The sequence below is a fragment of the Phenylobacterium sp. genome (assembly GCF_041916435.1).
Classification (GTDB): Bacteria; Pseudomonadota; Alphaproteobacteria; order Caulobacterales; family Caulobacteraceae; genus Phenylobacterium.
Map to the genome: position 1 here is coordinate 276,350 of NZ_JAYRZM010000006.1, position 109,526 is coordinate 385,875.

At 70.6% G+C, this 109,526-nt stretch carries 108 protein-coding genes and 1 other RNA gene (2 of these 109 running past the window's edge); 60 read left to right on the top strand and 49 right to left on the bottom strand.

The genetic code is table 11. The annotated features are described in order from the left end of the window. From ACE3TA_RS18210 to ACE3TA_RS18235, 6 genes are all read left to right on the top strand, one after another. Positions 1-1,291, top strand: partial view of an ABC transporter permease gene (locus ACE3TA_RS18210; RefSeq protein WP_374575742.1) — the 3' portion only. The gene continues 290 nt to the left of window position 1, outside the view; only the last 1,291 of its 1,581 coding nucleotides appear in the window; the start codon falls outside the window, past its left edge; its stop codon occupies positions 1,289-1,291. Next, positions 1,284-1,736 carry a hypothetical protein gene (locus tag ACE3TA_RS18215; RefSeq protein ID WP_374575743.1) on the top strand — a complete coding sequence of 151 codons (453 nt, stop codon included), beginning with the start codon at positions 1,284-1,286 and terminating at the stop codon, positions 1,734-1,736. The genes ACE3TA_RS18210 and ACE3TA_RS18215 overlap by 8 nt, the downstream gene beginning before the upstream one ends. Next, positions 1,726-3,165, top strand: coding sequence for an ABC transporter permease (locus ACE3TA_RS18220; RefSeq protein ID WP_374575744.1), 1,440 nt, complete (start codon positions 1,726-1,728; stop codon positions 3,163-3,165). Before ACE3TA_RS18215 ends, ACE3TA_RS18220 begins: the two co-directional genes overlap by 11 nt. 29 nt (positions 3,166-3,194) lie before the next feature. Further along, the gene (locus ACE3TA_RS18225) at positions 3,195-4,532 is read left to right on the top strand and encodes an ABC transporter permease (RefSeq protein ID WP_374575745.1); all 1,338 of its coding nucleotides are present in this window, start codon (positions 3,195-3,197) and stop codon (positions 4,530-4,532) included. A 17-nt stretch (positions 4,533-4,549) separates the two neighbouring features. Further along, a complete protein-coding gene (locus ACE3TA_RS18230) occupies positions 4,550-5,878 on the top strand; it encodes a hypothetical protein (protein ID WP_374575746.1) in 1,329 nt (442 codons plus the stop codon). Between the two features lie 79 nt (positions 5,879-5,957). Continuing rightward, a complete protein-coding gene (locus ACE3TA_RS18235) occupies positions 5,958-7,028 on the top strand; it encodes a transporter (protein WP_374575747.1) in 1,071 nt (356 codons plus the stop codon). Positions 7,029-7,039: 11 nt separating this feature from the next. On the opposite strand, the gene ACE3TA_RS18240 is transcribed toward ACE3TA_RS18235, so the two are convergent. The 5 genes from ACE3TA_RS18240 to ACE3TA_RS18260 are packed head-to-tail and all read right to left on the bottom strand — an operon-like array spanning position 7,040 to position 13,103. Beyond that, positions 7,040-9,997, bottom strand: a complete 2,958-nt coding sequence (locus tag ACE3TA_RS18240) for an endoglucanase (protein WP_374575749.1) — start codon at positions 9,995-9,997, stop codon at positions 7,040-7,042. Between the two features lie 3 nt (positions 9,998-10,000). Beyond that, positions 10,001-10,873, bottom strand: coding sequence for a MotE family protein (locus tag ACE3TA_RS18245; RefSeq protein WP_374575750.1), 873 nt, complete (start codon positions 10,871-10,873; stop codon positions 10,001-10,003). Continuing rightward, positions 10,870-11,382: a DUF6468 domain-containing protein gene (locus ACE3TA_RS18250; RefSeq protein WP_374575751.1), complete on the bottom strand. Its 513-nt coding sequence runs from the start codon at positions 11,380-11,382 to the stop codon at positions 10,870-10,872. The genes ACE3TA_RS18245 and ACE3TA_RS18250 overlap by 4 nt, the downstream gene beginning before the upstream one ends. Further along, entirely contained in the window at positions 11,379-12,464 is a 1,086-nt protein-coding gene (fliM, locus tag ACE3TA_RS18255) for a flagellar motor switch protein FliM (RefSeq protein WP_374575752.1), read from the bottom strand. Before fliM ends, ACE3TA_RS18250 begins: the two co-directional genes overlap by 4 nt. A gap of 30 nt (positions 12,465-12,494) precedes the next feature. Then, the gene (locus ACE3TA_RS18260) at positions 12,495-13,103 is read right to left on the bottom strand and encodes a flagellar basal body-associated FliL family protein (RefSeq protein WP_374575753.1); all 609 of its coding nucleotides are present in this window, start codon (positions 13,101-13,103) and stop codon (positions 12,495-12,497) included. A 225-nt stretch (positions 13,104-13,328) separates the two neighbouring features. On the opposite strand from ACE3TA_RS18260, the gene flgF reads away from it, so the two are divergent. The 5 genes from flgF (at position 13,329) to ACE3TA_RS18285 (ending at position 16,972) form a co-directional block, all read left to right on the top strand. Further along, positions 13,329-14,066, top strand: coding sequence for a flagellar basal-body rod protein FlgF (flgF, locus tag ACE3TA_RS18265; protein ID WP_374575754.1), 738 nt, complete (start codon positions 13,329-13,331; stop codon positions 14,064-14,066). 13 nt (positions 14,067-14,079) lie between these two features. Further along, positions 14,080-14,868, top strand: a complete 789-nt coding sequence (gene flgG / locus ACE3TA_RS18270; protein ID WP_374575755.1) for a flagellar basal-body rod protein FlgG — start codon at positions 14,080-14,082, stop codon at positions 14,866-14,868. Between the two features lies 1 nt (position 14,869). Then, a complete protein-coding gene (gene flgA, locus ACE3TA_RS18275; protein ID WP_374575756.1) occupies positions 14,870-15,628 on the top strand; it encodes a flagellar basal body P-ring formation chaperone FlgA in 759 nt (252 codons plus the stop codon). Between the two features lie 16 nt (positions 15,629-15,644). Next, the gene (gene flgH, locus ACE3TA_RS18280) at positions 15,645-16,382 is read left to right on the top strand and encodes a flagellar basal body L-ring protein FlgH (protein WP_374575757.1); all 738 of its coding nucleotides are present in this window, start codon (positions 15,645-15,647) and stop codon (positions 16,380-16,382) included. 80 nt (positions 16,383-16,462) lie between these two features. Then, positions 16,463-16,972: a hypothetical protein gene (locus tag ACE3TA_RS18285; RefSeq protein WP_374575758.1), complete on the top strand. Its 510-nt coding sequence runs from the start codon at positions 16,463-16,465 to the stop codon at positions 16,970-16,972. Here the strand turns inward: ACE3TA_RS18285 and dxs are convergent. The 5 genes from dxs to ACE3TA_RS18310 form a co-directional block, all read right to left on the bottom strand. Next, positions 16,969-18,885: a 1-deoxy-D-xylulose-5-phosphate synthase gene (gene dxs, locus ACE3TA_RS18290; protein ID WP_374575759.1), complete on the bottom strand. Its 1,917-nt coding sequence runs from the start codon at positions 18,883-18,885 to the stop codon at positions 16,969-16,971. The two genes, ACE3TA_RS18285 and dxs, sit on opposite strands and share 4 nt — an antisense overlap. A 25-nt stretch (positions 18,886-18,910) precedes the next feature. Next, complete coding sequence (locus ACE3TA_RS18295; protein WP_374575760.1) at positions 18,911-19,792, bottom strand: polyprenyl synthetase family protein; 882 nt, start codon at positions 19,790-19,792, stop codon at positions 18,911-18,913. Next, a complete protein-coding gene (locus ACE3TA_RS18300; protein WP_374575761.1) occupies positions 19,792-20,034 on the bottom strand; it encodes an exodeoxyribonuclease VII small subunit in 243 nt (80 codons plus the stop codon). The genes ACE3TA_RS18295 and ACE3TA_RS18300 overlap by 1 nt, the downstream gene beginning before the upstream one ends. Before the next feature lie 74 nt (positions 20,035-20,108). Further along, positions 20,109-20,726, bottom strand: coding sequence for a histidine phosphatase family protein (locus tag ACE3TA_RS18305; protein ID WP_374575762.1), 618 nt, complete (start codon positions 20,724-20,726; stop codon positions 20,109-20,111). Between the two features lie 48 nt (positions 20,727-20,774). Then, complete coding sequence (locus tag ACE3TA_RS18310) at positions 20,775-21,704, bottom strand: histone deacetylase family protein (RefSeq protein WP_374575763.1); 930 nt, start codon at positions 21,702-21,704, stop codon at positions 20,775-20,777. A gap of 47 nt (positions 21,705-21,751) precedes the next feature. On the opposite strand from ACE3TA_RS18310, the gene ACE3TA_RS18315 reads away from it, so the two are divergent. Both ACE3TA_RS18315 and ACE3TA_RS18320 read left to right on the top strand, forming a co-directional pair. Continuing rightward, on the top strand, positions 21,752-22,273 hold the full coding sequence (locus tag ACE3TA_RS18315; protein WP_374575764.1) for an N-acetyltransferase family protein: 522 nt from the start codon (positions 21,752-21,754) through the stop codon (positions 22,271-22,273). A gap of 230 nt (positions 22,274-22,503) precedes the next feature. Beyond that, positions 22,504-22,944, top strand: a complete 441-nt coding sequence (locus ACE3TA_RS18320) for a recombinase family protein (protein WP_374575765.1) — start codon at positions 22,504-22,506, stop codon at positions 22,942-22,944. 32 nt (positions 22,945-22,976) lie between these two features. On the opposite strand, the gene ACE3TA_RS18325 is transcribed toward ACE3TA_RS18320, so the two are convergent. Continuing rightward, positions 22,977-23,864, bottom strand: coding sequence for a LysR family transcriptional regulator (locus tag ACE3TA_RS18325; protein ID WP_374575766.1), 888 nt, complete (start codon positions 23,862-23,864; stop codon positions 22,977-22,979). Between the two features lie 106 nt (positions 23,865-23,970). Between ACE3TA_RS18325 and ACE3TA_RS18330 the strand changes: the two genes are divergently transcribed. From ACE3TA_RS18330 to ACE3TA_RS18340, 3 genes are all read left to right on the top strand, one after another. Next, positions 23,971-24,969, top strand: a complete 999-nt coding sequence (locus ACE3TA_RS18330) for an aldo/keto reductase (RefSeq protein WP_374575767.1) — start codon at positions 23,971-23,973, stop codon at positions 24,967-24,969. A 91-nt stretch (positions 24,970-25,060) separates the two neighbouring features. Continuing rightward, complete coding sequence (locus ACE3TA_RS18335) at positions 25,061-26,236, top strand: VWA domain-containing protein (protein WP_374575768.1); 1,176 nt, start codon at positions 25,061-25,063, stop codon at positions 26,234-26,236. Between the two features lie 84 nt (positions 26,237-26,320). Next, complete coding sequence (locus ACE3TA_RS18340) at positions 26,321-26,977, top strand: TetR/AcrR family transcriptional regulator (protein ID WP_374575769.1); 657 nt, start codon at positions 26,321-26,323, stop codon at positions 26,975-26,977. 225 nt (positions 26,978-27,202) lie between these two features. Here the strand turns inward: ACE3TA_RS18340 and ACE3TA_RS18345 are convergent, their stop codons facing one another. Together ACE3TA_RS18345 and ACE3TA_RS18350 are read right to left on the bottom strand one after the other, a co-directional pair. After that, the gene (locus ACE3TA_RS18345) at positions 27,203-28,036 is read right to left on the bottom strand and encodes a TIGR00266 family protein (RefSeq protein WP_374575770.1); all 834 of its coding nucleotides are present in this window, start codon (positions 28,034-28,036) and stop codon (positions 27,203-27,205) included. A 32-nt stretch (positions 28,037-28,068) separates the two neighbouring features. After that, positions 28,069-29,415, bottom strand: coding sequence for a UdgX family uracil-DNA binding protein (locus ACE3TA_RS18350; protein ID WP_374575771.1), 1,347 nt, complete (start codon positions 29,413-29,415; stop codon positions 28,069-28,071). 173 nt (positions 29,416-29,588) lie between these two features. Here ACE3TA_RS18350 and ACE3TA_RS18355 point away from each other — a divergent pair, with 173 nt between their 5' ends. From ACE3TA_RS18355 to ACE3TA_RS18365, 3 genes are all read left to right on the top strand, one after another. Continuing rightward, a complete protein-coding gene (locus ACE3TA_RS18355) occupies positions 29,589-30,464 on the top strand; it encodes a transglutaminase N-terminal domain-containing protein (protein ID WP_374575772.1) in 876 nt (291 codons plus the stop codon). A gap of 24 nt (positions 30,465-30,488) precedes the next feature. Continuing rightward, positions 30,489-30,647: a hypothetical protein gene (locus ACE3TA_RS18360; RefSeq protein WP_374575773.1), complete on the top strand. Its 159-nt coding sequence runs from the start codon at positions 30,489-30,491 to the stop codon at positions 30,645-30,647. A gap of 134 nt (positions 30,648-30,781) precedes the next feature. Next, the gene (locus tag ACE3TA_RS18365) at positions 30,782-32,119 is read left to right on the top strand and encodes an MFS transporter (RefSeq protein ID WP_374575774.1); all 1,338 of its coding nucleotides are present in this window, start codon (positions 30,782-30,784) and stop codon (positions 32,117-32,119) included. Positions 32,120-32,129: 10 nt separating this feature from the next. Here the strand turns inward: ACE3TA_RS18365 and ACE3TA_RS18370 are convergent, their stop codons facing one another. Next, on the bottom strand, positions 32,130-33,161 hold the full coding sequence (locus ACE3TA_RS18370; protein ID WP_374575775.1) for an alpha/beta fold hydrolase: 1,032 nt from the start codon (positions 33,159-33,161) through the stop codon (positions 32,130-32,132). Continuing rightward, on the bottom strand, positions 33,158-33,766 hold the full coding sequence (locus ACE3TA_RS18375) for a uracil-DNA glycosylase family protein (protein ID WP_374575776.1): 609 nt from the start codon (positions 33,764-33,766) through the stop codon (positions 33,158-33,160). Before ACE3TA_RS18375 ends, ACE3TA_RS18370 begins: the two co-directional genes overlap by 4 nt. A 198-nt stretch (positions 33,767-33,964) precedes the next feature. On the opposite strand from ACE3TA_RS18375, the gene ACE3TA_RS18380 reads away from it, so the two are divergent. Continuing rightward, the gene (locus ACE3TA_RS18380) at positions 33,965-34,975 is read left to right on the top strand and encodes a hypothetical protein (protein ID WP_374575777.1); all 1,011 of its coding nucleotides are present in this window, start codon (positions 33,965-33,967) and stop codon (positions 34,973-34,975) included. 54 nt (positions 34,976-35,029) lie between these two features. Here the strand turns inward: ACE3TA_RS18380 and ACE3TA_RS18385 are convergent, their stop codons facing one another. From ACE3TA_RS18385 to ACE3TA_RS18400, 4 genes are all read right to left on the bottom strand, one after another. After that, a complete protein-coding gene (locus ACE3TA_RS18385) occupies positions 35,030-35,731 on the bottom strand; it encodes a nitroreductase (protein WP_374575778.1) in 702 nt (233 codons plus the stop codon). Between the two features lie 154 nt (positions 35,732-35,885). Then, positions 35,886-38,093: a catalase/peroxidase HPI gene (gene katG / locus ACE3TA_RS18390; protein WP_374575779.1), complete on the bottom strand. Its 2,208-nt coding sequence runs from the start codon at positions 38,091-38,093 to the stop codon at positions 35,886-35,888. Between the two features lie 123 nt (positions 38,094-38,216). After that, positions 38,217-38,462: a DUF3253 domain-containing protein gene (locus tag ACE3TA_RS18395; protein WP_374575780.1), complete on the bottom strand. Its 246-nt coding sequence runs from the start codon at positions 38,460-38,462 to the stop codon at positions 38,217-38,219. After that, on the bottom strand, positions 38,462-39,610 hold the full coding sequence (locus tag ACE3TA_RS18400; protein WP_374575781.1) for an acyl-CoA dehydrogenase family protein: 1,149 nt from the start codon (positions 39,608-39,610) through the stop codon (positions 38,462-38,464). Before ACE3TA_RS18400 ends, ACE3TA_RS18395 begins: the two co-directional genes overlap by 1 nt. Positions 39,611-39,800: 190 nt before the next feature. On the opposite strand from ACE3TA_RS18400, the gene ACE3TA_RS18405 reads away from it, so the two are divergent. Further along, entirely contained in the window at positions 39,801-40,262 is a 462-nt protein-coding gene (locus ACE3TA_RS18405; protein WP_374575782.1) for a PaaI family thioesterase, read from the top strand. Between the two features lie 179 nt (positions 40,263-40,441). Here the strand turns inward: ACE3TA_RS18405 and ACE3TA_RS18410 are convergent, their stop codons facing one another. From ACE3TA_RS18410 to ACE3TA_RS18430, 5 genes are all read right to left on the bottom strand, one after another. Then, positions 40,442-40,948 (bottom strand): hypothetical protein, encoded by a 507-nt coding sequence (locus ACE3TA_RS18410; protein WP_374575783.1) that lies wholly within the window; start codon positions 40,946-40,948, stop codon positions 40,442-40,444. Next, a complete protein-coding gene (locus ACE3TA_RS18415; protein WP_374575784.1) occupies positions 40,945-41,565 on the bottom strand; it encodes a glutathione S-transferase family protein in 621 nt (206 codons plus the stop codon). The genes ACE3TA_RS18410 and ACE3TA_RS18415 overlap by 4 nt, the downstream gene beginning before the upstream one ends. Before the next feature lie 79 nt (positions 41,566-41,644). Beyond that, positions 41,645-42,922 (bottom strand): NupC/NupG family nucleoside CNT transporter, encoded by a 1,278-nt coding sequence (locus tag ACE3TA_RS18420; RefSeq protein WP_374575785.1) that lies wholly within the window; start codon positions 42,920-42,922, stop codon positions 41,645-41,647. 120 nt (positions 42,923-43,042) lie between these two features. Next, positions 43,043-43,453, bottom strand: coding sequence for a rhodanese-like domain-containing protein (locus ACE3TA_RS18425; RefSeq protein WP_374575786.1), 411 nt, complete (start codon positions 43,451-43,453; stop codon positions 43,043-43,045). A 58-nt stretch (positions 43,454-43,511) separates the two neighbouring features. Next, complete coding sequence (locus ACE3TA_RS18430) at positions 43,512-44,594, bottom strand: PepSY-associated TM helix domain-containing protein (protein ID WP_374575787.1); 1,083 nt, start codon at positions 44,592-44,594, stop codon at positions 43,512-43,514. A 288-nt stretch (positions 44,595-44,882) separates the two neighbouring features. On the opposite strand from ACE3TA_RS18430, the gene ACE3TA_RS18435 reads away from it, so the two are divergent. The 5 genes from ACE3TA_RS18435 to ACE3TA_RS18455 all read left to right on the top strand — a co-directional run bounded on the left by ACE3TA_RS18435 (position 44,883) and on the right by ACE3TA_RS18455 (position 48,366). After that, a complete protein-coding gene (locus tag ACE3TA_RS18435) occupies positions 44,883-45,305 on the top strand; it encodes an organic hydroperoxide resistance protein (RefSeq protein ID WP_374575788.1) in 423 nt (140 codons plus the stop codon). Continuing rightward, complete coding sequence (locus ACE3TA_RS18440) at positions 45,305-45,793, top strand: MarR family winged helix-turn-helix transcriptional regulator (protein ID WP_374575789.1); 489 nt, start codon at positions 45,305-45,307, stop codon at positions 45,791-45,793. The genes ACE3TA_RS18435 and ACE3TA_RS18440 overlap by 1 nt, the downstream gene beginning before the upstream one ends. A 69-nt stretch (positions 45,794-45,862) precedes the next feature. After that, positions 45,863-46,393 (top strand): GNAT family N-acetyltransferase, encoded by a 531-nt coding sequence (locus ACE3TA_RS18445; RefSeq protein ID WP_374575790.1) that lies wholly within the window; start codon positions 45,863-45,865, stop codon positions 46,391-46,393. Positions 46,394-46,667: 274 nt separating this feature from the next. After that, a complete protein-coding gene (locus ACE3TA_RS18450) occupies positions 46,668-47,693 on the top strand; it encodes an alcohol dehydrogenase catalytic domain-containing protein (RefSeq protein WP_374575791.1) in 1,026 nt (341 codons plus the stop codon). A gap of 220 nt (positions 47,694-47,913) precedes the next feature. After that, entirely contained in the window at positions 47,914-48,366 is a 453-nt protein-coding gene (locus tag ACE3TA_RS18455; RefSeq protein WP_374575792.1) for a RidA family protein, read from the top strand. 100 nt (positions 48,367-48,466) lie between these two features. Here ACE3TA_RS18455 and ACE3TA_RS18460 read toward each other — a convergent pair whose 3' ends face one another. Then, positions 48,467-49,966, bottom strand: coding sequence for a flavin-containing monooxygenase (locus ACE3TA_RS18460; RefSeq protein ID WP_374575793.1), 1,500 nt, complete (start codon positions 49,964-49,966; stop codon positions 48,467-48,469). A gap of 391 nt (positions 49,967-50,357) precedes the next feature. Here ACE3TA_RS18460 and ACE3TA_RS18465 point away from each other — a divergent pair, with 391 nt between their 5' ends. Further along, entirely contained in the window at positions 50,358-51,950 is a 1,593-nt protein-coding gene (locus tag ACE3TA_RS18465; protein WP_374575794.1) for an amidohydrolase, read from the top strand. 10 nt (positions 51,951-51,960) lie between these two features. Here the strand turns inward: ACE3TA_RS18465 and ACE3TA_RS18470 are convergent, their stop codons facing one another. Next, the gene (locus tag ACE3TA_RS18470) at positions 51,961-53,154 is read right to left on the bottom strand and encodes an MFS transporter (RefSeq protein WP_374575795.1); all 1,194 of its coding nucleotides are present in this window, start codon (positions 53,152-53,154) and stop codon (positions 51,961-51,963) included. Between the two features lie 97 nt (positions 53,155-53,251). Here ACE3TA_RS18470 and ACE3TA_RS18475 point away from each other — a divergent pair, with 97 nt between their 5' ends. Next, positions 53,252-54,139: a LysR family transcriptional regulator gene (locus tag ACE3TA_RS18475; RefSeq protein ID WP_374575796.1), complete on the top strand. Its 888-nt coding sequence runs from the start codon at positions 53,252-53,254 to the stop codon at positions 54,137-54,139. 12 nt (positions 54,140-54,151) lie between these two features. On the opposite strand, the gene ACE3TA_RS18480 is transcribed toward ACE3TA_RS18475, so the two are convergent. After that, positions 54,152-55,144, bottom strand: coding sequence for an aldo/keto reductase (locus ACE3TA_RS18480; protein WP_374575797.1), 993 nt, complete (start codon positions 55,142-55,144; stop codon positions 54,152-54,154). 121 nt (positions 55,145-55,265) lie between these two features. Here ACE3TA_RS18480 and ACE3TA_RS18485 point away from each other — a divergent pair, with 121 nt between their 5' ends. Further along, positions 55,266-56,150, top strand: a complete 885-nt coding sequence (locus ACE3TA_RS18485) for a LysR family transcriptional regulator (RefSeq protein ID WP_374575798.1) — start codon at positions 55,266-55,268, stop codon at positions 56,148-56,150. 6 nt (positions 56,151-56,156) lie between these two features. Here ACE3TA_RS18485 and ACE3TA_RS18490 read toward each other — a convergent pair whose 3' ends face one another. Further along, complete coding sequence (locus tag ACE3TA_RS18490; RefSeq protein ID WP_374575799.1) at positions 56,157-56,720, bottom strand: TetR/AcrR family transcriptional regulator; 564 nt, start codon at positions 56,718-56,720, stop codon at positions 56,157-56,159. A gap of 97 nt (positions 56,721-56,817) precedes the next feature. Between ACE3TA_RS18490 and ACE3TA_RS18495 the strand changes: the two genes are divergently transcribed. The 3 genes from ACE3TA_RS18495 to ACE3TA_RS18505 are packed head-to-tail and all read left to right on the top strand — an operon-like array spanning position 56,818 to position 62,484. After that, positions 56,818-57,972, top strand: coding sequence for an efflux RND transporter periplasmic adaptor subunit (locus ACE3TA_RS18495; RefSeq protein WP_374575800.1), 1,155 nt, complete (start codon positions 56,818-56,820; stop codon positions 57,970-57,972). Between the two features lie 7 nt (positions 57,973-57,979). Further along, the gene (locus tag ACE3TA_RS18500; protein ID WP_374575801.1) at positions 57,980-61,105 is read left to right on the top strand and encodes an efflux RND transporter permease subunit; all 3,126 of its coding nucleotides are present in this window, start codon (positions 57,980-57,982) and stop codon (positions 61,103-61,105) included. Continuing rightward, entirely contained in the window at positions 61,105-62,484 is a 1,380-nt protein-coding gene (locus ACE3TA_RS18505; RefSeq protein ID WP_374575802.1) for an efflux transporter outer membrane subunit, read from the top strand. Before ACE3TA_RS18500 ends, ACE3TA_RS18505 begins: the two co-directional genes overlap by 1 nt. 9 nt (positions 62,485-62,493) lie before the next feature. On the opposite strand, the gene ACE3TA_RS18510 is transcribed toward ACE3TA_RS18505, so the two are convergent. Then, entirely contained in the window at positions 62,494-62,868 is a 375-nt protein-coding gene (locus ACE3TA_RS18510) for a glycine zipper 2TM domain-containing protein (RefSeq protein ID WP_374575803.1), read from the bottom strand. 194 nt (positions 62,869-63,062) lie between these two features. Here ACE3TA_RS18510 and ACE3TA_RS18515 point away from each other — a divergent pair, with 194 nt between their 5' ends. The 6 genes from ACE3TA_RS18515 (at position 63,063) to ACE3TA_RS18540 (ending at position 70,239) form a co-directional block, all read left to right on the top strand. Continuing rightward, positions 63,063-64,205 carry an ABC transporter permease gene (locus ACE3TA_RS18515; protein WP_374575804.1) on the top strand — a complete coding sequence of 381 codons (1,143 nt, stop codon included), beginning with the start codon at positions 63,063-63,065 and terminating at the stop codon, positions 64,203-64,205. After that, positions 64,202-64,972, top strand: coding sequence for an ABC transporter ATP-binding protein (locus ACE3TA_RS18520; protein WP_374575805.1), 771 nt, complete (start codon positions 64,202-64,204; stop codon positions 64,970-64,972). Before ACE3TA_RS18515 ends, ACE3TA_RS18520 begins: the two co-directional genes overlap by 4 nt. 5 nt (positions 64,973-64,977) lie before the next feature. Beyond that, positions 64,978-65,952 (top strand): efflux RND transporter periplasmic adaptor subunit, encoded by a 975-nt coding sequence (locus ACE3TA_RS18525; protein ID WP_374575806.1) that lies wholly within the window; start codon positions 64,978-64,980, stop codon positions 65,950-65,952. A gap of 67 nt (positions 65,953-66,019) precedes the next feature. Beyond that, positions 66,020-66,925: an SDR family NAD(P)-dependent oxidoreductase gene (locus tag ACE3TA_RS18530; protein WP_374575807.1), complete on the top strand. Its 906-nt coding sequence runs from the start codon at positions 66,020-66,022 to the stop codon at positions 66,923-66,925. Between the two features lie 301 nt (positions 66,926-67,226). Further along, positions 67,227-68,654, top strand: coding sequence for an MFS transporter (locus ACE3TA_RS18535; protein WP_374575808.1), 1,428 nt, complete (start codon positions 67,227-67,229; stop codon positions 68,652-68,654). A 133-nt stretch (positions 68,655-68,787) separates the two neighbouring features. After that, positions 68,788-70,239, top strand: coding sequence for an MFS transporter (locus ACE3TA_RS18540; RefSeq protein WP_374575809.1), 1,452 nt, complete (start codon positions 68,788-68,790; stop codon positions 70,237-70,239). Between the two features lie 63 nt (positions 70,240-70,302). Here the strand turns inward: ACE3TA_RS18540 and ACE3TA_RS18545 are convergent, their stop codons facing one another. Next, complete coding sequence (locus ACE3TA_RS18545) at positions 70,303-71,418, bottom strand: P-loop NTPase (protein ID WP_374575810.1); 1,116 nt, start codon at positions 71,416-71,418, stop codon at positions 70,303-70,305. A gap of 132 nt (positions 71,419-71,550) precedes the next feature. On the opposite strand from ACE3TA_RS18545, the gene hflK reads away from it, so the two are divergent. Both hflK and hflC read left to right on the top strand, forming a co-directional pair. Beyond that, complete coding sequence (gene hflK, locus ACE3TA_RS18550; RefSeq protein WP_374575811.1) at positions 71,551-72,717, top strand: FtsH protease activity modulator HflK; 1,167 nt, start codon at positions 71,551-71,553, stop codon at positions 72,715-72,717. Continuing rightward, positions 72,714-73,604, top strand: a complete 891-nt coding sequence (gene hflC, locus ACE3TA_RS18555) for a protease modulator HflC (protein WP_374575812.1) — start codon at positions 72,714-72,716, stop codon at positions 73,602-73,604. The genes hflK and hflC overlap by 4 nt, the downstream gene beginning before the upstream one ends. Before the next feature lie 9 nt (positions 73,605-73,613). Here hflC and ACE3TA_RS18560 read toward each other — a convergent pair whose 3' ends face one another. Then, positions 73,614-74,978, bottom strand: a complete 1,365-nt coding sequence (locus tag ACE3TA_RS18560; protein ID WP_374575813.1) for a PLP-dependent aminotransferase family protein — start codon at positions 74,976-74,978, stop codon at positions 73,614-73,616. A gap of 84 nt (positions 74,979-75,062) precedes the next feature. Here ACE3TA_RS18560 and ACE3TA_RS18565 point away from each other — a divergent pair, with 84 nt between their 5' ends. After that, positions 75,063-75,473 (top strand): DUF983 domain-containing protein, encoded by a 411-nt coding sequence (locus ACE3TA_RS18565; RefSeq protein ID WP_374575814.1) that lies wholly within the window; start codon positions 75,063-75,065, stop codon positions 75,471-75,473. Here ACE3TA_RS18565 and ACE3TA_RS18570 read toward each other — a convergent pair. Together ACE3TA_RS18570 and ACE3TA_RS18575 are read right to left on the bottom strand one after the other, a co-directional pair. Beyond that, positions 75,461-76,015, bottom strand: coding sequence for a hypothetical protein (locus ACE3TA_RS18570; RefSeq protein ID WP_374575815.1), 555 nt, complete (start codon positions 76,013-76,015; stop codon positions 75,461-75,463). The genes ACE3TA_RS18565 and ACE3TA_RS18570 overlap by 13 nt on opposite strands. A gap of 29 nt (positions 76,016-76,044) precedes the next feature. Continuing rightward, positions 76,045-77,901 carry an ABC transporter transmembrane domain-containing protein gene (locus ACE3TA_RS18575; RefSeq protein ID WP_374575816.1) on the bottom strand — a complete coding sequence of 619 codons (1,857 nt, stop codon included), beginning with the start codon at positions 77,899-77,901 and terminating at the stop codon, positions 76,045-76,047. A 114-nt stretch (positions 77,902-78,015) separates the two neighbouring features. On the opposite strand from ACE3TA_RS18575, the gene rpmE reads away from it, so the two are divergent. Beyond that, on the top strand, positions 78,016-78,240 hold the full coding sequence (gene rpmE / locus ACE3TA_RS18580; protein WP_374575817.1) for a 50S ribosomal protein L31: 225 nt from the start codon (positions 78,016-78,018) through the stop codon (positions 78,238-78,240). Positions 78,241-78,602: 362 nt separating this feature from the next. On the opposite strand, the gene ACE3TA_RS18585 is transcribed toward rpmE, so the two are convergent. Together ACE3TA_RS18585 and ACE3TA_RS18590 are read right to left on the bottom strand one after the other, a co-directional pair. Beyond that, positions 78,603-79,118 carry a DUF1465 family protein gene (locus tag ACE3TA_RS18585; protein ID WP_374575818.1) on the bottom strand — a complete coding sequence of 172 codons (516 nt, stop codon included), beginning with the start codon at positions 79,116-79,118 and terminating at the stop codon, positions 78,603-78,605. 163 nt (positions 79,119-79,281) lie between these two features. Then, complete coding sequence (locus tag ACE3TA_RS18590; protein WP_374575819.1) at positions 79,282-79,491, bottom strand: DUF1192 domain-containing protein; 210 nt, start codon at positions 79,489-79,491, stop codon at positions 79,282-79,284. Positions 79,492-79,573: 82 nt separating this feature from the next. Between ACE3TA_RS18590 and ACE3TA_RS18595 the strand changes: the two genes are divergently transcribed. Both ACE3TA_RS18595 and ACE3TA_RS18600 read left to right on the top strand, forming a co-directional pair. Continuing rightward, a complete protein-coding gene (locus tag ACE3TA_RS18595; RefSeq protein WP_374575820.1) occupies positions 79,574-80,563 on the top strand; it encodes an NAD(P)H-quinone oxidoreductase in 990 nt (329 codons plus the stop codon). Positions 80,564-80,819: 256 nt separating this feature from the next. Further along, a complete protein-coding gene (locus ACE3TA_RS18600) occupies positions 80,820-82,289 on the top strand; it encodes an MFS transporter (protein WP_374575821.1) in 1,470 nt (489 codons plus the stop codon). A gap of 13 nt (positions 82,290-82,302) precedes the next feature. Here ACE3TA_RS18600 and ACE3TA_RS18605 read toward each other — a convergent pair whose 3' ends face one another. The 5 genes from ACE3TA_RS18605 to serB all read right to left on the bottom strand — a co-directional run bounded on the left by ACE3TA_RS18605 (position 82,303) and on the right by serB (position 87,156). Next, on the bottom strand, positions 82,303-83,526 hold the full coding sequence (locus ACE3TA_RS18605; protein WP_374575822.1) for a TetR/AcrR family transcriptional regulator: 1,224 nt from the start codon (positions 83,524-83,526) through the stop codon (positions 82,303-82,305). Between the two features lie 101 nt (positions 83,527-83,627). Further along, on the bottom strand, positions 83,628-84,296 hold the full coding sequence (locus ACE3TA_RS18610) for a MerR family transcriptional regulator (RefSeq protein WP_374575947.1): 669 nt from the start codon (positions 84,294-84,296) through the stop codon (positions 83,628-83,630). A gap of 70 nt (positions 84,297-84,366) precedes the next feature. Next, positions 84,367-85,455, bottom strand: coding sequence for a ferritin-like domain-containing protein (locus ACE3TA_RS18615; RefSeq protein ID WP_374575823.1), 1,089 nt, complete (start codon positions 85,453-85,455; stop codon positions 84,367-84,369). A gap of 101 nt (positions 85,456-85,556) precedes the next feature. Further along, positions 85,557-86,213 (bottom strand): HAD family hydrolase, encoded by a 657-nt coding sequence (locus tag ACE3TA_RS18620; protein WP_374575824.1) that lies wholly within the window; start codon positions 86,211-86,213, stop codon positions 85,557-85,559. Between the two features lie 49 nt (positions 86,214-86,262). Next, positions 86,263-87,156 (bottom strand): phosphoserine phosphatase SerB, encoded by an 894-nt coding sequence (gene serB, locus ACE3TA_RS18625; RefSeq protein ID WP_374575825.1) that lies wholly within the window; start codon positions 87,154-87,156, stop codon positions 86,263-86,265. Here serB and miaA point away from each other — a divergent pair. Together miaA and ACE3TA_RS18635 are read left to right on the top strand one after the other, a co-directional pair. After that, positions 87,155-88,075, top strand: a complete 921-nt coding sequence (gene miaA / locus ACE3TA_RS18630) for a tRNA (adenosine(37)-N6)-dimethylallyltransferase MiaA (RefSeq protein WP_374575826.1) — start codon at positions 87,155-87,157, stop codon at positions 88,073-88,075. The genes serB and miaA overlap by 2 nt on opposite strands. A gap of 193 nt (positions 88,076-88,268) precedes the next feature. Further along, positions 88,269-90,056, top strand: coding sequence for an acetolactate synthase 3 large subunit (locus ACE3TA_RS18635; RefSeq protein ID WP_374575827.1), 1,788 nt, complete (start codon positions 88,269-88,271; stop codon positions 90,054-90,056). A 7-nt stretch (positions 90,057-90,063) separates the two neighbouring features. Here the strand turns inward: ACE3TA_RS18635 and ACE3TA_RS18640 are convergent, their stop codons facing one another. The 4 genes from ACE3TA_RS18640 to ACE3TA_RS18655 form a co-directional block, all read right to left on the bottom strand. Beyond that, entirely contained in the window at positions 90,064-90,882 is an 819-nt protein-coding gene (locus ACE3TA_RS18640) for a hypothetical protein (RefSeq protein ID WP_374575828.1), read from the bottom strand. A gap of 102 nt (positions 90,883-90,984) precedes the next feature. Continuing rightward, positions 90,985-91,506 (bottom strand): DUF1993 family protein, encoded by a 522-nt coding sequence (locus tag ACE3TA_RS18645; RefSeq protein WP_374575829.1) that lies wholly within the window; start codon positions 91,504-91,506, stop codon positions 90,985-90,987. Between the two features lie 78 nt (positions 91,507-91,584). After that, positions 91,585-91,899, bottom strand: a complete 315-nt coding sequence (locus ACE3TA_RS18650) for a DUF6665 family protein (RefSeq protein WP_374575830.1) — start codon at positions 91,897-91,899, stop codon at positions 91,585-91,587. A 48-nt stretch (positions 91,900-91,947) separates the two neighbouring features. Continuing rightward, on the bottom strand, positions 91,948-92,307 hold the full coding sequence (locus ACE3TA_RS18655) for a SnoaL-like domain-containing protein (RefSeq protein WP_374575831.1): 360 nt from the start codon (positions 92,305-92,307) through the stop codon (positions 91,948-91,950). A 161-nt stretch (positions 92,308-92,468) separates the two neighbouring features. On the opposite strand from ACE3TA_RS18655, the gene ilvN reads away from it, so the two are divergent. Next, positions 92,469-93,017 carry an acetolactate synthase small subunit gene (gene ilvN, locus ACE3TA_RS18660; RefSeq protein ID WP_374575832.1) on the top strand — a complete coding sequence of 183 codons (549 nt, stop codon included), beginning with the start codon at positions 92,469-92,471 and terminating at the stop codon, positions 93,015-93,017. A 46-nt stretch (positions 93,018-93,063) separates the two neighbouring features. Next, the gene (locus tag ACE3TA_RS18665) at positions 93,064-93,906 is read left to right on the top strand and encodes a hypothetical protein (RefSeq protein WP_374575833.1); all 843 of its coding nucleotides are present in this window, start codon (positions 93,064-93,066) and stop codon (positions 93,904-93,906) included. Between the two features lie 3 nt (positions 93,907-93,909). Here the strand turns inward: ACE3TA_RS18665 and ACE3TA_RS18670 are convergent, their stop codons facing one another. Both ACE3TA_RS18670 and ACE3TA_RS18675 read right to left on the bottom strand, forming a co-directional pair. Further along, positions 93,910-94,566 carry an aquaporin gene (locus ACE3TA_RS18670; RefSeq protein WP_374575834.1) on the bottom strand — a complete coding sequence of 219 codons (657 nt, stop codon included), beginning with the start codon at positions 94,564-94,566 and terminating at the stop codon, positions 93,910-93,912. 93 nt (positions 94,567-94,659) lie between these two features. Beyond that, positions 94,660-95,247: a septation protein IspZ gene (locus tag ACE3TA_RS18675; protein WP_374575835.1), complete on the bottom strand. Its 588-nt coding sequence runs from the start codon at positions 95,245-95,247 to the stop codon at positions 94,660-94,662. Between the two features lie 167 nt (positions 95,248-95,414). Here ACE3TA_RS18675 and ssrA point away from each other — a divergent pair. The 12 genes from ssrA to ACE3TA_RS18735 all read left to right on the top strand — a co-directional run bounded on the left by ssrA (position 95,415) and on the right by ACE3TA_RS18735 (position 107,880). After that, positions 95,415-95,777, top strand: a transfer-messenger RNA (tmRNA) gene (gene ssrA, locus ACE3TA_RS18680). 115 nt (positions 95,778-95,892) lie between these two features. Next, positions 95,893-96,378, top strand: a complete 486-nt coding sequence (locus tag ACE3TA_RS18685; protein ID WP_374575836.1) for an SspB family protein — start codon at positions 95,893-95,895, stop codon at positions 96,376-96,378. Beyond that, positions 96,378-96,848, top strand: a complete 471-nt coding sequence (locus ACE3TA_RS18690; protein ID WP_374575837.1) for a PaaI family thioesterase — start codon at positions 96,378-96,380, stop codon at positions 96,846-96,848. Before ACE3TA_RS18685 ends, ACE3TA_RS18690 begins: the two co-directional genes overlap by 1 nt. 9 nt (positions 96,849-96,857) lie before the next feature. Beyond that, the gene (locus tag ACE3TA_RS18695; RefSeq protein WP_374575838.1) at positions 96,858-97,682 is read left to right on the top strand and encodes a C13 family peptidase; all 825 of its coding nucleotides are present in this window, start codon (positions 96,858-96,860) and stop codon (positions 97,680-97,682) included. Between the two features lie 119 nt (positions 97,683-97,801). Further along, positions 97,802-100,054, top strand: a complete 2,253-nt coding sequence (locus tag ACE3TA_RS18700) for a serine hydrolase domain-containing protein (protein WP_374575839.1) — start codon at positions 97,802-97,804, stop codon at positions 100,052-100,054. 148 nt (positions 100,055-100,202) lie between these two features. Further along, a complete protein-coding gene (gene fliF / locus ACE3TA_RS18705; protein ID WP_374575840.1) occupies positions 100,203-101,849 on the top strand; it encodes a flagellar basal-body MS-ring/collar protein FliF in 1,647 nt (548 codons plus the stop codon). Next, complete coding sequence (fliG, locus tag ACE3TA_RS18710) at positions 101,846-102,874, top strand: flagellar motor switch protein FliG (protein ID WP_374575841.1); 1,029 nt, start codon at positions 101,846-101,848, stop codon at positions 102,872-102,874. The genes fliF and fliG overlap by 4 nt, the downstream gene beginning before the upstream one ends. Then, complete coding sequence (locus ACE3TA_RS18715; protein ID WP_374575842.1) at positions 102,874-103,515, top strand: flagellar assembly protein FliH; 642 nt, start codon at positions 102,874-102,876, stop codon at positions 103,513-103,515. Before fliG ends, ACE3TA_RS18715 begins: the two co-directional genes overlap by 1 nt. Positions 103,516-103,526: 11 nt before the next feature. After that, complete coding sequence (gene fliN / locus ACE3TA_RS18720) at positions 103,527-103,865, top strand: flagellar motor switch protein FliN (protein ID WP_374575843.1); 339 nt, start codon at positions 103,527-103,529, stop codon at positions 103,863-103,865. A gap of 28 nt (positions 103,866-103,893) precedes the next feature. Continuing rightward, a complete protein-coding gene (locus ACE3TA_RS18725; protein WP_374575844.1) occupies positions 103,894-105,267 on the top strand; it encodes a sigma-54 interaction domain-containing protein in 1,374 nt (457 codons plus the stop codon). A 104-nt stretch (positions 105,268-105,371) separates the two neighbouring features. Then, complete coding sequence (flhA, locus tag ACE3TA_RS18730) at positions 105,372-107,402, top strand: flagellar biosynthesis protein FlhA (RefSeq protein ID WP_374575948.1); 2,031 nt, start codon at positions 105,372-105,374, stop codon at positions 107,400-107,402. A gap of 118 nt (positions 107,403-107,520) precedes the next feature. Next, the gene (locus tag ACE3TA_RS18735) at positions 107,521-107,880 is read left to right on the top strand and encodes a DUF4282 domain-containing protein (RefSeq protein ID WP_374575845.1); all 360 of its coding nucleotides are present in this window, start codon (positions 107,521-107,523) and stop codon (positions 107,878-107,880) included. Positions 107,881-107,887: 7 nt separating this feature from the next. Here ACE3TA_RS18735 and ACE3TA_RS18740 read toward each other — a convergent pair whose 3' ends face one another. The 3 genes in view from ACE3TA_RS18740 to fliI are tightly spaced (each overlapping or abutting the next) and all read right to left on the bottom strand, a layout consistent with a single transcriptional unit that may run on beyond the window. Then, positions 107,888-108,931, bottom strand: coding sequence for an endo-1,4-beta-xylanase (locus tag ACE3TA_RS18740; protein ID WP_374575846.1), 1,044 nt, complete (start codon positions 108,929-108,931; stop codon positions 107,888-107,890). Continuing rightward, entirely contained in the window at positions 108,928-109,341 is a 414-nt protein-coding gene (locus tag ACE3TA_RS18745) for a flagellar export protein FliJ (RefSeq protein ID WP_374575847.1), read from the bottom strand. Before ACE3TA_RS18745 ends, ACE3TA_RS18740 begins: the two co-directional genes overlap by 4 nt. Beyond that, positions 109,338-109,526, bottom strand: the final stretch of a protein-coding gene (gene fliI / locus ACE3TA_RS18750; protein ID WP_374575848.1) for a flagellar protein export ATPase FliI. It continues 1,149 nt past the right edge of the window; the window shows 189 of its 1,338 coding nt (coding positions 1,150-1,338); its start codon lies beyond the right edge, outside the window; its stop codon occupies positions 109,338-109,340. The genes ACE3TA_RS18745 and fliI overlap by 4 nt, the downstream gene beginning before the upstream one ends.

Genomic DNA, 109,526 nt, shown 5'->3' on the forward strand with positions numbered 1-109,526 from the left:
TCCCCGGCAGGGGCTGATCCTCAAGGCCTCGTTCGACGGGACCTTCGTCGTGCACGGCGCCGACGGAGCGGCGAGCGGCGATCCCTTCGCCCCGCGCGACGCCATGCTGATGCGCATCCACTTCGAAGACGACCCGATGGCGGTGCACGACCACCCCACCGCGGCCCAGCGGCTTGGCGACGCCTCGGCCGGCCTCGGCTCGGCCGCGACCCTGACGCGGGACGACGCCCGCGCGATCGCCAAGATTCCGGGCGTCCAATACGTGGTGTCGGGGATCCACGAGAACGAGCGGCTGTTCCTGAAGGACGATCCCAAGTCCACCCAGTGGTTCACCCGGATGCACGGGACCGAGGCGGACCTGCCGGAGATCCGCAGCGGCTGGACCATGGTCTACGGCCATTTCCTGACTCACGAGAACGTCGAACGCGGCGAGCAGGTGGCGGTGCTCGGCAAGGTCGCGGCGGACCACCTGTTCGGCAAGGGCGTGAACCCGGTGGGGCGCGAGGTGGTGCTGTGGCACCAGCACTTCAAGGTGGTCGGCGTGGTGGGCAGCCGCAGCTGGGTCACCCAGCCGGCGGCCGGCGACGACCAGTTCGACGCCTTCTACGTGCCCGTCAGCACCATCGACAACCTGCTGAACCTCAGCAAGCTCAACAACATATCGGTCACCACCGTGTCCGTCGGCGAGACCACGCGGGTGGCCAAGGAGATCACCGACCTCCTGCGCAAGCGCCACAAGATCACCGAGGCGATGGCCGACGACTTCACGGTCACCAGCGTGGCCCAGCAGGTGCTCGGCAAGGGCCTGCCGCCCGAGCTCGCCCGCGTGGTGACCGGCAACATGCGCAGCGTCGACCAGATGACCGTGGCCAGCCTGTCGGCGTCGCTGAAGCGCACCAACTGGACCATCGTCTCGCTGCTGGCCGGGGTGGCGGCCGTGTCGCTGCTGGTCGGCGGCATCGGCGTGATGAACCTGCTCCTCCTGTCGGTGACCCAGCGCACGCGCGAGGTCGGGCTGCGCGTGGCTCTGGGCGCGCGGCACAGCGACATCGCCGTGCAGTTCCTCCTGGAGGCGGTGCTCCTGTGCGTCGCCGGCGGGCTGCTCGGCGTCGTGTGCGGGGTGGCCGCCTCCGGCAGCCTGGAAAAGTTCTTCAAGTGGTCGGCCGTGGTCTCCCCTGTCGCAGCCGCGACCGCCGTGGCCGTGGCCGTGCTGCTGGGCATGGCGTGCGGCGTGTATCCGGCGCGCCGCGCGGCCCAGCTCGATCCCATCGAGGCGCTCAAATATGAATAGATCTCTCCTCACCGCGGCCCTGGCCGCGTCGCTTCTCCTGGCCGCGTCCGCGGTTCCCGCAGGCGCCCACAACGGCGTCGACGACGAACCGCACCACGGCGGCGTGGTGACCGCCTATCGCGACATGCACTTCGAGCTGGCCGCGAAGCCGACGGGCGCGATCGAGATCTACTTCTCCGACGCGATGGGCGAGCCGCTGCCGGCCTCGGCCGTCTCCCAGGTCGCGGTGGAGATCGAGCATCCCGGCAAGAAGACCGAATACGTCGACATGCGCATCGATCCGACCGGGGTCTTCTGGACGGGAACCGGCGCGCCCTTGGCCGACGCCGGCTCGGTGCTGCACGTCGGCTTCTTCGCAAAGGGCAAGTCGGCGCTGGCCGACGTGAAGGGCGCGGCCGTGATCGCGGCCGCGAAGAAGGGGCCGGAACACCACCATGGGCATTAACCTGCGCATGGCGATGCGCGCCCTGACGCAGAACAAGCTGCAGGCGCTGCTCACCTTGCTCGGGATGAGCATGGGCGTGGCCATGGTGGTGATCGTCTCCGGGCTCGGGCGAGGCGCGCAGCTTCGGATCGAGGCCCAGATCGAGGCCGCTGGGCCGACCCGCGTCACCATCCGCCCCGGCAACTTCACGCCCGCGGCGATCGATACGAGCGGGCGCCAGGACAACAGCGGCGGCGAGCAGTCCGAAGGCTCGGTCGGGTTCGTCGGCGCCGACGGCCAGTTGCCGAACATGACCCGCGACGCGGCCGCCAAGGACGCGCGCCAGCGCATGACCGCGGTGCGGCGGACGCTCCACCGCACCCCGCCCTCCCCGCTCGGCCAGGCCGAGATGGACATGCTGCGCGGCCTGGACGGCGTGCGTTCCGTCGCCGGGGCGGTGGAGGGCAACGTCAGCGTCGACCCGCAGGCCGGCCTGCCGGTCTACGTCGTGCGCGTCCACGGCTTCGAGAGCGACTGGCCGGATATGGCCGGGTGGAAGCTGTTGTCGGGCAAGATGATCTCGGCGAGCGAGCACGCCCGGAACGAGCCGGTGATGCTGGTGACGCCGCAAGCCGCCAAGCGGCTGTGGCCGACGGCGGATTCGGTGCTGGGACAAACGATCCCGATCGGCGGCCGCCAGGTCCGCGTCGTCGGGCTGGTCCGCACCGGCGACGAAGACGGCGGCGTCGTCCCATCGATCTACCTGCCGGTGAAGCTCGCCCAGGGGCTGCTCAAGCGCGACAGCTACGACGACATCACCGTGCGGACCGCCTCGGTGGGCGTCACCACAGCCGTCGCCAAGGACATCCAGGACAAGCTGCGCGCGCTGCACAAGCTGCCCGACGACACGCTCAACGACTTCCGGGTCGAGAGCCAGAGCATCTCGGCCCTGCCCAGCATGGGCGCGGATCCGCACCTGGTGCGGGCCGTGCACAGCAACACCGCCGAGCTCGACCGGGCGTCCTGGGAGCAGATGGCCAAGAGCCTGCGCCAGGCCGGGCGCACCTTCACCCTGCTGCTGGCGGGAGCGGCGGCCGTGTCGCTGCTGGTCGGCGGCATCGGCGTGATGAACATCATGCTGGTGTCGGTGACTGCGCGCACGCGCGAGATCGGCCTTCGCATGGCCCTGGGGGCGCGCGCCGGCGACGTGATGATGCAGTTCCTGGTGGAGGCCGTGACCCTGGCGGCGCTGGGTGGCCTGCTGGGCCTGGGCCTGGGCGGGATCGGCCTGATGATCACCGACCACGGCCTGCACTGGGCCACGGCGGCCTCGCCGACCATGCTGGCGGCGGCCCTGGCGATGGCCGCGATCACCGGCGTCGTCTTCGGCATCGCGCCGGCGCGCCGCGCCGCCTTCCTCGATCCCGTCGTCGCCCTGAAGTCGGAGTAGCCGATGACCGCCCGCTTCCGGAGAAGGCCATGCTCCCGCTGATCCGCATCAACATCCGGCTGGCGATCCGCTCGCTCAACCGCAACCGGCTGCGCACCTTCCTGACGATGCTCGGCATCATCATCGGCGTGGCGGCGGTGCTGACGATGGTGGCGCTCGGCACCGGCGCGAAGGGCTCGGTCGAAGGCGAGGTCAAGTCCGCGGGCACGAACCTGGTCTTCGTGCGGTCGGGCAACTACACCCGCGGCGGCGAAAGCGTCGGCATCGCCGCCGGCCTGGGCTCGGCCACCACCCTCAGCGCCGAGGACGCCAAGGCGATCGAGGCCAAGGTCGACGGCGTCAGCGCCATCAGTCCGGGGATCACCGTGCGCACCAGCGTCGTCAGCGGCGCCTCGCGCGCGTTCGCGCAGGTCGAGGGCGTCGGAACGGGCTACGCCAAGGCGTACATGTGGAACGTGCGTCCCGGCCGGATGCTCGACGACGGCGCGGACGAGGCGGTGATCGGCCGGACCCTGGCCGACAACCTCTTCGGCAAGGGCTTCAACCCGGTCGGCAAGCCCATCACCCTGCGCGACGCCACCTACACCATCGTCGGCGTCACGTCGGACGCCTCCGACGACCACAACGAGATGCTGTTCGTCCCCTGGCGCAACCTGCAGGCGGCCCAGACGGTTCCGCATCTGGACTACATCGTCATCGCCGCCGAGCAGGCCGGCAAGGCGTCGGCCATCGCCGACGCCGCCAAGACGCTGCTTCGCGAGCGCCACCATCTCACGTCGGCCGGCGCCGACCAGGGCTACATCAGCCAGCAGGGCGGCGGCGCGGGCCGGCCGGACGACTTCACCGTGGAGACCCAGGCGGCCAAGGCGCTGACCCAGGGCCTCTACACGCCGGCGGCGGCCTTCGCCCTGGCCAACCTGCCCAAGCTGGACGAGGTCACGCTTTCGGAGATGACCGACACGCTCGACCGGGCCAGCGACACCATGACCGCGCTGCTCGCCAGCATCGCCGGGGTGTCGCTGATCGTGGGCGGCATCGGCATCATGAATATCATGCTGGTGTCGGTCACCGAGCGCACGCGCGAGATCGGCCTGCGCGTGGCCACCGGGGCGCGGTCCAGCGACGTGGCGCTGCAGTTCATGATCGAGGCGATCACCCTCAGCGTCATGGGCGGGGCGATCGGACTGATCCTGGGATTGATCTCGTCGTGGCTGATCGGCTGGGCGCTGCACTGGCCGGCGAGCGTGCCGGTCGCGGCCATGGTCCTGGCCATCGGCATCGCCGCGCTCGTGGGGCTCGTCTTCGGCATCTATCCGGCGCGGCGGGCCGCGCTCCTCGATCCGATCGACGCCCTGCGGACCGAGTAGCAGCCGAAGGTCCCGACATGGCTTTGGCGACGAGCAGCTACATGCAGGCGTCCGCCCGGCGGAGCGCGGGCCGCATCGTCATTCCCATCGCCTTCTCGGCGGCCGTGATCGCGATCGTTCTCATCGCCCGGCCTCCCTCGGCGCAGGCGCGCCTGGACTCGCAGGCGCAGCGCTTCGTCACCCTGGCCCTGTCCCTTGGCCGCATCGACCCGCGCGAGGTGGACGCCTACTTCGGCCCGGCCAAGCTGACGCCGCCGGGACCGGCGCCTTCGCTCGACAAGATGGACGCCGAGCTGGCGCGGCTGCGCGCCGACATATTGCAGGACGAGGCCTCGCCGCGCCGGGACCGCCTGGAGGGCCTGACGAGCCAACTGGCCGCGCTGGTGGAGGCGCGGCGGACGCCGAACGCGCTGAGCTTCGACGAGGAGACGCGGCGGCTCTACCACCTGCGGATCGCGCCGCCGGACCAAGCCAGGCTGGCCCAGGCCCGCGCGCAACTGGAGGCGTTGCTGCCCGGGCCGGGAGACCTGCCGGACCGCCTCGCCGCCTTTCGCGACCGCTATGTCATCCCCGCCGACAAGCGCCAGGCCGTCTTCACGCGGGCCCTGGCCGAATGCCGGGCGCGCACCCTCGCCCATTGGCCGCTTCCGGCGGACGAGCGCGTCGACGTCGATTGGAGCCGAGACGTCGACGCCGCCTGGCAGCGCTACCAGGGCGGCGCGCGCAGCACGCTGCAGATCAATCCCGACTCGGTGGCCTACATCGGCTCGGCGCTCGACGTGGCCTGCCACGAGGCCTACCCCGGCCACCACGCCCAGTTCCTGCTGCAGCGCGCCGGCGCCGGCGCCGCCGGGCCGCTGGTGGAGGACACGGTGGTTCTGCTTCGCTCGCCGCAGCAGGTGCTGCGGGAGGGCGCCGCCGAGTACGGGGTCGAGGTCGCCTTCCCGCTTCAGGACCGCGCCGCCTTCCAGCGCGACGTGCTCTTCCCGCTCGCCGGCTTCCCGCCGGACGAAGCGGCGAAGTACGTCCAGGTCCATGCGCTGGCGCGACAGGCCGCCGCCGCCGCCGCGCCGATCCTGCGCGACTATCACGACGGGCGGAAAACCTTCTTCGACGCCGCCTACGCGCTGGAGACCGAGGCGCTGATCGCCAGTCCGCGGGCGCTCCTGGAATACGAAGACCGCTACGGCGCCTACGCGGCCAGCTACGGCGCCGCGGCCGACCTCGTCGCACGGTGCGTCGAAGCCCGCCGCCGGGGCGGCGAGCAGGAGCGGTGGAGCCTTCTGCGCGACATCGTGGCCGACGGCGACCTGTCGGCGCTCAGCGGCGAGGCCTGCGCCGCATGACGCCAGCCCTCAGCGCACAAACCCTCTTCGCGCCCGCCGCCCGGTCGCGCCACAGCCTTGCAGCCGCCACGGAGTCGAAATGAAGCCGCTCGCCATCGCCAGCCTCGCCGCCTGGGCGGCGGCCACAGCCGCGGTCGCCCACGACGGTCCCGTTCGCGCCGACGCCCACGCGCCGATCGGCATCATGGGCGACCACACCCACCACGCCGGGGAGTTCATGTTCTCCTACCGCTTCATGCACATGGACATGAAGGGCAGCCTCGACGGAACCGACGACATCAGCCCGCAGGCCATCGTGACCAGCGTGGCCAATCCGAACGCCCCGCCCGCCACCTTGCGCGTCGCGCCGCTCAAGATGGGAATGGACATGCACATGTTCGGCGCGATGTGGGCGCCCAGCGACCGCGTCACGCTGATGGCGATGACGAGCTACGTGCAAAAGGACATGGACCACCTCACCTTCCAGGGCATGTCCGGGACCACCCAGCTCGGGACCTTCACCGCGCGCTCGGAGGGCTTCGGCGACACGCGGGTGATCGCGCTGATCAGCGTGGCCAAGACGGCCGCGTCGAGCCTGCACGTCCAGGCGGGCGTCTCCGCGCCCACCGGGTCGATCGACAAGTCCGACCAGGTGCTCACGCCGATGAACACGCGGCCGACCCTGACCCTGCCCTACGCCATGCAGCTCGGCTCGGGCACGTGGGATCCGATCCTGGGCGTGACCGTCCGGCACAAGGCCGGCGACTGGACCTTCGGCGGCCAGGCCAACGCCATCTTCCGGGTCGCGAAGAACGACCGGGACTACGCCCTCGGCGACGAGTTCAACGCCAGCGCCTGGGCGGCCTGGTCGCCGGCGCCCGCCTGGTCCTTCTCGGCGCGGACCCAGTACGCCTCGAGCGGCGGCATCGACGGGCGCGACACGCGGATCACCGCGCCGGTGCAGACCGCCGACCCGGCCAACTACGGCGGCGAGCGGCTGGACCTCTACGCCGGCGTGAACTGGGTCGGCCAGTCGGGCGCCCTGCGCGGCCAGCGGTTCGCCGCCGAGATCGGCGCGCCGATCTATCAGGACCTGAACGGGCCGCAGTTGAAGACGGGCTGGACCCTGATGCTGGGCTGGCAATACGCGCCCGGCGGAATGCGGCACTAAACCGCCGCGCCCTAGCCCTTCTTCGGCGTGGCGGCGGGCGGCGAGGCGGAGGCCTGCTTGGCCGGGGCGGCGGGCGCGGCGCCGGCCGCCTTGGGCGTGGGCGCGCCGACCGGGGCGGGCTTGTCGCGGAACTTCTGCTTCATCTTCTCCACCCAGCCGGTGAAGGCCGCGTCGTTGGCCGAGACGCGGCTGAAGTCGGAGACGCTGAGCCGGTCGGTGGAGACCCCGGTGAGCGCCACCTTCAGCGCCTCGGGGTTTGAAGCCTGGGCGAAGAAGCCCTGGTAGCGCTGCTCCAGGCGGGCGAGCGAGGTCTCGTCGCCGGCCAGGCTGTAGCTGACGCCGGCGCGCAGCAGGTCGCCCTCCTCTTCCGGCGACAGGGCGCCGGGCTGTTTCCAGCGGTCGCCGAGGAGCTTCTCGAACTGGGCGCCGGCGGCGGGCCAATCCTTCTGCTTCCAGGTGATTTCGGCGCGCAGGGCCTGGCCGTCGGGCGAGGCGTCCTTGCCCAGCACCTCAAGGGCGAAGTCCAGCCGGTTCAGGCCCATAAGGGCGCGGGCCTCCACCAGCCGGCGCTCGGCGTTGAGGGCGGACGGCAGGATGGTGGTGCGCGAGGCGTTGATCGCCTGCAGCGCCTTCTCCGGCTTGTGGTCCATCAGGTAGATGGTGGCCAGGTCCGTGGCCACCTGGGCGCGCGGCACCCCGTCCAGGCGGTTGTTGACCTGATAGTCCAGGAGCTCGGCGGCCTGGGGCAACAGGTCCACGTCCACCAGCCGGCGCGCCAGCTTGCGCACCATCAGGTCGCCGTCGGCGCCGGGGGGCGTCAGGTCCTTGAAGTCGTAGAACATGGCCAGGGCCTGGATCGGCTCCAGCCCGTCGGCCAGGCCGTCGAGGAACAGGCCGCGGAAGGCGTGGTCGAGGTCGGCCTGCAGGTCGGCCGCCTGGGGCATGTAGGCCATGCGCTGGCCGGCGGTGCGCAGGATCTCCAGCGCCTCGCGGTAGCGGCCCTGGCTGAGGTAGAGGTTGCCGAGGGCGCGGATGGTCTCCAGCTCGGTGGCGTCCCCGCGCCAGCGGTAGCGCAGGCCGTCGTAGACGGCCGCGGCCTTGGCCGGCTTGATCTCGCCGCGCTGGTAGCGGATCTCGGTGGCGCGCAGGAGGGCCGGCGCCTGGAGATAGTCGGCCGAGGAGTGCGAGACCGCGTCGTAGATGTGCAGCGCCCAGGCGGTCTGGCCCTGGGCCTCCAGGATGCGCGCCTGCACCAGGCGCGTGGCCAGCTCCTCGCGCGGCTCGACCTTGCTCATCAGGGCCACGTTGATGCGCTTGGTGGCGCCTTCCAGGTCGCCGAGGGCGAGCGCGGCGCGGGCGTCGGCGCGGGCGAAGCGGGCGCGCCACAGCGGCGAGAAACGGGTGAAGGCCTCGGCGCCGGCGGTGAACTGCTGGCGGGTCTCGGTCCACTGGTTCTGCTGGGCGGCGATGTAGGCGCGCCAGAGCGCGCTGGACGGATCGTCTGACAGGGTCGGCGCGGAGAAGTCGGCCTCGGCCTCCTTGTAGCGGTGCGCCAGCACGCGGGCGACGCCGCGCAGGCCGCGGAACTCCGGCAGGTCCATGGCCTCCGGATGCTGCGCGGCCAGGCCGTTGAGCACGCCGATGGCCTCGTAGGCGAGGTCCGAGCCCACCAGGAAACGGGCCAGGGCCAGGCGCGCGGCCAGCCCGGAATCGCGGCCCTTGGCCTCCTCCTCGGAGGCGGCGTCCAGGAGGGCGTCGTAGCGGGCGATGAACCCGCCCGAGCCGGTCCTGGGCCAGTTCTCGTAGTCGATCAGCGCCGGCAGGCCCGCCGGCTGCGGCGCGCCCGGCTCGGCGGTGTGGCGCTCGGCGAAGGCGGCCTGCGGCGACAGGGCCAGGCCCTCGGGCCGGCCGATGCTGACGAGATCGCCGTCGAAGGTCATGCCCACGTCGTCGGTGTAGGCCTCCATCGCCAGCCCCTGGGCCGAGGGCAGCAGGGCCATCTGCACGAACTCGCGGCGGGAGGGCAGGCCCTTGGCAGGGCCGAGCGCGGTGGCCACGGTGATCGCGTCGCCCGCCGCCGGGTCGGTCACCTTGACCACCTTGGTGACGCCGGCGATGGCCGCGCTCAGCGCCGCCGGCCCGCCGCCGGGCGCGCGCTCGACCTTGACGGCGGACTGCTTGCCCGAGGCGGCTGAGCCGAGGGTGACCGTCCAGGTCGCGCCGTCGTTGGAGGCGAACACCGGGGTGGTCGAGGTGGCGTCGATGCGCACGGCGCTGTAGTCGGCGCCCTTGTAGGCGGTGACGCCCTTGAACTGGCGAAGCCCGCGGGGCGCGCGGCTGACGTCCAGCGTGGCGGGCGCGTCGAACACCACCCAGACCGCGTCGCCCCGGCGGAACACGGCCGCGCCGTTGGGCTTGGCCCAAGGGAACGACAGGGTGACCTTGCCCGGATCGACCTGGGCGGCCATGTGCACCACCCCGCCGGCCGGGATCGGGTCGGGGCGCTTGACCGGCTCGGGCTCCGGCGCGGGCGCGGCCTCAGCTTCGGCCTTGGCCTCCGCCGGCTTGGCGGCGGCGTCCTGCGGCTTCTTCTTGAAGACGTTGAGGTAGGCCGCGCCGTCGGCGAAGCCCGAATTGGCGTCGGCGTCGTCGGCCAGGGTGAGCACCACCTCCAGCTTCGAGCCGGCGCGGCGGGCGGTCACCGCCTTGACCCCGTCGGGCGGATCGACCTTCAGGCGGGTGATGTCCGGGTCGGCGTCGCGAGGGAAGGCCAGGATCACGTCGTGGCCCTCGCGGCGGATGGCCGCCTTGGCCCCGCCGGACGACTTCAGCTCGATGCGGGTGAAGTCCTTGGAGTCTGCGACGCTGACCTGGATGGTCCCGGCCGGCGCGGCCAGGCCCGCGGGCGCGGCGACGCAGGCGATGCAGATCGCCGCGACGCCGGATCGCAGGGCCCGGGACAGATTCATCGATCAGCCGGCCTTGGCCGGCGGGCCGGCGGCGGGCGCGGCCGGCGCCGGGGCGGCCGAGGCGCTCGGCCCGGGCGTGACGCCGGCGGCGGCGCCTGCGGCCTGGGCGCGGGCGGCCAGGCCCTGGGCGTCGGTGTAGCGCTTGGCCAGCGCCTCGGTCAGCTTCTTGGCTTCGCTCGCCGGCATGGCGGCCAGCACCGCCGAGAGCGAGCGCTCCTTCATCTTGGCGGCGATGGGCAGGCGAACGGAATCCTCCAGCACGGCCATGCGCGCGGCGGCGTCCTTGGCCTTCATGCCCTCGAACACCTTCACCATGCGCGCCAGCTCTGCGTCCTCGCGGGCGTCGGCCTGGTTCAAGAGGCCCTGGATGTCGGTCTTCAGACCGTTGAGCGTCTTGACCTTGGCGTCGAGCTTGGCCTCGGCGGCGGCCAAGAGCGCGAGCTGGGTGTCGAGGTCCTGCTCGCGCTTGTCGAGCACGCCCCGGCGCGCGCCCAGGCTCTGCAGCATCTGCAGCTCGGCGGGCGACAGGCCGGCCTCCTTGGCGAGCTCGGCGGCGGTGGGCGCGCAGACCGGCGCCAGGGGCTTGGCGGCGGCCGGAGAGGCGGCCCCGGCGCCGGGCGGCAGCGGCGAGTTGGACGCGGCGTCGACCGCATCGCCCGTGGCGGCGGCGTCGGCCGGCGCGTCGTCCTTGGCCGCCTTCGCCGCCGCGGCGGGCTTGGCCGGCGCGGACTTGGCTTTGGCGACGGCGTCCTCGGCGAAAGCCTTGGCCCCGGACACCAGGTCCGGCAGGCCCTCGGCGCCGGCCAGGGCGTTGATCGCCAGGACCCCGCCCATGGCGACGCCCACCAGCGGCAGGATGCGCGGGATGTTGCTCATCGACGGCCTCCCATGACGGCGCGCGGCGCGTCGTCGAACAGGTCGTCGTCCATCCGGGCCGGGCGGCTCAGCACCAGCGGCTCGCGCCGCTCGGCGCGCTCGGGGACGGCGCGGCGCTCGGCCGGCGTCTCCTCACGGGCGCGCGGCTGGCGCGCGGCGGCGATCAGGGCGCCCAGGCGCTCGGCGCGGGCCTCGTCCACGGCCGTCGGCGCGTTCGCCGCCGCCGGGCCGCCGGCCTCGATGAGGCGCTCCAGGCGGGCGGCGAGCTGGCGGGCCTTGTCCATGCGCTCGTGCAGGATTTCGCTGGTCTCGTCGCTGGCGGCGCGCAGCTCGGCCAGGCCCCGCTCGGCGCGGGCGGCCGCCGCGTTCAGCTCGCCCACGGCCTGGGCGAAGCCGGCCTGGCTGTCGCGCAGCGCCTTCAGGCGCAGGTTCAGCCGCCAGCCCATGGCGAGGGCGCCGGTGAGCAGGGCGGCGAGCAACAGGTTCAGGCCAATGGCGATCGCGCTCATTTCATCCTCTGCACGGCTTTGCGGGCGGCGGGCGACAGGGGCGCCTGCACGCGGACGGCGATGTTGTGGTTGCGGCGGCCCATATGGCCGCGAGTCAGCGGGATCTGGCCAGAGCGGAGCTCCACCAGGCTGTCGGGGGTGGCGTTGAGCATCACCGTGTCGCCGACCTTGAAGTTCAGCACGTCCTCAAGGCGCATCTGCAGCTCGTCGAGCACGGCGCGCACCTCCACCTGGGTGGTCCACAGCTCGGTGGCCAGGTGGCTTTCCCAGATGTTGTCGCGGCCGAACTTCTCGCCCATGAACTGCTGCAGCAGCATCTTGCGGATGGGCTCGAGGGTCGCGTACGGCAGGAGCAGCTCGATGCGCCCGCCGCGGTCCTCCATGTCGATGCGCAGCTTGACCAGGATGGCGGCGTTGGCCGGCCGGGCGATGGCGGCGAAGCGCGGGTTGGTCTCCAGCCGGTCCAGCACGAAGTTGACCGGGGTCAGCGGCTCGAAGGCGGCCTTGGCGTCGGCCAGCACCACCTCGATCATCCGCTGCACCAGCACCCGCTCGATGGTGGTGTAGGGACGGCCCTCGATGCGCATGGCCGCCGTGCCGCGACGGCCGCCGAGCAGCACGTCGACGATCGAGTAGATCAGGTTGGAATCGACCGTCAGCAGGCCGTAGTTGTCCAGCTCCTCGGCGCGGAACACCGACAGGATCGCCGGCAGCGGGATCGAGTTCAGGTAATCGCCGAAGCGGATCGAGGAGATGTTGTCCAGGCTCACCTCGACGTTGTCGGAGGTGAAGTTGCGCAGGGACGTCGTCATCAGCCGCACCAGGCGGTCGAAGACGATCTCCAGCATCGGCAGGCGCTCATAGGAGACCAGCGCCGAATTGATGATCGCGCGGATGCCGGTGCGCTCGGCGACCTCGTCGTCGGTGAGGTCGAAGCCCAGCAGGCTGTCGATCTCGTCCTGATTGAGGATGCGCTCGGAGCCGATCAGGGCCTCGGCGTCCGGCTCGGACGGATCCCAGCCGCCGGCCGCCGCCAGATCGGCGACCTGCTGATCGGTCGGTTGTTCGATTTCGTCGTCCATGCGCCTAGCCGCCAGAACCCGGTCGGGGCCCTAGTTGATCAGCATCTCCTCGATGAGCACCGCGTTGATCTTGGCCGGAGCGAGCAGCAGGTTGACCCGCCGCAGGATCTCCATGCGCAACTGATAGCTGCCCTGGCTGCCGGCCAGGTCGTCGGGACGCAGCTCGCGCAGGAAGGTCTGGAACATGTCCTGCAGGCGCGGATTGTTCTCCTCGAGCTGGTCGACCATGTCCTCGTCGGGCAGTTCGAAGGTGAGCTTCAGCTTCAGGAAGGTCGCCTTGCCGTCGGGCGTCTGCATGTTCACGACGATGTCGGGCAGGGTGTAGTAGGTGACGCCGTTGGGGCCCTCGGCCACCACGCCGATGGTCTTGGCCTCTTCCTTGCCGCCGCCGTGGCCGCCCTTCTTTTCCTTCTTCTTCTCGGCCTTCTTGCCGTGGTCGGCGCCGGCCTCGCCGGTGGCCGCGGGCTTGGGCTTCAGGAAGATGAACGCGGCCGTGCCGCCGCCGCCCAGCACCAGCACCGCCGCCGCGCCGGCGATGATCAGCATCTTCAGCGGAAGCTTCTTCTTGGCGGACGCGTCCTCGCCGTCGCCGTCCTCGGCGCCGTCTTCCGGTGCTTCCTTGACCTTGTCCTTGGCCACGCGCGCGATTCCTTAGACTCTTGGCTCCTCCCCATTGGCCCGCGGTTGGTTAAGGATCGGTTTTTAACGCTTCTTAACCGGGGCTAACCCTGCCCGGCAAAATCCGCCGATAGGCCGCCGTTAACTTTATTAACTATTGATTTTCCTTAGATTTTTTGTTGGCCCGAAGTTTGCAGCGAATTCGGCGACGAATGTGTCGCAGTAAGGGTTCGACGGGCCAGGCCGATGGACAACGCCCTATTTGTTTCGCTGTCGCGCCAGATGGTGCTCAAGCGCGAAATGGACATCGTGGCGAACAACATCGCCAACGCCGACACCACCGGCTTCAAGGTCGAAACCCTGATGACCCGGACCGAGCCGAAGAACCCGGCCAACACCGCGCCGGGCCCGCGGCCGGTGAAGTTCGTGCTCGACGACGGGGTGGTGCGCAACTTCACCCAGGGCACCTTGCGCTCGACCGGCGGGACCTTCGACGTGGGCGTCGAGGGCGACGGCTTCTTCACCATCTCCACGGCCCAGGGCGACCGCTACACCCGCGACGGCCGCTTCCACATGGACACCACCGGCCGGCTGGTCACCGAGGCGGGCGATCCGGTGCAGGGCGAGGGCGGCGGCGACATCGTGGTCGACCCGCAGAAGGGCCCGGTGAGCATCGCCAAGGACGGCACGGTCAGCCAGGAGCGCGAGACGCTGGGCAAGATCGGCCTGGTGAAGTTCACCGAGCTGTCGGCCCTGCGCAAGACCGGCGACAACCTCTACAGCAACAGCTCCAACATCCAGCCCCAGCCCGCCACGGACTCGGTGATGCACCAGGGCATGCTGGAGAGCTCCAACGTCAATCCCATCGTGCAGGTCACCCGGATGATCGAGGTGAGCCGCGCCTACGAGCGCGTCACCAGCATGATGGACACCACAGCCGAACTGTCCCGCCGCTCCATCGAGCGGCTGGGCCAGGTGAACTAAGGGAAGTCCAGCGATGCAGTCCCTGCGTACAGCCGCCACGGGCATGGCCGCCCAGCAGCTCAATGTCGAGGTCATCTCGAACAACATCGCCAACATGAACACCGTCGGCTACAAGCGCCAGCGGGCGGAGTTCCAGGACCTGCTCTACCAGACCCTGGAGCGCGCCGGCGCCCAGTCGTCGGACCAGGGCAACATCGTGCCCACCGGGGTGCAGATCGGCGGCGGCGTGAAGGCCGGCTCGGTCTACCGCATCCAGGAACAGGGCGCGCTCACCAAGACCGACAACCAGTACGACGTGGCCATCCAGGGCCGCGGCTTCCTGCAGGTGCTGCTGCCGTCCGGCGAGATCGCCTACACCCGCGCCGGCAACCTGTCGGTCAACGCCGACGGCCAACTGGTGAACGCGGACGGCTACACCATCGAGCCGGCGATCACCATTCCCACCGACGCGGTGTCGGTGAGCATCTCCAAGGACGGCCAGGTGCAGGCGACCCGCGACGGCCAGTCCACGCCGGACGTGGTCGGCCAGATTGAACTGGCCACCTTCGTCAACGAGGCGGGCCTGGAATCGGCCGGCGACAACCTGCTCAAGCAGACCGGCGCCTCGGGCGACCCCACCACCGGCACACCCGGCTCCACCGGCTTCGGCACCCTGACCCAGGGCTACACCGAAGCCTCCAACGTCGACGCCGTCAGCGAGATCACCGCGCTCATCGTCGCCCAGCGGGCCTACGAGATGAACGCCAAGGTCATCACCGCCTCCGACGAGATGCTGCAGGCCGCCAACAACGTGAAGTCGTAGGATGAAACGCGCCCTCCTCCTTCTGACCGCCCTCAGCCTCTGCGCCGGCCCCGCGCTGGCCGGCCAGGCCGTGACGCTTCGCCCGCAGGTCGTGGACAGCGACGGGGTGGTCACCCTGGGCGACCTGTTCGCCGGCGCCGGCGAGGCCGGCAACGTCCCGGTGGCCGCGCGGACCAGCCGCTCGGTGATCCTGAACGCGCGGCTGGTGCAGGCGGCCGCCGCCCGCGCGGGCCTGGACTGGGCCAACGCCGGCGGGCTCGGCCAGATCGTCGTGGTCGGCGCCGGCTCGGCCGCCGCGAACCAGGCCGGAACCGACGCCGCCGGCGCCGTGCGCGGCAACGTCGAGGTGCTGACCTACGCGCGCAACATCGGCACGGGCGAGATCGTCCAGCCGCAGGACCTGGTGTGGGCCAAGGCCGCCGCGGCCCCGGCCGGGGCGCCCTCCGACGCCGACCAGGTGATCGGCCTGGCCGCCCGCCGGCCGCTGCGCCAGGGCGCGGCGGTCGCCGCCCGCGACGTCTCGGCCCCGCAGGTGATCAAGGCCGGCGAGATGATCACCGTGGTCTACGAGAACGCCGGGATCTCGCTGGCGCTGAAGGGCAAGGCGATGGCCGCCGCGGCGGTCGGCGACATCCTTTCGGTCCAGAACCTCGATTCCAAGAAGATCATCCAGGCCGTCGCGACCGGCCCGGGCCAGGCCGTGATCGGCCCGGCCGCCGACGCCGTGAAGGCTTCCCCCACCCGCTATGCGCTTCGCTAGACAAGGTCCGCATTCCATGCGCCGCAGCTTCGCTCTCGCCCTCGCCCTGGTCCCCCTGGCCGCCTGCTCGTCGGTCAGGGAAGCAGTCAAGGGCCCCGAACTGTCGCCGGTGAGCTATCCGGCCGCCCTGGTGCCGCAGACCCAGCCGGTGATGCCGCTCGCCTCGGCGCGCGAGCCGGCGCCGCAGCCGGCCTCGGCGAACTCGCTGTGGCGCGTGGGCGCGCGGGCCTTCTTCATCGACCAGCGGGCGAGCCGCGTGGGCGACATCCTGACCGTGCTGATCGAGATCGACGACAGCGCCAAGACCTCCAACGCCACCTCCAGCGGGCGCACCTCCTCGGCCCAATCGGGCGTGACCAACTTCCTGGGGCTGGAATCGAGCCTCGGCAAGGTGCTGCCGGGCGGGTTCGACCCGGCCAACGCGGTCAATTCCGGCTCCACCTATTCCAACGCCGGCACCGGCGCGGTGACCCGCTCGGAGAAGATCAACCTGACCATCGCCGCGGTGGTCACCGCGGTGCTGCCCAACGGCAACATGATGATCCAGGGCAGCCAGGAGGTGCGCACCAACAGCGAGGTGCGCGAGCTCACCGTGTCCGGCATCGTGCGGCCCGAGGACATCACCTCGGCCAACACCATCAAGCACACCCAGATCGCCGAGGCGCGCATCAGCTACGGCGGCCGTGGCGACATCAGCCGCGTGCAGAAGACCCCGGCCGGCCAGTCGCTGGTGGAGAAGTTCTCGCCGTTCTGATCGGACGGCGCGGCGGGCGGGCTGAAAATTCCGCTGCGCCCCGGCCTCCATTTCGCCTGAAAATGCTCTAGCTTGGCCGCATGAAGACCGTCGCTTTCGCCGCCGGGGTGCTGGCGGCCGCCCTCGCCGGCCCCGCCGGGGCGCAGGAGCGCCTGTGGACGCTGGACATTCCCAAGGCGCCGGACGACGTGGCGAGCCTGACCTACGCCCTGCCCGCCTCGGGCGACGTGGCGCTGCGGCTGAGCTGCCGGAAGAAGACCGGCCAGATCCGCATCCAGTTCCAGGCCGCCCAGGGCATGGCCGCCACCCGCCGCGGCGAGGTGTGGGTGGATGAGATCGGCCGCCAGCCGCCCTGGCCGCTCAGCGTAACCATCGCCTCCATGGACCAGCAGACCACCCTGCGCGGCCAGGCGGTTCCCGACGAAGCCACCGGCGGCTCGATCGTCAGCGTCGAGGTGGCCACGCGCGCGCCGGTGGTGGAGGCCTGGCGTACGAGCGCGGAGCTGAAGCTGACGGCGCTGGACGCCACGGCCGACCAGCCGCCGGCCAAGAAGGGCCTGGTCCGCCGGTTCCTCGGCTACTGCGACTAGGCCCGGCGGCCGGCCACGTCGGCGTTGGACAGGCCCAGCGCGCCCAGGGCCGAACGCATGATGCCCTCGGCGTCCAGGCCGGCCTCGGCGTACATCGCCTCGGGCTTGTCCTGGTCCTGGAAGATGTCGGGCAAGGTCAGGGCGCGCACCTTCAGCCCCCGGTCCAGCGCGCCGTGCTCGGCGAGCGCCTGCAGCACGAAGCCGCCGAAGCCGCCCATCGCGCCCTCTTCCACCGTGATCAGCGCCTCGTGCTCGCGGGCCAGCCGCAGCACCAGGTCCACGTCCAGCGGCTTGGCGAAGCGGGCGTCGGCGACGGTGGCGGAAAAGCCCCGCGCGGCCAGCAGGTCGGCGGCCTTCAGGCTCTCGGCCAGGCGCGCGCCGAACGACAGGATCGCCACTGTGGTCCCTTCGCGCACGATGCGGCCCTTGCCGATCTCCAGCGCCTCGGCGAGATCGGGCATCGGCACGCCCAGTCCGTCGCCGCGCGGATAGCGGAACGCCGAGGGGCGGTCGTCGACCGCCACGGCCGTGGCCACCATGCGGGCCAGCTCGGCCTCGTCGGCGGCGGCCATCATCACCATGCCCGGCAAGGCGCCCATGAAGCCGATGTCGAAGGCGCCGGCGTGGGTCGGCCCGTCGGCGCCCACCAGGCCCGCCCGGTCGATGGCGAAGCGCACCGGCAGGCGCTGGATCGCCACGTCGTGGACCACCTGGTCGTAGCCGCGCTGCAGGAAGGTGGAATAGATCGCCGCGAAGGGCTTCATGCCGTCGGCGGCCAGGCCCGCGGCGAAGGTCACCGCGTGCTGCTCGGCGATGCCCACGTCGAAGCAGCGGTCCGGGAAGCGTTCGGCGAACAAGTCCAGCCCCGTGCCCGAGGGCATCGCCGCGGTGATCGCCACGATCTTGTCGTCGCGCTCGGCCTGGCGGACCAGCTCCTCGGCGAACACCTTGGTGTAGTTGGGCGCCTTGGCCGGGGCTTTGGCCTGCTTGCCGGTGACCACGTCGAACTTCACGACGCCGTGGTACTTGTCCTCGGCCTTCTCGGCGGGGCCGTAGCCCTTGCCCTTCTGGGTGACCACGTGGACCAGCACCGGCCGGTCGGTGATCTCGTGGGCGTTCTTCAGCACCGGCACCAGGGCGTCCAGGTCGTGCCCGTCGATCGGACCGACGTAGTAGAAGCCCAGCTCCTCGAAGAAGGTGCCGCCGGTGACCATGCCGCGGGCGTATTCCTCGGCCTTGCGGGCGGCTTCCTGCAGCGGGCGCGGGAAGGCCTTGGCCATCGACTTGCCAATGTTGCGCAGGGTCTGGTAGCCGCCGCCGGACACCAGGCGGGCCATGTAGGCGCTCATCCCGCCCACCGGCGGGGCGATCGACATGTCGTTGTCGTTGAGGATGACGGTGAGCTGCTTGGTGGCGCCGTAGGCGTTGTTCATCGCCTCGTAGGCCATGCCGGCGCTCATGGCGCCGTCGCCGATCACGGCCACCACGCGGTTGTCGCGGCCCTCCAGGTCGCGGGCCACGCAGAAGCCGAGGGCCGCGGAGATCGAGGTGGAGGCGTGGGCCGTGCCGAAGGGGTCGTATTCGCTCTCGGCGCGCTTGGTGAAGCCCGACAGGCCGCCGCCCTGGCGCAGCGTGCGGATGCGGTCGCGCCGGCCGGTGAGGATCTTGTGCGGATAGGCCTGGTGGCCCACGTCCCAGATCAGGATGTCGCGCGGCGTGTCGAAGACGTAGTGCAGAGCCACGGTCAGCTCAACTACGCCCAGGCCCGCGCCCAGGTGCCCGCCAGTGGTGGAGACCGCGTCGATCGTCTCGGCGCGCAGCTCGTCGGCGAGCTGCCGCAGCTCGTTCTGGTGCAACCGTCGGATGTCGGCCGGCGAGGCGACCTTATCGAGCAGGGGCGTGACTGGCGGCATGAAGAATTCGGCGGATAAGAATGGGTTAGCTGCGGCGCTCTAGCACGAAATCGACGCTCGCCCGCAGGATTTCGCCCCTGGGGCCGAAGGGGTCAAGGTGCGCCTTGGTCTGTTCGGTGAGCAGGGCCAGGCGTTCGCGCGCCGCTTCCGCGCCCAACAGGGTGACGTAGTTGGCCTTGCCCTTGGCCGCGTCCTTGCCGGCCTTCTTGCCCATCTCGGCGGCCTCGCCCTCCACGTCCAAGAGGTCGTCGACGATCTGGTAGGCCAGGCCTAGGTCCTGGGCGAAGGCCATCAGGGCGTGACGCTCGCCCTCGCCGGCGTGGGCCATCACCAGCGGCAGCTCGAAGGCGCAGGCGATCAGCGCGCCGGTCTTCATCCGCTGCATGCGCGCCACCGCGCCCAGGTCGTCGCGCACGCCGATCAGGTCGATCATCTGGCCGCCGCACATGCCCTTGGCGCCGGCCGCCTGGGCCAGCTTGAGCACCATCTCGGCGCGCACCGCGCCGTCGCCGTAGGTGTCCGGATGCGAGAGAATCTCGAAGGCGGCGGCCTGCAGGGCGTCGCCGGCCAAGACGGCGGTGGCCTCGTCATAGGCCTTGTGCACCGTGGGCCTGCCGCGGCGCAGGTCGTCGTCGTCCATGCTGGGCAGGTCGTCGTGGATCAGGCTGTAGGCGTGCACGCACTCCAGCGCGCAGGCCGCGCGCAGCACCGGCCGGTCGTCCAGGTCGAACATCCGTCCGGTCTCGAGCGCGAAGAACGGCCGCAGCCGCTTGCCCGGCCCGAGGGCGGCGTAGCGCATGGCTTCGGTGAGGCGGGCCTCCGGGCCGTCGGCCCGGGGCAGGAGCTCGTCCAGCGCCACGGTGACCAGGTCCGCGGCCTCGGCGACCCGGGCGGCGAGCCGCTCCATCAGCTGAACTCGGCCGGTTCGACGCCAAGCTCACCGGAGGCGCCCTTCACGATCTTTTCAACACGCAGCCTGGCGGCCTCCAGGCGCTTTTCGCAATGCGCCTTCAGCGCCGCGCCCCGTTCGTACAGGCGAATCGAATCCTCCAGCGGCGCCTGGCCGCTCTCCAGCTTGCCGACGATCTGCTCGAGCTCGGCCAAGGCGGCCTCGAACGACAGAGTCTCGATGTCGGCGGCGTCAGCCATGGCGCTCCTCGCTGGAAAGCGGCAAACCTAGAGGCGGCCCGTCGGCGCCGCAACGGCCGAAGGGCCCGACGCCGTCAATTCCGCTCGTAGCGGCGGTGGGACCAATACTTGTAGCCGCGATTGGAGGTCAGCCGCCAGCCGCGGCGGCTGAGGGCGCGGCCGACCATGTAGTTGAAGAAGCCGTGCGCCAGCACCACCACGTCGTCGCCCTGGGCGGTCATGTCGATCAGCAGGGCCGCGGCCTGGTCGGCGCGGGCCTGGGCCTCGCGCCGGGTCTCGCCGCCCTCGTGATGGTCGAAGAACCACCACCAGACCCTGGCGAGAAAACCCCACACGGCCGGGGAAAAGCGGATCCAGCCGGGCAGGTGCGGCGGCGGCAGGGGCGCCTCGACGAACAACGGGTCGCGGGCGAAGGCGCGGCCGCAGGCCACCGCCTCGGCCGTCTCGATCGAGCGCAGGCGGGTGGAGGCCACCAGGGCGCTGGCCGCGGCCGCCAGGCTCGCCAAGTCGTCCGGCGGGGTCTGGCCGGCGCGGATGCCGAGCTGCTCGTAGCTGGCCCAGAAGCGCCGGTACTCGTCGGCGGAGAGCTTCACCTTGCGCGAGATCGCCGGCTCGCCATGCCGTGCGAGAACGATCGTCCCAGGACGCGAGGCGGCGAGCGCGGGCGGGTCGGCGGTCAAAGCGTCGGCCATGTCATCCGCGGGCGTGAGCGCCGCGACACGCGAAACACCCTGCCCCCATCACCCCTCCTGAAGGGCTCGAACATGCGCGCGCGCCGATCGGCCCAGAGCCTCAAGGTCGTACCCCCCCTCGAGCGAGGAAACAACCCGACCCTTCGTGCGGCGGCGCGCCGTCTCCATGATCGCGCGGGTGGCCCAGGCGAAGTCGTCCTCCTCCAGGCTCTGGCCGTCGTGGCCGCCGAGCGGGTCGCGGACATGGGCGTCGAAGCCGGCGGAGACGATGATCAGGTCCGGCGCGAAGGCGTCGACCTTGTCCATCAGCCCCTCGAAACCCTTGCGCCATTCGGCCGGCGGCGCGCCGGGGGCGATGATCGCGTTGGCGATGTTGTCGGCCACATGCTCGGACGGGTGCCCCGTGCCGGGCCACATGGGCCATTGGTGCATGGAGGCGAAGAACAGGCCCGGCTTGCCGGCGAAGACCGCCTGGGTGCCGTTGCCGTGGTGCACGTCGAAATCCACCACCGCCACGCGCTCCAGCCCCGCCTGTTGGGCCGCCAGGGCGGCGATCGCCACGTTGGAGAAGATGCAAAAGCCCATCGGCGTGACCGGCTCGGCGTGATGGCCGGGCGGGCGCACGGCGCAGAACGCCTGGCCCGCCTCGCCGGCGGCCACGTCGCGCACCGCCTGCACCACCGCGCCGGCCGCCCGCTTGGCCGCCGCCAGGCTGCCCGGCGACATGGCCGTGTCGTCGTCCAGGCGCACCATGCCGCTGGCGGGCGAGAGCGCCTCGATCTTGTCGACATAGGCCTTGTCGTGCGCGCGCAGCAGGTCGGCCATGTCCACGAGCGGCGCCTCGCGCGCGTCGAGCTTGATGTCCTGCGCCTCGCCCAGGGCCTTGATCACCGCGCCCAGGCGCTCGGGGCGCTCGGGGTGGTAGACGCCCGGCCTGTGGTCGAACATGTCGCGGTGCGTATAGAGAGCGATACCCATAGAAGCATATTAGCCCGTGAGCGCCGTGATCCGAACGTCTGAAGCGAATGTCTGAACCTGTCATCCGCAGAGCCGCTCCGGCCGACGCCGAAATCCTCGCCGACATCGGCGCGCGCACCTTTATCGAGACCTTCGGCCACCTCTATCCGCCTGAAGACCTGGAAGCGTTCCTGGCCAAGGCCTACGGCCTCGAGCGCACCGTCTCGGACCTGAGCCGGCCCGACAAGGCGGCCTGGCTGGTGGAGGCCGACGGGCAGGTGGTGGGCCACGCCCTGGTCGGGCCCTGCAAGCTGCCGCACGCGGAGGTCACGCCGGCCTGCGGCGAGCTGGAACGGCTCTATCTGCTGAAGCCCTGGCAGAACGGCGGGCTGGGCCGGCGGCTGTTCGACACCGCCATCGGCTGGCTCGAGGCGAGCGGACCGCGTCCTCTATGGATCGGTGTGTGGTCGGAGAATTTCGGCGCGCAGCGATTCTACCGGCGCGCCGGTTTCGAGAAGGTCGGCGAGTACGGATTTCCCGTTGGCCGCGTGGTTGACCGGGAATTCATCTTCAGGCGGTCAGGGGCATAGTTTTTCTGGCCGCCCTGTGAGTGGGGCTGTGCACACGGCACGGTTTTTGATGATCGAAGCGTGACCACAAAAAAAAATTGCAGAGATTTAACATGTCCCACTTTGACGAACGGCGTCCGGTTTGGGACTTTGCGAGCAATCATCGCAGTAGCTTGAAGGCGACGGGTGGGATGCTGAGGATTGGCTATGTATGTCTGCGCGACGCACGCTCCGCGGACGATACCGCGGCGTTGAAGGCGTTCGGCTGCCACGTGGTGCGGGCCGAAGAGCCTGCGTCGCCGACGGCGGACGAGTCGGCCGTGCTGACGTCGATCATCGATTTCATCGGCGAGGGCGACCAGCTCGTGGTCACGCGCCTTGAGCATCTGGCCCGCTCCACCCGCAGCGTCCTGGACGTGATCGACCGCCTGGAGGAGCGCGGCGCCAGCCTGTTCGTCGTCGAGGCCCAACTGTCCAGCGAGGGCGCGGAGGGCCGGGCCCTGCGCGCGGCGCTGGAGGCGGTGTCCGCTGTGGAGCCCGCCTGGATCGCGCGCCGCCGCAAGGGCGCGCCCGCCGCCGAGGAGATCAAGGCGCTGCAGGACGCCGGCGTCGGCCCGGTGGAGATCGCCCGGCGCCTGGGCGTCTCGCGCATGACCGTCTGGCGCAAGCTGCGCGCGCTCGAAGCGAGCTAGACCTGTTCAGCGCGCCCGGCCGGCGCGCGCCCTCAACGCACCTTGACGAAATCGACGAAGGCCCGAAGCGCCGAGGGCATCTGCCGACGGCTCGGATAGTAGAGTTTCGGCCCCGGGAACGGCGGCAGCCAGTCCGTCAGCATCTCCACCAGCCGCCCCTCGGCCAGATGTTCGGCCACATAGCCCTCGAAGACGACGGCGAAGGCCGCGCCGGCCGCCGCCGCCTCGGCCGTCAGCACCGAGTTCGCGCAGATCAGCGGCCCGTCGGGCTCCAGCCGCAGCACCTCCCCGTCCCGCTCGAACTCCCAGGGCGGCATGGTTCCGCTGGGATATTTCAGCCGCACGCAGGGCTTCGACAGGAGATCGCGCGGGTGGGCCGGCGCGCCCCAGCGCTCGATCGCCTCCGGGCTGGCGACCAGCACGTAGCGCTGCGGCCCGCTGAGCGACACGGCGATCATGTCGCGCGCCAGGCTCTCGTCCCAGCGCACCCCGGCGTCGAAGCCCTCGGCGACGATGTCGACCATCGCCGACTGGACGACGATGTCGAGGCGCACGCGCGGGAAGCGCCGCAGGAACGGGCCGATCTTCGGCGCCAGCACCAGCTCCACCGCCGGCTCCGGGGCGTTGATCCGCAATAGGCCCCCCGGCTCGCTCTCGCCGGCGTGCACCTGGTCCACGGCCGCGGAGATGTCGGCCAGCGCCGGCGTCAGGCGCTCCAGCAGCCGCTGGCCGGCCTCGGTGGCGGCCACGCTGCGGGTGGTGCGGTTGAGCAGCCGCACGCCCAGCCGCTCCTCCAGCTCGCGCACCGTCTGGCTGAGGGTCGAGGCCGATACGCCCAGTTCGCGCGCCGCGCCGCGAAAGCTCCGCCGCCGCGCCACGGCGGCGAAGGCCTCGAGCTGGTCCAGGCTGACCCGTCGCATTGTTCGAATTTCCGCACAGCCTATTCACGATCATGCGGATTATCGCACGAACGCGGAGGGCGCATCTAGGGCCGGCCACAATCGTTTTCTTTTCTGGAGCCCCGCCATGATCACCCGCACCCTTGGAACCAACGGTCCCGCCGTCTCCGCCCTCGGCCTCGGCTGCATGGGCATGAGCGCCCTCTACGGGCCGGCCGACCGCGACGAAAGCCTGGCCACCCTCAAGGCCGCCGTGGACGCCGGGATCACCCTGCTGGACACCGGCGACTTCTACGGCATGGGCCACAACGAGATGCTGATCGGCGAGGCGCTGAAGACCCTGCCGCGCGACCAGCTCCTGATCAGCGTAAAGTTCGGCGCCCAGCGCGGGCCCGACGGCTCGTGGCTGGGCTTCGACTCGCGCCCGGCCGCGGTGAAGACCGCCTGCGCCTACAGCTTGCAGCGCCTGGGCGTTGACCACATCGACGTCTACCGCCCCGCGCGCCTGGACCCGAACGTGCCGATCGAGGAGACCGTGGGCGCGTTGGCCGAACTGGTCGAAGCCGGCTACGTGCGCCACATCGGCCTGTCCGAAGTGGGCGCGGAGACGCTTCGCCGGGCCGCCGCCGTGCATCCCATCTGCGACCTGCAGATCGAATACTCGCTGATCTCGCGCGGGATCGAGGACGAGATCCTGCCGACCTGCCGCGAACTGGGGATCGCGATCACCGCCTACGGCGTGCTCTCACGCGGCCTGATCAGCGGCCACTGGACCCGCGGCCAGGCCGGCGCCGGCGACTTCCGCGCCATGAGCCCGCGCTTCCAGGGCGAGAACCTGGAGCGCAACCTGGCGCTGGCCGAGGCCCTGGGCGCGGTGGCGAAGGCGCGCGGCGTGAGCACGGCCCAGGCGGCGATCGCCTGGGTGGCGGCGCAGGGGAGCGACATCATCCCTCTGGTCGGCTCGCGCCGCCGCGACCAGCTTTCCGAGGCCCTGGGCGCGCTGGACGTGGCCTTGAGCGCCGAGGACCTGGCCGCGATCGAGGCGGCCGTGCCCAGGGGCTCGGCGGCGGGCGAGCGCTACATCGCCGCGCAGATGGCCATGCTGGACAGCGAGAAGCGGGGCTGATCGCCGCGCAGCGGGCGCCTGATGCTGGACATCGGGCGCCCACGGCCCCATCCTTCGCAGTCAAACATCCGTTCGCCTGCGGGAACCGCCCATGTTCATGCGCTTCTTCACCGAGCTTCGCGAAGCCAAGGTCCCGGTGACGCTGAAAGAGTACCTCATGCTGATGGAGGCGCTCGACAAGGCGGTGATCGACCGGCGGGTGGACGATTTCTACTACCTGTCCCGCTCGGCGCTGGTGAAGGACGAGAAGAACCTCGACAAGTTCGACCAGGTGTTCGGCCACGTCTTCAAGGGGCTGGAGAAGGTGGAAGGGGTCGGCACGGCCGACATCCCCGCCGAGTGGCTCAAGAAGCTCAGCGAGAAGTTCCTCACCGAGGAGGAGAAGGCGCAGATCGAGGCCATGGGCGGCTTCGACAAGCTCATGGAGGCGCTGGCCGAGCGCCTGAAGGAGCAGAAGGAGCGCCACGAGGGCGGCAACAAGATGATCGGCACCGGCGGCACCTCGCCGTTCGGCGCCAACGGCTATCATCCCGAGGGCGTGCGCATCGGCCAGGACAAGGGCCGCCACGGCAAGGCCGTGAAGGTGTGGGACAAGCGCGAGTACAAGAACCTCGACGACTCGGTCGAGCTGGGCACCCGCAACATCAAGGTGGCCCTGCGCCGGCTGCGGCGCTGGGTGCGCGACGGGGCGGCCGAGGAACTGGACCTGGACGGCACCATCCGCGGCACCGCCGAGAAGGGCTATCTGGACATCCAGCTTCGCCCCGAGCGCCGCAACAAGATCAGCGTCCTGATCTTCTTCGACATCGGCGGCTCGATGGACAGCCACATCAAGGTCTGCGAGGAGCTGTTCTCGGCCGCGCGGTCCGAGTTCAAGAACATGGAGTTCTACTACTTCCACAACTGCCTCTACGAGAGCGTGTGGAAGGACAACCGCCGCCGTCATGCCGAGAAGATCAACACCTGGGACGTGCTCCACAAGTTCTCCAGCGACTACAAGGTGATCTTCGTCGGCGACGCGACGATGAGCCCCTACGAGATCACCTATCCGGGCGGCTCGGTGGAGCACTGGAACGAAGAGGCCGGCGCGGTCTGGATGGACCGCGTCAGCCAGATTTACGAGCACATGATCTGGCTCAATCCCACGGCCGAGCGGCATTGGGACTACACCCCTTCCATCGACGTGATGCGCCAGCTCGTGGGCGAGCGGATGTTCCCGCTGACGCTGGAGGGCCTGGACAAGGCCATGCGCGAGCTTGCGCGCTGAACAGTCGCGCCCGTCCTCCGTCGACGGACGTTTGCCCTGGTCTAGCCGAGCCGTAGACTGGGCGAAGGTCTGGAAGGGATTCGCATGACCGATCCCCGGGTTCAGGATCATCCAGGCGGCGAGACGGAAGCCGCCACCAAGGCGGCGGTGTTCTGCACGGCCGAGCGGTTGTTCGCGCTCAACGGCTTCCAGAACGTGTCGGTGCGCGACATCACCGCCGAGGCCGGCGTGAACCTGGCCTCGGTGAACTACCATTTCGGCTCCAAGGACGCGCTGCTGTTCGAAATCTTCCGCCGGCGCACGGCGGAGCTGAACCGCGAGCGCGCGCGCATGCTGCACGAGGCCGCCGACCGCCACGCCGGCAAGCCGCCGGTGCGCGACATCCTGGAGGCCCTGTTCGCCCCGCCCCTGCGCTGGGGCGGACCGGACAGCGACCGGCGCGTGTCGATCCAGTTCATCATCCGCGCGCGCAGCGAGGGCACCGAGGACATGCGCGAGGCCCTGGCCAAGGACGTCTCGCACCTGGCCCGCTTCGCCGACGCCCTGATCGCTGCCCGCCCGGAGCTGGCGCGCGAGGACGTCTACTGGCGGCTGCACTTCTGCCTGGGCATGGTGCACAACAACCGCTTCGCCGAGTTCGACCGCCTGCACGTGCTCTCCGACGGCCTGACCCGCGAAGGCGACACCGAGGCCCTCCTGCAGCGCATGCTGGACTTCGCCGAGGCCGGGTTCCTGGCCTGAAGGGGCTGGGAGCAGACGTGGGGGACCGCGCCCGCCATCGCTTCCAGCTCTGCATCCGAATCCGAGCGCGGCCCGCTCCCGGTCTCGCGTCGCACCAAACCGCGTCATCCTCCGGTCGGCCGAAGGCCGAGCCGGGGGACCTAAGCTGAACCGCCGCTTGGATCGCCCGGACGAGCCGGGCGAAGACGCTTGGAAGGAAGCCCGCGCTTGTCCGGCCCCTCGCCCTCAGTTGTTGCCGTCGATGAAGTCTCCCAGGGCGCCCAGGACCGAGCCTTCGCCGCGGTTCTGGCCGCCGCGGGGGCCGGCGGCCGCGAGCATGCGGCCGGCCAGGCGCGAGAACGGCAGCGACTGGATCCAGACCTTCCCCGGTCCGGTCAGGCGGGCGAAGAACAGGCCCTCGCCGCCGAAGATCACGCTCTTCACCCCGCCGGCCATGACGAGGTCGAAGTCGACGCCCGGCGTGTAGGCGGCCAGGCACCCGGTGTCGACGTGGAGCTGCTCGCCGGGGCCGAGTTCGCGCTCGACCACCGTGCCGCCCATCTGCACGAACACCCAGCCGTCGCCCTGCAGCTTCTGCATGATGAAGCCCTCGCCGCCGAACAGGCCGGTCATCATCCGGCGCTGGAACTCGACGCCGATGGAAACGCCCCGGGCGGCGGCCAGGAAGGCGTCCTTCTGGCAGATCAGCGTGCCGCCGAGCTGGCCGAGGTTCAGCGGCAGGATCGAGCCCGGCGTCGGGGCGGCGAAGGCCACGCGGGCCTTGCCCTGGCCGTTGTGGGTGAAGACCGTGGTGAACAGGCTCTCACCGGTGACCAGCCGCTTGCCCGCGCCCAGGAGCTTGCCCATGAAGCCGCCGTCGGCGCCGCCGGAGCCGTCGCCGAACACGGTGGTCATGCCGATCGCCGCATCCTTCCAGACCAGGGCCCCGGCCTCGGCCACGGCGCTCTCGCCGGGATCGAGCTCGATCTCGACGAACTGCAGCTCCTGGCCCTTGATCTCGAAGTCGATGTCGTCGGCGAGCGATGCGCTGCGGTGATGGCTCCAGGGGCCGGCGGTCATGGAAAAGCTCCGTTGCGGGATGTGCGCGCAACCTAGGGCGAGCGCTCCTGCTTCGACAGCCCCCAGGCGAACCCCAGGTCGTTCACGAAGGCGTCGAAGGCCTCGTCCTTGACCGAAGGATCGGGAACCCTGAGCAGATAGGAGGGATGGTAGGTCACCACGCCCTGGGCGTGGTCGGGCAGGTCGAAGGCGCGGCCGCGCGAGCGGGCCACCGGCAGGGTCCGGCCGAACACGCCCAGCGCCGCCGTCGCCCCCAGCGCGACGACCACCCGGGGCCGGACGATGCGCCGCTCGGCGTCCAGCCACCAGCGGCAGGCCCGCACCTCGCCGGCGTCCGGGCTCTTGTGCAGCCGGCGGCGGCCGCGCAGCTCGTGCTTGAAGTGCTTGACCGCGTTGGTGACGTAGACCTCGCCACGAGCGATCCCGGCGGCGGCCAGCGCCCGGTCCAGCACCGCGCCGGCCGGCCCGACGAAGGGGCGGCCCTGAAGGTCCTCGTGGTCGCCGGGCTGCTCGCCCACCAGCATCAGCCGCGCGGCCGCCGGCCCCTCGCCGGCCACGCCCTGGGTCGCATCGCGCCACAGCTCGCAGCGACGGCAGGCGTCCACCCCCGCGCGCACCTCGTCCAGGGAAAGCGGCGGATGGGATCCGTAGGCGCCGTCGCGGGCGGCCTTTTGCGCGGCGCGCACCAGCCGGCGGTTCGGCCGGGCGTCCGGCGCCTCGCTCTTGGGAGGAGCGGCCATGGCGAACGTCTCCCTGCTCGCCGGCAGCAAGCCCGTTCCCGCCAGCGCGCGCAATCCCTCGGCCAGGCGGGTCTCGTCCGGCGCGTCGGCCGGATCGACGCCGGGAAACAGCAGATGCTCGCCGTCCCGGTGCAGCAGGCACACGTCCGGCGTCAGGATGGCGAAGGGCCGGCCGGCGAAGCGCTGGGCGAAGAACGGCGCGGCCCGTTCGGTCACCCGGTGGGCCGGCTCGAACCAGGCGACCTCGACGCCGGGCTCGACGCGATGGAACCGCGCGAAGGCCTTCATCCGCTGCAGGGCCCGCTCCACGTCGCGGGCCATGACCAGGGCGCGGGCCACGTCCGCATCGCCGCGCCGGTGCAGCAGGCCCGGCTCGCGGGCCAGGCGCCAGAGCAGCCGGTAGAGCAGCGAGAAGCGCTCGTCGGAGCGGTGCAGCGCGACCTCGCGCGCCAGCTCCAGGAAGGCCCTGGGCGTGGTGAAGGCCCGGTCCGGCGGCCCCTCGCCCGTCGAGCGGGCCGCTATGTCCACCGTCCAGACCACCTCGTCCGGGCTCACCCCCTCGGTCCGCAGCGTCCGCGCCGCGGCGCGCCAGCCAGCGAAGTCGGTCTCGGCGGAAAGGCGGACGGTGCGGGTCTCCATGGCGGCCTCGGGTGAACATCGGCGGACCTCATAAGCTAATGTTCTTGCTTTGTTCTTTTCAAGCGCGCAATTTCAACCCGTGATCGGCGGGGCCGCCCCGGCCGCCGGATTCGCAACCCCTGGGACCTGATCCGCCGGGAACCTTGCCGCGGCTGCGGAGTTCTCGGCCGGGCATGACGCGCCTGACCATCCGCCACGAGACCCGCTACACCTATGACCGGCCCGTGGCGTTCGGGCCGCAGCGCCTGCTCATCCGTCCGCGCGACAGCCACGCCCTGCGCGTGGTCGAGGCGCGGCTGACGGTGTCGCCGGGCGGGCGCACGCGATGGACGTACGACGCCCTGGGCAACAGCGTGTGCTGGCTGTTCCCGGACGGGCGGTCCGACCTGCTGTCCATCGTCAGCGATCTGGTGATCGAGCGGTTCCCCGCCCCGCTGGACGCGATGCAGGCGGACGACCCGCACACCGCCATGCCGATCGTCTACGACCCGTCGGACCGCATCGTGCTGGCGCCCTTCGTCACCCCGGCGACCGCCGATCCCGACGGAACGCTGCTGCGCTGGCTGCGCGACCAGACCGCCACCCCGGGCGAGCTGGCCCTCGATCACCTGATCCGCCTGAACCGCACGATCCACCAGGGCTTCGCCTACGCCGTGCGCCTGGACGGCCCGCCCCAGGCGCCGGGCCTGACGGTGAGCCTGGGCCAGGGGACCTGCCGCGACTTCGCCTGGCTGATGGTCGAGGCCGTCCGCCGGCTGGGCTACGCCGCCCGCTTCGTCACCGGCTATCTGCACTGTCCCGACGCGGCGGGCCTGCGCGGCGCGGGCGCCACCCACGCCTGGTGCCAGGCCTTCCTGCCGGACCTCGGCTGGATGGACTTCGACCCCACCAACGGCCTGGCCGAATCCGCCGACCTGATCGCCGTGGCCGTGGCCCGCACGCCCGAGGAGGCCGCGCCGGTGAGCGGAACCCTGCTGGAGCCGGCCGGCGCCGAACTTTCGGTGCATGTGAGCTGTTTTACAGACGGGCCCGTCCCGCAGACGGCGTGAACGGGCCTAGCAGGGAAGACCGCCATGGCGACACGCAACCTCGAACAGCAGCAGTCGGCGCTCGACGCGCGCACCCGTCCGGCCACGGCGGCCCAGCACGGCCGCCGCTGCGACGACAAGAACCCCTCCCTCAAGGCCAAGCTGCAGGAGAAGCGCTCCTTCGAGCCGCGCCAGGCGCATTAGCCCCGCGCCATCCCGCATCCGCCCGATTTCGCGCCGCGCCAGGACTCTGCTAGGACGAGGCCATTGATTTAGCCAATGTCTTAGGGAGCCGTCCGCTTGGCTCATTCTTCAGCCGGTATGCGGACGGGACGCTGTTGGAAGAACAAATAGAGACGGGTCATCAGACCACGCCCCACGAGGCTGCGCCGAGCGGCGAGAGCCTGGCCGACAAGGAAGCGGCCTACGAGAAGTTCGTCTGGGACAACCTGAAACGCAACTACGTGGCCAACTACCTGCACGGCATGCTGGGCATGACCGGCTTTCGGCTGGTCAACGCGCCGACGTTCCTGCCGGCCTATCTGCACGCCATCTCCGGCTCCAACGCCATCGTCGGTCTGGGCCTGGCCCTGCAGCAGGCGGGCGGGGTGATCTCGCCCATCGTCGGGGCCAACCAGATCGAGCACCGCAAGCAGGTGATGGGCGCGGCCATGTGGATGGGCAGCCTCGGCCGCATCCAGTTGATCGGCATGGCCGCCGCGGGCTGGTTCCTGAGGGGCCATGCGCTGGTGGTGGCGCTCTTGCTGTTCATCTTCCTGTTCGGCCTGTTCATGGGCGCCCAGCGGGTGGTGTTCGGCATTCTGATGGCCAAGGTGATCCCGATCAGCCGGCGCGGACGCCTGCAGGCCTGGCGCAACGCCACCGGCGGGGCGATCGCGGCGGTCCTGGCCTATTTCGCCGGGCGATGGTTCATCGAGCCGAACCTGTTCGGCAACGGCTACGGAACCACCTTCATCTTCGCCTTCGTCCTGACGAGCCTGGGCCTGACCGCCCTGGGGATGATGCTGCGCGAGCCGGAGCCGCCGACCACGCGCGAGCGCACGCGGCTGATGGACCGGCTGGGCGACTTCCCCCGGCTGATCGCCGCCGACCGCGGCTACATGTTCTTCCTGATCGTGCAGATGCTGGCCACCGCCAGCCGCCTGGCGGTGCCGTTCTACATCATCTACGCGGGCCAGACGATCGCGCTGAGCGGCGGCAACCTGGGCCTTCTGTCGCTCGCCTATCTGGGCGCCGACACCCTGTCGAACATCCTGTGGGGCTATCTGGGCGACAAGACGGGCTTCCGCCTGACCCTGCTGCTGTCGCTGATCACCTGGATCGCGGCCACCGTGCTCTTGATGAACCTGCATGCCATCGCCTGGACGTTCCTGGCCTTCTTCGGCCTGGGGGCGGCGCAATCGGGCTACATGATGAGCGCCCAGACCATGATCCTGGAGTTCGGCGATCGCGACGACATGCCGATGCGCATCGCCTTCTCGGCCACGGCCGAGGGGGTGACCGCCTCGCTGGGCCCGTTCATCGGCGGGCTGATGGCGACGGCCTTCGGCTACCTCACCGTCTTCGGCGTCTCGATCGGCTTCCTGGTCGCGGCGCTGGCCCTGCTGGTGCTGTTCGTGCAGGAGCCGCGCACGGCCCGCCTGGCGCGGTTCTGAGCCGGGCGGCTCAACTGGACGCGCCGGCGGCGGCCCCCGCCTCGGTCACCTGAGGCTGGGATCCGGCGCCGGGGATCGGCGGGGCGTCGGAGGGCAGCGGCGCGTCCGGATCGCGCACGAAGGCCAGCACGTCGGCCCACACCTTCGGCCCCTCGTGGTCGCGGGTGAGCAGGTGCCAGCCCTGGTCGTAGAAGGCCGTGCGGTCGCCGGCCTTGAGCCGCGAGGCGGCGGTGAAGGCCGCGTCCTTGGGGATGATCTGGTCGTGCCGGCCGTAGAGGTAGAACACCGGAACCCTGATATCGCCGATCGTGTTCCAGGCGCGGTCCATCATGGTCACCAGGCCGTAGAGCGTGTCCGAGCGCGCGCCCCAGATCATCAGGGGATCGCGCCCCATGGCGATCAGCTCGGGGATGTTGTCGGTGGGCTTGACCCGGTCGGTCAGCCAGCGCGGCGGGGTGTAGACCTTCGAGCCGGTGAAGCGGGCGGCCATCCACAGGGCGAGCTTGTTGGGCAGCGGCTGCTCGCGCCAGCCCCAGACGGCGGGCGACAGCAGCACCAGCCGGTCGGCGGCGGGCGGCTGGTCTGAGGCGAAGGTCTCAATGGCCACGGCCCCGCCCATGCTCTCCCCGGCCACCACGATCACCGCCTTCGGATAGCGCGCGCGCAAGAGGGCGGTGATCACCCGCAGGTCCTCGTCCATCAGCTTGTCGCCGCCCCACACGCCCCGGTCGGGCGAGCGGCCGAAGCCGCGCTGGTCGTAGGCGTAGGTCGCCACCCCCTGCTCGGCCCACCAGGGGGCGGCAAGGTGGAAGGCGTTGGAATAGTCGTTCATGCCGTGCACGCCGACGATCACGGCGGCCGGATCGTCGCCCTTCGGCAGCCAGGTGGTCAGGCCGAGCCGCGTCCCGTCGAAGCTGACGAAGGCGTGCGGCTCCAGGCGCGGGCCCTGGAACGTCGCCGAGGGCGTGCCCGCCTGCTGCACCATCAGCGGCGAACAGGCGCCGAGCGTCAGCGCGGCCAGGACGATCAGTAGGCGCTTCATGCGGCGAGCAATTGTCGAACCCTTTGGCGAAGATAGGGCGTGACCTCGTCCTCGAACCAGGGATTGCGCTTCAGCCAGGCGGTGTTGCGCCAGGATGGATGCGGCATGGGCAGGATCGCCGGGCCGTAGTCGCGCCAGGCCCGCACGGTCTCGGTCATGTTGGCCTTGGCCCGCGGCCCCAGCGCCCAGGCCTGGGCGTAGCTTCCCACCAGCAGGGTGAGCTCGACCTTCGGCAAGGCCGCCATCAGCCGGGGCCGCCACAGCGCCGCGCAGCGGGCCGGCGGCGGATAGTCCCCGCCCGCCGGATTGGTGCCGGGAAAGCAGAAGGCCATGGCCGCCACGCCGATCGCCGGGTGCCCGTAGAAGGTCGTCCGGTCCACGCCCAGCCAGTCGCGCAGGCGCTCGCCGGACGGATCGTCGAACGGCAGCCCGCTCTCGTGCACCCGCCGGCCCGGCGCCTGGCCGCAGATCAGGATGCGGGTTTCAGGCCGCACCCACACCACCGGCCTGGGCTCATGCTCCAGCTCCCCCGCGCACGCCCGGCACGCGCGGATCTCGGCGAGCAGCGGGGCAAGGTCGGGAGCGCGTTCGGCGACGGCGGACATGGGACGGATTTAGGCGATGAGGGGGAGAGGTTCCATCCGGCGCGTCGTCGCGACGCGCCGGTGACGGGAGCGCCTCTTGAATGGAAGCGTTGCTCGCGCGGCAGGATTCAAGCCTTGCAGATAGCAAGACATAAAGACTCTCTACCCAAAGCTGTTTCGGGAGGCCGCTCGAGCGGCCTGGCATTGGGAGGGGTGGCCTTGGTGACGGCTCGTCAGGTGAGCCTTGGCGTCGCGCGCGCGATCCGCGCAATGGAGCGCGATGCCGAACGTGCACAGCGCCAACGCATCGCTGAAGAGAAAGCTAGAGCAAAGCAGGCGATGCTCGACGCCTCTGCGGACGCGGCCGACGCGTATGACCGCTTCATCCACCTTCTGATCGACGCTCATCGCATTCCCTTCGAGCGTCGTGATTGGACGACCATTGCAGCGGCCGCATCGCCGCCGGACGCCGTGCGCACCCCAGACCATGAAAACGTCGCAGCGGGAGCTCTTGCCCGCTACCGGCCGGGCTGGTTCGAGGAGGTGCTTGGCATAGCCAACCGCAAGCGCGCCAGACTCGCGGCTGCGATCACCAGAGCGAGGGCGCTAGACGATGAGACCTTCGCCGAAGCCAAAGGGAAAATTGCCGCGCGCCGCAAAGAAATCGAGTTCGCCCGATCTGTCTTAGCGAGGGAGCACCCCGCAATGACCAAGGCGATCGGGCTCCATGGCGACTTCACCGGGACCGCCATTGAAGGCGTCAAAGTTGTCTATTTGGATGGCCGCGTCATAGCCGTCGTCGACGGCTTCGAGGTGGATGATCTTCCGACAAACACCATAAGGCTGCTGCAATCGGGAAAAATCTCGACCAAACCGCTGCCAATGAGCAAGATCTTCGAGCTGCACCGGGACACCATTTGCTCGTCGGCGCTCCGGGTCGCAGCCGAATTTCTAAAGATCTTACCCCTGAATATCGTGGAGGTTGTCGTTCATTGCGATCTGCTGGACCGTAGCTCTGGCCATATCAACGCCCGGCCGGTCTTCTACGTTCTGGTCGCGGCCCAGGCGCTCTCGAATCTGAACTTGGAACTGGCCGACCCTGCTCCATTGGCTGAACGCTTGGGCGCCGATTTCGAATGGAACAAGCGCGAGGGGTTCCACGGGATCGACTTGGCTGCTCACGAGATTCCAAAAGATATCTGCAATCGCGAGCGGCCCGACAATTTCTGACCACCTCATTTGCCCAAGCGCCACCCAGGCAATTGGCCTCCAGGGGGCCGCCCCCTACTCCTCGAAGCCCACGAACACCGCCGCCTCGTCCACCGACTTGCGGTGGGAGACCACGGCGTTGGCCGGGAAGCTGTCGTCCGGCCAGCCCATGGCCACGCAGATCATGATCACCTGGTCGTCGGGGATGTTCGCGTGCTCGCGCACCACGGGCGACTGCATGATCCCCTGGCTGTTGATCACGCAGCCGAGGCCGCGCGACCAGGCGGCGTTGACCAGGGCGTTGGTCACCGCGCCGCAATCGAACGGGCCGATGTCGCCGCCGTGGATCGAGCGGTCGTAGGTGACCACGATGGAGACCGGGGCGTCGAACTGGCGAAAGCCGCGCAACACCCAGTCCTTGCGCTGTTCCTGGTTGTGCCGCTCGATGCCCATGGCCGCGAAGAGCTGCTTGGCGATCTCGATCTGCCGCTCGCGGTGGGCGCCCTCGTAGGCGCCGTGGCTGCGGAACTCGCGCGAGTCCGGCACGCCGGCCAGGTTGCGCTCGGTGTTGCCGGCGCGGATGCGGTCGAGCACGTCGCCGGCGACCACGTAGAAGTTCCACGGCTGGGTGTTCAGCGAGGACGGCGCGCGCATGGCCAGCGCGATCACCTCCTTGATCAGGTCCTTCGGCACCGGCTCGGGCTTGTAGCCGCGAATGCTGCGCCGCCCCAGGACCACGTCGTCATAGCTCACGGCGGCGTCGGCGGATGAGGTCATGGGTGGTTCCGTCCCTGGGTCTTCGCTGTCGCCGTCGAGCGGCGTTCCCAAGGCGGATACAGGAAAGGCGCGGGCCTGGAAACTTGCCGGCGGGGCAAGCTCCAGGCCCGCGGCGACCGCGCGCCCTGCAAGGGCGGCGCGGTCCCTGGCCGGTTCAGGCCAGGTCGTAGCGGTCCAGGTTCATCACCTTGGTCCAGGCGGCCGCGAAGTCGTTCACGAACTTCGCCTTGGCGTCGTCGCTGGCGTAGACCTCGGCGATGGCGCGCAGCTCGGAGTTGGAGCCGAACACCAGGTCGACCCGCGTGCCGGTCCACCGGGGCTCGCCGGTCTTGCGGTCGCGCCCTTCGTACACGCCCTCGGCGCCGGCGGACGGCGTCCAGACCACGCCCATGTCGAGCAGGTTGACGAAGAAGTCGTTCGTCAGGGTCTCCGGCCGCTCGGTGAGCACGCCATGGGTCGCGTGGCCGGCGTTGGCGCCGAGCACGCGCAGGCCGCCGACCAGCACCGTCATCTCCGGCGCGGTGAGGGTCAGAAGCTGCGCCCGGTCCACCAGCAGCTCCTCGGCCGGCAGCAGCGTCTTGCCGCGCAGGTAGTTGCGGAAGCCGTCGGCGACCGGCTCCAGCGGGGCGAAGGCGTGGGCATCGGTCTGCGCCTGGGAGGCGTCGGTCCGGCCGGGGGCGAAGGGCACCTTCACCTCGTGGCCGGCGTCCTTGGCCGCCTTCTCCACCGCCGCCGAGCCGGCGAGCACGATCAGGTCGGCCAGGGAGATTTTCTTGCCGCCCGGAGCCGAGGCGTTGAAGTCCTTCTGGATGGCCTCGAGCGTCTGCAGCGTCTTGGCCAGCTCGGCCGGCTGGTTGACCTCCCAGTCCTTCTGCGGGGCCAGGCGGATGCGCGCGCCGTTGGCGCCGCCGCGCTTGTCCGAGCCGCGGAAGGTCGAGGCCGAGGCCCAGGCGGCGGAGACCAGCCGGGCGACCGGCAGGCCCGAGGCCAGGACCTTCGCCTTCAGGGCCGCGACGTCGGCGTCGTCGACCAGCGGATGATCCACGGCCGGGACCGGGTCCTGCCAGATCAGCTCCTCCTTCGGCACGAGCGGGCCGAGGTAGCGGGCCAGCGGGCCCATGTCGCGGTGGGTCAGCTTGAACCAGGCCCGGGCGAAGGCGTCGGCGAACTGATCGGGGTGCTCGTAGAAGCGCCGGGAGATCTTCTCGTAGACGGGGTCGAACCGCAGCGACAGGTCCGTGGTCAGCATGGTCGGCGCATGGCCCTTCGAGGAGTCGAAGGCGTCCGGGATCGACGCGCCGCCGCCCTTGGCCACCCACTGGTAGGCGCCCGCCGGGCTCTTGGTCAGCTCCCATTCGTTGTTGAACAGGTTGTCGAAGAAGTGGTTGCTCCACCTGGTCGGGGTCTGGGTCCAGGTGACTTCCGGCCCGCCGGTGATCGCGTCGCCGGCCTTGCCCGAGCCATAGGCGCTGATCCAGCCCAGGCCCTGCGCCTCGAGCGGGGCGGCCTCGGGCTCGGGGCCCACCAGGGCCGCGTCGCCCGCGCCGTGGGTCTTGCCGAACGTGTGGCCGCCGGCGATCAGGGCGACGGTCTCCTCGTCGTTCATGGCCATCCGCGCGAAGGTCTCGCGGATGTCCGTCGCCGCGGCGACCGGATCGGGCTTGCCGTTCGGCCCCTCGGGATTGACGTAGATGAGGCCCATCTGCACCGCGGCCAGCGGGTTTTCCAGATCGCGCTCGCCGCTGTAGCGCTCGTCGGCCAGCCAGGAGCCCTCAGGCCCCCAGTAGACGTCCTCCTCCGGCTCCCAGACGTCCTCGCGCCCGCCGCCGAAGCCGAAGGTCTTGAAGCCCATGGTTTCGAGCGCGACGTTGCCGGCCAGGATCATCAGGTCGGCCCAGGAGATGTTCTGGCCGTACTTCTGCTTGATCGGCCACAGGAGCCGCCGCGCCTTGTCCAGGTTGGCGTTGTCCGGCCAACTGTTGAGCGGGGCGAAACGCTGCTGGCCGGCCCCGGCGCCGCCGCGCCCGTCGCCGATCCGGTAGGTGCCGGCGCTGTGCCAGGCCATGCGGATGAAGAGCGGGCCGTAGTGGCCGAAATCGGCCGGCCACCAGTCCTGGGAGTCCGTCATCAGGGCCGTGAGGTCCTTGATCACGGCGTTCAGGTCGAGCGCCTTGAACGCCTCGGCGTAGTCGAACCCCTTGTCCAGGGGATCGGACAGGGCCGAGTTCTGCCGAAGGATCCTCAGGTTCAGCCGGTTGGGCCACCACTCGGCGTTCGTGTGCGCGCCGGCCAGGGTGTGCTTGCGATCGCCGCCCGCCATCGGGCACTTCGATTCTGAAGGGTTGCTGGTTTCAATGGACATGGCTTCCTCCGTCCGCGCCGTCGCTTCGACGGTTGAACGAACGGTAGCCCTCGACGCCCCATCGATCTATTCGATTGTATCGATACTTTAGATAGCTTCAGCCTATGGTGCGGCGCGGCCGCCCTACCCCTCCGGCAGCTTCAGGCGGTAGACGCCCTTGAAGCTGTCGGGATCGGCCGGCTTGCCGTGGCGGGTGATGACCAGCTTGCCCTGGCGGGCCAGGCCCACGGCGGCGGCGCGCACGCGGCCGAGCTGGCGGCGCCATCCTTCCGGATCGAGGGCGCGGGCGGCCTCTTCCGGCGAGATCGACTTGCCGGCCGGCAGCTCGGCCAGGAGGCCGAGGATCGCGGCCTCGGGATCGCCGCTCATCAGCCGCCCCGCTTCAGGGTCTCGCGGGCGATGATCACCTGCTGGATCTGGCTGGTGCCCTCGTAGATGCGGAAGATGCGCACGTCGCGATAGAAGCGCTCGATCCCGTAGTCGGCGATGTAGCCGGCGCCGCCGAAGATCTGCACGGCCTTGTCGGCCACGCGCCCGACCATCTCGGAGGCGAAGTACTTGGTGGCCGCCGCCTCCATGGTGACGTTCTCGCCGGCGTCGCGCTTCTTGGCGGTCTCCAGCATCAGGGCCTTGGCGGCCAGCGCCTCGGTCTTGCAGTCGGCGATCATGCCCTGGACGAGCTGGAACTGGCCGAGGGTCTGGCCGAACTGCTTGCGCTCGGAGGCGTAGGCCACGCTGTCGGCGATCAGCCGCTCGGCGACGCCGATGCAGACCGCGCTGATGTGCAGGCGGCCGCGGTCGAGCACCTGCATGGCCACCTTGAAGCCCTCGTTCTCGCGGCCCAGGCGGTTTTCCACCGGCACGCGGACGTTGTCGAAGTTGACGTCGCAGATGTGCGCGCCCTGCTGGCCCATCTTCTTCTCGGGCTTGCCGACGCTGAGGCCGTCGAGCTTGCGCTCCACCAGGAAGGCCGAGACCCCGCCGCCGCCGGGCTTGGAGGGATCGGTGCGGGCCATGACCGTGAAGAGGTCGGCCTTGTTGGCGTTGGTGATGAACCGCTTGCCGCCGTTCAGCACGTAGTGGTCGCCGTCGAGCACGGCGCGGGTCTGCACCGAGCCGGAGTCCGAACCCGCCTCGGGTTCGGTCAGGGCGAAGGAGGTGATGATGTCGCCGGACGCGATGCCCGGCAGGTACTTCTCCTTCTGCTCGGGCGTGCCGAACATGACGAGGCCCTGGGCGCCGATGCCGACGTTGGTGCCGAAGGCCGAGCGGAAGGCCGGGCTGGTGCGGCCCAGCTCCATGGCCACCATGCACTCGTCTTCCATGGACAGGTCCAGGCCGCCGTACTCCGCCGGGATGGACAGGCCATAGAGACCCATCTCCTTCATCTCGGCCAGCACGTCATCGGGGATGGCGTCGTCCTCGGCGACCTTGGCCTCCAGCGGGCGCAGCCGCTCGCTGACGTAGCGGCGGACGGTGTCGACGAGCTGGGCGCGGGTTTCGGCGTCAAGGGCCATGAGCGGCGGCTTCCCTTCATTGTCGCCGCCGGTTGCGGGACGGGCCGCGCCGGCGCCGCAAGGTGAGCTTGCAAGGACGCGCGCGTCCGCCTAGGTCCGCCCGGCGGCCGTGGCTTATCGGCGGCAACCTAGTTGGGCGCGGGCCGGCGGGCAAACGGTTCGCGCAGGGGCGTTTTCAAAGGGGATTGGCATGGACGGCGGCGACGAACAGCACACCGGATGGGGCGAGCTCGTGCAGGGCCAGGGCGACTGGGCCGGCTGGTCGATGTGGCGCGGCTCCGACCCCTTCGAGGACCACGCCGGGCCGTTCTACTTCCGCATGGACGAGGACGGCCGGCCCGTGTGCGCCTTCCGCGCCGAGAAGAAGCACATGAACGGCGGCGGCTTCATGCACGGCGGCTGCATCATGACCTTCGCCGACTATTCGCTATTCGTGATCGCCCGCGAGGCGCTGAAGGAGACCCACAGCGTCACCGCCACCTTCAACGGCGAGTTCGTCGGCGGCGTGCCGCAGGGCGCGCTGGTGGAATGCCGCGGCGAGGTGGTGAAGAACGCCCGCTCCATGGTGTTCGTGCGCGGCATGATCACCACTGGCGGCGAGCCGGTGATGAGCTTCTCGGCGGTGATCAAGAAGACCAGGCCGAAGGGGTGAGGCGGCGTCTTTCGCCCGCTTCCCCCGCTTTCGTCACCCCAGGCCTTGTGCCAGGGGCCCATGCCTCAGCTTCCGTCTGAGCCGGAAGTCCGGCGCCAAGCCTCCCGCCTCGGGAGCAGCGGCGCGAGGGATCCTAGGCGCAAGGCCTAGGATGACGCGGGAGCGGATGGCGACGCCCCCTAGTGCGCATCGGCCATCGGCGGGGCGGCGACGGGGTGCAGCTCGATGCGGACCACGCCGTAGGCGCTGCGCCAGGGCTTGCGGTCGCCGCCCATCACCAGGCGGTAGGGCGCGTACTTGCCCGACAGCTTGGCCCCGTCCTCGGTGTCGGCCAGGACCGCCGGCCCGTCGTGGAAGAAGTCGTCCAGCTCGGGCAGCGAATAGAGGCCGACGAAGCCGTCCGCGCCGGTCACCGTGACGTAGGTGGTCATCGGGTCGCCATGCATGCGCGCGCCCACCGGCGCGCCGGCCGCGCGCAGCACGTAGGCGATCTTCGGCCCTTCGAAGACGTGCTTGGCCCCGCCCCAGGCGACCTCGACGCTGCTGCGCGGCAGCTTGGCCAGGTCCTCGGCGGTGAAGGTCTTCGAGGCGCCGTCGCGGCCCACGACGACCAGGTCCTGGGCGAGGGCGGAAGAGGCCAGGAGCGCCAGGGCGGCGCCGGCGAGGGCGGCGCGCAGGCCGCTCACTTGGCCACCGCCGCGGCGGGGCGGGCGCGCATGTCGCCGATCCAGCGGACGACGTTGGTCATCTCCGGCGGGACCTCGTACTTCAGCATGCCGCGGGCGAAATCGTAGCTGATGAAGGCGACGATGTCGGCGATGGTGATCCGGTCGGCGCCGATCCACGGGCTCTCGGCCAGGCGGCGGTCGAACACCTTCAGCGCGCGGTTGGCCGAGCCGAGGTTCCACTCGCCGACCACCGGCTCCTGCTTCTCCAGGGCCGCCAGCGCCGGGTGGCCGTGGCGCACGCCCAGCATGTAGGGGGTGGCCAGCATCATCTCGGCCCGGCGGGTCCACATCTCGATGACGGCGGTCTCCTCCGGCGTGCGGCCGAAGAGGTTGGGCTCGGGGTACTTGGCCTCCAGATAGCGGCAGATGCCGACGGATTCGGAGAAGCAGGTCCCGTCGTCCAGCTCCAGCACCGGGGCCTGGGCCATGCCCGTCTTGGCCATGTATTCCGGCGTGCGATGCTCGCCGGCCATGAGGTTGACGGTGACGATCTCGACGTCGTCGATCCCCTTCTCGGCCATCACCCAGCGCACGCGGCGCGGATTGGGGGCTCGGGGCGTGTCGTAGAGCTTCATCGGCGTTCCTCCATCGGCGCCGACGGAGCACGGCCGCGCGTCGTGGGTCAAGGCGCCCCCAAGGGAAACGCTGGCCGGCTCAGTAGCCGAACAGCTCGCGCGGCATGGCCCCGACGATCGAGGCGGTCATGCAGGTGGCGAGGAACCCGGCCACCAGCGCCTTCCAGACCATGCCGATGATCTCGGTGCGGCGGTCGGGCATCAAGACGCCCATGCCCGAGACGGTGATGCCCACCGAGCCGATGTTGGCGAAGCCGCACAGCGCATAGGTCATGATCATGCGGGTGCGCTCGCTCATGGCGCCCTCGGGCACGGCGCCGAGCTGGATGAAGGCGATGAACTCGGTGAGCATCAGCTTCACGCCCAGGAGGTAGCCGGCCTCGTGCGCCTCCTTCCAGTCGATCCCCAAGGTCCAGGCCAGCGGCGAGAACACCGCGCCCAGGATGCGCTCGATGGTGACCGGCTGGCCCAGCACCGGCGGGAAGATCGACAGCAGGCTGTTGCCGATGGCCACGAAGGCGACGAAGACGATCAGGATGGCCGAGATGTTCAGCACCACGGTCAGGCCGTCCATGGTGCCCTTGGAGATGGCGTCGATGGCGCTGTCGTACTTCAGGAGCGAGCCGTAGTCGGCGTAGTAGCCGCCCTGCCCCGGCTTTTCCGGCACGACGATGCGGGCCAGGAGCACCCCGGCCGGCGCCGAGACGATGGAGGCCACCAGCACGTGCGCCGCCGCGTTGGGCAGAACCGCCTTCAGGATCGTCGCATAGGCCACCATGGTCGAGCCGGCGACGGTCGCCAGGCCCACCACGATCATCAGGAACAGCTCCGAGCGGGTGAGCTTGTCCAGGTAGGCGCGGATGACGATCGGGCTCTCGATCATGCCCAGGAAGATGTTCACCGCCACCGCCAGGGCCGAGGCGCCGCCCAGGCCCATGGTGCGCTGGAACAAGAGGCCGAAGCCCTGGGTGATCCACTTCAGGATCTTCCAGTGCCACAGCAGGGCCGAGAGCGCCGAGATCACCAGGATCAGCGGCAGCACCTGGAAGGCGAAGACGAACAGCGCCCCGGCGTTGGTCACCTGATAGGGCTGGTCGCCGCCGCCCATGTAGCCGAACACGAACTGGGTGCCCCTGGCCGTGGCCGCGGCCAGGCCGTCCACCGCGTCGTTGACGCCGCTCACCACGGTCTGCGCGCCGGGCGTGCCGAACAGCAGAAGCACCAGCCCCACCTGCACGGCCACGGCGCCCAGGGTCAGCCGCCAGGGGAAGGCCCGGCGGTTCTCCGACAACAGCCAGCAGACCAGCAGCGTCAGCGCCAAGCCCACCAGGCTCTGGGCGTTTTCAGGTCGGAACATGCAACAAGGGCCCCCGCCGGGCGCTGAATCGGCCCGCAAACCCAGGCACTTGGGCACGAAGGCGCCAAGATGCGCAAGCCGTGCGGCGCCGGGCCGCCGCCGGCGCCCGGATCGCAGGCGCTAGGCGCCGCGGGGCTTGGCCTGCAGCGCCTCCACCGGGCCGCCGCCGGCCTTCCAGGCGGTGAAGCCGCCGGTCATGTGGCAGACCCTTTCCAGGCCCATGTCCTGGGCGGTCTTGGCCGCCAGCGCCGAGCGCCAGCCGCCGGCGCAGAAGAACAGGAAGCGCTTGTCCTCGGCGAACACCGGCTTGGCGTAGGGGCTCTCCGGGTCGATCCAGAACTCCAGCATCCCGCGCGTGCAGGAAAAGGCGCCGGGCACGCAGCCGTCGCGCTCGCGCTCGCGCGGGTCGCGCAGGTCGATGAAGACCACGTCCTCGTCGCCGAGCAGCGCCATGGCCGCCGCCGCTTCGAGCGCCTCGACCTCGGCGTCGGCTTCCGCCAGCAGCGCCTTGTAGCCCTTCTTCATCGCCATCCGCCGTCTCCGTCCCTTTGGCCGGCAGGCTAGCGGGCGGCGGCGGGCGGGACCAGGGCTAGGATGCGGCCAGCCGCCGCCGCCGCGCCCAGAGCACGATGCCGGAGACGCCCAGCAGGGCCGGCGCGAAGCCGGCGACGACCACCAGCACGCGCCAGACCGGGCCCAGCGCCTCGCCCTCATGCAGCTCGCGGATCACCCGCATCACCGGATCGCCGGGGCCGCGCCGGGCGCCCGCCCCGCCGCCGGCGGCTGGGGCCGCCGCGCCGGTGGCGTCGTCCACGGCCACCGTCGTCTGGCCGCCCTGGCCCTGCAGCACCACCTGCCAGGACGCGGCCTGGCCGGCGGCTGGCAGGCGCACCTGCGACAGGCGCGCGCCGCCGGCCGAGGCCTGGGCCGCGGCGACGGCCTGGTCGACCGACAGATGCGCGGCGGCGACGGGCTCGGCCACGTTGCGCGAGGGGCCGCGCCCCGCTCCGCCCTGCTGGGCCGCCGCGCCGCTGACCAGCCGCACCGCCTCGGGGAAGGCGATCGCCGCGCCGGTGAACGACAGGATCGCCAGCGGCAGGAAGATCCAGAAGCCCACGGCGTGGTGCAGGTTGCTCCACACGAAGGGCGAGCGCCGCCAGCGCAGGGCCTTGATGATCTTGTTGTTGACCGGCCACCAGATGAAGAGCCCCGTCAGGCAGGCGGCCAGCATGGCCACGCCCAGCCAGCCCACCAGCCGCCGCCCGGCCTGGCCCATGAACAGGTTGCCGTGGAGCTGGTGCATGAAGGCGCGGACCCCGTGGCGCGGATCGCCGACGTCGACGACCTCAGCCGTGGCGGTGTCGATCCAGGCGGTCAGTCCGGGCGCGCTGCTGACGGTCGCCAGGCCGCCGGGCTGGGCCGGCATCTGCAGTTGCGCCGGCCGCGCCCGGTCGCCGAACGCCTCGGCGGCGGCGGCGAAGTAGCGCGAGGGCGCCAGGACCTCGGCCGACGAGCTCTGTTCGTAGCGGTGCGGATGCAGAAGCTCGTCCAGCGGCTCGTCGTAGATCAGCCACACGCCGGTCAGGCCCAGCGGAACGAAGACGATCGTCAGGGTCAGGCCGATCCACAGGTGGATGTCGCGCCAGAGTTTGCGAAGGCGGAAAGCTGCCATGGCGGGTTCCATACAAAAGCGGACGCCGACGCGCGGGCCGACGGAGCGAGACAGGCGTTCATCCGGACGCGGGAGCGGCGCGGCGCTTCGGCCTTGCGCACGGCATCCTCCCAGTCTCGCGTCGAGCGTCGCGGATTTCGCCACCCGCCTGTGCAGCAGGCCGCCGCGGCCGCCGCCTTGACGAAGCGCAAACCCTCGCCGTGACGGCCCGAAAAATTTCGCGTCGGCGCCCTTGAAGATATTAGATTGTGCACAATCTAATTGCTTGCAATCAACAAGGAGCCTCTCATGAGCACCATCCTCTACACCGCCAGGGCCCGCGCCGTCGGCGGCCGCGCCGGCCACGTCGAAACCGACGACGGCCTTCTGAGCCTGGACCTGGCCCCGCCCAAGGGCTTGGGCGGGCCGGGCGGCAAGACCAATCCGGAACAGCTTTTCGCCGCCGGCTACGCGGCCTGCTTCGAGAACGCCGTGCGCCACATCGCGCGCCTGCAGAAGCTGCCCCTGACCGGCGCGGCGGTGACCGCCGAAGTCTCCATCGGCCCGAACGCGACTGGCGGCTTCCAGCTCGGCGTGGCCCTGGAGGCCGAGATCGAGGGCCTGGACCAGGCCGGCGCCGAGGCGCTGGTGGCGGCGGCGCACCAAGTGTGCCCCTATTCCAACGCGACCCGCGGCAATATCGACGTGGGAATCACCGTGAAGGCGGGATGATGAAGCTGAAGACGCCGTCTGCGAGAGACGCGGCGCCTGAGGGCGGAGCCGCAGGGGTCGATCCCCTGCGGCTCGACCTGCAGCTCTGCTTCGCGCTCTATTCGGCGGCCAATACGGTGACGCGGCTCTACCGGCCGCTCTTGGAGCCCCTGGGGCTCACCTATCCGCAGTACCTGACGATGATGGCGCTCTGGGAGAAGAGCCCCCGGCCGATGGCCGAACTCGGTGAGGCGCTGGGGCTGGATTCCGGCACCCTCACCCCGCTCCTGAAGCGCCTGGAGGCCGCGGGCCTGGTGGCCCGCGCCCGCGACGCGGCCGACGAGCGGCGCGTGACCATCACCCTGACCGAGGCCGGCGCGGCGTTGAAGGCCAAGGCCGCCCACGTGCCGGCGGAGCTCGCCTGCCAGCTCGGCTGCGACCTCGAGGAGATCGCCGACCTGCGCGACCGGCTGAAGGCGTTCACGAAGAAGGCGGCGCAGGGCGGCTAGGCGCTGGCGCTTGGCGGCCAGGCCGCTATGGATGCGCCCCTGGTCCCAGGTGTCCCCTCAGGAGCCCCGATGTCCGACGCCGAGACGCTCAGCATCAGCCCCGCCACGGGCGCCGACGTCGCCGAGCTGCACCGGCTGGTGGAAAGCGCCTATCGCGGCGAGAGCGCCAAGGCCGGCTGGACCAACGAGGCCGACCTGCTCTCCACCCCGCGCACCAGCGCCGAGGAGCTGGCGGCCATGGCAGCCTCGCCGGACGAGGTGATGCTGCTGGCCCGCCGGGGCGGGCGGCTGATCGGCTGCGTGCACGTCGCCCGCCGCCCCGAGGCGAGCGCGTACCTCGGCATGCTGACCGTCGATCCGACCTTGCAGGCGGGGGGCCTGGGCAAGCGGCTGATGGCGGCCGCCGAGGCCGAGGCGGCGGCCCGCTTCGGCGCCAGGACCATGGAGCTGACGGTGATCTCCCGGCGCGCCGAGCTCGTCGCCTACTACGAGCGCCGGGGCTACGCCCGCACCGGCGAGGAGCGGCCCTTCCCCGTCGCCGTGGAGCCGCCGCTCGTGCTGGCGGTGATGCGCAAGCCGATCGCGGCCGAGCGCGCCTGATCCGCCGCGCCGGGCCGCGCCGGCCGCCCCTTAAACAATAGTAATAACTAGCTAATATGCCGTCCGACGAAGGGGACGGTCGTGCCGGCTTGCTACGCGAACCGCCTGGGCGAGCGCCCGGGCGAACACTTCCAACCGCACGCTTCGACGGCGGCCGACGCCCACCGGGCCGGCCGCGGCGCGCCGTCGGCCCCATTCGTCCAGCAGATCACCCACAACCTCCCGCGTCGCTTCGGCGTCGATCGCGCGGGCGCCTAGCCGAAGGGAAACTCAGATGCGAGCCGCCGTGTTCAAAGGCGCAGGCCAGCCGCTGGTCTGCGAGGAGGTCGCCACCCCCGTTCCCGGCGAGGGCGAGGTCGTGCTCAAGGTGGGGTTCTGCGGAATCTGCGGCACCGACCTGCACCGCACCGAGTCCAACATCCTGACCTATGACGCCGGGACGATCATGGGCCACGAGTTCTCGGGCGAGGTCGCCGCGCTCGGGCCGGGCGTGACCACGCTGAAGGTGGGCGACCGGGTCACGGCCATGCCCTATCTCGGCTGCAATGAGTGCGAGCACTGCCGCCGGGGATTTCCGGTGCTGTGCAAGTCGATGCGCAACGTCGGCACGAACGACCACCCCGGCGCCTACGCCCAGTACGTGGTCACCTCCGAACGCTTCACCTTCAAGCTGCCGCAGTCGCTGAGCCTGGAGGACGGAGCGCTCATCGAGCCGCTGGCCGTCGGCCTGCGCGGCGTCAATCGCACCGGCGTCGAAAAGGGCCAGTCGGTGCTGGTGATCGGCGCCGGCCCCATCGGCCTGGCCGCCGCCTTCTGGGCCAAGCAGCGCGGCGCGGCCAAGGTGGCCGTGCAGGCCTCGTCCGCTCGCCGCGCCGAACTGGCGGGCGAGCTCGGCGCCGATCTCTTCATCATGCCGCAGGACGGCGTCTCGCCGGCCAGGACGGCCGTCAACGCGATGGGCGGGGAGCCCGACGTGGTGCTGGAATGCGTCGGCGGCGTCGGCCTCATCGACCAGGCGATGCCGGTTGTGCGCCCGCAAGGGGTGGTGGGCGTGCTCGGCCTTTGCCCGCACCAGGAAAGCTGGCTGCCGGTCCGCGGCCTGGCCAAGGAAATCGATATCCGCTTCTCGCTGGTCTACGAGGACAAGGACTACCACACGGCCCTCGACACGCTGGATCGCGGCGCGGTGGCGCCTCGGGCCATGGTGACCGACACGGTGAGCCTGGACGAACTGCCCTCGGCCTTCGAGGCCCTGCGCTCGCGCTCGCCCCAGTGCAAGGTGCTGGTCCGGCCCAACTGACCACGGGGTTCGGCCGCAGCCTTCTCAGTCCGCGGCCCCGTCGCCAGCGGCCCCATCGCCAGCGGCGTCGCCGCGGCGCCCCGCGCCGCCCGGCGCCTCGTTCTCGACCAATCGTGGCGCGCGGGCGGCTTGCGCTCGGGCTCAAGGCGCCCTGACGTTGCCGCGGCGTGCTCGGCCGGCCTACCCCTGCGGCCGACACCTTCGGAAAGGGAGACGCCTCATGAAAAAACTCTTCGCCCTCGCCGCGCTGGCCGCCACGGCCGTCGCCGCGCCGCTCGCCGCCCAAGCCGAGACGGTCACCTACGTGCCCGGCCCCGCGCCGGCGGCCGGGGCCCTGCCCCTGCCCTTCAGCCGCGCCGTGGTGGCCGGCGACACGGCCTACATCTCCGGGACCACGGACGGCGGCGCCAAGCTGGGCGGCACGGCGGCCGACGCGGCCAAGCGGGTGATGGACAACATCAAGGGCTCGGTCGAGGCCGCCGGCATGACCATGGACGACCTGGTCTGGGTGCAGATCTTCGCCGCCGACCTGGCCGACTACGGCGCCTTCAACGACGTCTACCGCACCTACTTCACCGGGCCGATGCCGGCGCGGGCCTTCATCGGCGCCGGCCACCTGCTGGGCGACGCCCACTTCGAGGTGATGGGCGTCGCCGTCAAGAAGACCAACTAGAGCACTTTCCGCCGAAGTGGATGCCGGTTCGGCGCAGAAAGTGCTCCAATTTCAAAGGAATCTTGAGCGAGACTCGATTTCCGTGAAATCGAGTCTCGCTCTAGGCGTAGGCGAAGGCCGGATCATCCAGGTCCAGGGCCGGGAAGAGGTCCTTCTCGGCCCAGTAGTCCTGGGTGTGGCGCCACTCGTCCTTCACCCCGCTCTTCGGCATCAGGTGCAGGCCCCGCGTCAGGTAGCCGGGGTTGAAGTTGGACGGGTCGATCCAGGGCGTGAGCTCCATGTCGGCGTCTTCGGCCCGAAGCGCCGGCATGACGCGGCTCGCGCCCTTTTCGTCCATGTGCCTGAGCAGGCGCGGCACGAAATCGCCGATGAGGTCGGCGCGCAGGGTCCAGCTCGCCCGGAAATAGCCGAACACCCACACCAGGTTCGGCACGCCGGTGAACATCATGCCGCGGTAGGTCACGGTCTTGGAGAAATCCAGCGGCTCGTTGTCGACCACGAAGTCGATGTCGCCCAGGACGTTCAGGTTGAAGCCGGTGGCGGTGACGACGATGTCGGCCGCCAGCTCCAGGCCGGACTTCAACAGGATTCCCGTCTCGGTGAAGCGCTCGATCTGGTCGGTGGCGACCGAGGCCTTGCCCGACTTGATGGCCTCGAAGAAGTCGCCGTTCGGCACGAAGCAGATGCGCTGGCGCCAGGGATCGTAGCTGGGCGTGAAGTGCTCGGCCACATAGTCCTCGCCGATGATCCCGCGCAGCACGCCCAGGAGCTCCTCGCGCACGACCTCGGGGTTGGCCAGGGTGCGGCGGGTCATCTTCGCGCCGTTGCTGAGGATCGAGCGGCGGACGATCTCGTGCGTCCACTCCGGGTCGATCTCGAGCTCGCGCAGGGTCTCGGCCAGCTCGTTGCGGTTGCGGCCCGGCGTGAAATAGGTGGGCGAGCGCTGCAGCATGGTGACGTGCTCGACCTGGTCGGCGATGGCCGGCACCAGGGTGGCGGCCGTGGCGCCCGAGCCGATGACGACCACCTTCTTGCCCTTGACGTCCAGGTCCTTGGGCCAGGTCTGCGGATGGACGATCTGGCCCTTGAACGCATCCATGCCCGGCCAGTCAGGCGTATAGCCTTCATCGTGGCGGTAGTAGCCCTGGCACATCCAGAGGAAGCCGGTGGTGAACCGCTCGGTCTCGCCGGTGTCGGACCGCACCGTCTCCAGCGTCCACAGGTTGTCCTGGCTGGACCAGCGGGCCGAGACCACCTTGGTGTCGTACTGGATGTGGCGGGCCAGGTCGTTCTCCTCGATCACCTCGGCCATGTAGGCGAGGATCTCCGGCCCGGTGGCGATGGGCGTGCCGCGCCACGGCTTGAAGCGGTAGCCGAAGGTGTGCAGGTCGCTGTCGGAGCGCACGCCGGGGTACTTGTGGGTCCACCAGGTGCCGCCGAAGCTGTCCTGCGCCTCCAGGACCCTGAAGCTGCGCTCCGGCGCCTGGGTCTGAAGGTGGTAGGCCGAGCCCACGCCGGCGATGCCCGCGCCGATGATGATGACGTCGAAGTGCTGGGTCTTGGCCGCGCTCTGGCCGGGCGCGATGGCGTCGCCGCTCATGTTGTTTTCATCCCTATCAATGGCGCCCGCGGGGGCTGAATATGGCCCGTGCGCGCGGCCCCGGCGGGGATCGCGGCCCGTGCTTTCTTGAATGGGCCCAGTCTCCCATTGAACGGCGCGGACAGGCAACCAGCTGCTTCTCGGGCGGCTTCCGCAGCGGCCAGGCCGGGCCGGCGGCTCAGGAATTCGGCAGCCAGGCGGCCGTCCGGCGCATCGGCGCCGCCAGACCGGACGATTCCGGACGCCATGCGACTTTCACAACCAGGCGGGTTGAGTGCGTCGGTTTTCGAGCCGAAACCCGATCCAGGCGCGCGTTTCCGGCGAATTGGGCGCGGCCTGATTTGAAAATCGCATGGCGCCGATTTGCGCCGAAGCCGACGGGGAAACCGCGATGAAGACGACTGCGACGGGCAAGACGCTGGCCGCGCTCTTGATGACGAGCGCCATGACCTTGGCCGCGCCCAGCGCCATGGCCGAGCCGACCCAGGCCATGCGCGAGGCGGCGATCGCCGGCGTGGACGCCCGCGCCAAGCTCGCCCAGCAGATGGTCGACCAGGTGTTCAGCTACGCCGAGCCTGGCTTCCAGGAGTTCAAGACCGGCGACTACATCACCTCCATCCTGGAGAAGAACGGCTTCACCATCGTGCGCGGGGTGGCCGGCATCCCGACCGCCTGGACCGCCACCTGGAGCAATGGGACCGGCGGGCCGAAGATCGCGCTGGGCAGCGACGAGGATTGCCTGCTCGGCCTGTCGCAGGTTCCCGGCTCGCCGCAGATCAAGCCGATGGTGGAAGGCGCGCCAGGCCACGGCGAGGGCCACAACTCCGGCATGCCGCTGATCGTGGTCGCGGCGCTGTCGGCCAAGGACGTGATGGTCAAGAACCACGTCAACGGCACCCTGATGATCTGGCCCGGCATCGCCGAAGAGCTCCTGGGCTCAAAAGCGTTCTACGTGCGCGAGGGCGTGTTCAAGGGCGTGGACGCCTCGATCTTCGTGCACGTCTCCAACGGCTTCACCACCAGCTGGGGCGACAGCGGCTCCACCGGCATGGTCTCGGTGGAGTACACCTTCCACGGCAAGACCGCCCACGCCGCCGGCGCGCCCTGGGACGGGCGCAGCGCGCTCGACGGGGTGGAGATCATGGACACCGCCTGGAACTTCCGGCGTGAACACCTGCCGGTGACCCAGCGCTCGCACTACGTCATCACCAACGGCGGCGACCAGCCGAACATCGTGCCGGGCAAGGCCGCCGTCTGGTACTACTTCCGCGACCGAACCTTCGCGGCGATCCGCAATCTCTATGAGACCGGCAACACCATCTCCGAGGCCGCGGCCATGGCCACCGGCACCACCGTCGAGCACAAGGTGCTGGGCTACGCCGCGCCGATGCACGGCAACAAGCCGCTGGCCGAGGACGCCTACAAGAACATCCAGATGGTGGGCATGCCCAAGTGGAGCGCCGACGACCAGGCCTTCGCCAAGGCGGTGCAGGAGACCAACCACTTCAAGCTGAAGCCGCTGGCCGAAGAGGTCTCGCCGCTGGGCGTGCCCGGCGGGCCGACCTTCGGCGCCTCCGACGACATCGGCGACGTGATGTGGACCGTGCCGACCATCACCATCACCTATCCGGCCAACATCCCCAACGTGATCTTCCACAACGTGACCTCGGCCATGGCCATGGCCACGCCGATCGCCCACAAGGGCGTGGTGGCCGGCGCCAAGGCCGTCGCGCTCACCGTGCTGGACATCGCCACGACGCCCAAGCTGGTGGCCGACGCCAAGGACTATCAAGAGAACGTGCAGTTCAAGGAAGACAAGTACGACCCGGTCATCACCAAGGACGACCAGCCGGCGATCCACATCAACGACGAGCTGATGGCCCGGATGCGGCCGAAGATGGAGCCCTTCTACTACGACCCCAAAAAGTACGACACCTACCTGGACCAGCTCGGGATCAAGTACCCGAACACCGGCGGCCAATAGGCGGCCGGGGTCAGGCCGCCGGCTTGCGGAGCTGGATCGCCAGGGCGGCCAGGCTGAAGGCCGTCCCGGCGGCCAGCACCAGCGGCCATCCGCCGGCGCGCCAGCCGATCATGGCGAGCATCGACCCGCTCGCCCCGCCCAGGAACATGGTCGTCATGAACAGGGTGTTGATCCTGGCCCGCGCCTCCGGGCGCAGGGCGAAGATCACGTGCTGGTTGGAGACCAGGGCGGCCTGAACGGCGAAGTCCAGGATCACCACGCCCAGCACCATGCCCGGCAGCGTGGCCCAGAGGCCGAAGACGGCCCAGGCCGCCACCGCCATCAGTCCGCCCAGCAGGATCACCGGCCGCGGGCCGCGCCGGTCGGCCACCCGTCCGGCGAGGGGCGCGGCGAGCACGCCGGCGGCGCCGACCACGCCGAACAGGCCGGCGGCCTGGGCCCCCAGGTTGAAGGGCGGTTGGGCCAGGCGCAGGGCCAGCACCGTCCAGAAGACCGAGAACGCGGCGAACAGCGCCGCCTGGGTGAAGGCCGCGCGGCGCAACTGGGGCAGCTCGCGCCACAGGTGGACCAGCGAGCCGAGCAGTTGCGGATAGGCCAGGCGGCTGTCGCCGCGGCTCTTGGGCAGCACGACCGCCAGCGCGGCGGCGGTGGCGGCCATGGCCGGGGCGGCGATCAGGAACATGGCCCGCCAGCCCCAGTGGGCGGCGACGAACCCGGCCAGGGTGCGGCTGAGCAGGATGCCGCAGAGCAGGCCCGACATCACCGAGCCGACCACCGCCCCGCGCCGCTCGGGCGACGCCAGGTGCGCGGCGAGCGGCACGATCTGCTGGGCCACGCTGGCGGCCAGGCCGATCAGCAGCGAGGCGGCGACCAGCACCGCGCCCGCCGGCGACCAGGCCGCCAGCAGCGAGGCGACGGCCAGGAGCGCGAACTGGCCGACGATCAGCCGCCGCCGCTCGGTGACGTCGCCGAACGGCACCAGCAGCAGCAGGCCGGCCGCGTAGCCGATCTGGGTGACGGTGGGGACCAGGCCGACGGCGGCCCGGCCGAGGGAGCGCTCGATCAGCTCCAGCATGGGCTGGTTGAAATAGATGTTGGCGACCGCCAGGCCCGCCGCGCCGGCCATGGCGAACAGCAGCAACGGCGACAGCCCCGCCGGCTGGGCGGGCAGGACCTGGTCTGGAGCGGAGGATTCGGTCGACATGGCCCTCTCCATCAAAGCGGCGAGCGGAACCTAGTCATCCATCGCCGGTTGATGTACTGGCGATTCATGAAGGTTCTGCACTTCATAAAATGATCTAATGGACCTGCTGGACGTTTCCGTCTTCGTCGCCGCGGTCGAGGCCGGCAGCCTGGCCGGCGCGGCCCGGCGCTGCGGCGTGCCGGCGCTCACGGCGTCCAGACGGCTGGCGGCGCTGGAGAAGGCGCTCGGCGCGCGCCTGATGCACCGCACGACGCGGGCCCTGGCCCTGACCGGCGAAGGCGAGAAGTTCCTGCCCTTCGCCCGCGGCCTGCTGGAGGCCGAGGCCGGCGCGCGCGCGGCGCTGGCGGGCGATCCGGCCCTGACCGGCGGCCTCCTGCGGCTGACCGCCTCGGCGGCGTTCGGGCGGCTGGTGCTGACCCCGATCATCGCCGGCTTCCTGCGCGAGCATCCGCGGCTGGAGATCGACCTGATGCTGACCGACGCGATGGTCGACGTGGTCGGCCAGGGGCTCGACCTGGCGATCCGCATCGCCGAGATGCGCGACAGCAGCCTCGTCGCCCGGCGGGTCGGCGACAGCCCGCGCGGGCTCTACGCCGCGCCGGGCTATCTGGCGCGCTCCGGAACGCCGGCCGCCCTGGCCGACCTGGAGCGTCACCAGTGCCTGCCGCTGGCCGGAACCACCCACTGGAGCTTCCGCTCCGGCGAACGGACCGTGCGGCTGCGGGCCAGGGGCCGGCTGTCGATCAACTCCGTCGACGCCCTGCGCGAGGCCTGCGTCGCCGGCGCCGGCGTGGCGATGCTGTCGGACTGGCATGTCCAGGCCGACCTCGCCGAGGGCCGGCTGGTGGAGCTGAGCTTCCCGGCGACGATCATCGAGCCCCTGGGGATCTGGGCGGTGCTGCCCTCGTCCAGGATGGCGCCCCCGCGCACGAGGCTGTTCGTGGACCATCTGGCCCGGACCCTGAGGGCCCGGGCCGACGGCTGACACGTCGCGCGCCTAGCGGCCGACCATGGCCAGGGCGCCTTCGTCGTAGCGCTGGCCGGCGACCTCGGTCTCCGGAACGGCGGCGGCGATGGCCGCGAGGTCTTCGGCGCTGAGGGTCACGTCGACGGCGCCGGCGTTCTCCTCCAGCCGCGCGGCCTTGGTGGTGCCGGGGATCGGCACGATGTCGTTCCCCTGGTGCAGCAGCCAGGCGAGCGCGAGCTGCGCCGGGGTGCGGCCTTTCTCGGCGGCCAGGGCCTTGAGCGTCTCCACCAGCGACAGGTTCTTGTCGAAGCTGCCTTCCTGGAAGCGCGGCAGGCGGCGGCGGAAGTCGTTGTCGGCCAGGCTGTCGCGGTCGGTCAGGGCGCCGGTCAGGAACCCGCGGCCGAGCGGGCTGTAGGGCACCAGGCCGATCCCCAGTTCACGCAGCACCGGCAGGACCGCCTTCTCCGGATCGCGGGTCCACAGCGAATACTCGCTCTGCAGGGCGCTGACCGGGTGGACGGCGTGGGCCTTGCGGATGGTCTGCGGCCCGGCCTCGGACAGGCCGAAGTACTTCACCTTGCCCGCCTTGACGAGGTCGGCCACCGCGCCGGCCACGTCCTCGATCGGCACCTCGGGGTCCACGCGGTGCTGATAGAACAGGTCGATCACCTCCACGCCCAGGCGCTTCAGCGAGGCGTCGGCCACCTCCTTGATGTGTTCGGGCCGGCTGTCGACGCCGCCGGGCCGGGCGGCGCCGGGCGTGATCTTGAAACCGAACTTGGTGGCGATCTTCACCTTGTCGCGCAGGCCGCTCAGGGCGTGGCCGAGCCGCTCCTCGTTGGTGAAGGGGCCGTACACCTCGGCCGTGTCGAAGAAGGTGTAGCCCAGGTCCACGGCCCGGTGGACGACCGCGTCCACTTCGGCCTGGCTGAGCGCCGGTCCGTAGGCCCACGTCATGCCCATGCAGCCCAGGCCGATGGCGGAGACGTCCAGGCCCTGGGTTCCGAGTTTGCGCGTTTTCATATGCTGGCTCCCGTCGCGGCTGGCGGACGCCCGGCGCGCCCGTCCCGGCCCCTAGATGGGGGCGGAGCGACTGTGCGATAATCGCGCGAAGCTTCAGCGCGCTATTGAAAAGATTTCAGCAATGGACCGACAGTCCCTGCCCGACCTGACGGCCTTCGTGCGCGTGGCCGAGCTGCGCAGCTTCCGCCGCGCAGCCGTGGCGCTGGGGGTGTCGGCCTCGGCGCTCAGCCACCGCATCCGCCATGTCGAGACCGAGCTCGGCGTGCGCCTGCTGCATCGCACCACCCGCAGCGTCGCGCCCACCGAGGCGGGCGAGCGGCTGTTGGCCCGGCTGCGTCCGGCGCTGGACGACATCGGCACGGCCCTGCGCGAGGTGGGCGACTTCCGCGAACGGCCGGCCGGACGGGTGCGGGTGAACGTGGCGCGCACCGCCGCGAGCCTGCTGTTCGCGCCGAAGCTGGCGAGCTTCATCGCCGCCTATCCGGAGGTGCGACTGGAGATCGTCACCGACAACGGCTTCACCGACATCGTCGCCGGCGGATTCGACGCGGGCGTGCGCCTGGCCGAGGCCCTGCCGGCCGACATGATCGCCGTGCCGCTGAGCGGGCCGCAGAACCTGGCCGTGGTCGGCGCGCCGGCCTATTTCGAAACGCGCCCGCCGCCCCTGACCCCGACCGACCTGGCGGACCACGACTGCGTGCGCATGCGCTGGCCGAGCGGGGCGATCTACGCCTGGGAGTTCGCCAGGGACGGCCACGAGCTGCGGATGGACGTGACCGGCTCGCTGGTGCTGGACGACTACGCGCTGGTGCTGCCCGCCGTGATCGGCGGGGCGGGCCTGGCCATGGTGCTGAGGTCGTTCGTCGCCGACGACCTGGCGGCCGGGCGGCTGGTTCCGGTGCTGGAGGACTGGCTGGCGCCGTTCGACGGCTTCCACCTCTACTACCCCAGCCGCCGGCAGGTCTCGCCGGCGCTCAGGGCCTTCATCGAACACATGCGGGCCTGACGGCGGTCAGGCGTCCAGGGCCGTCAGCACCCGGCGCAGCACCGTCTTGAAGGCGTCCTTGTCGACGGCCGGCCGCAGGATCCGGCGCAGGGCCGCGCCTTCGCCCAGGATGCTCATGAACTCGATGCGCGCCTCGATCTCGGCCTCGCTCAGGTCGGGGCGGTCCTGGCCGTAGGCTTCACGCGCCCGGCGGCGCAGGATCTCGGCGTGCTCGCGCATGAACGCGGCCACCTTGGGATTGATCGCCGCCTCGGCGAAGGCCGCGACGATCAGGGCCCCGTCGTCGAACTCCTCCTCGGCCGTCTGCAGGACCGCCGCCTCGTCGCGCTCGGGGCCCGCGTAGAGCTCTTCCATCCGCTCCAGGTAGCGGTGATAGATGTCCTCGACGATGGCGCCGATCAGGTCTTCCTTGCTTGGGAAGTAGTGGTAGACATGCCCCACGCTCATGCCGGCGGCCTTGGCCAGCTCGGCCATGTTGGCGCCGTGGAACCCCTTTTGACGAAAACACTTACGCGCGGCCGCGATCACCTGTTCGCGCCGTTCCCGCACTCTCTGCTCGCGCTTGGTCACGCCCAACCGCGGGTCCTCCCACGAAAAACCACTTGTCCCAATGTTCGCTAGCAAATATAGAACGAACGTTCAATCTAATTTTTTGCTGTGGTGCAATATGAAGGCTCTGACCGCAACGCTTCTTTTCGGGGCGGCAATCGCCCTGGCCGGTTGCGGCGAGAACAAGGCGCCGCAGACCGGCGGTGCGCCGGAAGTCGGGATCGTCACGATCGCCGCCCAGCCCGTCTCGCTGGACACCGAGCTGTCCGGGCGGACCACGGCCTACCAGACCTCCGAGGTGCGCCCGCAGGTGGCGGGGATCATCAAGGCGCTGCTCTTCAAGGAGGGCTCGCAGGTGAGCGCCGGCCAGGCCCTCTACCAGATCGACCCGGCGCCCTTCCGCGCCGCCTACGACCAGGCCCAGGCGGCGCTGGCCAACGCCCAGGCGAACCTGGCGGCCGCCAAGCTGAAGTCCGACCGCTACGCCGAGCTGGTGAAGATCGAGGCGGTCTCCAAGCAGGACGCCGACGACGCGCTGGCCGCCTACAAGCAGGCCGACGCCAGCGTGGCCCAGCAGAAGGCCGCGGTCGAAAGCGCGAAGATCAACCTGGACTACACCCGCGTGACCGCGCCCATCAGCGGGCGCATCGGCAAGTCGAGCTCCACGGTGGGCGCCCTGGTGACCGCCAACCAGACCACCGCCCTGGCGACGATCCAGAAGATGGATCCGATGTACGTGGACCTCACCCAGTCCAGCACCGAACTTCTGAAGCTCAAGGCCAGCCTCTCCAACGGCGGGGCGGTCCCGGCCAGCGCCAGCGTGCGCCTGACCCTGGAGAACGGCGCGGAATATCCGATCGCCGGGCGCCTGCAGTTCACCGAGGTCACGGTCGATCCGGACACCGGCTCGGTCACCCTCAGGGCCGCCTTCCCCAATCCGCAGGGCCTGCTCCTGCCCGGCATGTACGTGCGCGCGCGCCTGGCCCAGGCGATGGAGCCCGAGGCGATCCTGGCGCCGCAGCAGGGCGTGGCCCGCGACCCCAAGGGCCGCGCCACCGCCCTGGTGGTGGGGGCCGGAAACAAGGTGGAGTCCCGCGAGCTGACGGTGGATCGGGTCGTCGGCGACAAGTGGCTGGTGACGAGCGGCCTGAAGGCCGGCGACCGGCTGATCGTGGAAGGCACCGACAAGGTCAAGGCCGGCGAGACGGTCAAGCCCGTCGCGGCCGGATCACCCGCGCCGACGGCGGCCGCGGCGGCGACGAAGAAGGGCTGATCCGGTCATGTTCGCGAAGTTCTTCGTCGGGCGGCCCATCTTCGCCTGGGTCATCGGCATCGTCATCATGCTGGCCGGGATCGCCGCGATCACGACCCTGCCCATCGCCCAGTATCCGAACGTCGCCCCGCCGACGATCAACGTCTCGGCCAACTATTCCGGGGCGTCGGCGCAGACCCTGGAGAACAGCGTCACCCAGGTCATCGAGCAGCAGCTCACCGGCCTGGACGGCCTGCTCTATTTCAACTCCAGCTCCAGCTCCGACGGCCGCGCCCAGATCACCGCGACCTTCAAGGCCGGCACCAACGCCGACACCGCCCAGGTGCAGGTGCAGAACAAGGTGCAGCAGGCGCTGAGCCGCCTGCCCACCGAGGTGCAGCAGCAGGGCCTGACCGTCACCAAGTCGCAGAGCGACATGCTGATGGTCATCTCGCTCTACGACGAGTCCGACCAGCGCGCCTCGTCGGACATGGGCGACTATCTGGTCAGCAACTTCCAGGACCCGATCAGCCGCGTGGACGGGGTCGGCTCCTACCGGGTGTTCGGCTCGCAGTACGCCATGCGCATCTGGCTCAATCCGGAGAAGCTGGCCGCCGTCGGCCTGATGCCCTCCGACGTGAGCACCGCGATCAAGGCCCAGAACGCCCAGGTCTCGGCCGGCTCGATCGGCGCCCTGCCCGCGCCGGCAGGCCAGCAGCTCGTGGCCACGGTCACCGCCCAGTCCAAGCTGCAGACCCCCGACGAATTCCGCAACATCGTCCTGAAGACCAAGACCGACGGCTCGCAGGTTCGCCTGGCCGACGTGGCGCAGGTGGAGCTCGGCGACGAGGACTACGCCAGCAAGACCAAGGTGAACGGCCACCCCTCGGCCGGCATGGCCATCTTCGCCGCCCCCGGCGCCAACGCCCTGTCGACCTCCGAACGGGTGAAGGCGGTGGTCGCCCAGCTCTCGCCGAACCTGCCCGCCGGCTACAAGATCGCCTATCCGGTCGACAGCACCGACTTCATCAAGATCTCGATCCAGGAGGTCATCAAGACGCTGGTCGAGGCGACCATCCTGGTCGTGCTCGTGATGTTCGTCTTCCTGCAGAACTGGCGCGCGACGCTGATCCCGGCGGTGGCGGTGCCGGTCGTGCTGCTGGGCACCTTCGGCGTGCTCGCCGTGTTCGGCTACTCGATCAACACCCTCACCCTGTTCGGCATGGTGCTGGCCATCGGCCTCCTGGTCGACGACGCCATCGTCGTGGTGGAGAACGTCGAGCGGGTGATGAGCGAGGAGGGCCTGCCGCCGCGCGAGGCGACCATCAAGTCGATGGGCGAGATCACCGGCGCGCTGATCGGCATCTCGGTGGTGCTGTCGGCGGTGTTCCTGCCGATGGCCCTGTTCGGCGGCTCCACGGGGGTCATCTACCGGCAGTTCTCGATCACCATCGTCTCGGCCATGGCCCTGTCGGTGCTGGTGGCGCTGACGCTGACGCCGGCGCTGTGCGCCAGCCTGCTGAGGCCGACCAAAGAGAAGGCCGAAGGCAAGGGCTTCTTCGGCTGGTTCAACCGCACCTTCGCGGCGGGCGTGGCGGCCTATGTGGCCAGCCTGACCAAAAACGTCGGCCGGCCGGTCCGCTTCGTGGTGATCTACGGGGGCCTGGCCGCGGTGCTGGCGCTGCTCTTCCTGCGCCTGCCCGGCGGTTTCCTGCCCAACGAGGACCAGGGCCGGGTGATGGTGCAGGTGGCCCTGCCGCCGGGCGCGGCCCAGTCGCGGGTGGACACCGTCAACCGCGATCTGGAGCACTACTTCCTGACCAAGCAGGCCGACAACCTGAGCTCCATCTTCACCCTGGCCGGCTTCAGCTTCGCCGGCAGCGGCCAGAACGCCGGCATGGCGTTCGTCCACCTGAAGAACTGGAAGGACCGTCCGGGCGCGCAGAACACCGCCGAGGCCGTCGCGCGCCAGACCATGATGGCCATGTCCAGCGAGCGCGACGCCAAGGTCTTCGCGCTGACCCCCGCGCCGGTGAACGGCCTGGGCAACTCCAACGGCTTCACCTACGAACTCCTGGCCGGGCCGGGCATGAGCCGCGACGAGCTCCTGGCGGCGCGCAACCAGCTCATGGCCCTGGCCGCCAAGGACCCGCGCCTGGCCTCGGTGCGCCCCAACTCCCTGGAGGACGCCCCGCAGCTCAAGGTGAAGGTCGACGAGGCCAAGGCGACGGCGCTGGGCCTGGCGCCCGCGGACATCAACTCCACCCTGAGCGCCGCCTGGGGCGGCACCTACGTCAACGACTTCATCGACCGCGGCCGGGTCAAGCGCGTCTACATCCAGGGCCAGGCCGATTCCCGCTCCAAGCCCGACGACCTTTCCCGCTGGTTCGTGCGCGGCAGCTCCGGGGCGATGGCGCCCTTCTCGTCCTTCGCCACCTCCAACTGGACGATGGGGCCGGACAACCTGACCCGCTACAACGGCCGCACCTCCTTCGAGCTGCAGGGCCAGGCCGCGCCGGGCTCCAGCTCGGGCCAGGCGATGCAGGCGATGGAGGAGCTGACCAAGAAGCTGCCCGGCGGCGTGAGCTTCGAATGGAGCGGCCTGTCGTACCAGGAGAAGCTGTCGGGCGGCCAGGCGCCGATGCTCTACGGTGTCTCGCTCCTGGTGATCTTCCTGTGCCTGGCCGCGCTCTATGAAAGCTGGTCGATCCCGTTCTCGGTGATGCTGGTCATCCCGCTGGGCGTGATCGGCGCGGTGCTGGCGGCCACCCTGCGCGGGCTGGAGAACGACATCTTCTTCCAGGTCGGCCTGCTCACCACCATGGGGCTCAGCGCCAAGAACGCGATCCTGATCGTGGAGTTCGCCGAAGCCTCGGAGAAGGCCGGCAAGGACCCGTTCGCCGCGGCGATCGAGGCCTCGCGGCTTCGGCTGCGGCCGATCCTGATGACCTCGCTGGCCTTCGTGGCCGGCGTTGCGCCGCTGGCGGTCTCCACCGGGGCCGGCGCCAACAGCCGCATCGCCATCGGCACCGGGGTGATGGGCGGCATGATCAGCGCCACCGTCCTGGCGATCTTCTACGTGCCCTTCTTCTTCGTGTTGATCCGCGGCCTGTTCCGCAAGCGCAGCGCCGCCACGGCGCAGGAGACGGCCTGATGCGCGTCAAAGTCCTTCTCGCCGTCCTGCCGGCGCTGGCCGCCGGCGCGTGTCTGGCGCCGCGCTACGAACGGCCGGCCCTGCCCACGCCGGCGGCCTTCCCGACCGGCGCGGCCTATCCCGCGCCGACGCCCGACGCCGAGCCGGCGAGCCAGATCGCCTGGCGCGACTTCGTGCAGGACGACCGCCTGCGCCAGGTGATCGGCCAGGCCCTGGCCAACAACCGCGACCTGCGCCAGGCGGCGGCCAACGTGGCGGCGGCCCGCGCCCAGTTCATCGAGCAGCGCGCGGCCCTGTTCCCGACGATCAGCGCCACCGGGACCGGCACGATGAGCGGCGGCGACAACCTGGACCAGACCCGCGCCTACACCGCCCGGGCGGGCCTTTCGGCCTATGAGGTCGACCTGTTCGGCCGCCTCCGGAACCTGACGCGGGCGCAGCAGGAGAGCTACTTCGGCACGGTCGAGGCCGGCCGCGCCGCGCAGGTCAGCCTGATCGGCGAGACGGCCAGCGCCTGGATGACCTTCGCCGCGGACCAGAGCCTGCTCAAGCTCGCCACGGAGACCCGCGACAACGCCCAGCGGGCCATGACCCTGACCGAACGCCGCAAGGACGCCGGCGTGGCCTCGCGCCTGGATGTGCGGTCGATCGAGACGGTCTACCAGCAGGCCGCCGCGGACGTGGCCAGCTACACCACCGCCGTGGCCCAGGACCGTAACGCCCTGGAGCTCCTGGTCGGCGCGCCTGTGGACGAGGCGCTGCTGCCGCAGGGGCTGGACGAGGCGAACGTGCTGGCCGACGTGCCGGTGGGCGTCTCCTCCGCCGTGCTCCTGGACCGGCCCGACGTGCTGGAGGCCGAGCACGCCCTGAAGGCCGCCAACGCCGACATCGGCGCGGCGCGCGCGGCGCTGTTCCCCAGCCTGACGCTCACCGCCCAGGGCGGAACCTCGAGCGCGGCGCTGGATTCGCTGTTCAAGCCCGGAACCGCCGAGTGGACCTTCGTGCCGACCGTGGCGCTGACCCTGTTCGACGCCGGGGCCAAGGGCGCGGCGGTGGACTACGCCAAGGCCAAGCGCGACGCCGCCGTGGCCGCCTACGAGAAGACGATCCAGACCGCCTTCCGCGAGACCGCCGACGCCCTGGCCCGCCGCGGCACCATCGCCGACCAGCTAAAGGCCGAGACCGGGCTGGAGGCCGCCGCCGCCGACAGCTACACCCTGGCCAACGCCCGCTACCAGGCCGGAGTCGACGGCTATCTGGCGAACCTGGAATCCCAGCGCAGCCTCTATTCGGCGCAGAAAACCCTGATCTCCACGCGGCTGACCGCCTACGACAACCTGATCACGCTCTACAAGGTGCTGGGCGGCGGGGTGAAATAGCCGCCGCTCCTAGCGGCAGCGCAGGTCGCCCTTGTCGATGGCCTGGCCCAAGAGGGCGCCGCCGGCCGCGCCGAGGATGGTGCCCACCGTGCGGTCGCGCCCGCCGTCGAGCTGGTTGCCGACCACCGCGCCCACCGCCGCGCCGATGACGAGGCCGGTGGTGCCGTTGTCTCGCCGGCAGTAGTAGCGCCCGTCCTCGCCGCGCCAGACGTGATCCTCGCGGCTGATCACATGCGGTTCGTAGTAGCGGCCATGGTCGTCGTACATCGCCGCCTCCTTGGCGCGCCGGCCGTGGGCGGGCGCCCAGGGCGGCGGATCGGCGAGCGCCGGAACGGCCGGTACGGCCAGGACGGCGGCCAGGGCGAGGACGAGGCGTTTGCGCATTCCAGATCCCTTCGAAGCAGGATCGCGCAGGCTGCCGGCCGGTTGTGGCGCCGCGATGGCCGGCGTGTGTCCGCCCCGGGCCCCGGCCACTCCACCTTACCGCGAATTAATCCGCCGGACCCGCGCCTTACGGCGATGTAACTAGGCTTTCGAGGTTTCAGAAGTGACACATCCCTCCGACTGGAGGGACTGGAATGTCGTTGGCCCTGGCCACGCTCATCTACGAATGGCGCCGCTATCTGGCCGCCGTGATCGCGCTCGCGTTTTCGGGGCTGCTGATCCTGGCGCAGGTCGGCATGTTCACCGGCATCGTCAAGGGCGCCACCGCCACGGTGGACCGCAGCCGAGCCGACATCCTGATCCTGCCGGCCAAGCTGGAGAGCCTGATCAACTCCGGCGCCACGGGCCTGCCCGCGCGCATCCAGCCGCAGATCTACATGAACCCCGAGGTCGCCGAGGTCGCCAGCTGGGACGGCAACGGCGGACGCTGGACCAACGTGCCCAAGAAGGGCGAGAAGCAGGTCAGCGAATACATCTCGGTGATGATGGTCGATCCGCGCAAGGGCGCGGTGACCCTGCCCGTCGACTATCCCGAGACCGTGCGCGTGGCCCTGCTGGAGCCCTACGCCGTGGTGCTCGACCGCACCGCGCTCAAGCGGCTGGGCGTGAAGGTGGGCGATCCGGCCACCCTGCGCGGCCACACCGTCTGGGTGCGCGGCGTCGTCGACGGCTATCCGGACATCAACCAGGCGACCGTCGTGGTCTCGCGCGACACCTTCCGCATGCTCGGCATGATGGAGAAGCCGGACAAGACCGGGCCCCTGATGGTGCGCCTGAAGGATCCGTCCAAGGCGATCGAGGTGCGCGACCAGCTCAACGCCGTCTCCGGCGGCCTCTATCGCGCCTGGACGCGGGCTGAGCTCTCCAAGGCCAACGAGGGCGCGCTGATGAAGGAACAGATCATCGGCGTCTTCCTGGGCTTCTCGGTGTTCCTCGGCTTCCTGATCGGGGTGGGCATCACCTCGCAGACCCTGCGCGGGGCGATCCTGGCCAACATCAAGGAGTTCGCCAGCCTGCGGGCGCTGGGCGTGTCCATGGGCAGCCTGCGCCTGATCGTGCTGGAGCTGTCGTTCTGGGTGGGCCTGGTGGGCCTGGCCGCCACCGGCGTCCTGACCTACGGCGTCTACCTGCTGGCCACCCACGGCGGCATGCCGATGGGCTTTCCGCTGAACTGGGTGATCCTGGTCGCCGTGCTGCTGATGGCGATCTCCCTGGCCTCGGGGCTGATGGCCCTGGGCGTGTTGAAGAAGAGCCAGCCGGCGGACCTGTTGCGATGAGCCCTTCCCTGCCCCAAGAGCCCGCCCGCGCCATCGAGGCCAAGGGCCTGATCAAGCGCTTCAAGACCGGCCGCACCCATATCGAGGTGCTCAAGAAGGTCGACTTCGACGCCCTGCACGGCGACGTGACCATGGTCATGGGCCCCTCCGGCTCGGGCAAGTCGACCCTGGTGGCGACGCTCTCGGGCCTCCTGAAGCCCGACGAGGGGGCGGTGACCGCGCTGGGCGAGAGCCTGTGGCGCCACCGGCCCGGCCGCATCGACCGGTTCCGCCTGGAGCACTGCGGCTTCATCTTCCAGGGCTTCAACCTGTTCGGCGCGCTCAGCGCCCTGCAGCAGGTGACCACCGTCCTGAAGTACAAGGGCTATTCGCCCGAGGAAGCCCGCCTGAAGGCCGAGATCGCGCTGGAGGAGGTGGGCCTTCGCCCGCGCATGCACCAGCGGCCGGCCGAGCTTTCCGGCGGCGAGAAGCAGCGCGTGGCCATCGCCCGGGCCCTCGCCAAGGAGCCGCGCCTGCTGTTCGCCGACGAGCCCACCTCCGCCCTCGACGGCGAGAACGGCCAGGTGGTGATCAAGCTCCTGCAGCGGGCCGCCAAGAGCCACGGGGCCGCGGTGATCTGCGTGACCCACGACCCGCGGCTGGAAGCCTACGCCGACCGCATCATCCACATCGAGGACGGCCGCATCCTGGACGACCGGCGCACGACGCCCGTCGCCTCCGCGCCCGTCCGCCCGACCGTCCCCCATTCCGCTTCCCTGGGAGCCTGAAGACCATGTTCGCCGCATTCCGCAGCCGCCGCACCCTCTGGATCGCCGGAGCCGCCGCCATCCTCCTGGCGGGCGGCGGAGCCGTGCTGGCGAGCCAGGCCGGCGCCAAGAAGGCCCAGGCGGCCCAGGCCGCGGCCGCCGCGCCGCAGAGCCCCTATCTCGCCATCGCCAACGGCAAGGCCGACGTGGAAGGCGGCCTGATCGAGGTGGCCGCCCGCACCGCCGGGGTGGTGCGCGAGGTGCTGGTCCAGGAAGGCGACACGGTGAAGAAGGGCCAGGTGCTGGCGCGCCTGGAGGACGACGAGCAGCGCCTGGCCGCAGACAGCGCCGCCGCCGCCGTGCAGCAGACCCGCGCCCAGGTGGGCCTCCTGGAGGTGCAGCTCGCCGCGGCCAAGCGCGAGTACGCCCGGCTGAAGGCCCTGTCGGCCTCCAACTTCGTCGCCGCCCAGAAGCTCGACCAGGCCGGCGACCAGACCCACGAGGCCGAGGCCAACCTGGCCGTCCAGCGCGCCGACATCGCCACCGCCGAGGCCAAGCTGCGCGAAGCCCGCTACAACCTGGAGCTCACGGTGATCCGCGCTCCGGCCGACGGGCGCATCGTGCGCCGCTACGCGAACCCCGGCTCCGGCGCCTCGACCCTGAACGTGTCGACCATGTTCGACCTGGAGCCCGACGCGCAGCGCATCGTGCGCGCCGAGATCTCCGAGGGCGCCCTGCCCTACGTCGCGGTGGGCCAGACCGTGGAGATCGCCCCCGAGCAGGATCCGGACAAGAGCTTCAAGGGCGTGGTGCTGCGCCGGGCCGGCGTGTTCGGCGCGCGCAAGCTGCAGTCCGAAGACCCCACCGAGCGCGCCGACGAACGGGTGGTCGAAGTGGTGGTCAGCGCCGACGACACCCCGTTCCTGGTGGGCCAGCGCGTCCTGGTGAAGTTCCTGCGCTCCCAATCGGCCCAGGCCGCGAGCCCGACGCCAGCGGCTTGACGCGCCTTCGTGTGCGCCGCAAAACCCGGCCCGAACTTGGAACCCCAACAGGGAACGGGAGAAGCAAATGGCGGACATCCGCTTCGACGGCAAAGTGGCCATCGTCACCGGCGCGGGCGGGGGCCTCGGCCGCCAGCACGCCCTGGAGCTGGCGCGGCGGGGCGCCAAGGTGGTGGTCAACGACCTGGGCGGGTCGGTGGACGGCTCGGGCGGATCGTCCGCGGCGGCTGACGCGGTGGTGGCCGAGATCAAGGCGGCCGGCGGCGAGGCCATCTCCAACGGCTCCTCGGTGACCGACGACGCGGGCGTGGCCCTGATGGTCAAGCAGGCCATGGACGCCTGGGGCCGCATCGACATCCTGGTCGCCAACGCCGGCATCCTGCGCGACAAGTCCTTCGCCAAGATGGAGATCGCCGACTTCGAGTTGGTGCTGAACGTCCACCTGATGGGCACGGTCAAGCCGGCCAAGGCGGTCTGGGAGATCATGCGCGAGCAGAACTACGGCCGCATCGTGGTCACGACCTCCTCGTCGGGCCTCTACGGCAACTTCGGCCAGTCCAACTACGGCGCGGCCAAGCTCGGCATCATCGGCTTCATGAACACGCTGAAGCTCGAGGGCCAGAAGAACAACATCCACGTCAACGCCATCAGCCCGGTCGCCGCCACGCGGATGACCGAGAACCTGATGCCGCCGGAAATGCTGGAGAAGCTGCGGCCGGAATACGTGACCCCGGGCGTGGTCTACCTCTGCTCGGAAGAGGCCCCCACGGGCGCGATCCTGGCGGCCGGCGCCGGCGTCTTCGCCGTCTCGCGCATCTACGAGACCGAGGGCGTCTACCTGGGCGAGGGCGGCCTGTCGGTGGAAGAGATCCGCGACAACTGGGAAAAGATCGCCGATCCGGAAGGCCAGAAGGCCTACTTCGCCGGCGGCGAACAGGGCGCCAAGTTCTTCCGCAAGCTGGCCGGCGGCTGAGCCGCGGCGAGCATCGCAAGCCTTCGACGGGCGGCCCTCGGGCCGCCCGTTTTGCGTTTGGGCGGCTGACGCCGGAGCCTTGGCCCTTCCTCTTCCGGATCGGCCGCCCGGGCCGCGCGCAGACGGCCTTCCAGCAAGTCTTGGGCGGGAGCGCACGCCGGCGCGGCGGCCGAACCTTGCCAAGGCTTAATCCGCGATTGCGTCGAAACCGCTTGCCTGGACCTCGGTTATCACGCGTAACCTGAGGGAAACGCGCAAGGCCGCCCGCAAGAGGCGTCCGCGAAGTCAGGGAGACGAACGCTTGGCCCAGGACCCTGCGCCGCAAGGGCGCCTTTCGCTTGGGGGCGTGCTCGCCTTCTGCGCCCCCAGCATTCCCGTTTCGGCCCTGGTGCTGGCGATCGCGGTCTACCTGCCCCGGCACTTCGCTAGCCATGTGGGCGTGAGCCTGGCGGCCGTCGGCGGCGCCTTCGCCACGGTGCGGATGATCGACATCGGCGTCGACCTGGCGCTGGGCCTGGCCATGGACCGCACCCGCACGCAGCTGGGCCGCTACCGCCTGTGGTTCATGATCGGCGTTCCGATCCTGACGCTGGCCGTCTACATGCTGTTCATGGCGCCGGTGGGCGTGGGCGTGGGCTACCTGATCACCTGGCTCCTGGTGATGTATCTGGGCACGTCGATCTTCGTGCTGGCGCACGCGGCCTGGGCCTCCACACTGGCGCCCAGCTACGACGAGCGCTCGCGCCTGTTCAGCTTCATCGCCGCCGTGGGCGTCGGCGGTTCGGTGACGGTGCTGCTGCTGCCGATCGTCGCCAAGCAGCTTGGCCAGAGCGACGCGGCCGGGGTGATGGCCATGGGCTGGTTCGTGGTGCTGCTCACCCCGCTCACCGTGGCCCTGGCGGTGTGGCGCACGCCCGAGCGCGTCCGCAAGGAGGACCATTCGGCGCACTTTCGCCTGCGCGACTACTGGGAGCTGGTCTCGCGCCCGACCATGGCGCGGATCATCCTGGCCGACCTGTGCCTGGCGCTGGGCCCCGGCTGGATGAGCGCCTCCTACCTCTTCTACTTCACCGACGCGCGCGGCTTCAAAACCGACCAGGCGAGCCTGCTCCTGGCGGTCTACATCCTGGCCGGCTTCTTCGGCGCGCCGGCGATCGGCCGGCTGGCCACCCGGATCAGCAAGCACCGCGCGGCGATGGTGGCCAGCGCCGGCTACTCGCTGCTGCTGCTCACCCTGCCCCTGGTTCCCCAGGGGAACATGCTGATCATGGCGGTCCCGATGTTCGTGCTGGGCTTCCTGGCCGCGGGCTTCACCGTGCTGGTGCGGGCCATGACCGCCGACATCGGCGACGAGGTGCGCCTGGAACAGGGCAAGGAGCGCTCGGGCCTGCTGTTCGCCATCACCACCCTGACCACCAAGGTCGCGGGCGCCTTCTCCATCTTCCTGACCTTCAACGTCCTGGAGGCGGTGGGCTATGTCGCCAAGGAGGGCGCGGTGAACACGCCCCAGGCCATCCACGGGCTGGAGCTGGCCTATCTGATCGGGCCGATCGCCTTCGTCATGGCCGGCGGCGCCTCGTTCATCGGCTACAGGCTGGACGCCAAGCGCCACGGCGAGATTCGCCGCCAGCTCGAGGCGCGGGACGCGGCCTTCGACGAGGCGCCGATCATCCAGAGCGTCACCGGCGAGCCGGGCATCGCGGCCGTACCCGAGCACAAGGGCGCCTAGGCGAATCATGGCGCCGCGGCAGACCCGGCCTTCGAATTTCCTTGCGCGCCGGCGCGGACGGGCGAAGATTTCCGCATTCATCACGCGCCCGCCAGAGGCGCGCCCAGACATATTTTAGGATTTGGAGACGCCCATGACAGCCCGCGCCGCCAAGGCCGGGACAGCCGCTCCCGGCGGCAAGCTTCCCACGATCACCATTCTAGCTTTCGCCGGCGCGGCCCTGCCGACAACGGGCCTGCTCCTGGCCCTGGGGGTCTATCTGCCCCGGTTCTACGCCGGCCACATCGGCCTCAGCCTGATCGCCGTGGGCCTGGCCTTCACCAGCGTGCGGCTGATCGACATCCTGTTCGACCCGATCATCGGCGCGGTGATGGACCGCACCACCACCGGCTTCGGCCGCTACCGGCCCTGGATGGTGATCGGCGCCCCGGTGCTGATGGGCTCGATCTACATGCTGTTCAATCCGCCGGCCGCCGCCGGCCAGGGCTATCTGATCTTCTGGCTGCTGGTGCTCTATGCGGGCGTTTCGATCCTGGTGCTGGCCCACGCCGCCTGGGGCGCGGCCCTAGCCTCCGACTATCACGAGCGTTCGCGGATCTACGGCTGGATGCACGCGGTGGGCGTGGCCGGCTCGGTGGTGCTGCTCCTGCTGCCCAAGCTGAGCGGCGGGGCCATCGACCCTGGACGCGGGCAGAGCATGGGCGCGGTGGGCTGGGTGCTGATCGCCGCCACGCCGATCTCCATCCTCCTGGCGATCCTGATCGCGCCGGAGAAGATGTCGGTGGACTCCACGCGCGAGCGGTTCGGACTCAAGGACTACTGGGACATGATCGCCAGGCCCTCCATGCGCCGGCTGATCCTGGCCGACCTGGCGCTGGCCCTGGGGCCGGGCACGACCACGGCGATCTACATCTTCTTCTTCCACGACGCGAAGGGCTTCTCGGTGGCGGCCACCAGCCTGCTGCTGATCCCCTACATCGGCGCGGGCATCATCGGCGCGCCGGCCTGGGCCAGGATCGCCCAGAAGTACGGCAAGCACCGCACCCTGATGGGGGCCACCATCTGCTACGCCGTCGCCCAGTCGGCGCTGATGGCGGTGCCCAAGGGCCTGCTGATCCCCACGGCCGTGGGCATGTTCTGCGTGGGCTTCGTGGCCAGCGCCTTCATCCTGCTGGTCCGGGCGATGGTGGCCGACGTGGCCGACGAGGTGCGCCTGGAACAGGGCAAGGAGCGGCTGGGGCTGCTCTACGCCATGGTCACCTCCACCCAGAAGGTCGGCACGGCGATCTCGGTGGGGATCATTTTCCCGATCCTGGCGGCCGTCGGCTACAACGCCTCGGACTCGGCGGTGAACACCGAGCAGGCCATCTTCGGCCTGGAGATGTGCTACCTGTTCGCGCCGATCGTCTTCGTGCTGGTCGGCGGGGCCTGCTTCTTCGGTTACGGCCTGAACGCCGAGCGCCACGCCGAGATCCGCCGCGCGCTCGACATCCGCGACGCCCAGGGCATGGAGAGCTCCATCGTCGAGCAGGTCACCGGCTCGCAGACCCTGCCGGACATCGCCGTGGAGCCGAAGCGGGGCTGACTCCTGCGTCGTCCTCCTCCGGGCGGCCGCAGGCCGAGCCCGGGGGATGACGGCGGCTCAGGGTCAGGCCAGCTTGCGCGCCAGCTCCACGAACACCTTGGCCGCGGGGCTGTCGGGCGCGGCGGCGGCCACCGGCCGGCCGTCGTCGCAGGCCTGGCGCAGGGCCACGTCCAGCGGCAGCTCGGCGAGCAGCGGAACCTGAAGCCGCTCGGCCTCGGCCGCCGCGCCGCCCTGGCCGAAGATCGGGATCGGCGCGCCGGTGGCCGGATCGGGGAAATAGGCCATGTTCTCGATCACCCCCAGGATCGGGGTGGCGGTCTTGCGGAACATGGCCGCGGCCCGGCGCGCGTCGATCAGGGCGATCTCCTGGGGCGTGGAGACGATCACCACCCCGTCCAGCTTCATCTTCTGGATCAGGGTGAGCTGGATGTCGCCGGTGCCCGGCGGCAGGTCCACCACCAGGACGTCCAGCGGCTCGGCTTCCGAGCCCCAGGCCACGTCGTGCATCATCTGACGCACGGCCGAGCTCGCCATCGGCCCACGCCAGATCATCGGCGCGCCCTCGTCCACCAGGAAGCCGATGGACATCACCTTCACCCCCCAGGCCTCCAGGGGGATCAGCTTCTTCTCCGGTCCGAACGCCGGCTCGCCGTCGGCGCCCAGCATCCGGGGGGCGGAGGGGCCGTAGACGTCGGCGTCGAGCAGGCCCGCGCGCAGGCCCGCCCGGGCGAAGGCCACGGCCAGGTTGGCCGAGACGGTGGACTTGCCCACCCCGCCCTTGCCGCTGGCCACCGCGATCACGCGCCTGACGTGAGCCGGGCGCTCGGCGTCGGCGGCTGGCGAGGGCGCGGCGTGGGGATCCTCGTTCACCCGCGCGCCGCGGCGCACGCGCGTGACCCCCGGCGCCGGCGGCGGCGCGGACGCCTCCACGGTCAGCACGACCTGGGCCTTGGCGACGCCCGGCACGGCGGCGAGGGCGCGTTCGGCCGCCTCGCGCACCGGCGCATAGAGCGCCGCGTCGCCCCTCGGCACCTCCAGCATGAAGCCGGCCCGTCCCGGCCCCACCGCCAGGCCGCGCACCAGGCCCGCCGACGACAGGCCCTGGCCGCTCTTGGGGTCGCGGATCTGGTCCAGGGCGGCGAGGATAGCGGCCCGATCGGGGGCTTCGGTGTCGGTCATAATGGCTTTGTTGTCTTGCTTTGCCTTCGCGCGGGCCTCATATCCGGCTGACAGCGCCGGTTTACAAGTCCGACCTCGGACAGAGCGGCGCAGCCGCGCCGAAGCGAAACGGAAAGACGACGCGACCAACGGATGCCTTGGAACGATAACGCCAACCCCGGCCCTTGGGGCTCGCCGCCGCCCAACGACGGTGATCAGGGGCCGGGCGGTCCTCGCCGCACCCCGCCCGGCGGACCTCGAGGCCCCCGCCGGCCGGACGGTCCGGACCTGTCGGCCCTGTTCGATCAGTTGAACCGGCGCCTGCGCGACCTGTTCGGCGGGCCCGGCGGCGGCGGCGTGCGTCCTGGCGCGATCGCCGTGATCGGCGGAGCGGCCTTCGCCCTGTGGGCGCTGAGCGGCTTCTACGTGGTCCAGCCCAACGAGCAGGCGGTGGTCACCACCTTCGGCGCCTATTCGCGCTCGGAATCGCCGGGCCTGCGCTACCACCTGCCCGCCCCCATCGAGCGGGTGGAGAAGGTGGCCGTGACCAGCCTGAACCAGATCGAGGTGGGCGGCAGCCCCGGCGCCGACATGCCCGAGGAGAGCCTGATGCTCACTGGCGACGAGAACATCGTCGACCTGGACTTCAGCGTGACCTGGCGGGTGGAGGATCCGGCCAAGTTCCTGTTCACCGTGCGCGACCCGGCCAGCTCGGTGAAGGCCGTGGCCGAGAGCGCCATGCGCGAGGTGGTGGGCAAGACGCCGCTGGAGGCGGTGCTGACCCGCGGCCGCGGCCAGGTGCAGACCGAGGCCGCCGAACTGATGCAGCACACCCTGGATAGCTGGGGCGCCGGCGTCAGCGTGGTGGAGGTGCAGATCCGTACCGCCAACCCGCCGCAGGAGGTGGTCGGCGCGTTCCGCGAGGTCGCCAACGCCGGCCAGGACGCCGAGAGCGCCGTCAACGAAGCCAACACCTATCGCAACCGGGTGATCAACGAGGCCAAGGGCGACGCGGCCAAGATCGTGCAGTCCGCCCAGGGCTACCGCGAGCAGTCGGTGCGCGAGGCCGTGGGCGACGCGGCCCGCTTCAATTCGATCTACGGCGAGTACCGCAGCGCGCCCGCCGTCACCCGCGAGCGTCTCTACATCGAGACGATGCAGCGGGTGCTGCAGAAGGCCAACAAGGTGATCATCGACGCCAAGGGCGCCACCGCCCCGATCATCCTGCCGCCGGACGCGTTCCAGGCGCGCGCCGGGGCCGCCAAGGCCGCCGCGCCGACCGTCGTCGCGCCCACCTCCGACAGCGGAGCCCAGCCATGAGCCGTCGCCTCGTCCTCCTGGCGGTGGCGGCCTTCGGCGTGCTGGTGCTCGCCGCCAACACCCTGTTCGTCGTCGACCAGCGCGAGCAGGCCATCGTCCTGCGCCTGGGCGAGCCGGTGCGCGTGATCAACGCCACCAAGGACTCCGGTCCCGGCCTGAAGATGAAGGTCCCGTTCATCGAGAACGTGATCAAGCTGGACAAGCGCAATCTGGCGCTCGAGGCCGACCAGGAGGAGATCATCGCCGCCGACCAGGAACGCCTGGTGGTGGACGCCTTCGTGCGCTACCGCATCTCCAGCCCGCTGCAGTACTACCGCACCCTGCGCGACGAGCGGATCGCCAGCGACCGTCTGGAGCGGCTGGTGAACTCGTCCCTGCGCCAGGTGCTGGGCTCGGCCACCTCCAACGACATCGTCTCGGGCAAGCGCGGCGAGCTGATGGCCCAGGCCAAGACCGACGTGGCCCAGCGCGCGGCCGCCTCGCAGCTCGGCATCACCGTCATCGACGTGCGCATCAAGCGCGCGGACCTGCCGGCCGCCAACCAGGCGGCCGTCTATCGCCGCATGAAGACCAGCCGCGAGCAGGAGGCCGCTCAGATCCGCGCCGTCGGCGAGCAGCAGAAGCGCGAGATCATCGCCGCCGCCGACAAGGAGGTGGCCATCACGCTGGCCACCGCCACCGAGGAAGGCGAGAAGACCCGAGGCGAAGGCGACGCCCAGCGCACCCGCATCTTCGCCCAGAGCTTCGGCAAGGATCCGGGCTTCGCCGCCTTCTACCGTTCGATGCAGGCTTACGAGGCCTCGTTCGGCGACGGCGGCACCACCATGGTGCTCAGCCCCGACAGCGACTTCTTCAAATACTTCGAGCGCGGCCCTAGCGCGCGCTAGGGCCTGGGCTCAGACGATCGCCGGCGCGCCCGCGACGGCCTCGGCCAGGGCGGCCAGCGCCCGTTGCAGCACCTCGCGCCGGCTGGGTCCGCCCAGCGAGATCCGCGCGCCGGGCGGCGCGCCGGCCGGGTCCGGGGCGAAGGCCTCGGCGGTGACCAGCGCCAGCCCCCGCCGCTGCGCGGCCAGGCGCAGCCGCTCGCAGGCGCGAGCGTCCTCCAGCGGCAGCCAGACATGCAGGCTCTCGGGCCCGCCCACGGCCCGCGGCAGGAGCCGGCCGGCCAGGGCGCGCCTGGCCCGCGCCTCGGCCTTCACCGCCTCCAGCAACCGCTCGGCCGCGCCCTCGCGGATCCAGCGGCTCGCCACGGCCGCCGTCAGCGGGCACGGCATCAGCGCCATCGCCCGCAGGGCCTCGGCCGCCTCGCCCGTGCGGTCCGGCGGACAGACCAGATAGGCGATGCGCAGGCCGGGACTGAGGCACTTGGCCAGGGTGGCGATGTGGAACGTCCGCTCCGGCCGCAGGGCGGCGATCGCCGGCGGCGGCGCGTCCATCAGGCGGCTATAGGGGTCGTCCTCGATGATCCAGGCGCCGTGGGCGGCCGCCGCGTCGGCCAGGGCCCGGCGGCGCTCCACCCCCATGGTGCGCGTGGTGGGGTTCTGCATGGCCGGCACGACGTAGAGCGCCGACGGCGCCTCGCGCGCGCACAGGGCCTCGAACGCATCGGGCCTGAGCCCGTCCTCGTCCGCCGGGCAGGCCAGCAGGCGCAGCCCCAGCCGCCTGGCGGCGGCCAGTACGCCCGGATAGGTCAGGGGCTCGACCACCACCGCGTCGCCCGGCTTGCAGGTCAGGCTGAGCGCGGCCGCCAGGGCGGCCTGGGCGCCCGGGCTCACCAACAGCCGGTCGGGCGGCGCGCGGCCCAGCACCGGCTCCAGCCAGCGCGCGCCGGCCGCCCGCTGGCCCGCCGTGCCCAGGCCCGGGTGGTAGCTCATCAGCACGGCGGGGTCGGCGTGGCGCAGGATGTCGGCGGTCGTGTCGGCGATCAGCGCCCCCAGCGACACCTCCAGCGGCGGCGGGGGCAGGTTCATGCTGAGGTCGACGAACCCGGCCTCGTCGTCCTCCGCGCGCGCCCGCACGAAGGTGCCGCGCCCCACCGTCCCTTCGACCAGCCCCCGGGCGCGGGCCTCCGAATAGGCGCGGGTGATGGTGGTCAGGTCGACGCCCAGCCGCCCGGCGGCGGCCCGCTGCGCCGGCAGGCGGTCGCCGGGATTGAGCCGGCCCTCGCGCACTGCGGCGGCCAGCGCCTCGACGATACGCTCGTAGATCGGCCCCTGGCCGCCGCGCGCGGCCTCGAGCCAGTCGTCGTCGGCGCCGGACATGCGGCTTGCCCTCCCTGACATGAATCCATACATTATACGTATATTGTATGGCTCTCAAGGCCGATTGTATGGGAAGGTTGTCCGATGACCCAATATCCCAACGCGCCCTCCAGCCTCGTGGCCGGTCTGCGCTGCCGTTGCCCCCGTTGCGGCGAGGGGCGCGTCTTCAGCCGCTTCCTGACGGTCGCCGACCATTGCGAGGCGTGCGGGCTGGATTTCGGCTTCGCCGAGCCGGCGGACGGGCCGGCCTTCTTCGTGATGAGCGGGGTGGGCATCCTGGTCATCGCGCTCTGGGCGATCTGGGCGGTGATCGCGCGCCCGCCGATCTGGGCGCAGTTCGCCGTGGTGACGCCGGCCCTGGTGGGCGGCTGCCTGGCGTGCCTTAGGCCGGTGAAGGCCTGGCTGATCGCCGAGCAGTTCGTGCACAAGGCCGGCGAGGGCCAATGGGAAAGCCTGGGCGTCCATGGCGAGCCGCCCAAGGGCTACCGCTGGTAGACGATGGCCGGCAGGGCGGCGAGCACGCGGGCGAGGCTCTCCTCGGGGCGCGGGGCGTCCGAGATCTCCAGGACCGGGCACGGCAGGGTCTCCAGCCAAGCGCGTTGCCGCTGCAGGCTGCGGCCGCCGAAGCCCGGCCGGTCGTAGCTGCGCGCCCACTCGACGAACTCCAGGTGGGCCTCGTGCATCCGCCCGCCCGGCTCGATCTCGGCGCCGTAGCGCTGGCGCTCGCGCTCCAGGAGCCGGGCGATGCGCACCTGCGGCGGCACGTAGAGGAAGACCGCCAGATCGAAGCTCGGGACGAACACGTCGCCCCAGCCCATCATCGAGCCGGACACCACCCAGTGCTCCCGCCCCTCCATGTCCGCGGCCATCATGGCGACGCGCGCCTCGGGCGGCCGCCGCGTCGTGAACGGCGGATCGGTCTGCTCCCAGAAGTAGGCGTCGGTGTCCAGGTGCGCGCCGCCGAGGCGGGCGGCGAGCGCCGCGCCCAGGGTGGTCGTGCCCGAGGCCGACGCGCCGACGATATGCACCCGCGCCACCGCCCCCTCCCCCGCGGCGCCGGCCGGCCCTAGGCCGCCTCGCCGAACTGCAGGGCCGCCAGGCGCGCGTAGAGCCCGTTCTTGGCGACGAGCTGGGCGTGGGCGCCCTGCTCCACCACCCGGCCCTGGTCCATCACCACGATGCGGTCGGCCTTGAGCACGGTCGCCAGGCGGTGGGCGATGACCAGGGTCGTGCGCCCGCTCATGGCCTCGTCCAGCGCCCGCTGCACGAGCTGCTCGTTCTCCGCGTCCAGGGCGCTGGTGGCCTCGTCGAGCAGCAGGATCGGCGCCTGGCGAACCAGGGCGCGGGCGATGGCCAGCCGCTGGCGTTGGCCGCCGGACAGGCTGCGGGCGCGCTCGCCCACGGGGGTGTCGAAGCCCTGCGGCAGCGCCTCGACGAAGCCCTCGGCCTGGGCGGCGCGCGCGGCGGCGCGCACGGCCTCCAGGTCGGCGTCCGCGCGGCCGAAGCGGATGTTGTCGACGGCCGAACCGGAGAACAGCGGCGCGTCCTGGGCCACCAGCGCCATGCGCGCGCGCACCTCGGCCGGATCGGCCTCGCGCAGGTCCACCCCGTCCACCAGCACCGCGCCGGCCTGGGGATCGAAGAAGCGCAGCAGCAGGCGGAAGACCGTGCTCTTGCCCGCGCCGGAGGGGCCGACCAGGGCCACCCGCTCGCCCGGCGAGACCGACAGGGAAAAGCCGTTCAGCGCCGGCAGGTCCGGCCGGGCCGGATAGGCGAAGGTGACGTCGGCGAAGCTGATCGACCCTCGCGCCGGCTGCGGCAGCGCCTTGGGCTGGGCCGGCGCGGCGATGCTTGGCTTGGCGTCCAGAAGCGAGGAGATGCGCTCCATGGCGCCGGCCGCCTTCTGCACGTCGCCCCAGGTCTCGCCGAGGGCGCCCACCGAGCCGGCGGCCATCACCGCCAGGAAGGCGAACTGGAACAGCGCGCCCCAGGACAGCGACCCGCGCAGGCCGGCGTGCACGCCCAGCCAGAAGATCGCGACGATCCCGCCGAACACCAGGCCGATCACCGCCGCGGTCATGGCGGCCCGGGCGGTCATGCGCCGCAGCGAGGTGGCGAAGGCCGTCTCCACCGCCCCGCCGAACACCTCGGCGGCGGCCCGCTCGCGGCCGAAGGCCTGCACGGTCTCCAGCGCGTCCAGGGTCTCGCCGGCGTGGCCGACGGCGGCGGCGAACTGGTCCTGGGTGGAGGCGGTGAGCTTGCGCACCCGCCGCCCGAACAGGAAGAGCGGCGCCAGCACCACCGGAAAGATCAGCAGCACCAGGCCGGTCAGGTGCGGGCTGACCCACACCAGCATGATCAGCGCGCCGATCAGCATCAGAAGGTTGCGCAGGGCCACCGAGATCGAGGTCGACATCAGGCTCTCGACGATCTGGATGTCGGTGGTCAGCCGGGAGAGCACCTCGCCGGTGCGCACGGTCAGGAAGAAGGCCGGGTCCAGGGTCAGGATGTGGGCGTAGACGGCCTTGCGCAGGTCGGCGACCACCCGCTCGCCGAGCTTGGTGACGAAGAAGTAGCGCAGCGCCGAGGAGGCCGCGAGCACCAGGGCCAGGCCGCCCAGCAACAGGAACCAGGGGTCCACCGCCTCGGGCGAACCGCCGCCGGCGCGGATCTTGGTGAGGTTGTCCACCAGCAGCCGCAGCGCGCCCGACAGGCCCAGGGTGGAGGCGGTGGCGGTGACCAGGAAGACGCCGGCGGCGGCCACGTCGGCCTTGTGGTGAGTCATGAACGGCCACAGCCGCCTCAACGCCCCGATGTTCCGACTACGCCCGCGCCGCCCCGCCGCCTCGCTGATGCTCTGGGCCAATTCGGCGCCGGCGCTCGGCCGCCCGTCCACCGGAATCGCGGCCGCTTCTTCACTCATCGATTATGCGTCCTTGCCTTGGACCCGCCTTGTCCTGTATAGGCGCGGGCTTCCTGCGGAACCGCTTTGGCGGGACCGTACGCTTTGGATGCTCCTTTACGTCGGTTGCGCGCGATGAAACAAGACACCCATCCGGACTATCACTTCATCACCGTGGTGATGACGGACGGCACCACCTATCAGACCCGTTCCACCTACGGGGCCGAAGGCGCGACGCTGCACCTGGACATCGACCCGAAGACCCACCCGGCCTGGACCGGCGGCAACCAGACGCTGCTGGACCGCGGCGGCCGCGTGTCGCGCTTCAACGCCAAGTTCGGCGCCTTCACCCGCAAGTAAGGCGCTCGGGGCCCCGCCCCGGAATCGCACGCTGGCGAGCCGGCCGCGGAGACGCGCGCCGGCTTTCTCGCGTTTGAGGGTTCGTCCCGGCCGCCAAGATGCTCCCCCTCTGGGGGAGCTGGCCCGGAGGGCCTGAGGGGGACCATGACTCGTCCCACCTGCTGAGCGATCCGGAGCGCCGGGCTTGTGGCGAGTGCGAGCGGCCGGCCGCCGACTCAAAGTCCCCCTCAGCCGGCTCCGCCGGCAGCTCCCCCAGAGGGGGAGCATCTTGACCCCGCTTCACAAGTCCGGGGAGCCACCCCAACGAAAAACGCCCCCCGCGAAGCGGAGGGCGTTTTCCGGTGTTTCGGTGAAGAGGCGGCTCAGCCGCCGAAGGCCGTGCGCAGGCGGTCGAACTGGGTGAGCACGGCGTTGGGGACCTCTGTCTCGGCCTCCTCGGCGTACATGCGCTTGTCCAGGTGGCGCACCCGCTCGTAGAGGCGCTCGGAACGGTCCAGCAGCGCCAGGAGATTGCCCGGCAGGCCGTCCAGGGCCTCGGGCGACTGCGGGCGGCAGACGTCCTCGGCGGCCAGGCGGTAGCGATCGTCGCAGGCGGCCTCGGGGGCCATGTCGCCCTCGCGCACCGCGCGCTGCACCAGGAGCCAGGAGGCCACCTGCATCAGGCGGGTGGTCAGGCGCATGCTCTCGGCGGCGTAGGCCAGGGCGGCGTTGCGGGACAGGAGCTTGGATTCCTGGCGCCCGGAGCCATCCAGATAGCCGGCGGTCTCCTCCACCAGGCTCATGCCCTCCTGGAACGTCCGGTCAAAGAGTTCCGACCGGGCGAAATCCTGGATCACGTCGGCGCGCCAGGGCCGATCCGGCGCCTTGAAATCGCTCATTTGGCTTCCTTCAGCCCCTCGTTGTGTACTCGGCGGACAGACTGCCCGCCCCGAAAAGCGACGGTCTGCAACGGTTGTGCCACACCGCCCGCCAACGTCTAGTTAAGACCTTCCCAATCCGGGCGCCCCGCGTCCGGGCGGCGGCGCTGCCCGCGCGCCCCGCTCAGTCCGCCTTCCTGCCGAACAGGGCGTCGGCCGCCGCGCGGCCCGCCTGCTTCTTCTGGATCTGCGCGCGGGCCCGGGCGATCTCGCCCTCGAGCAGGGCGATGCGCTCCTCCAGTTCGGCCACGCCATAGAGCTCCAGATCCTCGCGCGTCGCCTCGACCAGGCGCTGGCCGCGACCGATCCGCACGTCCGCCGGCTCGTCAACCATGGCGAAGTCCCCTTGCCGCCGCCACATCCGGCGTTATCCAAGCCGCATCCCCGGCGCCGCGCAAGACCAGGAAGGCCACACCATGAGCCAATCGACCGACGAGACCATGACCGCCATCGCGGTGGAGGGCGGCAAGGGCCCGGCCTCGGCCCTGCATCCGGCGATCCTGCCCCGGCCCAAGCCGGGCCCCGACCAGATCCTGATCAGGGTGAAGGCCGCCGGGGTGAACCGGCCCGACATCATCCAGCGCCTGGGTTTCTATCCGCCGCCGCCCGGCGCGCCCGCCACCCTGGGCCTGGAGGTGGCCGGCGAGGTCGCCGAGGGCGCGGGCCGCTGGAAGGTCGGCGACAAGGTCTGCGCGCTCCTGGGCGGGGGCGGCTACGCCGAATACGCCGTGTGCGACGCGCGCCACGCCCTGCCGATCCCGGACGGCCTGGACTTCACGGAAGCCGCGGGCCTGCCCGAGACCGTCTTCACGGTCTACGCCAACGTCTTCGAGCACGGCGGCCTGAAGGCCGGCGAAACCCTGATGATCCACGGCGCCACCAGCGGCATCGGCGTCACCACCATCCAGATGGCCAAGGCGGCCGGGGCGCGGGTGATCGCCACCGCCCGCGGCGCCGACAAGGCCGCCGCGGCCAAGGCCCTGGGCGCGGACATCGCCGTGGACGCCACCGCCGAGGACTTCGCCGAGGTCGCCAAGGCCGCCGGCGGCTGCGACGTGATCCTGGACATGGTGGGCGGCAACTACTTCCCGAAGAACCTGGACGCCCTGAAGACCGGCGGGCGGCTGGTGCACATCGCCGCCCAGGCCGGCGGCGACGTGAGCTTCAACATCATGCGCCTGATGCAGAAGCGGGCGGTGATCACCGGCTCGACGCTGCGCCCGCGCGACGCCGACGAGAAGGCCCGCCTGGCCGGCGAGGTGGAGCGGGTGGTCTGGCCGTGGATCGCCGCGGGCAAGGTGCGCCAGAAGGTGGACCGGACCTTCCCCCTGGAAAAGGCCGCCGAGGCCCACGCCTTCCTGGAGAGCGGCGCCCACGTGGGCAAGGTGGTGCTGACCGTCGACTAGGACGGGAAGCCTACCGACCATTCGAACCTATGCACGAAGCCGTCGCGCCGGCGGCATGGTTCATGTCAAAACCGTAAGATCATAACCGTTGACGGGCCTGGCCGGCTCACCCAGGGTTCGCCCGCACCCTTTCGCCCAGGCTCGTCAAACCCATTCTTTCAGGTTCATACCCGGCGTTCGAAGTTGTGGCGCAATCCCGGCCAAGGCCAGGCGGCCGCGCCGCCGTCAGCCGCCTTGTCCAGGAGCACCGCCGCCCATGACCACAGCCGCCACGCCCGCCAAGGGCGGCCTGCGCCAGTCCACCAAGCTGTTCTACGGCTTCGGCTCGGTCGCCTTCGGGGTGAAGGACCAGGGCTTCAGCTACCTGCTGCTGATCTTCTACAATCAGGTGGTGGGCCTGTCGTCCGAGGTGGTGGGCCTAGCGATCATGATCGCCCTGGTGTTCGACGCCTTCCTGGACCCGATCGTCGGCCAGCTTTCCGACAACTGGCGCTCGCGCTGGGGCCGGCGACATCCGTTCATGTACGCCGCGGCCCTGCCCGTGACGCTGTCGTACCTCTTGATCTGGAACCCGCCGGCCTGGTCGCACCAGGCGCTGTTTTTCTACCTGATCGTCACGGCGGTCATGATCCGCAGCTTCATCACCCTCTATGAGATTCCCAGCACCGCCATGGCCGCGGAGCTGACCACCGAATACGACGAGCGCACCACGGTGCTCAGCTACCGCTACTTCTTCGGCTGGGTCGGCGGGCTGACCATGACGCTGGCGGCCTTCCAGATCTTCCTGAAGCCCGATGCGGCGCACAAGGTCGGCCAGCTCAATCCGGCCGGCTACTCGCACTACGGCCTGGCCGCGGCCCTGGTGATGCTGACGGCCATCCTGGTCTCGGCGATCGGCACGCACCGGGAGATCCCCAACCTGCGCGAGCCGCCGCACCGCAAGCTCACCGCGCGCCAGTTCCTGGGCGAGATGGCCGCGACCCTGGCGCACAAGTCGTTCCTGACGATCCTGATGTCGGCCCTGTTCACCGCCATGGCGGCGGGCCTGGTGCTGTCGCTGAACCTCTACCTGAACACCTACTTCTGGCAGCTCAGCGCCAAGCAGATCTCGCTGTTCGTCCTGGGCAACTTCGGCTCGGCGGCCCTGGCCTTCATCTTCGCCGCGCCGCTCGGCAAGCGCTTCGGCAAGAAGCCGGCGGCGATCGCCCTGAAGATCTCGGCCTTCGTGATCGGTTCCGCGCCGATCGTCCTGCGCCTGATCGGCGCCTTCCCGCCCAACGGCCACCCGGCCGTGGTGCCGATCCTGTTCGCCCAGACCATCGTGTCGACGGCCCTGTCGATCATGTCGGCCATCCTGCTGAGCTCGATGATCGCCGACGTGGTCGAGGATTCCGAACTGCGCACCGGCCGGCGCTCGGAGGGGCTGTTCTTCTCGGCCGCGGCGTTCGTCAACAAGGCGGTCTCGGGCGTCGGCATCTTCACCGCCAGCCTGATCCTCCTGGCCGTCGGCTTCCCGCGCAACGCCGACCCGAGCACCGTCAGCGCCGAGGTCGTGCGCAACCTGGGCCTGGTCTACGTGCCGGTGCTGGGCGGGCTTTACATCGTCGCGATCCTGTTCCTGCTGGGCTACCGCATCACCCGCCAGAGCCACGAGGATTCGCTGCGCAAGCTGGCGGCCGCCGCCGACCGGGTCGAGGAGCAGGCTTCGCCGGACACGGCGGCCTAGGAGACGGGGCGCCCTAGCGCTCGAAAATCCCCATCAGGAGCGGCCGCACGAAAACCGCCGGCGCGCCCTTCTGGCTGAGATCCGGAATCCAGAAGCGCAGCTCGGCGCCGGCGTTGAGCGTGGCGTTCAGCATCTGGGCGGCGATGAAGGGATCGACCGGGCGGATCGAGCCCTCGGCCACCCCGTCGGAGATCATCGAGGCGAAGCGGTCCGACACCCGCGTGGAGCGCTGCACCATCTCCTCGCGGATCGCCTCGGGCAGGGCGCTGAGCGCCGAGGCGCGCAGCAGCGGGCCGTGGCTGGAGAGCTGGTATTCGGTGAGGGCGGCGGCGGCGGTGATCAGCCGCGTCCAGTGGTCGGCCGGCAGCGCCATGGCCAGGCGCTGGACCTGGCGCATCACCTCGAAGGTGCGGTCGAAGCAGGCCACCACCAGATCGTCCTTGGCCTCGTGGTGGTGATAGAAGCTGCCCTTGGTGACGTTGAGCTCGGCCGAGATCAGCTCCACCGAGGCGCCGCGATAGCCGCGCCGGTTGATCAGCCGCGTGGCGGCCAGCAGGAAGGTCTCGCGCGACGCCGCGGACGGATCCTGCAGCGGCAGGTCCGGCAAGGGCTGCGGCGTCCAGGCGCGCCCGGGGCCGGCGATGCCGTGCATCAGCACGTCGAACATCCGCTCGCGGATGCGCGGATAGTCCTCCGGGTCGTACTTCGGCAGCCAGGCCGCCGCCCAGAAGAGCTGCTCCAGCAACATGTGCGTGCGCGCCGTCGCCCGCCCGCGCGACATCCAGTCAAGCTCGGGGGCCTCGAACAGGCTGCGCGCCTTGCGGAACACCTCCATGAAGGCGGCCATCACCTCGGTGCGCTGCGGCTCGTTGAGCGCGCGGATGTCGGCCAGGCTCGGCGGCGCCGGCGCCTCGCCCACGGCGGTCAGGCGCAGGCGCTCCAGATGCAGGTCCAGGAGGCGGTGCAGCCGCCGCTCCGGCGTCGACTCGGCCAGCGCCTGCCCGGCGATCGCGGCCAGGCCGTCCACCCCGCGCATCAGGCAGGCGGCGGCCAGCTCGTCCTTGCGCTTGAAGTAGTAGGTGACGCTGGTGGTCGACAGGCCCACGGCCGCCGCCGCGGTGGCGAGCGTCAGGCCCTTGACGCCCTGGCGGTTCAGGATGGCGGTGGCCGCGTCCAGTATGGCCTCGCGCTTGCGTTCGAAGCGGGCCGTGGACCTCGCGGCGTTACGGTCGGCCATAAGCCCGGGACGCTCCTCGGCGCGGCGGAAGGGAATTGGCGGAAAGGCCGCGCGGCGTCCTGTCTATCAAATCGCCGCCCATTCGTAAAAGCGGTACGGTCCTAGGGCTCGCGGGCGTTCAGTTCGGCGACCCGGCGCAGCAGGTAGTTGGTGCGCATGGCCGTGATCAGGCCGTTGATGATCTCCACCCCCGCCTGGGCCAGGGTCGCGGCCTCCGGCGTGGCGAAGGCCCCCGGCACGCGGGTGAAGAAGCGCTCGATCTCGCGGGCGGTCATCGGCCAGAGGGTCTCGGCGTAGACGCCCACATCCTCGGCGTAGAAGCCGTTGTCGGGATTGAAGCCCGCCGCCTTGGCCCGGCCCCAGGCGCGCACCACCGCCATGTCGGCGGCCGACAGCGCCCCGTCCTCGATGAAGATCACCTTGTCGCCGGCCATGGTCTGGATCTCGGCCTCGGTGACGCCGGTCTCGCGGGCGGCGGCGGCGAGCGGCGTCGGCCCGCCGGGGGCCAGGCCCGCCGTCAGGGTGTCGTCGAGGCCGGGAATGCCCGCCACCTCGCCGTGGCTCGGCCGGTCCAGCAGGGTCTTGATGAAGGCCAGCGGCAGGTAGCGCTCGGCCTGCAGCCGCTTGATGGTGGCCAGGCGGCGCACATGCTCGTCGCCATAGACCGCCACGTTGGGCTTGGGCCGCTCCGGCTCCGGCAACAGCCCCAGCCGGATGTAGTAGCGGATGGTCTCGCGACCGACGCCGCTCCTCGCCTCTAGCTCCTGCATCTTCACGGGGGCGAGGCTTGGCGGAGGTCCCGACCGGGGTCAAGCCTCCGCCCTGCCGACGGGCCCGCGCTCAGGCCGGCTCCGCCGCCTTGGCCCTGTCGACCACGCTCTGCACATAGGCCCGCCGCGCGTCGAACTCCTTGGCGATGGTCTCGTCGGACTCCTGCAGCGCCTGCACGTCGGTGTCGGCGAAGCCGAGGATGCCCATCTCACCGTAGCCCTTGCGGATGGTCTCGCCCCACAGGCCGATGTCCTTGACGATCGGCACGATGCGCGTGAACAGCGACGAGCGGAACATCTGCATGAAGCCGGAATCGTACATGTGCTCGGCGCACTTGGCCGGGTCCAGCCCGAGGTTCCGCCACACCTCCACCGCGTCGAAGCGGTCGCGCATCAGGTAGCAGGCCTCCAGCAGGAACTCCTCGCGCTCATCCCGCTCCTTCTGGGTCAGGTGCGGATAGTAGTCGCGCAGCGCCAGCCGGCCGAAGGCCACGTGGCGGCTCTCGTCCTGCATGACATAGGCGTTCACCGCCGCGGCCAGCGGGTTCTGAGCGTGGTCGCGGATCTGCTGGAAGGCGGCCAGGGCCAGCCCCTCGATCACCACCTGCATGCCGAGGTAGGTCATGTCCCAGCGGCTGTCGCGCAGCACCTGGTCGATCAGCTCGCGCAGCGGCGCGGTCATCGGATAGGCGACCTCGAACTTCTGCAGCAGGCGGTTGTAGGTCTCCACGTGCCGCGCCTCGTCGATCACCTGGGTCGAGGCGTAGAACTTGGAATCGGCGTCCGGCACCTGGGTGACGATCTTGGCCGCGCAGATCAGCGCGCCCTGCTCGCCCTGCATGAACTGGCTGAGGTTCCAGGCCTGGAAGTGGCGGCGCACCTTGGCCTTCTCCTGGCGCGACATCTTCTCGTACTGGTCCATGCCGGAGATCGGCAGCATGGCCTCGGGAAGCTGCTGGGGATTGTCCTCGTCGATCTCCTGCGACCAGTCGATGCGGCTCTCGGCGTCCCACTGCATCTCCACCCCCTTGCGGTAGAGACCCATCATGGCCGCCCGGCCCTCGTCGTAGTCCCAGTTGAACAGGACGTCGTAGTTCTGCGGAACCGCCCAATGCGTCTCGGTGGGCGGAATGGCGTAGATATCCCGGATCGCGGTCATGCGATGGCTCCCGAAGTCGTTTCCTCCACGGGTCTGACGCCCGCGCGGGAGCATGAAGCCACAGAATGCGTAGTCTGACTACGCGTTTTAGCCGGCCGCCCTCAGGCGTCTTCCAGCAGCGTCCGGACCTCGTGCAGGTCGCCGGCGACGCGCACGCACAGGCCGTGCATCTCCTCGGTGGCGGCCAGGAGGTCGGGCACCATCACCGTCATCATGCCGGCGGACGAGGCCGAGCGGACGCCGTTGTGGGAATCCTCCAGGGCCAGGCACAGGACCGGGTCCACCCCCAGCCGCTCGGCGGCCAGCAGGTAGGGGTCCGGCGCCGGCTTGCCCCGCGCATAGTCGCCCTTGGCCACGATCGCGTGGAAGCGCGGGATCACGCCGCTGGCCCGCAGGTGCGAATCCACCGCCCGGCGGCTCGACGAGGTGGCGATGGCCCGCGGCAGCTTCAGATCGTCCAGATGATCGAGCAGTTCCACCGCGCCGGGCTTCAGCGCCACGCCCGCCTCGATCATCTGCTCGGCCAGGTCCAGCACCCGGCTGTTGAAGGCCTGGACCGGGAAGTCGTCGCCGTAGTGGCCGGTGAGCAGATGGGCGTTGTCGGGCAGGCCGATCATGGCGCGGAACACGTCCATCGACATGGGATGGCCCATCTGGCCCATCACCTCGGTCATGGCGTCGCGATAGACCGCCTCGGTGTCGACGAGGAGGCCGTCCATGTCGAAGACGACGGCGCGGACGGGACGCGGCAGGACCATGGCGCGGTCTATACGGATTTCGCGGGCCCAGCGGAACTCAAGCCGCGCTTCAGTCCGTTACGAAGGCCTCGGCCTTGTAGCCCTGGAAGTAGAGCAGCGCCGTCAGGTCGGCGTGGTCGACCTTGGCGTCGGCCTGGGCCGCGACGATCGGCTTGGCGCGGTAGGCCACGCCCAGCCCCGCCGCCTCGATCATCGCCAGGTCGTTGGCGCCGTCGCCGACGGCCAGCGCGTCCGACGCCTTCAGTCCCTGGGCCGCGATCTCCTCCTTCAGCGCCGCCAGCTTGGCTTCGCGCCCGAGGATCGGCTCGTGCACCACGCCGGTCAGCGCCTCGGGCGTGTGCCCCAGCCGGTTGGCGCGGTTGGCGTGGAAGCCGGCGGCCTCGGCCACGCGGCCGGTGAAGAAGGTGAAGCCGCCGGACACCAGCACGCAGCGCGCGCCGTGGGCGGCCATGGTGCGCACCATGGTCCGCGCGCCGGGGTTGAGCCGCACGCGCTCGTCGTAGGCGCGCTGCAGGTCGCCCATCGGCAGGCCCTTCAGCATGGCCACCCGCTCGCGCAGGGCGCCCTCGAAGTCCAGCTCGCCGCGCATGGCCCGCTCGGTGATCGCCGAGACCTGCGCCTTGACGCCGGCGAAGTCGGCCAGCTCGTCGATGCACTCGCAGCCGATGATGGTGGAATCCATGTCGGCGACCAGCAGGTGCTTGCGCCGGCCCTCCCAGGGCTGGACGCAGACGTCGATCGCCTGGCCCTCCAGCGCCGCCTCGGCCAGCGCGCGGATGCGGGCCACGTCCTCGCCCTCGACCAGCAGGTCCAGCGCGCCGGGCCCGAGCGGGCGAGGCTCCTTGACGCGGGCGCGCGCGCCTGCGAGCGCTGAGGCGATGGCGGGCGCGGCGGCTTCGGCGGCGCCGGCGTCCGGACTGACGAGGGTAAGGGCGATCTGCATGGAGCCCCGCATCTGGCTGATCGCCGGCCCCACCGCAAGCGGCAAGTCGGCCCTGTCGCTGCGGCTGGCCGCGCAGGCGGACGGCGAGATCGTCAACGCCGACTCCATGCAGCTCTACGCCGACCTGCGCCTGCTCACCGCCCGGCCGAGCCCCGAGGAAGAGGCCCAGGCGCCGCACCACCTGTTCGGCGTGGCCGACGCGGCCGACGCCTGGTCCACGGGCCGCTGGCTGCGCGCGGCCCTTGAAGTGCTGGAGGCGATCGCCGCGCGCGGCCGCACGGCGATCGTGGTCGGCGGCACCGGCCTCTACTTCCGCGCCCTCACCGAAGGGCTGGCCGACATCCCGGCGATCCCGGCCGAGACGCGCGCCGCCGCCGAGGCCGACTTCGAGGCGATGGGCGAGGACGCCTTCCGCGCGCGCCTGGCCGGGGGCGATCCAGCCGCGGCCCGGCGCATCGCCGCCGGCGACCGCCAGCGGCTGGTGCGCGCCTGGGAGGTGCTGGCCGCCACCGAGACGGCGCTTTCCGACTGGCAGGCGGCCACAGGCCCCGCCCTGGCGGCCGGCGCCTGGCGCGGCGTGGTGCTCGAGCCCGACCGCGCCGCGCTCTACGCCCGCTGCGACGCGCGGCTGGCGGCGATGGTCCAGGCCGGGGCGCTGGACGAGGTGGCGGGCCTGGCCGCGCGCGATCTGGACCCGTCCCTGCCGCTGATGAAGGCCGTCGGCGTGCGCGAGTTCGCCGCCCATCTGCGCGGCGAGATCAGCCTTTCGGCGGCGCTGGAGGCCGCCCAGCGCGAGACCCGCCGCTACGCCAAGCGGCAGATGACCTGGACGCGGCGCCAGATGGCCGGCTGGCCGCGGATCACCGAGCTGGAGCCGCAGGCGCAATGGAGGCAGTTTCTTGCGCTCTCCGCGCCTTGACGGGCTTGGCCCGGCATGCGATGAGCCGAAGCAACTCTTTTCGGAGAAATCTCGTGCGCGAGCTCCTCGTAATCGTAAGGCGACCCGCAGCGGACTGACCCCTTGTCAGACCGTCCACGGTCGCTTGCGCCAGGCCCCTTGAGGGCCTTTTTTATTGCCTCACGGCACAGTCCTTCCACCAAGGCCGAACATCATGACCGCCCATCAGACCATTGAAACGAAGACCGAGACCCTGAGCGGGGCCGAGATCGTCGTGCGCGCGCTGATCGACCAGGGCGTAGAGGTGCTTTTCGGCTATCCGGGCGGCGCGGTGCTTCCGATCTACGACGCGCTGTTCTCCGAGCCGCGGCTGCGCCACGTGCTGGTGCGCCACGAGCAGGGCGCGACCCACGCCGCCGAGGGCTACGCCCGCTCCACCGGCAAGCCCGGCGTGGTGCTGGTCACCTCCGGCCCCGGCGCGACCAACGCCATCACCGGCATCGTCGACGCCTTGATGGACTCCATCCCGATGGTCGTCATCACCGGCCAGGTGGCCACCCACCTGATCGGCACCGACGCCTTCCAGGAGTGCGACACGATCGGCATCACCCGCTCGATCACCAAGCACAACTACCTGGTCAAGTCGGTCGAGGACCTGCCGCGCATCATGCACGAGGCCTTCCACATCGCCTCCAGCGGCCGGCCCGGCCCGGTGGTCATCGACATCCCCAAGGATGTGCAGTTCGCCAAGGCGGCCTACGCCGGGCCGAACGAGGTGGTGCACGCCCACGACTATCGCCCGCGCACCAAGGGCGATCCGGGCCGCATCGCCGAGGCCGCGCACCTGCTCGCCAACGCCCGCCGGCCGATCCTCTACACCGGCGGCGGCGTGATCAACGCCGGGCCCAAGGCCGCCGAACTGCTGCGCAAGCTCGCCAAGATGACCGGCGCGCCGGTCACCTCCACCCTGATGGGCCTGGGCGCCTTCCCCGCGTCCGACCCGCAGTGGCTGGGAATGCTGGGCATGCACGGCTCGTTCGAGGCCAACAACGCCATGCACGACTGCGACGTCATGCTGGCGGTCGGCGCGCGCTTCGACGACCGGGTGACCGGCCGGCTGGACGCCTTCTCGCCGGGCTCGAAGAAGATCCACATCGACATCGACGCCTCGTCGATCTCCAAGAACGTGCGCGTCGACATCGGCATCGTCGGCGATGCGGCCAGCGTGCTGGAAGACCTGATCGCCGCCTGGGAGCAGCGCGACCTGTCGACCGACAAGGTGGCGATGGACGAGTGGTGGGCGCAGATCGACCGCTGGCGCGGCCGCCAGTCGTTCCGTTACCGCCAGGACGGAAACCTCATCAAGCCGCAGCACGCCATCGCGCGCCTCTACGAGCTGACCAAGGACAAGGACGTCTACATCACCACCGAGGTCGGCCAGCACCAGATGTGGGCGGCCCAGCACTTCCACTTCGACGAGCCGAACCACTGGATGACCTCCGGCGGGCTGGGCACCATGGGCTACGGCCTGCCGGCCGCGCTCGGCGTGCAGATCGCCCACCCGGACGCCCTGGTGGTGGACATCGCCGGCGACGCCAGCGTGCAGATGACCATGCAGGAGATGGCCACGGCCATTCAGTTCGACCTGCCGATCAAGATCTTCATCCTCAACAACGAGTGGATGGGGATGGTGCGCCAGTGGCAGCAACTGCTGCACGGCGAGCGCTATTCGCACTCCTACTCGGCGAGCCTGCCCGACTTCGTGAAGATGGCCGAGGCGTTCGGCTGCGTGGGCCTTCGGGCCGACCATCCGGACGAGCTGGACGACAAGATCCGCGAAATGATCGCAGTGAAGAAGCCGGTGCTGTTCGACTGCCGGGTCACCAAGGAAGAGAACTGCTTCCCGATGATCCCGTCCGGCAAGGCGCACAACGAGATGATTATGGGCGAGGAAGCCGACCTCGGCTCGATCATCGACGACGCCGGCAAGCGGCTGGTCTGAGGCGTCCTCAGACGCTGATCGACACCGCGGCTATGCCGCCCGCGGCGCCCTGCATCGCCTGCTCGGCGTCGCCTACGGCCTTCTCGGCGGCGTCGGCGGCCTTGGCCGCTTCGGCGGCGTCGGCGGTCTCGCCGGACTTGCGGGCCTTCTTGGCGGCCTCGGCGGCGGCGGCCTTCAGCGCCTGGGCCAGGGCCCGCGCGTTGGCGATGAACTGGCGGTCGGAATCGTCCATGCCGCCGGACCGGCGCGTTCCGCCGCCGGCCAGGGACGCGGCCTTCTCGTAAGGGGTCTGCGGCCGGCCGTCCTGGGCGCTCCCGTCGGCCTTGGCCTCGTCCTCGGTCTTGTCCTGCTGGGCGGCGTCGGTCTCGGCGGCGTTGGCCTGGGCGTCGGCGTTCTGGGCGTCTCCGGCCTGGGCGTCGGCGTTCTGGGCGTCTCCGGCCTGGGCGTCTCCGCCCTGCGCCGAAGCGCCGGACGCCGCCGCCGGCTGGGCGGCCGCGTCGGCCCCGGCCGACATGTCGCCTCCGCCCGCGCTGGCGTAGTCCTTCACGGCGGCGGCGAGCTCCTTGGCCATCTGGGCGATCTGGCGCGGCGAGGCGCCGAACATGCGCATCCGCTGAAGAAGCTGCTTGAGCGCGTCCAGCCGCTGCTTGGCGCGGGCCTTGGCGCTTGCGCTGGCCTGGGTCTGGGCCTGCTTGAGGGCGTCCAGCGCCTGGCTGGCGGCGCGCATCTTCTCGGCCGCCCGGTCCGCCTTGGTTGCGGACGAAGTCGACGACGACGTCGAGGCCGGCGTCTGCGCCGCGCCGGCGATTGAAACAGACGAGATCATGCCCAGCTCCCGGCCCCGGTGTTCGCCGCGGCGGGCACGACTTCACCTCGCCACCCTTAAGGGAAAATGAAGCCGCACTCGCCTTCGGCGATGACCGTCGCCCTACATCTTCAGCCGCAGCTGGCCCATGTAGTCGCGCTTGCCCAGCGGCACGCCCTTCATGCGCAGGATGTCGTAGGCGGTGGTGGCGTGGAAGTGCAGGTTCGGCATCGAGAAGCTCATCAGGAAGCCCTCGGCCGTGAACGGCAGCCTGTGCTCGCCGAACTTGAAGAACATGTCGCGGCCTTCGTAGCCGTTGATCTCCTCCGGCGTCACCGCCTTCAGGGCCGTCAGGGTCTCGGCGATCAGGGCCTGCAGCTCGGTGTAGTTCAACGGATCGGCCACTCCGCCCGGGCTGAAGACGCCGGCCTTCACCCCCTCGATCGCGCCCTGGGAGTGGTGAGCCACCGAGATCACCTGGAAGCGGAACGGCAGCATGTCCGGGAACAGGCGCGTCTCGACGATCTCGTCGGGGTCGATCCCGTTGTCCTGGCAGTGGGCGAGCCCGCGCTCGAGGAACCCGGACACCCCGCCCAGCACCTGCAGGAACGAGGTCACGCTGACGTCGTAGAGTGAAATGGCCATCGGCCGCCTCCCAGTTGTTGATGAGGCCAGACTTATGGCCGCGCTTGGCCAGGCGCCAGACCCGCCAAGGCGGAAATCTCAGCGCCCGCCCAGGCGGTTCAGCACCTCGCGCGGCACCCCGTAGTGGGCGACGATGTAGGCCCGGTCGCGCAAGCCCATGGCCTCGCGCTGCACCAGGAAGCTCCAGACCGCGTCGGCCGCCGTGCGCAGGGCCTCGCCCCGCCCCTCTCCGCCCGGATGCTCGCGCAGGGCCGCGAGCGCCGCCTCCACCTTCTTGCCGGCGCGGCCGAGCGAGGCGGCCTGCTCCTCCATCAGCTCGTAACGGAGCACGGCCTCGCCGGTCTCCACGCCGAGACGGTTGGTCAGGCTCTGGGGCATGCGCAGCGAAGACATCGGCCTCATCTTGGCGGCCGAGGCCCGCTTGGCAAGGCCGCCGGCCGGTCAGGCGTTATAGAAGAACCGTTCCTCGGCGATCTTGCCGTCGCGCACGGTGTAGACGCCCATTTCGTCCATGTGGACGCGCTTGCCGGTGTCCTTGGGTGTGACGTCCATGGCGTAGTGCACGACGAACTGGTCGCCGTTCACATAGGGGCCGTCGATCTCAACCTTGTGGATCTGGTGGTTGGCGCTCCACCATTCGCCCTTGCCGCGCACGGCCTGCTTGCCGCGCATCTGGGCCATCTCGCCCGGCATGGGCTCCACGCTCAGCACGTCGTCGGCCCAGTACCTCTCACCGGCCTCGTCGAACTTGCCCTGCTTGCACAGCTTGACGAGATCGCTCGCGATTTCCTGCGTGTTCATCGGGTCCTCACCCATCTGCGTGAGCCCCTCCCAACCGGCGTATTATCCTCCCGCGGGCCGCCTTTGCGAAGTCCCGGACGCGGCGGCGGGCGATGATAAAGTTGCGGCGGGCCGCTTCATGTGAGAGGTCCGGCGAGAAGCCGCAAAGAGCCCGACGCGCCATGTCCGACACCCAGCCCGCCTCCGTCTACGACCTCTCCCACCAGGACGAGGCCGAAAGCCAGGCCACCTTCGCCATCCTGGTGGACAACGAACCCGGCGTGCTGCACCGCCTCGTCGGCCTGTTCGCCGCGCGCGGCTACAACATCGAAAGCCTCACCGTCGCCGAGACCGACCGGCGGGCGCACACCAGCCGGGTGACCATCGTCACCCGCGGCGCGCCTCACGTGCTGGCCCAGATCGAGGCCCAGCTTCAGAAGATGGTGGCCACCCGCCACGTGCAGGACGTGACCCGCGATCCCAACGGCATCGAGCGCGAGCTGGCGCTGGTGAAGGTCAAGAGCACGGGCCCCGAGCGGGTGGAGGCCCTGCGCGTGGCCGACATCTTCCGCGCCAAGGTGATCGACACCACCCACGAGAGCTTCGTCTTCGAGCTGACCGGCGCGTCGAACAAGATCGACAAGTTCATCGACCTGATGCGCCCGCTGGGCCTGGTGGAACTGTCGCGCACCGGCGTGCTTTCCCTGACCAGGGGCGCCGAGGCCCTCTAGGGGCCGCGCCCGGCCGGGCTGGCCGAAGCGGGCTGGAACGGGGCTAGTGAGGGAGGCTGCGCTGCGCCGCGCCCCGATCATCGCCGTCTGCGCCGCCTGGCTGGCCGCCGCGCCCGCCCTGGGCCAGGCGCCGCCTTCGCCGCCGGACGCCGAGCTGCAGCCCTGGCCATATCCGCCGCCGGACCCGCAGCTCTGGTGGAGCGAGGACTGGCCCGCCCCGCCCGAGGCGCGCGATCCCCTGGCTGGCCGGCGCGTGGACCGCTGGGGCGCGCCCGCAGCCGTCGACAACGGGGTCGATCCGCTGCTCTACCGCCTGTGGGACCTGCCGCCCCTGCAAAGCCAGATCCTCTACGGCGACGAGCTGGTCGCCGAGGTCTGGATGCGGCCCTCCGGCACGGTGCGCCAGGCGGTGGCGCGGGTGGTCCTGCGCCGCGACGGCAAGGGCTTCGTCCAGGCGCGGGCGGGCCTGGCCTGCTGCGCGCCGGCGATCCAGCGCCGGGTGGAGATCGACGCCGAGCTTCCGCCCGAGGCGGTGGGACCGCTCAGGGCCCTGGCCGACGATCCGCTGTGGAAGGCGCCTCGCTTCGTGCGGGTGGCAGAGGGCGGCGGCGCGGCCGACGCCGTCTGCGTCGACGGGGCGGCCTACGACCTGACCCTCATGACCGCCAGGGGCGCCGTCGCCGAGCACCGGGCCTGCGACCCGGCCGCCGTGGGCCAGGCCGCCGACGTGCTGGCCGCGGTGCTGGGCGCGGCCCTCGGCCACGATCCGCGCTTCGACGTGATCTTCCCCGGCGGCGCGGACTTCTCCCGGGAGAAGTCCGCCTATCAGGCGCTGACCGCCCAGGGCGGCGCCCTGCGCGCGGCCCCGCCCGCCGGCGCCGGGCCCTGAACCTCAGACCTTCAGCAGGCGCAGGCGATAGATCAGCCCGCCGATGATCGCCCCGGCCGGCGGCGCGACGAAGAACAGCCAGAGCTGCGACAGCGCCTGGCCGCCGGCCAGCACCGCCGGGCCGAAGCTGCGCGCCGGATTGACCGACACGCCCGTCACCTGGATGCCGACGATGTGGATCACCGCCAGGGTGATGCCGATGGCTAGGCCCGCGAAGCCCGGGCTGGAGCCCTCGCCGGTCGCGCCCAGGATGACGATCACGAACAGCGCGGTCATCACCACCTCGAACAGCGCCGCCGCCGACAGCGGGTATTCGCCCAGGTAGCCCGGCCCCCAGCCGTTCTGGCCCAGGTGCGCGGTGGAGCCGACGATTGCGGCCAGCACCGCCGCGCCGGCCAGGGCGCCCAGGAACTGGGCCGCCCAGTGGATCAGCATCTGCGTCGGCGTCATGCGGCCGGCCACGAACATCGCCAGGCTGACCGCCGGATTGACGTGGCAGCCGGAGATCGGGCCGATCCCGTAGGCCATGGCGACGATGGCGAAGCCGAAGGCCAGCGCGATGCCGAGCTGGCCGACGTGGTCGCCGCCCAGGACGGCCGCGCCGCAGCCGAACAGGACGAGCGCGAAGGTGCCGATGAATTCGGCGATGAACTTGGACATGGAAGACGCCTCCCCGATGCGGCCCTCACCGTAGCGGTCGACCGCTCGCGGCGAGGCTCGCGCAGGTTGCAGGAAGGGTCAACGCCGCCGCGCTCAGGCCTCCGCCGCCGCCAGCGCGGCGGGCTCGACCGCGGCCGCCCGCATCCGCCGCCGGATGGTCAGGCGGATAAAGGCGTACTGGATCAGGAACAGGCCGATCTTGGAGACCAGCGGGACCACGGCGATGAAGGCGGTCCATTGGGGCGTGAAGGCGATCGCCACCACCGCGTTGGCCACGGCGGTCACGGCCATCAGCCCGGCCCAGACATAGCCGAAGGCGACGAACAGGTCGTCGGCCCGGCCCTGGGCCACGGGCGGGACGTAGCGCAGCATCCAGCCCCGCTGCATCATGCCGCCGGCGACGATCAGGTAGATCACAGAGGGCTTGGCCATGACGAAGCGCGGGTCGTGCGTCAGGAAGCTCGCCGCGCCGGAGGCCAGCACCAGGCCCAGGCTCATCCACTGCATCAGGGCCACCGGCTGGCGGCGGTAGAGCCGCCAGGCCACCTGCCCGGCGCCGGCGGCCACGCCGCCCATGATGGCCAGGCGCACGTCGACCTTCAGCGCCATCAGGACGACGAAGACCAGGGTGGAGAGGAAGTCTGCGAACAGCGGACGGGCGGCTTGGGCGAAGGTTTTCATGTCTTGACCGGATCGAGGCGCGAACGGCGCGGGGAAGATGCGCAAAGCCTAGCGGGACAAGGGCCTCGCGCCCCAGGCCGCCCACGCAGGCCGCGCGGCGGTTCGCGCAAATCGGCCCGCCGTTCACGCTTCGCGAACCGCCGGACGGGCCCCACAAGCCGCCGGCGGGTCTTCAATTGCTAACCCTTCGGCCCTATATGTGAACCGTCCGGGTTCGCTCGGACTATGGAGATAAACGCGCACGCAATAAGCGGACTGGACCCGGGTGCGATTCCCGGCGGCTCCACCAAATCCTTCCCGGGTATCGGCGGGAAGCACGGGGCCGATCAGCATCGACAGACGTGTAAAGGTGTTGCTTTCTCTCGGCTTGGCCCACCGTTCCGGGCTTTAAACTAAATGCGAACGATAACTTCGCTGAAGAAGTCCGCCTCGCTGCGTAATGCAGCGCGTCGAATTTCGACCTAAAGTCCTAGTGGGTTAGCACCGCTAGGCGGGGCTCGGAGGGGGCCTGGCAACAGAACCCCTCCACTTCACCCTGCAATTTAGCCGTTGAACGAGCGATCTTCGCCGATCGGTGCGGTTCGCCTTGCACGGCGCGGCGTTGGCGCTACCTTCGCACCAGTTGCGTTCGGTTTTGGAGATCCCATGGCCCAGGAGCCGCCGGCTCAGGATCAGATGCACTACGACGCCATGGCCCAGGAGGCCCTGCGCGGCGTGGTGAAGGCTGCGCTGAGGAAAGCCGCCTCGCCCGGCGGCCTGCCGGGCGCGCATCATTTCTACATCACCTTCAAGACCGACGCCCCGGGCGTGTCCGGTCCGGCCGACCTCTTGTCGAAGTACCCCGACGAGATGACCATCGTCCTGCAGCACCAGTACTGGGACCTGGCGCCGGGCGAGACCTTCTTCTCGGTCACCCTGAAGTTCGGCGGCCAGCCCAAGCGGCTGTCGGTGCCCTATGCGGCGGTGACCCGCTTCTACGACCCGAGCGTGCAGTTCCTGCTGCAGTTCGAGGCCCCGGCCGCGCCGGGCGCCGAGCAGGCCCCGCCGGCCAGCGAGCCGGCCGCCGAGGCCGCCGCTCCGACGGACCCGGCCGACAAGGTCGTCTCCCTCGACCAGTTCCGGAAGAAATAATGACCGACGCGGCCGCCGCCGAGCCCGAGGCCCTGACCGACGAAGCGATCCTGGAACGCTTCCTGCGCACCAAGAACCAGCCCACCGGCTCGCAGACCCTGGGCTTCCGCATCGTGTCGGTCAGCCAGGCCGACCGCCAGGTGGAGGTGGCCTTCGACGCCAAGGCCGAGTTGCTGCTCAACCCCATGAAGCAGATCCAGGGCGGCTACCTGTGCGCCATGCTGGACGAGGCCATGAGCGTGGCCTGCATGGTCGCCTCGGGCATGACCCACGTGGCCCCCACCGCCGAGATGAAGACCTCCTTCTTCCGGCCCGCCGCGCCGGGGCCGATCAAGGGAATCGGGCGGGTGGCCAAGTGGGGCCGCACCATCGCCTTCACCGAGGGCGAGCTCTACGATCCCGAAGGACGGCTGTTGGCCAAGGCCACGGGCACGGCGGTGCCCACGCCCTTCAAGGTCTACAAGAAGTAGGCCCCGGCGGTGGCCCGGATCGGACGCATCGGCGGACTGTTCGCGGCCTTCTGGAGCTTCCTGGCGCTGGCCTTCGCCCTTCCGGCCGCGGCCGCCGAAGACCCCTTCTCCAACTGGGCGGCGATCGTCGTGGCCGGCGACTGGCACGCCCATTCCGGCGGGCCCTCGGAGGCCTTCGACAACGCCCGTCGCGACGTGGGCCAGGCGCTGGAGAAGGCCGGCTTCCAGCCGTCGAACCTGCGCGAGTTCTCCGTGCGCCCCGAGCGCTACAAGGACGCACCGCTCAAGTCCGACCCGATGGCCATCTTCCAGACGCTCAGCACGCTGGCGTCGAAGGCGACCGACGGATGCCTGATCTATTTCACCTCGCACGGCGCCCCGCAGGGGGTGGTGCTGGACCAGGGCCTGATGCCGCCGTCGATGCTGGCCACCATCCTGGACCGCGCCTGCCCCAACCGGCCCACGGTGGTGGTGCTGTCGGCCTGCTTCTCGGGCGTCTTCATCCCCACCCTGGCCAAGCCCAACCGCATGATCCTGACCGCGGCGCGCCGGGACCGCACCTCGTTCGGCTGCGGCGAGGCCGACAAGTATCCGTTCTTCGACGACTGCTTCCTGCAATCCATGCCCAAGGCCGACGACTTCCCCGACCTGGCCACGGACGTGCAGGCCTGCGTGGCCAAGCGCGAGATCGTCGAGGGCATGCATCCGCCCTCTGAACCGCAGCTCTGGATCGGTCCGGCGCTGAGGCCCATGCTGCCGCTGCTGGCGTTTTCGGGGGCGAGTCCGCCCGCCGCATGCGCCGCGACGCGCGATCCGACCGCCAAGGCCTGCTAGCGACGCGCGAATTCGGCGATTTCGGTTCGCTCAACCTGAGCCATGGGCGTTTGACGAGGCGGCGCGGCGCCCTACAAGAGTCAGGTTCCCATGGACGCCAGACCGCGGAACCTGCCCTTATGCGATTTTCGCCCCTCGCCGCCCTCGCCGCGATCCTCGTCCTGACGACGGCGCCGGCCCTGGCGCAGGACGAACCGGCCGCTGCGGCCGCGCCGGAAAAGACCGCGCCCGCGGCCGAGAAGCCGGCGCTGATCCAGGCCAAGCCGCCGGTCGCGCCGGCGCCTGCGCCGCCCGCCGCCAACCCCAAGGCGCCGATCCCCTACGAGACGTTCCAGAAGCGCTTCAAGCCCACTGCGCCCGCGCCCGCACGCCCGGCGGCCAGCGCGGCCGCCACGAACGCGGCGACCGCCGCGACCGCCCCCGCCGCGCCCGGACCGACCCCCGCCGTCGAGCCCCTGCCGACGGCGGCCTCGGGCGCGCGCCTGGGCCGCGACGAAGCCCTGCCGCCGGCCGAGCTGGAGGCCTATGTGGACGGGGTGGTCAAGGCGGCCATGGCCCGCGACCACATCGCCGGCGTCACCGTCTCGATCGTGCAGCACGGCCAGATCGTGCTGAAGAAGGGCTACGGCTTCGCCAGCCTCGATCCGAAGCAGCCGGTGAACCCGGACGCGACGCTCTTCCGCATCGGCTCGATCTCCAAGACCTTCACCTGGATCGCGCTGATGAACGAGGTGGAGGCCGGCCGCATCCGCATCGACGCCCCGGTCAACCTCTACCTGCCCGAGCGCCTGCAGGTGCGCGACCAAGGCTTCCGCACGCCGGTCAGGGTGGTCAACCTGATGGACCACTCCGCCGGGTTCGAGGACCGCGCGCTCGGCCACCTGTTCGAGCGGCGCTATTCCCGGGTGCGGCCGCTGGCCGACTACCTGCGCCAGGAGCGGCCGCGCCGCGTGCGCCAGCCCGGCGACCTGTCCAGCTACTCCAACTACAGCGTCGCCCTGGCCGGCGAGGCCCTGACCTATGTGACCGGCAAGCCGTTCGAGGACCTGATCGAGGGCGAGATCCTGCGCCCGCTGGCGCTGTCGCACACCACCTTCCGCGAGCCGCATCCGCCCAGGCAGGGCCTGCCCGCGCCCATGCCGCCGGAGCTGGCCAAGGACGCCTCGGTCGCCTACCGCTGGACGCCCGACGGCTTCCGCGCCCGCGACTACGAATACATCGGCCAGGTCGCCCCGGCCGGCTCGGCCTCGTCGACGGCCGCCGACATGGCCCGCTACATGCTGATGCTGCTGGGGAACGGTTCCTACGAGGGGACCACCATCTACGGCCCCAAGGCGGCCCAGGCGTTCCGCACGCCGATCCGCAAGACCCCGCCGGGGATCAACGGCTGGCGCCACGGTTTCATCGACTACACCCTGCCCGGCGGGCTGAAGGGCTTCGGCCACGCGGGCGCGACCATGTCGTTCATGTCCAACATGGTGGTGATCCCGGCCCTGGACGTCGGCGTCTTCGTCAGCACCAACACCGACACCGGCGCGAAGCTGGCCAACGGCCTCGCCGACCAGGTGGTGCAGGAGTTCTACGCGCCGCCGCAGATCTTCCCCAGGCCCGGCTCGCCGGCGCTGAAGGCCCGCGCCAAGGTGTTCGACGGCTACTACGTGACCACGCGGCGCGCCTACGGCGGGCTCGAGAAGTTCGTCGACCTGTTGCTCGGCGGCGCTTCGGCGCGGGTGAACGCCGACGGCCGGCTGATGCTCAGCACGCCCGCCGGCGCGAAGGCCTTCGTGCCCGAGGGCGACCCGGACGAAGGCCGCTTCATCGGCGCCGACGACGACACCCGCGTCGCCTTCAAGATCGCCGACGGCCGGGCCCGCAGCTTCGAGCCCGCGCTCAACGCCCAGACCTTCCAGCGCAAGGGCTTCTGGATGCGGCCGCAGATCCTGGCCGTGCTGGCGGCGCTGAGCGCGATCGCCGCGGCCGCGACCATCGGCGGGGTGATCACCCGCAACCGCCGCGACCATCGCGAGACCTCGGTGCAGAGCCGCGGCAGCGTGATCCAGAACACCCAGGCGGCCCTGTGGCTGACGGCCCTGGTGCTGCTGGTGTCGTGGGGCGCCAAGGCCTCGGACGAGGCCAATGTGATGTACGGCTGGCCCGGCGCGGAGCTGGTGATCGCCTCGGCCTGCGCCCTGGTGGCCGCCGCCCTAACCCTGCTGAGCGTGACCATCCTGCCGGCGATCTGGCGCGGCGGGCGGCGGGTGGACAGCTGGTCGCCCCTGCGCAAGGCCGCGTTCAGCGTCACGGTCCTTGTTTACGCAGCGTTTTCCATAGTGCTGGGCTTCTGGGGCGTGCTCACCCCCTGGGCCGGATAAGGCCCTCCGAACCGCGACAGTATGAAACGGCCAGACCGGCATTTTTCGCCGAGTCTTAAACCGCCCGTTTACCATGCGGTGGGTAAAACCTGCCTAGCGGCGGGCGCCAGGAGATCGGTCCCCACGCGTATCGGGGGGTTCGACCGCTTTGAATCAGTTCGTCGCCGCTCTGCAAAGGTTCGGTATCGGCCGGCTGGCGGCCATCATCGGCATCGGGGCGGGCATCGCCGCGGCGATGGTCGCCCTGACCATGAACCTCGGCCAGCCGAAGGCGCTGCTCTATTCCAACCTGGACCTTAAGGAAGCCGGGCAGATCACCCAGGCCCTGGACCAGGCGGGCGTCAAGTACGAGGTCAAGGGCGACGGCTCCTCGATCCTGGTGCCGCGCGACGAGGTGGCCTCCACGCGCCTGATGCTGTCGGGCAAGGGCCTGCCGACCTCCGGGTCGGTGGGCTATGAAATCTTCGACCAATCCAACGCCCTCGGCCAGACCGACTTCGTCCAGCAGCTCAACCAGCAGCGCGCCCTGGAAGGCGAGCTGGCCCGCACCATCCGCAGCCTGGACGGCATCACCTTCGTGCGCGTGCACCTGGTGCTGCCCCGCCGCCAGCTCTTCGAGGACGAGGCCGAGCCGCCGTCCGCCTCGGTAACCCTGGGCGTGGGCGGGCGCGAGCCCGACCAGGAACAGGTGCGCGCCATCCAGAACCTGGTGGCCGGCGCGGTGCCCAACCTCAAGCCCGACCGCGTGACCATCGTCGACCAGCACGCCAAGACCCTGTCTGGCGAAAGCGGAACCGAGGCCGCCGCCGACAGCCGCAAGGCCGAGACCGAGCAGCGGATCGCCAAGACCGTGCGCGCCCTGGTCGAAGGCATCGTCGGCCCGGGCAAGGCGCGGGTGAACGTCACCGCCGACCTGGACCTGTCGCGGGTGACCACCCAGCAGGAGACCTTTGATCCCGACGGCCAGGTGGTGCGCTCCGAGCAGACCGTCGAGGAGAACGCCAAGGAGAACAATCCCGACGGCAACGGCACCACCTCGGTCTCGGCCAACGTGCCGGGCGGGCAAGGCAACTTCGCCGACGGCACCAACAGCTCCGCCAGCGGCCGCACCGAATCGACCACCAACTACGAGATCTCCAAGACCACCCGCACCGAGGTGCAGGAGCCCGGCCAGGTCAAGCGCCTGTCGGTGGCCGTGGCGGTCGACGGCGCCACCGCCGTCGGCAAGGACGGCAAGCCCGGCGCCTACACCCCCCGCAGCGCCGAGGAGATGAAGCGCATCGAGGAACTGGTGCGCACGGCCGTGGGCTACAACGCCGATCGCGGCGACCAGGTCACCGTGGTCAACGTCCGCTTCCCCACCCTGGACGTCGGCTCCGGCGAGGGGGTGGTCGCCACCAACCCGCTGATGGGCTTCGACAAGAACGACATCATGCGCGCCGCCGAGCTGGGGGTGCTGGCGATCGTGGCGATCCTGATGGTGTTCTTCGTCGTCCGCCCGCTGATCAAGAACGCCACGGCGCCCGGCGCCGGCGGCGGCGGCCTGCACGCCGCGCTCGGCCAGGCCCGCGTCGGCGGCGGCCCCGACCTGGTGCACGCCCAGATGGCCGACGGCGGCGAAGGCGCCCTGGCCATCTCCGGGCCGGGCGGCGAGCAGCTGGACCAGAAGATCGACATCGCGCGCATCGAGGGCCAGGTGAAGGCCTCCTCGGTCAAGCGGGTCGCCGAATTCGTCGAACGTCACCCGGAGGAGTCGGTGTCGATCCTCCGCACCTGGTTGCATGACACGGCATGAGCGGTCGCAAGGGAAAAGCCATAACCGACCCCAGCCGGCTCACCGGGCCCGAGAAGGCCGCGGTGATCCTGCTCGCGCTCGGCGAGGAGCACGCCACCATCTGGCAGGCGCTGGACGACGAGGAGATCAAGGAGATCTCCCAGGCGATGGCGGGCCTCGGCAACGTCGGCTCGGCCGCGGTCGAGGAGCTGCTGGTCGAGTTCATCGCCGGGCTCTCGGGCGCCGGCGCGATCATGGGCTCGTTCGAACAGACCCAGCGCCTCCTGTCGGCGATCATGCCGCCCGACAAGGTCGAAGCCCTGATGGAGGAGATCCGCGGTCCGGCGGGCCGCACCATGTGGGACAAGCTGGGCAACGTGAACGAGGCGGTGCTCGCCAACTACCTGAAGAACGAATACCCCCAGACCGTCGCCGTGGTGCTCTCCAAGGTGAAGTCGGACCACGCCGCGCGCGTGCTGGCCGCCCTGCCGGAGGACTTCGCCCTGGAATGCGTCATGCGCATGCTGCGCATGGAGCCGGTGCAGCGCGAGATCCTCGACAAGATCGAGCAGACCCTGCGCAACGAATTCATGTCGAACCTGGCGCGCACCTCCAAGCGCGACAGCCACGAGATGATGGCCGACATCTTCAACTCGTTCGACCGCCAGACCGAGGCGCGGTTCATCGCCGCCCTGGAAGAGCGCAACCGCGAGAGCGCCGAGCGCATCCGCGCCCTGATGTTCGTGTTCGAGGACCTGTCCAAGCTCGATCCCGGCGGCGTGCAGACCCTGTTGCGCGCGGTGGAGAAGGATCAGCTCGCCCTGGCCCTGAAGGGCGCCTCCGACAGCCTGCGCGAGATGTTCTTCTCCAACATGAGCGAGCGGGCCGCGAAGATCATGCGCGAGGACATGGAGACCATGGGTCCGGTGCGCCTGCGCGACGTCGACCAGGCGCAGATGGCCATGGTGCAGGTGGCCAAGGACCTGGCCGCCAAGGGCGAAATCATGCTGGCCGGCGCCGGCGGCGAAGATGAGCTGATCTACTGATGACCCAGCCAGCCCCCCGCAAATTCGTCTTCGACACCGATTTCGACGGGCCCGCCTCGGCCGCCCCGCAGCGGCCCAAGCGCCTGTTCCCGGCCGAGGAGGTCGAGCAGATCCGCGCGGCCGCCTACGCCGAGGGCGAGCGCGCGGCCCTGCGGCGGATGGAGGCGCTGCAGGCCCAGGCCCTGGCCTCGATCGCCGATTCCTGCCGCCAGGCCCTGCCGGTGCTGGCCGAGGTGGCGCACGAGCACCGCACGGGCTCGGCCGGCCTGGCGCTGGCCTGCGCGCGGGCCATCGCCGACGCCGCGCTCGACCGCTTTCCCCAGGCGCCGCTGCAGGCGGCCGTGGAGACCCTGGCGCGCGAGATCGAGAGCGCGCCGCGCCTGGTCGTCACCTGCCCGCCGGAGTTCGCCGAGAGCGCGGCCGCCGCCCTGGAGGAGACCGCCCAGGCGATCGGCTACGCCGGCCAGATCCAGGTGCGCCCGCAGACGAGCCTGACCGGCGCCTTCACCCTCGATTTCGGCGACGGGGCGGCCAGCTTCGACCCCGCCGGCGCCGCCGAACGCGTGGCCGCGGCCCTGAACGCGGCGCTCGCCGCCGAAGGCCTTCACGCCGAACCCCTCGTCCGCGGCGGCGACAACTGAAAGGCTGAGCCATGTCCGACAACGACCTCAAGCTCGACGAATTCGCCCCGGACGAACCGGGCGGCGGCGGCGAGATGCTCGACGCCGGGGAAAAGGCCGCCACCGACCTGGCGCCGGTCTTCGACGTGCCGGTCTCGATCTCGGCGGTGCTGGGACGCTCCAACATGTCGGTGGCCCAGCTTCTCCAGCTTTCCCAGGGCAGCATCCTGGAGCTCGACCGCAAGGTCGGCGAGGCCATCGACATCTATGTGAACAACCGCCTGGTCGCCCGCGGCGAGGTCGTCATCGTCGACGACCGGCTGGGCGTGACCATGACTGAAATCATCAAGGACGGCGACGCGAGCGCCTGACGGCGCTCCAGCGTAAAGGAGGACAATCATGCGGCTTCTGGTCGTCGGACAACTGAACGGACAGCTTTCCACCGCCGTGAAGATGGCGATGAGCGCGGGCGCCAAGGTCAGCCACGTGGATTCCATCGCCGCGGCCACCCACGCCCTGCGCGCCGGCCAGGGGGCCGACCTGCTGCTGGTGGACTACGAGCTGGACATCGCCGGCCTGATCGCGGCCAACGAGGCCGAGCGGATCAGCGCCCCGGTGGTGGCCTGCGGCGTGGCCGCCGATCCGAAGAAGGCCGCCGACGCCATCCGCGCCGGGGCCAAGGAGTTCATCCCCCTGCCGCCGGAGGCCGAGCTGATCGCCGCGGTGCTGGCGGCGGTGTCCGACGAGAACCGGCCGATGGTGGTGCGCGACGGCGCCATGCAGGCGGTGATCGACCTGGCCGACCAGGTGGCGCCCTCCGACGCCTCGATCCTGATCACCGGCGAAAGCGGCGTCGGCAAGGAAGTGATCGCCCGCTACGTCCACCAGAAGTCCCGCCGCGCCTCCAAGCCGTTCATCTCGGTCAACTGCGCGGCCATCCCCGACAACCTCCTGGAAAGTGAGCTGTTCGGCCACGAGAAGGGCGCCTTCACCGGCGCGGTGGCCCGGCGCATCGGCAAGTTCGAGGAGGCCAACGGCGGCACCCTGTTGCTCGACGAAATCTCGGAGATGGACGCGCGCCTGCAGGCCAAGCTGCTGCGCGCCATCCAGGAGCGCGAGATCGACCGGGTCGGCGGCACCAAGCCGGTGAAGGTGGACATCCGCATCCTGGCCACCTCCAACCGCGACCTGGCCCAGGCGGTGAAGGAAGGAACCTTCCGCGAGGACCTGCTCTACCGGCTGAACGTGGTGAACCTGCGCCTGCCGCCCCTGCGCGAGCGTCCCGGCGACGTGGTCGCCCTGGCCGAGCACTTCGCCAAGAAGTACGCCGCGGCCAACGGCCTGCCCAACAAGCCGATCGCCGAGACCGCCAAGCGGCGGCTGGCGAGCCATAGCTGGCCGGGCAACGTGCGCGAGCTGGAGAACGCCATCCACCGGGCGGTGCTGCTCTCCACCGGCGCCGAGGTGCAGGAGGACGCCATCCGCCTGCCCGACGGCCAGCCGCTGGCCTCGCCCGACGCCTCGACCCGCGCGGCCCAGGCCGCCTACCAGGCCGCCGAGTCCGCCAACCGGGCCTTCGTCGGCCAGACCGTGGCGCAGATGGAGCAGCAGCTCATCCTGGACACGCTCAGCCACTGCCTGGGCAACCGCACCCATGCGGCGACCATCCTGGGCATCTCCATCCGCACCCTGCGCAACAAGCTGAAGGAATATTCCGACGCCGGCGTCGCCGTGCCCCCGCCGCAGGGCTCCTTCGGCGCCAGCGCGGCCTGATCCAAGCGCAAACGCCAGGGTGTTGATCCGTGTCTGACGTTCCGATCGCAGACGCCTCGCCGCAAGGCGGAGGCCCCGACTTCCGCCAGCTCCTCGGCGCGGTGATGCGCGGCGAGGTGGCCCTGGCGCTGGGCGTCGCGGCCATCGTCGTCCTGCTGATCCTGCCGGTCCCGGCGTTCATGCTGGACGGGCTGTTGACCCTGTCGATCACGGGGTCGGTCCTGATCCTGATGACCTCGATCCTGATCAAGAAGCCCCTGGAGTTCACCTCCTTCCCCACGGTGCTTCTGGTCGCCACCCTCTACCGCCTGGGGCTGAACATCGCCTCGACCCGGCTGATCCTGGGCCACGGCCACGAGGGCGTGCACGGCGCCGGCCACATCATCGAGGCCTTCGGCAAGCTGATGATGGGGGGCAACTTCGTCATCGGCGTGATCGTCTTCGCCATCCTGGTGATCGTGAACTTCGTGGTCATCACCAAGGGCTCGGGGCGGATCGCCGAAGTCGCCGCCCGCTTCACCCTGGACTCCATGCCCGGTAAGCAGATGGCCATCGACTCCGACCTGTCGGCGGGGCTGATCGACGAGACCGAGGCCAAGAAGCGCCGCAAGGAGCTGGAGCAGGAATCCACCTTCTTCGGGGCCATGGACGGCGCCTCCAAGTTCGTGCGCGGCGACGCCATCGCCGGCCTGATCATCACCGCCATCAACGTGATCGGCGGCATCCTGATCGGCGTGTTGCAGCACCACGTGGCGATCGGCCAGGCGGCCTCGACCTACACCACCATGACCATCGGCGACGGCCTGGTCAGCCAGATCCCGGCCCTGATCATCTCGATCGCCGCCGGCTTCCTGGTGTCCAAGGCCGGCGTGGAAGGCTCGGCCGACAAGGCCCTGGTCGGACAGCTCGCCATGAACCCGGTGAGCCTGGGCATGGTCTCGGCCGCCTCGGGCGTCATCGCCTTCCTGCCGGGCATGCCGATCATCCCGTTCGCGATCGTGTCGGTCGGCGCAGGCTTCCTGGCCTGGCGGCGCACGCAAGAGGCGGCCGAGCCGCCGCCGGTGGACATCCTGCCCGCCGCCCAGACCGCCGAGCAGGAAGAGGAGCCGATCAGCCAGGCCCTGGCGATCGACGAGATCAAGATCGAGCTGGGCTACGGCCTCCTGCCGCTGATCAACGACCTGGAGGGCCGCCGCCTCACCGACCAGATCAAGGCCTTGCGCCGCACCATGGCGGCGGACTTCGGCTTCATCATGCCCTCGGTGCGCATCCTCGATAACATGCGCCTGGCCTCGCAGGGCTACTGCATCCGCATCAAGGAGATGGAGGCCGGCTCCGGCGAGGTGCGGCTGGGCTCGCTGATGGCGATGGACCCCCGCGGCGGCCAGGTGGACCTGCCCGGCGAGAACGTGCGCGAGCCGGCCTTCGGCCTGCCGGCCACCTGGATCGCCGCCGACCTGCGCGAGGAGGCCACCTTCCGCGGCTACACCATCGTCGATCCGGCCACGGTGCTCACCACCCACCTGACCGAGATCCTCAAGGACAACATGGCCGACCTGCTCTCCTACGCCGAGGTGCAGAAGCTCCTGAAGGAGCTGCCGACCGACCAGAAGAAGCTGGTGGACGACCTGGTGCCCAGCGTCGTGTCGGTCACCACCATCCAGCGGGTGCTGCAATCGCTGCTGCGCGAGCGCGTGTCGATCCGCGACCTGCCGGCGATCCTGGAAGGCATCGGCGAGGCGGCGCCCCACACCTCCTCGATCACGCTCCTGGTGGAGCAGGTGCGCGCGCGCCTGGCCCGCCAGCTCTCCTTCGCCTACCGCGGCGACGACGGCGCCCTGCCGATCATCACCCTGTCGCCGGAGTGGGAGAACGCCTTCGCCGATTCGCTGATCGGCGCCGGCGAGGAGCGGCAGCTCGCCCTGGCGCCCTCGCGGCTGCAGGAGTTCATCCGCGGCGTGCGCGAGACCTTCGAGCGCGCCGCCCTCGCCGGCGAATCGCCGGTGCTGCTCACCGGCCCGGCGATCCGGCCCTATGTGCGCTCGATCATCGAGCGGTTCCGCGGCCAGACCCCGGTGATGAGCCAGAACGAAGTCCATCCCAAGGCGCGGCTGAAGACCGTCGGCACGATCTGAGCCGCCAGGCCCTGCCGTGGGCCCCGGCGTTTGCGTCGTTGCGGCGAAGCCTTCCCCCTGATAGCGATTGACCGGGAAAGAGGGGGTGTTGGGGCCCCGGGAGCGCGTTGGACACCGTATGCCGCGACCTGCACTGAAGGCCCGGGGCTCCGAGGGATCCCTTCTGTGGGACCTTCTGACCTTCGAGCGTCTGATGACCGGCTCGGTCATCCACCTGATCTACTGGGCGGGCCTGGGCGTCATCGCCCTGGGCGGGTTCTCCGTGATCGGAGCGGCCGTGGGCGTGGCCCTGCGCGAGGAAAGCTGGATGGGCGTGCTGCTCGCCCTGCCGGTGATCGTCGGCGGCCTCTTGGTGGTGGGGGCGCTGATCCTTTTGTGGCGCGCCTTCTGCGAGTTCTACGTGGCGATCTTCCGCCTCACCGAAGACCTGCACGCCCTGCGCCTGCAGAGCGACGCCGACCACCAGCCCAAAGGCTAGCCAAAGGCTAGCGCAGGGCGTCCGCCCAGGCCGCCGCGGCCGGCTTGGCCCGGCCCATGTCGTCGAACAAGAGCGGCGCGTCCCAGGCCTTCTCGCGCTTCAGCCAGGACTCGGCGTCGCGCAGCCCCCAGAAGGTGAAGGCGAACCGCTGGGCCGCCGGCAGGTCCATGAACGCCCTGGCCGCCTCGGCGTAGACGCGGCCCTGGTCGGCGACCAGGTCGGCGCGGCTGCGAAAGCCCTTAGCCCGCGCCAGCGAGACGTCCATCTCCGAGACGTGGATCGGCAGGCCCAGGCTCGCCAGGTCGGCGATGGCCGCCTTCAGCGCGCCCGGCTCCAGGTCGGCGGCCACGTGGGTCTGGGTGCCCAGGCCCGACAGCGGCGCGCCGGCGGCCAGCAGCCGCTCGGCCAGCTTCAGGAAGGTCGCGCGCTTCTTGGGCAGGTATTCGAGATTGTAGTCGTTGAGGAACAGGGCCGCGTCGGGATCGGCCTCGCGCGCGTGGTGATAGGCCAGGCGCATGTGCTCGAAGGGGCCCAGCTTTCGCGACCACAGGCTGTCGCGCCAGCCCTCGCCGTCCTCGGCCACCGCCTCGTTGACCACGTCCCAGCCCACCGCCTGGCCGCGGTAGCGGCCGACCACGGCCAGGATGTAGTTGCGATAGGCGTCGGGGAAGGCGACCCGGCGCTCGTCCAGCTCGGCGAAGGCCTTGGGCGACTGGGCGTACCAGACCAAGGTGTGGCCGAACAGGCGAAGCCTGTGCTCGCGGGCGAAGGCGGCGATGCGGTCCGGCGCGTCGAAGCGGAAGCCGCCGTCGTCCTGGACGATGTACTCCATCTTCATCTCCCACTCCGGCGTGAGCTGGGAGACGTTCTCGGCGATCAGGCCGGCGAGCGCGGCGTCCTGAAGCTGGGCCGACTGCACGGCGGTTCCGACGGGAAAGGGCGCCAGGGCCTTCAGCGGCGCCAGCGAGACCGCGGCGGCCGACGGCCTGGGGCGTTCGCAGGCGGCCAGCGCCAGGGCCGAGCCGATCACGGCGCGGCGGCTGAGGCTCACCGCCCCGCGGCCGCGCGGCGCAGCCCGATCTCGTCCATCTGCGCGGCCTCCACGCGCTCGCGCGCCTTGGCCTTGGCGCGCTGCAGGTTGTCGGAGACCTGCTCGTACTTCTTCTGCTCCTCGAAGGCCTCGGTCAGCGCCTCGCGCGCGCCGGCCTCTTCCAGCGCCAGCCGGTCGATCTCGGCCTGGGCGGCGGCCTTGCGCTCGCGCAGACCCTCCAGGAAGCCGAGGTGGTACCAGCCCGCCTCGGCGCTGGCACGGGCCGTGACCGCCTCGGCCTCGCCCTCGGCGATCAGGGCGGTGAGGGCCAGTTCGGCGCGGCCGCGCCGGTCGGCGATTTCAGCGAGGCGCTTCTGCAACACCTCGACCTCGTAGGTCGAAATCCGGACCAGGGACTGGTCCCAGCTCACGCCGGGACGCCCTGCAGGATATGGTCAAGGGCCATGAAGCTGTCCTCCAGGCTGGTGGCGTCGTCCTTGTCCTGGCCAAGGAAGGCTTCGAGGGCGGGGTTGAGGGTGATGGCCCGGTCCACCTGCGGGTCGGAGCCGGCCCGATAGGCGCCGATGCGGATCAGCTCCTCCATGTTGGCGTAGGC

What these genes read in the sequence shown, in the direction of transcription:
- ACE3TA_RS18215 (WP_374575743.1), top strand. Translation starts at nt 1,284, where the DNA reads ATGAATAGATCTCTCCTCACCGCGGCCCTGGCCGCGTCGCTTCTCCTG.
- ACE3TA_RS18220 (WP_374575744.1), top strand. Translation starts at nt 1,726, where the DNA reads ATGGGCATTAACCTGCGCATGGCGATGCGCGCCCTGACGCAGAACAAG.
- ACE3TA_RS18225 (WP_374575745.1), top strand. Translation starts at nt 3,195, where the DNA reads ATGCTCCCGCTGATCCGCATCAACATCCGGCTGGCGATCCGCTCGCTC.
- ACE3TA_RS18230 (WP_374575746.1), top strand. Translation starts at nt 4,550, where the DNA reads ATGGCTTTGGCGACGAGCAGCTACATGCAGGCGTCCGCCCGGCGGAGC.
- ACE3TA_RS18235 (WP_374575747.1), top strand. Translation starts at nt 5,958, where the DNA reads ATGAAGCCGCTCGCCATCGCCAGCCTCGCCGCCTGGGCGGCGGCCACA.
- ACE3TA_RS18240 (WP_374575749.1), bottom strand. Translation starts at nt 9,997, where the DNA reads ATGAATCTGTCCCGGGCCCTGCGATCCGGCGTCGCGGCGATCTGCATC.
- ACE3TA_RS18245 (WP_374575750.1), bottom strand. Translation starts at nt 10,873, where the DNA reads ATGAGCAACATCCCGCGCATCCTGCCGCTGGTGGGCGTCGCCATGGGC.
- ACE3TA_RS18250 (WP_374575751.1), bottom strand. Translation starts at nt 11,382, where the DNA reads ATGAGCGCGATCGCCATTGGCCTGAACCTGTTGCTCGCCGCCCTGCTC.
- fliM (WP_374575752.1), bottom strand. Translation starts at nt 12,464, where the DNA reads ATGGACGACGAAATCGAACAACCGACCGATCAGCAGGTCGCCGATCTG.
- flgF (WP_374575754.1), top strand. Translation starts at nt 13,329, where the DNA reads ATGGACAACGCCCTATTTGTTTCGCTGTCGCGCCAGATGGTGCTCAAG.
- flgG (WP_374575755.1), top strand. Translation starts at nt 14,080, where the DNA reads ATGCAGTCCCTGCGTACAGCCGCCACGGGCATGGCCGCCCAGCAGCTC.
- flgA (WP_374575756.1), top strand. Translation starts at nt 14,870, where the DNA reads ATGAAACGCGCCCTCCTCCTTCTGACCGCCCTCAGCCTCTGCGCCGGC.
- flgH (WP_374575757.1), top strand. Translation starts at nt 15,645, where the DNA reads ATGCGCCGCAGCTTCGCTCTCGCCCTCGCCCTGGTCCCCCTGGCCGCC.
- ACE3TA_RS18285 (WP_374575758.1), top strand. Translation starts at nt 16,463, where the DNA reads ATGAAGACCGTCGCTTTCGCCGCCGGGGTGCTGGCGGCCGCCCTCGCC.
- dxs (WP_374575759.1), bottom strand. Translation starts at nt 18,885, where the DNA reads ATGCCGCCAGTCACGCCCCTGCTCGATAAGGTCGCCTCGCCGGCCGAC.
- ACE3TA_RS18295 (WP_374575760.1), bottom strand. Translation starts at nt 19,792, where the DNA reads ATGGAGCGGCTCGCCGCCCGGGTCGCCGAGGCCGCGGACCTGGTCACC.
- ACE3TA_RS18300 (WP_374575761.1), bottom strand. Translation starts at nt 20,034, where the DNA reads ATGGCTGACGCCGCCGACATCGAGACTCTGTCGTTCGAGGCCGCCTTG.
- ACE3TA_RS18305 (WP_374575762.1), bottom strand. Translation starts at nt 20,726, where the DNA reads ATGGCCGACGCTTTGACCGCCGACCCGCCCGCGCTCGCCGCCTCGCGT.
- ACE3TA_RS18310 (WP_374575763.1), bottom strand. Translation starts at nt 21,704, where the DNA reads ATGGGTATCGCTCTCTATACGCACCGCGACATGTTCGACCACAGGCCG.
- ACE3TA_RS18315 (WP_374575764.1), top strand. Translation starts at nt 21,752, where the DNA reads ATGTCTGAACCTGTCATCCGCAGAGCCGCTCCGGCCGACGCCGAAATC.
- ACE3TA_RS18325 (WP_374575766.1), bottom strand. Translation starts at nt 23,864, where the DNA reads ATGCGACGGGTCAGCCTGGACCAGCTCGAGGCCTTCGCCGCCGTGGCG.
- ACE3TA_RS18330 (WP_374575767.1), top strand. Translation starts at nt 23,971, where the DNA reads ATGATCACCCGCACCCTTGGAACCAACGGTCCCGCCGTCTCCGCCCTC.
- ACE3TA_RS18335 (WP_374575768.1), top strand. Translation starts at nt 25,061, where the DNA reads ATGTTCATGCGCTTCTTCACCGAGCTTCGCGAAGCCAAGGTCCCGGTG.
- ACE3TA_RS18340 (WP_374575769.1), top strand. Translation starts at nt 26,321, where the DNA reads ATGACCGATCCCCGGGTTCAGGATCATCCAGGCGGCGAGACGGAAGCC.
- ACE3TA_RS18345 (WP_374575770.1), bottom strand. Translation starts at nt 28,036, where the DNA reads ATGACCGCCGGCCCCTGGAGCCATCACCGCAGCGCATCGCTCGCCGAC.
- ACE3TA_RS18350 (WP_374575771.1), bottom strand. Translation starts at nt 29,415, where the DNA reads ATGGAGACCCGCACCGTCCGCCTTTCCGCCGAGACCGACTTCGCTGGC.
- ACE3TA_RS18355 (WP_374575772.1), top strand. Translation starts at nt 29,589, where the DNA reads ATGACGCGCCTGACCATCCGCCACGAGACCCGCTACACCTATGACCGG.
- ACE3TA_RS18360 (WP_374575773.1), top strand. Translation starts at nt 30,489, where the DNA reads ATGGCGACACGCAACCTCGAACAGCAGCAGTCGGCGCTCGACGCGCGC.
- ACE3TA_RS18370 (WP_374575775.1), bottom strand. Translation starts at nt 33,161, where the DNA reads ATGAAGCGCCTACTGATCGTCCTGGCCGCGCTGACGCTCGGCGCCTGT.
- ACE3TA_RS18375 (WP_374575776.1), bottom strand. Translation starts at nt 33,766, where the DNA reads ATGTCCGCCGTCGCCGAACGCGCTCCCGACCTTGCCCCGCTGCTCGCC.
- ACE3TA_RS18385 (WP_374575778.1), bottom strand. Translation starts at nt 35,731, where the DNA reads ATGACCTCATCCGCCGACGCCGCCGTGAGCTATGACGACGTGGTCCTG.
- katG (WP_374575779.1), bottom strand. Translation starts at nt 38,093, where the DNA reads ATGTCCATTGAAACCAGCAACCCTTCAGAATCGAAGTGCCCGATGGCG.
- ACE3TA_RS18395 (WP_374575780.1), bottom strand. Translation starts at nt 38,462, where the DNA reads ATGAGCGGCGATCCCGAGGCCGCGATCCTCGGCCTCCTGGCCGAGCTG.
- ACE3TA_RS18400 (WP_374575781.1), bottom strand. Translation starts at nt 39,610, where the DNA reads ATGGCCCTTGACGCCGAAACCCGCGCCCAGCTCGTCGACACCGTCCGC.
- ACE3TA_RS18405 (WP_374575782.1), top strand. Translation starts at nt 39,801, where the DNA reads ATGGACGGCGGCGACGAACAGCACACCGGATGGGGCGAGCTCGTGCAG.
- ACE3TA_RS18415 (WP_374575784.1), bottom strand. Translation starts at nt 41,565, where the DNA reads ATGAAGCTCTACGACACGCCCCGAGCCCCCAATCCGCGCCGCGTGCGC.
- ACE3TA_RS18420 (WP_374575785.1), bottom strand. Translation starts at nt 42,922, where the DNA reads ATGTTCCGACCTGAAAACGCCCAGAGCCTGGTGGGCTTGGCGCTGACG.
- ACE3TA_RS18425 (WP_374575786.1), bottom strand. Translation starts at nt 43,453, where the DNA reads ATGGCGATGAAGAAGGGCTACAAGGCGCTGCTGGCGGAAGCCGACGCC.
- ACE3TA_RS18430 (WP_374575787.1), bottom strand. Translation starts at nt 44,594, where the DNA reads ATGGCAGCTTTCCGCCTTCGCAAACTCTGGCGCGACATCCACCTGTGG.
- ACE3TA_RS18435 (WP_374575788.1), top strand. Translation starts at nt 44,883, where the DNA reads ATGAGCACCATCCTCTACACCGCCAGGGCCCGCGCCGTCGGCGGCCGC.
- ACE3TA_RS18440 (WP_374575789.1), top strand. Translation starts at nt 45,305, where the DNA reads ATGAAGCTGAAGACGCCGTCTGCGAGAGACGCGGCGCCTGAGGGCGGA.
- ACE3TA_RS18445 (WP_374575790.1), top strand. Translation starts at nt 45,863, where the DNA reads ATGTCCGACGCCGAGACGCTCAGCATCAGCCCCGCCACGGGCGCCGAC.
- ACE3TA_RS18450 (WP_374575791.1), top strand. Translation starts at nt 46,668, where the DNA reads ATGCGAGCCGCCGTGTTCAAAGGCGCAGGCCAGCCGCTGGTCTGCGAG.
- ACE3TA_RS18455 (WP_374575792.1), top strand. Translation starts at nt 47,914, where the DNA reads ATGAAAAAACTCTTCGCCCTCGCCGCGCTGGCCGCCACGGCCGTCGCC.
- ACE3TA_RS18460 (WP_374575793.1), bottom strand. Translation starts at nt 49,966, where the DNA reads ATGAGCGGCGACGCCATCGCGCCCGGCCAGAGCGCGGCCAAGACCCAG.
- ACE3TA_RS18465 (WP_374575794.1), top strand. Translation starts at nt 50,358, where the DNA reads ATGAAGACGACTGCGACGGGCAAGACGCTGGCCGCGCTCTTGATGACG.
- ACE3TA_RS18470 (WP_374575795.1), bottom strand. Translation starts at nt 53,154, where the DNA reads ATGTCGACCGAATCCTCCGCTCCAGACCAGGTCCTGCCCGCCCAGCCG.
- ACE3TA_RS18475 (WP_374575796.1), top strand. Translation starts at nt 53,252, where the DNA reads ATGGACCTGCTGGACGTTTCCGTCTTCGTCGCCGCGGTCGAGGCCGGC.
- ACE3TA_RS18480 (WP_374575797.1), bottom strand. Translation starts at nt 55,144, where the DNA reads ATGAAAACGCGCAAACTCGGAACCCAGGGCCTGGACGTCTCCGCCATC.
- ACE3TA_RS18485 (WP_374575798.1), top strand. Translation starts at nt 55,266, where the DNA reads ATGGACCGACAGTCCCTGCCCGACCTGACGGCCTTCGTGCGCGTGGCC.
- ACE3TA_RS18495 (WP_374575800.1), top strand. Translation starts at nt 56,818, where the DNA reads ATGAAGGCTCTGACCGCAACGCTTCTTTTCGGGGCGGCAATCGCCCTG.
- ACE3TA_RS18500 (WP_374575801.1), top strand. Translation starts at nt 57,980, where the DNA reads ATGTTCGCGAAGTTCTTCGTCGGGCGGCCCATCTTCGCCTGGGTCATC.
- ACE3TA_RS18505 (WP_374575802.1), top strand. Translation starts at nt 61,105, where the DNA reads ATGCGCGTCAAAGTCCTTCTCGCCGTCCTGCCGGCGCTGGCCGCCGGC.
- ACE3TA_RS18510 (WP_374575803.1), bottom strand. Translation starts at nt 62,868, where the DNA reads ATGCGCAAACGCCTCGTCCTCGCCCTGGCCGCCGTCCTGGCCGTACCG.
- ACE3TA_RS18515 (WP_374575804.1), top strand. Translation starts at nt 63,063, where the DNA reads ATGTCGTTGGCCCTGGCCACGCTCATCTACGAATGGCGCCGCTATCTG.
- ACE3TA_RS18520 (WP_374575805.1), top strand. Translation starts at nt 64,202, where the DNA reads ATGAGCCCTTCCCTGCCCCAAGAGCCCGCCCGCGCCATCGAGGCCAAG.
- ACE3TA_RS18525 (WP_374575806.1), top strand. Translation starts at nt 64,978, where the DNA reads ATGTTCGCCGCATTCCGCAGCCGCCGCACCCTCTGGATCGCCGGAGCC.
- ACE3TA_RS18530 (WP_374575807.1), top strand. Translation starts at nt 66,020, where the DNA reads ATGGCGGACATCCGCTTCGACGGCAAAGTGGCCATCGTCACCGGCGCG.
- ACE3TA_RS18540 (WP_374575809.1), top strand. Translation starts at nt 68,788, where the DNA reads ATGACAGCCCGCGCCGCCAAGGCCGGGACAGCCGCTCCCGGCGGCAAG.
- ACE3TA_RS18545 (WP_374575810.1), bottom strand. Translation starts at nt 71,418, where the DNA reads ATGACCGACACCGAAGCCCCCGATCGGGCCGCTATCCTCGCCGCCCTG.
- hflK (WP_374575811.1), top strand. Translation starts at nt 71,551, where the DNA reads ATGCCTTGGAACGATAACGCCAACCCCGGCCCTTGGGGCTCGCCGCCG.
- hflC (WP_374575812.1), top strand. Translation starts at nt 72,714, where the DNA reads ATGAGCCGTCGCCTCGTCCTCCTGGCGGTGGCGGCCTTCGGCGTGCTG.
- ACE3TA_RS18560 (WP_374575813.1), bottom strand. Translation starts at nt 74,978, where the DNA reads ATGTCCGGCGCCGACGACGACTGGCTCGAGGCCGCGCGCGGCGGCCAG.
- ACE3TA_RS18565 (WP_374575814.1), top strand. Translation starts at nt 75,063, where the DNA reads ATGACCCAATATCCCAACGCGCCCTCCAGCCTCGTGGCCGGTCTGCGC.
- ACE3TA_RS18575 (WP_374575816.1), bottom strand. Translation starts at nt 77,901, where the DNA reads ATGAGTGAAGAAGCGGCCGCGATTCCGGTGGACGGGCGGCCGAGCGCC.
- rpmE (WP_374575817.1), top strand. Translation starts at nt 78,016, where the DNA reads ATGAAACAAGACACCCATCCGGACTATCACTTCATCACCGTGGTGATG.
- ACE3TA_RS18585 (WP_374575818.1), bottom strand. Translation starts at nt 79,118, where the DNA reads ATGAGCGATTTCAAGGCGCCGGATCGGCCCTGGCGCGCCGACGTGATC.
- ACE3TA_RS18590 (WP_374575819.1), bottom strand. Translation starts at nt 79,491, where the DNA reads ATGGTTGACGAGCCGGCGGACGTGCGGATCGGTCGCGGCCAGCGCCTG.
- ACE3TA_RS18595 (WP_374575820.1), top strand. Translation starts at nt 79,574, where the DNA reads ATGAGCCAATCGACCGACGAGACCATGACCGCCATCGCGGTGGAGGGC.
- ACE3TA_RS18600 (WP_374575821.1), top strand. Translation starts at nt 80,820, where the DNA reads ATGACCACAGCCGCCACGCCCGCCAAGGGCGGCCTGCGCCAGTCCACC.
- ACE3TA_RS18605 (WP_374575822.1), bottom strand. Translation starts at nt 83,526, where the DNA reads ATGGCCGACCGTAACGCCGCGAGGTCCACGGCCCGCTTCGAACGCAAG.
- ACE3TA_RS18610 (WP_374575947.1), bottom strand. Translation starts at nt 84,296, where the DNA reads ATGCAGGAGCTAGAGGCGAGGAGCGGCGTCGGTCGCGAGACCATCCGC.
- ACE3TA_RS18615 (WP_374575823.1), bottom strand. Translation starts at nt 85,455, where the DNA reads ATGACCGCGATCCGGGATATCTACGCCATTCCGCCCACCGAGACGCAT.
- ACE3TA_RS18620 (WP_374575824.1), bottom strand. Translation starts at nt 86,213, where the DNA reads ATGGTCCTGCCGCGTCCCGTCCGCGCCGTCGTCTTCGACATGGACGGC.
- miaA (WP_374575826.1), top strand. Translation starts at nt 87,155, where the DNA reads ATGGAGCCCCGCATCTGGCTGATCGCCGGCCCCACCGCAAGCGGCAAG.
- serB (WP_374575825.1), bottom strand. Translation starts at nt 87,156, where the DNA reads ATGCAGATCGCCCTTACCCTCGTCAGTCCGGACGCCGGCGCCGCCGAA.
- ACE3TA_RS18635 (WP_374575827.1), top strand. Translation starts at nt 88,269, where the DNA reads ATGACCGCCCATCAGACCATTGAAACGAAGACCGAGACCCTGAGCGGG.
- ACE3TA_RS18640 (WP_374575828.1), bottom strand. Translation starts at nt 90,882, where the DNA reads ATGATCTCGTCTGTTTCAATCGCCGGCGCGGCGCAGACGCCGGCCTCG.
- ACE3TA_RS18645 (WP_374575829.1), bottom strand. Translation starts at nt 91,506, where the DNA reads ATGGCCATTTCACTCTACGACGTCAGCGTGACCTCGTTCCTGCAGGTG.
- ACE3TA_RS18650 (WP_374575830.1), bottom strand. Translation starts at nt 91,899, where the DNA reads ATGTCTTCGCTGCGCATGCCCCAGAGCCTGACCAACCGTCTCGGCGTG.
- ACE3TA_RS18655 (WP_374575831.1), bottom strand. Translation starts at nt 92,307, where the DNA reads ATGAACACGCAGGAAATCGCGAGCGATCTCGTCAAGCTGTGCAAGCAG.
- ilvN (WP_374575832.1), top strand. Translation starts at nt 92,469, where the DNA reads ATGTCCGACACCCAGCCCGCCTCCGTCTACGACCTCTCCCACCAGGAC.
- ACE3TA_RS18670 (WP_374575834.1), bottom strand. Translation starts at nt 94,566, where the DNA reads ATGTCCAAGTTCATCGCCGAATTCATCGGCACCTTCGCGCTCGTCCTG.
- ACE3TA_RS18675 (WP_374575835.1), bottom strand. Translation starts at nt 95,247, where the DNA reads ATGAAAACCTTCGCCCAAGCCGCCCGTCCGCTGTTCGCAGACTTCCTC.
- ACE3TA_RS18685 (WP_374575836.1), top strand. Translation starts at nt 95,893, where the DNA reads ATGGCCCAGGAGCCGCCGGCTCAGGATCAGATGCACTACGACGCCATG.
- ACE3TA_RS18690 (WP_374575837.1), top strand. Translation starts at nt 96,378, where the DNA reads ATGACCGACGCGGCCGCCGCCGAGCCCGAGGCCCTGACCGACGAAGCG.
- ACE3TA_RS18700 (WP_374575839.1), top strand. Translation starts at nt 97,802, where the DNA reads ATGCGATTTTCGCCCCTCGCCGCCCTCGCCGCGATCCTCGTCCTGACG.
- fliG (WP_374575841.1), top strand. Translation starts at nt 101,846, where the DNA reads ATGAGCGGTCGCAAGGGAAAAGCCATAACCGACCCCAGCCGGCTCACC.
- ACE3TA_RS18715 (WP_374575842.1), top strand. Translation starts at nt 102,874, where the DNA reads ATGACCCAGCCAGCCCCCCGCAAATTCGTCTTCGACACCGATTTCGAC.
- fliN (WP_374575843.1), top strand. Translation starts at nt 103,527, where the DNA reads ATGTCCGACAACGACCTCAAGCTCGACGAATTCGCCCCGGACGAACCG.
- ACE3TA_RS18725 (WP_374575844.1), top strand. Translation starts at nt 103,894, where the DNA reads ATGCGGCTTCTGGTCGTCGGACAACTGAACGGACAGCTTTCCACCGCC.
- flhA (WP_374575948.1), top strand. Translation starts at nt 105,372, where the DNA reads ATGCGCGGCGAGGTGGCCCTGGCGCTGGGCGTCGCGGCCATCGTCGTC.
- ACE3TA_RS18735 (WP_374575845.1), top strand. Translation starts at nt 107,521, where the DNA reads ATGCCGCGACCTGCACTGAAGGCCCGGGGCTCCGAGGGATCCCTTCTG.